The sequence below is a fragment of the Streptomyces sp. NPDC048297 genome (assembly GCF_043201585.1).
In the GTDB taxonomy this organism is placed as follows: Bacteria; Actinomycetota; Actinomycetes; order Streptomycetales; family Streptomycetaceae; genus Streptomyces.
Window position 1 is genome coordinate 157904 of record NZ_JBICZA010000004.1, and the last position, 114322, is coordinate 272225.

Below are 114322 nucleotides of genomic sequence, written 5' to 3' on the forward strand. Positions count from 1 at the left end.
GGGCGGCGGGACGGCCGCGTCCTAGCCCTGACTGCGCGTCCAGGCCCTGACTGCGCGTCCAGGCCCTGACTGCGCATCCAAGACCTGACATGAGGGGGCCGTTTTCACCGGCCCGACCTGAAGGCGATCGGCGTCCGGCTCACCGGCCGGACGCCGCTTCCTTTCGCCTCAACTCGCCCGCTCCCAAAGCTCTGTTACCACGCTCCCGACCCCGTTCCCACGCATCGGAATTCGCCGGAAAATCTCTGCCGGAAACCCGAATTGCGCGCCCCCTCATTCCCCCTAGCATGAGAGAGATGAGACCGAGGAACACGGAGGGAAATCAAGAGAATACGGAGCGGAACTCGGCGAGGAATCCAGAGGGGAGTGCCGTCAGATGAACGCGATGCAGGGAACCACGGCGGCGGGCATCGATCTCGTGACCGTGGGTTCGGGCAACGGACACCCGGTCGTCCAGCCTCCCGCACCGGGCGGCTCCGAGCACACCGACTACTACCTCCTGAACGATCTGCTCGACGAGGATCAGCAGGCGCTTCGCTCGAAGGTCCGCGAGTTCATGGACCAGGAGGTCACTCCGGTCATCAATCCCTACTGGGAGCGAGCTGAATTCCCGCATGAACTGGTCCCCAGGCTCGCGCAGCTGGGCATTTCCGGATTCCAGATCCAGGGTTACGGCTGCCCCGGGATGAGCAACGTGACGGCCGGTCTGGTGATCATGGAGCTGGCGCGCGGCGATCTGAGCATGTCCACCTTCATGGGTGTGCACTCGGCGCTCGCCATGAACTCGATCGCCCTGCTGGGATCGGAGGAACAGAGGCGGCGGTTCCTGCCGGGGATGGCGCGCATGGAGAAGATCGGCGCCTTCGGCCTGACCGAACCCGCGCACGGCACGGACGTGGTCAAGCTGGAGACGATCGCGCGCCAGGACGGCGATTCCTACGTGCTCAACGGTCACAAGCGCTGGATCGGCAACGCGACCTTCGCCGACCACGTGATCGTCTGGGCCCGGGGCGACGACGGCCACGTCGGCGGCTACATCGTCGAGAAGGGCACGCCCGGCTTCCGGGCCGAGGTCATCACCGGCAAGACGGCACTGCGCTGCGTGCAGAACGCGCAGATCTCCCTCACCGACGTCCGCGTACCCGCCGAGAACCGGCTGGCGAACGTCAAGACCTTCCGGGACACCGAGAAGGTCCTGCTGGCGTCGCGTTTCTGCGTGGCCTGGGAGGCGGTCGGCGCCGCCGTGCGCGGTTACGAGACCGCGCTGGCCTACGTCAAGCAGCGCAAGCAGTTCGGGGTCCCGCTGGCGGCCAACCAGCTCATCCAGTACCGGCTGTCGCGGATGCTGGCCGACATCACCGACATGATGTGCATGCAGTACCGGCTCAGCCAGCTCATGGACGAGGGCAAGTACTCGATGCCGCGGGTGGCGCTGGCCAAGATGCACTACACCGAGCGGGCCCGTGCCATCCTCGCCGAAGCCCGCGACATGCTCGGCGGCAACGGCATCCTCCTCGACTACCACGTCGCCCGGCACCTGTGCGACATCGAGGCGATCAACACCTACGAGGGCACCGACACCGTCCAGGCACTGATCGTCGGCCGGGACATCACCGGCTACAACGCGTTCGTGCCCTCGACTCCCGGCCAGTGAGGGAGGGTCCATGCAAGACACGCCCCTGCTGCACGGGTTGCACGTCGTCGACCTCGCCAGCTTCATCGCCGCCCCGGCCGCGGCCACCATGCTCGGCGACTTCGGTGCCGACGTCGTCAAGGTGGAACCACCGCGCACCGGTGACACCTACCGGGCCCTCGGCCAGATGCCCCCGAACCCACGGGTCGACGGCGTCAACTACCCCTGGCAGCTGGACAACCGCAACAAACGCAGCATCGCCCTCGACCTGAAGTCGCCCGGTTCCCGAGCCGTGGTGGAACGGCTGGTGAAGTGGGCGGACGTGCTGGTGACCAACTTCCCGCCCGGCGCCCGGTCCAAGCTGGGCCTGGACTACGACGACCTGGCCCCGCTCAACCCCCGGCTGGTGTACGCCGATGTCACCGGTTTCGGCGAGGAGGGCCCGGACGCGCACCTGCCCGGGTTCGACGTCACCGCGTACTGGGCGCGCAGCGGTCTGATGGACGTGACGCGCCAGCGGGGCGCGCCGCCGGCGATGAACGCGTTCGGGTCGGGTGACCACCCGACGGCGATCACCCTGTTCGCCGGGATCATGACCGCGCTGTACCGGCGGGAGAAGACTGGCGAAGGTGCCCGTGTCACCGCGTCGTTGATCGCCGAGGGCGCCTGGGCGGCGGGCATGTGGCTGCAGGCCGTTCTGGTCGGCGGGGAGGCTCCCCGTCCCCTCGACCGTAGGGACCCACCGAACGCGCTCGCCAACGCGTACCGCACGGCGGACGACCGCTGGGTTCTGCTGGCCTTCGTCAACGAGGACAAGCAGGTCCCCCTGTTCCTGGAGGCCATCGGGCACCCCGAGGCGACAGGCAACCCGAACTACGCCGACACACCGAGCCGTCGCGCCCACGCGGCCGAGATCGTCGGCCTGCTGGACAAGACGTTCGCGACGCGCACGCTCGCCGAGTGGCGTGACGTCCTCGACCGGGCGGGCCTCACCTACGGAGTGGCCCAGACCCTGGAGGAGTTCGCCCACGATCCCCAACTCCTGGCGAACGAGATCCTCGTACCCGTCGACGACGGCAGCCCCGAGCCCTATCTGACGATCGACAGCCCCGTACGCCTGGACCAGGAACGCAAGGTCCGTCCGCGCCCGGCTCCCGGACTGGGCGAACACACGGAGTCGGTGCTCCGGGAACTCGGCTACGCCGACGCGGAGATCGAGGACCTGCGCCAGAGCCGAACCGTCGACTGACATCGCACAGCGGGAGACCGCAGGAGGGAAGAAGGACCATGACGGAACCAGGCGGCCATGCCGGCGTGCGCACCGAGACGCGCGAGGGCATCTTCATCATCACCATCGACCGGCCGGAGGCCCGCAACGCCATCGACGGCGCGACCGCACGCGCGCTGGCCGCCGCCATCGACGAACTCGACTCCAGCGACAACCTCCTGGTCGGCATCCTCACCGGCGCGGGCGGCGTGTTCAGCGCGGGCATGGACCTCAAGGCGTTCGCGAAGGGCGAGAAGCCCGTCGTACCCGGACGGGGCTTCGCGGGGATCACCCGCACCGAGATCAGGACCCCGCTGATCGCCGCCGTCGAGGGCTATGCGCTGGGCGGCGGTACGGAGATGGCGCTCGCCTGCGACATGATCGTGGCCGCCCGGGACGCCACCTTCGGCCAGACGGAGGTCCACTACGGGATCGTGGCCCCCGAGGGCGGCATGGTGCGCCTGCCCGAGCGCATCCCCCACAACATCGCCGTGGAACTCCTGCTGACCGGCGACCCGCTGCCCGCCGCACGCGCCGAGCAGCTCGGTCTCGTCAACCACCTCACCGAACCGGGCGAGGCGCTCACCCAGGCCCTCGAACTCGCCCACCGCGTCGCGCGCAACGCGCCCTTGGCGGTCGCGGCCGTCAAGCGCGTCGTCAACGAGCGCACCGCGTACCGCGATCAGGACGCCCTGCGCGACCAGGACCAGATCGTCGGTCTGGTCCTCGACTCCCAGGACGCGCGGGAAGGAGCCCGAGCCTTCGCCGAGAAACGCACGCCCCACTGGCAGGGACGCTGACTCTGTGCGGGGCTCTGTGGCAGGGGCCCTGCACTCACTGCTGAACCCAGCCTCGGGCGGCGGGACGATCTCCCGTGGCGGGACGACCTCGCGTTCGAGGACCGGACCTTGCCGATCGCCCCCATGGGCAACGTGTCCGCGATCGAGGCCTTCCCCGGGACTTGCACGCGGCGACCTGGCGCTTGACGCAGTCGCGCAGGTTCGCCGGGCGTCGCAAGGTGAGGCAAGCACCGCAGACCATGGCGGAGTTGAGCGTGCGCGTCTGCCCGAACGCGTCGGCCTCGGCCTGGCAGCTGTCCCGGATCCGACCCGCCGAACCACCGGCCGCCGAGCGCGCCGACGGGGACCTGGTGGCCGGCTTCCGCCACCTCGTCCGTTCCCCGGTCCTGCGCGGCTACTACGGCGCGGTCACCACCCTCAACCTGTTCAACTTCGCCTTCCAGGCGGTCTTCGTCCTCTATGCCACCACCAGCCTGGGCCTCGGCCCCGGCCTCCTGGGCGCCGTACTCGGCTGCGGCGCGGTCGGCTCCGCGCTCGGGTCCCTGCTGACCGGCCGGATCGTACGTCGCGTCGGCATCGGACGGGCCACGCTCCTCGGCCTCTTCGCCTTCCCCGCGCCACTGGCGCTGGTCCCCCTGGCGCAGGGTCCCGTCCCCCTCATGGTGACGTGCCTGTTCCTGGCCGAGTTCGGCGCCGGGTTCGGCGTCATGCTCCTCGACATCGCGGGCGGATCACTCACCGCGACGCTGATACCCGACACGCTGCGATCCCGCGTCGCGGGAGCCAGCCGCCTGTTCAACTACGGCGTCCGCCCCATCGGCGCGCTGGCAGGAGGGTTGCTCGGCTCGACGATCGGCCTGCGCCCCACCCTCTGGATCGCGACCCTGGGCGCCCTGCTGGGTCTGGCCTGGGTACTGCCCTCCCGAATCCTCGCGAACACCACGCCGAGGGGCGGCATGTGGTCCCGGTCGCTGCCACCCAGCAGCGACCGGGCATGCCTCCCCGCCGAGGGCACGGATGCTCGATCTGTACCCTGAAAACCGCCGGGGCCGCTCAAGGTCCGGCGGATCCTCCGATGGACCCCAATCCACCCGGACGCGGCACGCTGTGCGCGTACGCGTGGATGTCGGAGCCTATGCCCGCGTCAGAGCCGCTGACCCGGGTCAGCGCCTGCTGTCGTGGGAGGCGGAGTCGCCGTCGTGGTGCGGCTGCCGGCCACGGTGGTCGTCCCAGCGGTACGACCCCTCGTGGTGACCCCGCACCCAGCGGCCGTCACGGCTGTCGTGCCGGTACGCGTCACGGCGGTCGTCGTGGCGGTGTCCGTTCCGCTCGTGGCGGTAGCTGTCGCGGTCGTGGCGGTAACCGTCCCGGTGCTCGCCGTGCCCGTGGTCGACACGGTCGAAGCCGGCGGACCGGGCGGTGACGGCGACAGAGGAATCGGCCGAGGGGGTCGCCGCCGATGCCGTACCTCCGGTGGCGAGGAGTGCGCCGGCCGCGACGGCCACGGATGCGACCGCTACACCAACTCGACGCGCAATCTTGGATTCCATGTTCTTCTCTCCTCAGTGACTTCACGGTCCATGGATAGGGAATCCGCGAATGCCTTGTTTTGAATGGCAATAGCGACCGTACTCCTGCACATTCAAGGAATTGCAAGGCTGTTGGCGTGATCTATGCCATGCCTGGGACAGGCGCCGAAACGGAATATTCCGCGAGGCTCGAACACTCGATTTCCCCCACCGGGCCGCCCACGTCTTTCACCCGCAAATGAATTCAATCCGCTCGCGAGGGAGCCTCAATCAGCTCGACGGGGGGCGAGTTACCCGTGAGGTGTGGGGGCGCGTTCTTTGGCATCGTGAGAGCGGGACGAGCAACGTACGGCTGCTCGCCGATCTCGTCCCGCGCGTGGAGAACGATCTCGGCGGTGCCGAGGCGGCAGGGTGGCTGGCTCACGATCCGGACCGTGCCACCCTGTTCCGGAGCGCGGGGGGCACTCGATGCTGGTGGTGCCGCTCGCGGCGTGGCGCTGGGCCTCGCCGCGTTCTACCGCCTCGGAGACACGGAGCCGTTCGACGACGCGGACACCGATGCCGCCGGGGAACTGGCCTCGCGGGCCGCGCTCTGCCTGGACAACGCGCGCATGTACACGCGCGAGCGGATCGTGGCGCGCATCGCCCAACGGGACCTGCCGGACGGACCCGAGGACGACTCACTGATGCTCCTCGCCCGCACACGGACCCTGGGGCCCTGTCACCTGGCGAGCTGGACGCCGGCCCACGACCCGCTCAGCGCGTCCGAGGCGCGGCAGCTGATCGCCGACCGGCTGACCTGCTGGGGCTTGGGCGACCTGGTCTTCAGCGCCGAGCTGATCGTCAGCGAACTGGTCACGAACGCCGTCCGCTACGCCGAGGGCACCATCGGGGTGCGCCTGATACGCGACGACTCCGTGGTTCTCGACGTCCTACGGCGCCCTACGACATGCGGCGCGGCGACGGACGAGTCACCCTGTACTTCCCTGGGCACTTCCTTGTGCCGGTGCCCATCGGTCGCTCATCGGCCCCGAGGCCGGAGGCCGGACGCTGGAGGCGATCATGTCCGCACCGAGTGACCGCCGGCCGATCGTGGTCGGTGTGGAGGACGACCCCACCGGGCGGGCGGCGCTGGCCTGGGCGGCCGACGAGGCGGCCCGTCGGCACGTGCCGCTGCGTCCGGTCCGGGCCGAGGGCGTGCCCACCCGAGGAGATCGGGGCCTGAAGGTCCCGCCGTCCTGGGAGGAGTGGAACACCGAGCTGCACGGAACCGGGAAGCAGCTGCTCACGGAGGTCGCCGACTTCGTCACGGCCCGGCATCCCGAGGTCGTGGTGGACATGATGCTCGCCGAGGGCGACCCGGTGTGGGTCCTGAGCGAGGAGAGCACCAGAGCCACATGCGTCGTGCTGGGTTCGCGGCATCTGAGCCGGACCGAGGCGGCCTTCGGTTCCCAGTCGGTCGCGCTGCCCTTGATCTCCCGCGCCCACTGCCCGGTGGTGGTCGTTCCGGACGCCGAGCACACCGTCCAGGAGCCCGGGTTCTACGTCGTCGGCGTCGACGGCAGCGAGCATTCCGCCGTGGCCGTGGACCTGGCGTTCGAGGAGGCCGCTCTGCGCGGGGCGCAGTTGCGGGCGCTGTACGTCTGGCAGCCCGGACCACTGCGCATCTTCGACGAGTACGAGGCGCAGCAGGAGTGCCGCCGGCTGCTCTCCGAGACCGTGGCAGGCCGTCAGGACCGCTACCCCGATGTGGAGCTGCGCCTCGAACTGGTCGTCGGACATCCGGTGGAAGCGCTCGCCGACGCCTCGGCCCAGGCCCTGGGCCTGGTGGTGGGCACGCGGGGGCGCGGGGGCTTCGCCGGCATGCTGCTGGGCTCGGTGAGCCAGGGTGTCCTGCGCTACGCCCGCTGCCCTGTCACGGTGGTTCCGTCGGAGCGGACCTGAGACCCCAGCCTTTGATCCCGGCCCGAGAACCTGGCCCGAGAACCTGGCCTGAGAACCCGCCCCGAGAGCCCGGCCCGAGAACCCGGCCGTCGGGGTCCTGCATCACGCAAAGCCTCATGGTGACGCGCCCGTCGCGTGCGCGTCCGCGTAGTCCAGGTCCGCCAGGAGCCGTTCCACGTCGGTCATGAGGGAGCCGTACACGTGCCACGCGCCGGGCTTGGTGAGGGCGCCCCCGCCGATCAGCGCGGTCACGGTGTCGTGCCAGGCCAGTACCCCGTCCATCGCGAGCCGCAGACGTTCGCGGGGCATGGCGCCGGCTGCTCCGGTCGGGCCGGGCGGTTCGACGAACCCCTGGACGGCGGCTCCCGCGCGCCGCAGGGTCTCGGCATAACGGTCGAGGAACTCGTGGCCCAGGTGGTGACCGGTGTGACGGTCATGGGCATTGTCGGCGAGGGTCCGGGCGATGCCGCGCACCTGGAGGGCGACCCCGCGCAGGGCGCTGAACGCCTCCGCGGCGGGCACTCCCCCGCGCCGGGTCTGTGCGACGCAGCGCGCGTTCCGGTGCAGACTCTCGTCGGCCGCGCGCACCCCCTCCTCCGCCCGCACGATGCGCTTGTCCAGGCTGCGTGCGCGGTGGAGCCAGCCGTGCGCCCTGGACGTGAGCCGGCGCCCTTCCAGACCGGCGCCCATGTCGTGCAGCAGTGAGCCCATGGCCTGCGCGAGCTCGCGCACGGCCGAGTCGGACTCGTCGAGGTGCAGCGGGGGCAGTACCAGGGCGTTCACGGCGATCCCCACGACCGCTCCCGCGAGGGTCTGCAGCGCCGGGTCCACCAGTCCGCCCACGGGGCCGGTCGCCGTGGCGGTCAGCGCGAGTACCGCTGTCGAGGCGATCTGGAGCCGGTCGTCCGCCGCACGGCGGGGGCCGGCCGGCACCGCCAGGAGGGCGATGACCGCCGCGGCGCCCGCGGTGGGCCCCAGGAGCCGTGTGGCCCCGAGCGCGAGAACCAGACCCGCGACCCGCGCCGCGACGCTGTGCACGGCCTTCGTCACGGACTGGTGCACGGTGGAGGCGTTGACCATGAGCAGAGCCGTGGCCACGGCCAGGAAGGGCCGTCCGGTCGCGGCCCAGGGCGCCGCGGCACACCAGGTGAGCAGGGCCGCGATCAGCGTCTTCGCCCCGTGCACCACATGCCCGGGGCGCCCGGCGGACAGGCGACGCACGAAGCGCCGTGCCGACGGTGACACCCGCGCGGAGACCGACCTCGACGACATGGTTGAACGTTGCACGTTTTCGAGGATGACACCCGCTGCCGCCACCACGGGCGTGACATGCGCCACGATAAAGGTATAGACCTCTCATGGAGGCATAAGGCAGACCGGACGGGCGTTGCCACCCACCGCAGACCCCGCCACCCGGACAGCAGCCAGGTGACGTAGCCCACCCAAGTAGTTCATTGTTCAACCACTTGGGGGTGCATAACCTGCGTATCGCCGTCACCACGGCAGGATCCAAGGCTCGCCGTTCCACCGCGACGCGCCGCACAGGAAGGCAAGATGATGACCAAGCTCATTCGCCGCACCGCACTCGCAGGCGCCTCCACCGTCCTCGCCGGAGCCGCTCTCCTGGCCACCGGCGGCTCCGCTCTCGCGGCCACCGACCACCTCGGCACCCACACCCCCGCCAAGGTTGTCGCGACCGGGAACGTCAGGACTCCCGCCGCCCACCACACCCACACCCACAAGAGCGCCCGGCCCGACGCCTGGATCGCGGGCCAGCTGGAAATGGTCTCCCCGTGGATCTCCGACCAGCTGGCGCGGTTCGTGCCGACCGGGCACTCCGCCTGACGCATCGTCTCGATTCCGGGTGGGTGGGCCGAGGAGGTCGCACCACTCCCCGCAACAGCCAACTGCCCGCCACGGTCAACTCCCCGCCACTGTCAACGTATAGCCCACTGGGGGGCTTGCGGCAAGGCCCCTCCCGTGCCGGAGAATCTCCGGCCGTGGCCGGAACACGGCCCGGAAATCCATGGATCGAGGGGGCTCACGACGTGCGTGCTTTGTTGTCGACCTACGGGTCACGGGGGGACGTCGAACCGCTGGTCGCGCTGGCGATGCGGTTGCGGGAACTCGGCGCGGAGGTACGCGTGTGCGCGCCGCCGGACGAGGACTTCGCTCAGCGACTGGCCGACGTCGACGTCCCGTTGGTGCCGGTCGGCCCGTCGGCACGCGCCCTGACGCTCGCGGCGCCGCAGCCGTCGGGTCTGCCCGAGCGCGCGGCGCGGCTGATCGCCGGCCAGTTCGACGCGATGCCGGCGGCGGCCGAGGGATGCGATGTGCTGGTGGCGACCGGCATGGTGCCGGCCGCGGCCGGCGCGCTGTCGGTGGCCGAGAAGCTGGGCATCCCTTCCGTGTCCGTGACCTTCCAGCAGATCACGCTGCCGTCACCGCACCGCGCGCCGCTGGCGTATCCGGGCCGGCCGTTCCCGCCGGACGTGACGGACAACCGGGTGCTGTGGGACATGGACGCCGAGAGCATCGACGTGCTGTTCGCCGAGGCACTCAACACGAACCGGGCGTCGGCCGGCCTGCCGCCGGTGAAGGACGTCCGCGACTACGTCATCGGTGACCGGCCGTGGCTGGCGACGGATCCGGTGCTGGATCCGTGGCAGGGGATGCCGGACATCGACGTCGTCCAGACCGGCTCCTGGATCCTGCCGGACGAGCGCCCGCTCCCGGACGAGCTGACGGCGTTCCTGGACGCCGGCGAACCCCCGGTGTTCGTGGGCTTCGGCAGCATGCCCATGCGCGGGTCCGAGGACGTCGCCCAGGTGTGCGTCGAGGCGATCCGCGCGCACGGCCGTCGCGCGGTCATGGCCCGCGGATGGGCCGACCTGGGGCTGATCGACGACCTGGACGACTGCTTCGTCGTCGGCGAGGTCAACCACCAGGCGCTGTTCGGCCGGACGGCCGCCGTCGTGCACCACGGGGGCCAGGGCACCACGACGACGGCCACGCGGTCCGGGGCGCCCCAGGTGGTCGTCCCCCAGGCGGCGGACCAGCCGTACTGGGCCGGCCGCGTCGCGGACCTCGGCATCGGCGTCGCGCACGCCGGCCCGACCCCGACCGTCGAGTCCCTGTCCGCCGCGCTCGACAACGCCCTGGCCCCCGGGACCCGTACCCGTGCCGCCGCCGTGGCCGGCGAGATCCGCACGGACGGGGCGATGACGGCCGCCAGGCTGCTGGTCGACCTGGTCGGCACGGTCGGCGTGGTCGGCTGAGAAGGGCTCCCTGAGACGCCAGGGCCAACGGCGGCACCCGACTGAGACGGTCAGGTCAGGTCAGGATGCGGCCTCGAAGGCGTCGACCCGGACGTCGTTCCCGCACACGTCGAAGGAGCCCGGGGCGCCGCCGTCCTTGGTCACCCGCACGGTGCGCGCCATGTCCTTGGGCAGGGCGATCTCGACCTTGGACGCCTGCACCGCGCAGACCTCGCGGCCCGACGGGCTGCCGTCGAAGTTCAGGTCGGTGTAGGCCACCCACGCCTGCGCGGTGGCGCCGGGCTCGATGTCCACGGCGTCCGTGCCGCTCTCGGAGTTGTCGGTCTCGACGGGATCGGCCTTGCCCTGGTCGTCCTTGGCCGTCAGGGTGACGGCGCCGACGATGGTGCAGGTCGCCTTCGAGGTGTTGGTGACCCTGATGGCGCCCGTGGCCGCCTGCTGCTCACTGGCGTGGTGTGCGGACTGGATGAACTGGATCTGGGTGTTCTTCGTCGTGCACGCCGACGTGACACCGCCGCTGCCACCGGAGCCGCCGCCCGAGGCGGAGGTGTCGGCGCCGCCGCCCGTCGCGGACCCGCCCGAGCCGGTCTCCTTCGCCTCCATGTGCCGCCGCGCCCGGACCAGCAGCTGCCGGCACGCCGCCTCCGAACGTCCCACCACCGCGGCGACGTCGTCGAACCCGAAGGCGAAGACCTCGCGCAGCACGAAAACGGCCCGTTCGAGCGGGCTGAGCCGTTCGAGCAGCAGCAGGGCGGCCATCGAGACCGAGTCGGCCAGCTCCACCGCCCGAGCGGGGTCCTGGTACGGATCGCTGAGCAGGGGCTCGGGGAACCACGGGCCGACGTACTCCTCCCGACGCACCCGGGCCAGGCGCAGCACGTCGATCGAGATGCGGGTGACCGTGGTCGACAGGAAGGCCTTGGTCGACGTGGGCCGCGTCGAGGACCGGTCGAAGCGCAGCCAGGTCTCCTGCACCGCGTCCTCGGCCTCGCTCACGCTGCCGAGAACTCGGTAGGCGATCGAGAACAGCAGCGGCCGCAGATCCTCGAACTCCTCGACCTTGCTCACACCCACTCCCTCTTGGACCTCTCCCACCCCTTGCGCCCCTCCCACCCGTGGACCTCCCCACCCCGCCGTAATCTTCCGCGCCTACCGCGCCTTCCGCACCCCTGCGCGCGGGCATCCTCCGATGATCACGCACGCCGGCCCCCGGGCCGGGGTCCTCGGACGGGCCCCGGGCCGGTCATGGGCGGGTGCTCAGTGGAACTGGCCGGGCTCGTAACTGCCCGCGGGCTGCTGAGTGATGACGTTCAGCCGGTTCACCGTGTTCATGAAGGAGACGAGGACCACCAGGGCGGCGAGCTGGTCCTCGTCGTAGTGCTTGACGGCACGCGCCCACACCTCGTCGCCGACCCCGCCGGCCGCGTCGGCGATCCGGGTGGCCTCCTCGGCCAGTTCGAGCGCGGCGCGCTCGGCCTCGGTGTAGACCGTGGCCTCGCGCCATGCCGCGACGAGGTTCAGCCGTACCGGGGTCTCGCCGGCCGCGGCGGCGTCCTTGGTGTGCATGTCGACGCAGGCGGCGCAGCCGTTGATCTGGCTGATGCGGAGCGCCACGAGTTCCCGTGTGGCCGCCGGCAGCGGCGAGTTCTTCAGCTCCTTGCCGACCGACATGAAGTACTTGAGGCTCTTGGAGGCGGTCGGATTGGTGAAGTAGTCCAGTCGTGCGTTCATGGTGCGCGCTCCTTCGTGGTCGTCTCTTCCCGCACCTCCTGAGACGGGGTCACCCGTTCTCCTGTGACATGACAGGGTGTGACCCGCGTCTCCTCGCTCCCGTGCGTGACCGCATCGGGTGTCGGGCGCGACGCCACACGCGCACCAGCCGAGGTGAATCCCGGCATACCGGATGGTATTTTCAGCCAATTCTGCTTGGCCGAACACGCCCTTTCTGGTGCTACATCCCTCTTCTCTCCCCCTCGTGCGATCGGGAGAAAGTGAAAGGGTGTAGCTGTGAAGCAGTCCAACTTGGCATATTGCCAACACGGTTGATCTCCCGCACTCACCGAATGCCACCACTTCGGCCGGGGACCGTTCCGATGCCAGCGACCCATGGGGAGAGCGTGCGTACGACCAGGAAGATGAGGCGGCTCGCCAAGGCGCTCATCGACCCCATCGCCGTCCCGGTCCCCGCGGACCCGGACGTCCTCCTCGATGCCCTGGTCGAGTCCGCAACCCGGTGGCGGGGGCGCCCGATCGTCGTCCACATGGCCAACTTCCCGACGCCGCACACCACGACGACGGGTCTGTGGATCGACCGCGGCACACGCGACGACATCATCATCGAGGCGGACGCCCCGCCGTGGATGAAACTGGTGATCCTGGGCCACGAGTTGTGGCACATGGCCGACGACGACCCCGTACCGCCCGACGGGCACGCGGGCGGACTGCTGCCCGCTCCGGCCGGCGAGAGCGCCCAGGCGACCGCGGCGCGCACCCGGTTCCACGAGGCCGCCGAGCAGCGGGCCGACCTGTTCGGCATGCTCATCGGCGACCGGCTCAGGCCGTGGCTGAAGGCGTCTCCCGACTCGGTCTACGCGGCTCAGAGCGCGGTGGGCGACGATCTCGCCAGCCGTATCGGCGCCGCCCTCAACTACCGGGGGACGGGCCGGTGAGCGGGCTGATCAACTACATCAGTTGCGGGATCCTGTGGCTCGCGCTGCTGGCCAAGGCTCCGGACGTGGCCCGTAATCGCCGTGATCCGTTCCTTCTCTCCATCAGCGGGGTGCTGGTCTTCGCCTCGTTGTGCTTCCTGTTCGGCGCCCCTCCCGTCGTCGGGTTCATCAACCGGGCCGGCGGTGTGCCGAACCTGGCGGCCCCGCTGACGTACGCCGCCGTCACCGCCTACAGCGCCTCGTACGTGATCCTCATCGTGTACTGGCGCGGCGGGCCGACGACGACGCGCACCGCGAAGCGCTGGCTGTTCGGCTATGCGGCCGTGCTGTGCGGGATCGCCGTGACGTTCGCGTGCGGCGACGCGCCGGTGGAGCGCCGGACGGACTTCGACACCTACTACGCCACGACCCCGTTCGTCGCCGAGATGATCGTCCTCTATCTCGTGGCGCATCTGACGGCCGTCGTCTTCGGTGCCGGCCGGTCGCTCGGCTGGGCCCGGCACGTGCACGGGCCCCTGCGTGCGGGGCTGCTGACGATGGGGCTCGGAGCCCTCGTCACCGGTGGCTACAGCATGTCCAAGGTCGTTGCCGTGGTGGCGCGTTGGTGCGGACGGGACTGGTCCGTGCTCGGCACCACGATCGCCCCCGTGTGCGCCGGGGTGGGCGCGGCACTGACGGTCGTCGGCATCCTCGTCCCGCTGGCCGGTCATCATCTGGCCCGTCATGTGAGTCTTTGGCGCGCGTACGTACGGCTGCGGCCGTTGGAGCGCGTGCTGGAAGAGCTCCTGGAGCGTGAGTACCTGCGCATTCCGCGGCCGTCGTGTCCTTCCGCCGCCACACGGCTGGCGTGGCGTCAGAACAGCATCTGCAACGGTCTGCGCTATCTGGCCCCGTACTTCGACTCCGGGCTGTTCCAGCGCACGTACGCCGATCGGCTCCGGGACTCGCAGGACGCGGACCGGGCGGAGGCCGCCGCGTGGGCCACGGCCATCGCCGCGGCGACGCGCGCGGCCCGTGCGGGAGAGGCGGCGCTGTCGTCCGCCGGCGGACTCGGCTCGTCGCCCTCGGGCCCCGAACTGCCGGTCCTGATGACCGTCGCCGACGAGCTGGCCCGCCGCGACGGCGCCGCGACGGCGCGCGTGGACGACGGCGCGCTCACCGCGGGATCGGTGTGAACCGGTGTCCGCCCGCCGCCCCCTCACCGCGTGCCACGCGTGCCAGCCGGCACTGAACGGAGTTCTCAGCCCATGAGCCTGGTCGTCTACTCGGCCGCGTGCATCCTCGGCGTGGCGGCTCTGCTGATCCTGCGCCGGCCGCGTCGCGCCCTCAGCGATCCGCTGAACGCGTCCACCTGTGCGGCGATCCTTCTGGGCGGGGTGTGTTTCGTCTGCTCGGCCCCCGCGACGCTCGCCGCCGTCAACGAGCTGACGGGTGTACCCAACTTCGGTGCCCCGATGACGTACAGCGCCATCTCGGCGTTCAGCGCCTCCCTGATGATCCTGCTGATCAACTGGCGTGGTGGGCCGGCCGAGCGGATCAGGCGCTGGGTGTACTCGATCGGCATCGCCTACACCCTGGTGATCGCCGGCGTCATCGCTCTGTTCGCGCTGGCGGACGCGCCGGAGGAGCGGCTCACCGACCTGGACACGTACTACGCGAACACGCCGTACATGCGCGAGATGATCGTGCTGTACCTCGTGGGCCATGCCGTGTGCACGCTCGTGATGTGCGTGGTCTGCGTGCGGTGGTCGCGGGAGGTGACGGGCATCCTCAGGGCGGGCCTGCGGCTCATCATGGCGGGGCTGGCCCTGGACTTCGTCGGCTTCGTGGCCGCCAAGACGACGGCGGTGGCCGCCCGTTGGGCGGGACACGATCTGGACGTCCTGTCCACGGTGGTCGCCCCGCCGGCGGTGTCACTCGGCGGTCTGGTGTTCAGTGCAGGGTTCGTCCTTCCCCGCCTGCTGCCCGCGGCCCTCGCCCAGTGGCGCAGCTACGGGGACCACCGGGCGCTGGCTCCCCTGTGGGCCGAACTGCGCACCGTGCCCACCGCTCCCAAGCCCTCTCCCCCGCGCTGGCAGCTCCCCAGGGGCAGGCTCTACTACCGCGAGGTCCGCATCCTCGACGCCCTGCTCGCCCTCCAGTCCCGTTACGACGGCCAGGTCCGCGAGCGGGCGTACGCCCAGGCGCGGGGGCAGGGCGCCTGCGCCGACGAGGCCCACTTGCGCGCCGTGGCCGCCATGGTGGTCGACGCCGCCCGCCAGAGCCCGCAGGCCGAGGACCGTGTCGTCACCGAACCGGTGGACGCGTCGCGCCTGCCGACCTCCGCGTTCTGCGACACCGGTGAACTCGTGCGACTCTCAAGGGCGTTGGCGAGGCCGCCCGCTGTCGGATCGGATCGTGAAGGTACGGTGAGGGCCTCTCATGGCTGACACACGAGGAGCATGATGTCGCGTAGAGCTGTCGTCCTCGGCGCGGGAATCGCCGGCATGCTCGCGGCGGCGGCGCTGTCGCCGGCCGTCGACCATGTGATCGTCCTGGACCGGGACGAGTTGCCTGCCGGGCCCGAGCACCGCAAGGGCGTACCCCAGGGGCGCCATGCCCATCTGCTGATGCCCGGCGGGCTGGAGGCGATGGACCGCCTGCTCCCGGCGGTGGGCATGCGCGAACACCTGCTGGCCTCCGGGGCCCGGGAGGTCTCGCTCAGCTCCGGAATGCTGGCGCTCACCCCGGCGGGATGGTTCCGGCGGTGGCGGCACGACCACCACCACGTGATCACGTGCAGCCGCGCCCTGCTGGACTGGGCCGTGCGCACCGCGGTGCTGCGCGGCACCACCGTCGAGGTGCACCGCGCCCAGGCGACCGGACTACTCGGCAGCGCTACGCGCGTCACCGGGGTGAAACTCGCGACGGGCAAGGGCAAGGGCAAGGGCAAGGGCACGGGCACGGGCACAGACACAGACACAGGCACGGGCACGGGCAGCGGGTTCGACCCCGCCTTCCTCGCCCGGCACGGTGTGCGCCTGTCCGCGGACGGACGCGAGGCCGACCTGGACGCCGATTTCGTCGTCGACGCGACCGGCCGGGGGACGCGGATCGTGTCGTGGCTGCACGACCTGGGGATCCGTGACGTCCGGGAGAAGAACATCGACTCCGGGCTGGTCAACGCCACCCGCATCTACCGCACTCCCGAGGGCGCCCGGGACTGGCCCCTCACCCTCATCCAGCCCGACCCGTACACCGGGCGGCCCGGCCGCAGCGGCATGATCGTGCCGATCGAGAACGATCAGTGGATGGTGAGTTTCGGCGGCTCCCGCGGCGGCGAGCCCCCCAAGGACCCCGAGGGCTTCCTCAAGTACGCGTTCGACCTGCCCCATCCTCTGGTGGGCCGGCTCATCGCGGGTGCCGAGCCCCTCACCCCGGTCTTCACCAGCCACAGCACCAGCAACTCGCGGCGGTACCTGGAGAAGACCCGGCTGTGGCCCGAGCGCTTCGTCGCGCTGGGCGACGCCGCCGCGACCTTCAACCCGCTGTACGGACAGGGCATGTCGGTCGCCGCGCTCGGCGCGCTGAAACTGACCGAGGCCGTCGGCTCGTCCGATGTCGCCGCGCCCGGTCTGGCCCGCCGTGTCCAGCGTGTGGTGGCCCAGCCGGTCGAGGCGGCCTGGACGCTGGCCGTGAGCACCGACGTCCTGTACCCGGGGGTGCACGGGGGTAGTCCGACCCTCGCGGACCGGCTCGCCGCCGGCTACTCGCAGCGGCTGACACGTGCCGCCACCGGCTCGTACCCGGCCGCGTCCGCGCTGTGGGACGTGACCGGGCTGCGCACGGGTCCGTCCCGGCTGATGCGTCCCGCCACGGTACTGGCCGCCCTCGCCGGCTCCCCGCTGCCGCCTCTCGCGGGGCCGCCGCTGACCGCCCAGGAGCGCGCACTTCTCACCCGGCTGACGCGCACCCCGGCGCCGGTGTCCGCCCAGAACGAGGGCAGGGTCTGACACCGACTGCCGTTGGCGGTGTGGCTCGTGGTGCAGGAGCCGGTGCCGCCGGGGGTGCTGTGGGGACGTCCTCGGCGGGCGGACGGCGGGCGGTCCTGTCTCGGACCGCCCGCCGGGGCCGTATCACCACGCCTGATGCCCCATACACATCGGCCGTCCGGCCCTGGGGCGCGCCCAGTACTGCGGCTCAGCACTTCCCTCGGTTCTGCGACTCAGTACTTCTTCGCGCCCGCCTGGATCGCCTCGCGGATGCGGTGGTACGTGCCGCACCGGCAGATGTTGCGGATCTCGTCCAGGTCGGCCTCGGTGATCTCGCGCCCCTCCTCCCGGGCCTGGCGGACCTTGGCGACGGCGGTCATGATCTGGCCGGGCTGGCAGTAGCCGCACTGCGCGACGTCCTGTTCCAGCCAGGCCTCCTGCATGGGGTGCAGGTCCTTGCCGACGGTGGCGGGCAGGCCCTCGATGGTGGTGATCTCGTCGTCGGCGCCGATGTCCTTCACCGGTACCGAACACGGGTTGAACGCCTTGCCGTTGATGTGGCTGGTGCAGGCCTGGCACACGCCGAGCCCGCACCCGTACTTCGGTCCGGTGACGCCGAGGACGTCGCGCAGCACCCACAGGAGCCGGACGTCGTCCTCGATGTCGACGGTCACCCGCCGGCCGTTGACGATGAAACTGCGTTCGGGCACGGGGACTCCTAGTAGGCGCGGTCCAGGCCGTCGACGGGCGAGGCGGGGATCGGCGGGGTGGTGGGCAGCGGCTCGAAGCCGAGGGGCTCGGTGTGGTTGATCGGGAACGTCGTCGGCATGGTGCCGGTCGCGCGGCCGTACGCACACGCCACGGCGGCCATCGCGGCCGGGACGCCCAACTCGCCGGCGCCGCCGGGCTGCCCGGTGGTCGGCGGCATCACGACGATCTCCAGTTCCGGCGGGGTGTTCCACTGCCGGGTGTAGAAGTAGTTGTCCCAACTTCCTTCGAGGAAGTGCCCGTTGTCGAGGTGGAGGCCGGAACTGAGGGTGAGGGCGATGGCGTCCGTGATGCCGCCCATCATCTGCGCCTCCAGGCCGCGCGGGTTGACGGCCAGGCCGACGTCGACCGCGCAGACGACCTTGGTGACACGTGGTCCGGTGTAGGCGTCGCGGATCTTCCTCCCGGTGGTCTCCGGGCGGCAGTCGATCTCCGCCAGGACCGCCACGCACGCGTGGTACTCGGGGTGGACCGCGATGCCCTGCGCGGTGCCTGCGGGCATGCTCCGGCCCCACTTCCCGACCTCGGCGACCTTGTCCAGGACCGCCCGCGCCCGCTCGTTCCTGAGGAAGGACCGGCGGAACTCCAACGGGTCCTTGCCCATGCGCTTGGCCAGTTCGTCCACGACGAGTTCCTGCGCGCACCGCACGTTGGGCGAGTAGATGTTGCGCATGGAGCCGGTGGGGAAACCCTTGTCGGTCTCGCTCAGCAGCTGGGTGACGACACCGAAGTTGTACGGGGTCTGCTGGGTCAGCGCGAAGACCGTCTCGGAGAGGGTGAGATCGCCGACGGGCGGCCGGGCCGCCTCGGCGGTGATGATGTCGCCGAGGCCGTGGCCGAAGTCGGTGGAGACGGAGGTGTGCCGCTGGTCGTAGGTGAGGACGTTGCCCAGCGCGTACGTGGCCCGGACCCGGGAGGTGGACATGGGATGGGTGCGGCCCTGGCGGAAGTCGTCGGTGCGATGCCACATCAGCTTGACCGGCTTGCCGATCGCCTGGGAGACCTCGGCGGCCTCACCGGCGGCGTCGTGGAAGAGCTTGCGCCCGAAGGAGCCGCCGCCTTCGGTGACATGGACCTTGACGGCGGTGGGGAGCAGCCCCAGTTTCGCCGCGATCTCCTGCTGGGCGACGACCGGGGACTTCAGGCTCGCCCAGATCTCCGCGGAGTCCGCGCGTACGTCGGCGATGGCGCAGTTGGTCTCCAGCGCGCTGTTGCTGGCGAAGTGGAAGGTGAATCGGGCGTCCACCGACTTGGTCAGCAGGTCGAGCGCGACGAGCGGGAGTTCGGCCTTGCGCAGCTCGTCCTGGATCACCTTGTCGCTCTTGCCCTCGGCCGTCCCCGGCCCCCAGGTGACGTTCAGGGCGCGCACGGCGTCGATGCACTGGCCGAAGGTGCGGCCACGGACGGCGACACCGGTGGAGATGGTGACGACATCGGTGATGCCGGGCATCGCCCGCACCTCGGCGAGGTTCCCCACCGAGCGGACGGTCCCGTTGATGGTCGGCGGCCGGCAGATCATGGTCGGCAGGGCGCCCGGGATCTGCAGGTCCATCGCGAACTTCTTCTGCCCGGTGACCGCTTCGCGGGCGTCGATGCGCCCCTGGGCCGTACCGATGACCTTGAACTCCGAGGCCTGCTTCAGCGTGACCGGTTCCTGACCGGTCGTCATGGAGGCTGCCTTCTCGGCGAGTTCGCCATAGGAGAGGCTCTTTCCGGTCACCGCGGAGGTGATGAGGCCGGCCTTGGCCGTCAGGGTGCCCAGGGCCTCGCCCAGTTCGAGTGCCGCGGCCCGCAGGAGCCGGGCGCGGGCGAGGGCGGCCGCCACCCGGATCGGCGTGAACGTGGAGATGGTGGTGTTGGATCCACCGGTGAACTGGTTGAACAGCAGCTCGGGCCTGGCGTCCGCGAGCGTGACCTTGATCCTGTCGATCGGGAGGTCCAGTTCCTCGGCGATCAGCATGGCGCTGGACGTGGTGACGCCCTGACCCACCTCCGCCCGGGGCAGCGCGAAGGACGCGGTGCCGTCCGGGTCGATCCGCAGCGTGATGAGGTTCGCCGTCGGCAGGGTCGCGTAGGTGAGGATGTCGTTGAGGTCGACGATCTCTGCCGGACCCGGCAGGGTGGGCACCACGGCCTCCGCCTCCGCGGGGGCGAGGACCGCCTCGCCGAGCTGTGCCGCCACCGTCAGTGTCGAGGCACCGATGACATAGCCGAGAAACCTGCGCCGCCCGATCCCGTCCGCGCCCGGTATGGGCGCGGGCTCCGACGAGCGCTCATGTATGTCCGTCAACTGTCCTCCCGGTAAGGCGGAACGCGCCCGTTCTGTGCGCGGCTCGTGGTGCGTCCTGAAACAGCCCCCACCACACCAGCTGATCCTCCATGGCGACAGCGCCCCAGTCGTACTTTTCACCAGGGCCTTCACTTCTTCCCCATGTCTCTCGTGCGGCTCACTCATCAGGAGGTGCCGGGGCGGACGACACCGGCCGCGCCGCCAATCGGCGGGAATCGGCGCCGGTACGCCATCGGACGACTCGCGCGGTGGTACGGATCGAGGGCCGGGCATGCGACGAGCGGGAGGGCACGTGATCCGGGTCCTGGTGGTCGACGACGAAGCCCTGGTCCGCGGTGGCTTCACCCATATCCTCAACGCGACGGACGACATCGAGGTCGTCGCGGCGGTCCCCGGTGGCCAGGCCCTGCCGGCGGTCCGCGCGGCACGCCCCGACGTCGTTCTGCTGGACATCCGGATGCCCGACGTGGACGGCCTGACCGTCCTGGAAGGCCTGCGCCGGATGCCGGACCCGCCGGTGGTGGCGATGCTCACCACGTTCGACGCCGACGAGTACGTGGCGACCGCGCTGCGTTCGGGCGCCGCGGGCTTTCTGCTCAAGGACACCGACCCGGAGCAGCTCCCCTACCTCGTGCGCGCCCTGGCCGAGGGCGGCACCGTGCTGTCGTCCAAGGTCACCCGCGCCGTGGTGGACGGCTACCTCGACAAGGACGCACGCGAGCCCGCCGTCCGGCTCGCCGCCCGGCTGAGCGAGCGCGAGCGCACGGTCCTCGTGCTCATGGCCGAGGGCCTGGCCAACACCGACATCGGCGAACGGATGCACCTGAGCACCGGCACGGTCAAAGGCCATGTCAGTGCCGTGCTCAACAAACTCCAGGTCACCAGTCGTGTCCAGGCCGCGCTGATCGCCGAGCGCGCGGGCCTGCTGGCGTCCGCGTGCGAGGAGGACGCCGGGTGAACCGCCGGTCGGGGCGGGACGTGCTGCGGGACTTCGGGCTCGTGCTCGTCTCGCTGGCGGACGCCTGGGTGCACATCGACGTCGAGACGGACGTGGCCATGTTCTGGGCGGTGGTCGCCGCCCTCGCGCTCTTCCTGCGCCGCCGGCTGCCCCTGCTGACGTTCGCCCTCACCCTGCCCACCGCCCTCATCTCCGACGCCGTGTTCGCCACCACGGCCGCGCTCTACACGCTCTCCTCGCTCAGCCGTCACCGTGTGCTGCTGGCCGGGTGTGCCCTGCTCTACACGGTCGCCGACTTCCTGCCCTGGCCGTGGTCGTCGGTGCGGGCCTCGGAACTCGACGAGATGAACGACCTCCTGCACCTCACGTACACGCTGGCCACGGCGGTGGCGCCCGTCTTTCTGGGCCAGCTCGTCCAGGCCCGGCGTGACCTGTCCCTGCGGCTCAGCGAGATCTCCGAGGCGCGGGAGCAGGAACGGCTGCTGGCCGCGCAGAGCGTCCTGGCCCAGGAGCGCGCGCAACTGGCCCGGGAGATGCACGACGTGGTCTCGCATCAGGTCAGCCTGATCGCCGTACAGGCCGGCGCGCTCCAGGTGGGCGGCCCGGACGCCGAGACGAAGGCGGCGGCGGCCACCATCCGGCAGCTCAGCGTGCAGACGCTGGACGAACTGCGGCACATGGTCAGCGTGCTGCGGGCAGCCGGCAGCCGCCCCACGGAGCTGACCCCGCAGCCGTCCCTCGCCGACCTGCAACGGCTGGTCGACACCAGCGGCATCGAGGCGGAACTCAAGACGGACCTGCCCGAGGACCTTCCGGCCACGGTCCAGCGCGCCGTCTACCGCACCGTCCAGGAGGCGCTGACCAACGTCCGCAAGCACGCTCCCGGTGCCGCGGCCACCGTCAGCATCCGCCAGATCGACGGCACCATCCGCACCATCGTCACCAACACGGCGCCCACCCGACCCGCCCTCCCCCTGCCCGGCGCCCATCACGGCCTCGTCGGTCTGCGCCAGCGCGCGGAACTGCTGGGCGGCACCATCACCTCCGGCCCCACCCCCGACGGCGGCTACGAGCTGCGCCTGTACCTGCCCGCCACCGACGCGCGGTGACCGGCGGCCATGGCATGCGAGGCGTCGTAAGATCCAGGAACGGGGAGCCCTCGCGCCCGAGCCGCGCCCGAGCCGCGCCCGTCCGAGGGCCCCGGCAGAGGACCTGCGGAGGCACCGGCACGATGGACGAGCGACAGCCCCTCCCCGACGACTCACTGGCCGAGGCGGCGGACGTGTTCCACCGGCTGCGGCCACGCCTGTTCGGTGTCGCCTATCGCGTCCTGGGCAGCGTGACCGAGGCCGAGGACGTGGTGCAGGACGCGTGGGTGCGCTGGCAGGGCGCCGACCGCAGCGCGGTGCTTGATCCCGGGGCGTTCCTGGCGAGGACGACCACGCGGCTGGCGATCAACGTGGCGCAGTCGGCGTGGGCGCGCCGCGAGGCGTATGTGGGGCCGTGGCTGCCCGAGCCCGTCGACACCAGTGTCGATCCGCAGGTCGGCGCGGAACACGGTGAGGCGCTGGAGCTGGCCGTGCTGCGGGTCCTGCAGAAACTGAACCCCGTGGAGCGGGCGGCCTTCGTGCTGCGCGAGGCCTTCGACTACCCCTACGACGAGATCGCGGGCATGCTCCCGCTCAGCCAGGCCAACACGCGGCAGATCGTCAGCCGGTCCCGTAAGCGTCTGGCCACCGAGCGCCGTGATCCCGTGGACACGGCGGAGCACCGGCGGCTGCTCGACGCCTTCGTCGCCGCCGCGCGCCACGGTGACGTCGCCGCGCTGCGGGACGTGCTGGCCGCCGACGTCGTCGCCTACGCGGACGGGAACGGCATGCGCGGTGTGGCACGGCTGGAGGTCGTCGGCGCCGAGCGTGTGGCCAGGATCAGCGCCTTCGCGCCGAGGTTCTTCCCCGGGGCCGACTACGGCGTGGCCGAGATCAACGGCCGGCCCGGCATGGTGCTCGTCCAGGACGGGGTGACCGTCGCCCTGATGAGCATCACGGTGGGACCGGACGGCGTCGACGGGCTCTACTGGGTCATCGCGCCCGACAGCTGCGGGCGTACGAGCGATCCGCGCGCAGGCTCGACGAACGGCGGCCGTGACGCCGGGGGGCGCCGGGGCCCCGCGGTGTGCGGGGAGGCGGCGCCCCTCATCCCGGCCATCGGTCCGGCCCGCTGGACGACTGGCCGGCTGGTCGGCCGGCCGGCTGGTCGGCCGGCCGGCCGGTGCCGGTCAGTGCTTCCGCAGCCAGTCCTCGTAGCGGGTGGGTGCGACGTGCACGGTGTCGTCGCCCTTGAGCACGTCGGGCATGCCCGCGAACAGGCCGGCGGTCTCGTCCGTGACGACCGTACGGCCGTCGGGCTTCGCCGCCAGGGTGATCTCGGCGAGTCGGTCGAGTCCGTACACCTCGGGGCCGGAGATGTCGCGGATGCCGTTCGACGGCTCGCTCAGGGCCGCTTCGGCGACGGCGGAGGCGACGTCGGCGGAGGCGATCGGCCGCAGCCGCAGGGACGGCAGGCGCACCTCCTTGCCGTCGGTGGACATGTCCATCACCGGGCCGATGAACTCGAAGAACTGGGTGGCACGCACGATGCTGTGGGGCACCCCGCCGGCACGCACGGCCTTCTCCTGGGCGACCTTGGCCCGGTAGTACCCGTAGTCGGGCACCTGGTCGACACCGACGATGGAGAGCGTGACGTGATGGCGGACGCCCGCCTCCTTCTCCGCCGCGAACAGGTGTTGCGCCGAGCGGGTGAAGAAGTCCAGCGCGGGCTCGGTGTCGAAGGACGGGGAGTTGGACACGTCCACGACCACGTCCGCGCCCTTGAGGGCGTCCGCCAGGCCCTCGCCGGTGAGGGCGTCGATGCCCTTGGAGGGACTGGCCGGCACGACCTCGTGACCACGGTCGCGCAGCAGCGCGACCACCTGTGAGCCGATGAGACCCGTACCGCCGATGACCACGATCTTCATCACTGTCTCCGTTCCCTGCTTCGTTGCTTTGCGGCTTCCTTGCTGTGCTGCTTCCTTGCTGTGCTGCTTCCTTGCTGTGCTGCTTCCTTGCTCGTTGCTTTTGTCGCCTTATTGCTTCGCTGATTCGTCGCTCCGCCGGTGCACCGGCACGGCAGGCCGACCGGAGATCACGGAACATGCCGTTGAGTGGAGCAATCACCGGTGTTCCGCGTCCCCTCGGACCAGGCTGTATGCCCTGCCGAGGTCGTACAACTGGAGTCCCGAGTGCCAAGCCCGCAGAGGCCGAACAGTCAGGCGTGGCGTCCGCTTGCGCGCCGGCGTGTCGACCCTGAGGTGGAACAGGCGTGGGCGCGGGCGGAGATCGGCCCGCGGACCCGTCTGCCCGCGCCTCCGGCGTGGCTGCGCTGGCTGCCGGTCATGTTCATCGCGGGAGTCCTGCTCCTGGAGCCGGTGACACCCGTGGACTGGCCGGTCAGCTTCGTGCTGATCGCCCTGCCGCTGGTGACCGCCTTCGCCCACGGGCCCCTGGTCGTCGCCCTGGCCACCGTCGGAGCCGTCGTCCTCGAAGGGATCCTGGCCGGTACGCCGTGCTGTGCGGGCCGGTCGGTCGGCTACCTCTGGGACCGGCACTACGTCGCCTCGTACTTCTGTACGGCCCTGGTGGGCGCCCTCGGCACGGTCCTCGCGGCCCATCGCACCCGTCGTGAACGCACGCTCGCCGATGTGCGCTTCGTCGCCGACATCGCGCAGCGCGTCCTGCTCCGGCCGGTCCCCCACCGGATCGGCAACCTCGGCCTGGAGAGCCTGTACCTCTCCGCGGCCGCGGAGGCGCACATCGGCGGTGACCTGTACGAGGCCGTCCCCACCGCGTACGGGGTACGGCTGCTCATCGGCGACGTCCGCGGCAAGGGGCTGCTCGCGGTCGAGACCGCCGCGACGCTGCTCGGCGCGTTCCGCGAGGCGGCGCACGACGAACCCGGTCTCTCCGCCCTGGTGGACCGCGTGGAGACGAGCATGAGCCGCAGGGCGACGCAGCTCGGGGGCAGCGAGACGACCGAACGGTTCGTCACCGCCGTCTTCGCCGAGATCCCCTCCGACGGCCATGCCGTCCGCATCGTCAACTGCGGCCACCCGCCGCCGTTCCTCATCCGGCCCGGCGAGGTGCGCGAACTGGACCGGGGGCGGCCGGGCCCGCCCCTGAACCTGGGTGTGCTGGTCGTCGTTCCGTACCACGTCGACACCTACCCCTTGCGCCCCGGCGACCAGCTCCTCCTCTACACGGACGGCGTCACGGAGACCCGGGACGCCATCGGCGCGTTCTACCCCCTCGCCGAACGTCTCCGCTCCTGGGGCCCGCTCCCTCCCCGAGAACTCCTCGACCGTCTCCACGACGACCTCCTGGCCTACAGCCACAAGGGCCTCCAGGACGACACCGCCGCCCTGAGCGTGCGCCTGCTCCCCGACGAACCACCCGACGGACCACCCGAGGAGCCTCCGGTGTGCATGAGCTGAGCTTGAACTTCCACGAGCCCGGGAACCGACCCGGTGACGTCGGGTGGCGGTGATCCGTTCGGATGTCCCGGACGGCGCGGTTCGGGTGGCCCGGTCGGTTCGGTGGTGGCGTGGTGCGGATGACGGTGGTGGCGGTCAGGAGATGCGATGCGGCACGGGCTCGCGCGGTGGTCGACGTGGTGGGGGTCCCTGCTGTTGTCGTTCGGGCTGGTGACGGGTGCTTCCGGTGCCACCGGCGCGATGGCCCTCGGCGGTGGCGAGTCGGTGGCCGGACGCTGTGACGAGGCACCGACGGGGAGCGGGGTCGAGGACTACTTCCTGCCGTTCACCGTGCCGGACGGCCTCATGCCGGACCGGCGGTTCGACGGTCGCAGGGCGCAGATCCAGGTGCACCGGGTACGGCCGGTGTACGCCCACGGGAAGTGCCGGGAGGTTCCCGGCAGAGCCGCGATGCTGGTCCATGGCCGCAGCGTGCCCGGCGCACCGACGTTCGACCTTCGGCATCCCGGCGCCGAGGGCGGAACGCTGAGCGTGCAGCAGGCGCTCGCCCGCGCGGGGATCGACTCCTTCGCTCCGAGCCTGCTCGGATACGGCCGCTCGACACGGTTCGGCACCGGGCTCGACGATCCCGGCAACGCCGGCCTCAGGCCCGCCCTGGCGGACGGGTCGTGCCCGTACCCCGAGGGGTGCGACCGCAGCAACCTCGCCTACTTCCGGCTCGACCAGCAGGGGACGCTGCTGCTGAGGAACCCGCTCGGCAGGGCACGCCGCGCGCACTCCAGCGACGTCCGCTTCGGACGCACCGATGTGTGGGTGCGCGACATCCGCCAGGTCATCGACGACGCGATCGCGCGGGGCAGGCCGAAGGACGGGAAGGTCACGCTCGTCGGCTACTCACTGGGCGGGCAGCACGTCGCCCGGACCCTGTACGCGGCCGACCCGGTGCTTGGGGGCAGCGCCGCCGTCATCGCGAAGGTCGACCGTGCCGTGTTCGCGTCGTCCGTCTTGGGCACCCCGACCGAGGAGGGGGCGCCGGCGACCGGCTTCACGTCTTTCCCGACGGACCTCAGCACCCGGTCGGACATCGACGGCGGCTGGGCGATGCCGGCCGCGCGGGACGCCGCCTGCACCGGCCACGTCGTTCCCGGCAGCCGGCAGCGGATGTGGACGCAGCTCATGGACGCGGACCCTGTCGGCAGCACCTGGGGAGGCGGGGACCCCCGGCATCCGGCCGGCGTCAGCCGCGCCCCGACGTTCTCCAGCTACGGCTGGAACGCCGAGGTCGCGCACCGGCAGACCACGCCCTCGCTCGTCATCGACGGCCTTGAGGACCGGACGCCGCTCGCGGCCCCAGCCGACTCCAGGTCCCTCTACATACAGTCTCGGTACGACGCACAAAGTGCTGGTGCAGGTGCAGTGCGCGAGCCACGCGATGCTGTGGGAAGGCTGCTCCGGCCCGCGCTGCACCCCGCGGTCGGGAACGCCGTACGGCGGACACCCCGGCCGCCCCTGGGCCGGCCCGCACGCCACGGTCCAGGCCGCGCTGATCGAGTGGATCAGGAACGGCACCTTCGACCGGTCGGCGAACGGCCGCTTCACCGTCAACGAGAGCGGCGTGGCGAACCCGGCCCCGCGATCCGGGTCGACGGCGTAGCGGACGACGCCGTGCGGGATGACCGCTGGTGGCCGGTGGAGCCGACGGCGACCTGCACGTCCTGGTCGCCGTGCGCGGGGCCGCCGTGGGGTCAGGGCGTGAGCATCCGGTCCTGCTCCACCGGGGGTGTGCCGTCGTACCGGGACAGGGCCTTGCCGAAGCGGACCAACTCGCCGTAGAGGGAGGGATCGACGCCGTCCGCGAACACCAGGTCGAGCGGGGCGGCCTTCGCGGAGGACTGCGCCTGGCTGAAGTCGCTGAACCAGGGGCGTGACGTGGCGGTGTCGACCATGCCGGGGCACACGGCGGCGATCAGGGTGCCGTCGGCGAGATCGCGTTCCCGGCGCTCGGCGGCGACCGCGCGGACGGCCGCGCCCTGGGCCACCTTCGAGGGCCCGTCCGCCACAGCCTGGTCCAATACCGGCTGCCCACCACCGGTGAACTCGTCCCCCTTCTGCAGATCGTTCCGTCCAAGACGGACACCGAGCAGCTGCGGCTGGTCAGCCCCGAGCTCGCCGACGTACTGAGCGCGATCATCTGCCGAGTCCGGCATACCACCGGCGCTGTTCCCCTGGTCCGCTCCTACGACCGCGGCGAATGCGAGTGGCAGGAGCCCGCCCCGCTGCTGTTCCAACGGCGCATCTGCGGCGCGGACCGCGCGTTCACCGATGAAACCGTCCGCACCATGCCGGACCAGGCCCTCATCGACACCGGCCTGACCGACGCCACCGGCGCCCCGCTACACACCACACGACTTCCGACGGCTGTTCATCACCGACGCCGTCCTCAACGGACTGGCACCGCACATCGCCCAGGTGATCGCAGGCCACCAGGACATCATCGTGACTCTCGGCTACAAGGCCGTCTGTCCCGAAGAGGCGATCCAGGCGCACACGGCCTTCCTCGCCTGCCTCCGATCCCTCCGCCCGAGCGAGGAATACCACGTCCCCACCGACGAGGAATGGCAGGAGTTTCTCGGCCACTTCGAGCGGCGCAAGGTCTCCATCGGCACCCGCGGCCGCGCGTTCGGTGCCCCCTGCATCCACGAACACGCCTGCGTCCGCTGCCCGATGCTCTGGCCCGACCCCACCCAGCGCGAGCGGCTCGTCGAGATCCGCGACAACCTCGTCGCCCGCATCACCGAAGCCGAACGCGAAAAATGGCTCGGCGAGGTGGACGGGCTGCGGGTGAGCCTTGCCGGAGCGCAGAAGAAACTCGCCCGACTTGACCGACGCCCCACCGGCCGCAGCGTCATTGACCTCCGAATTTCCACGATCACCAGCCGTCCATCACAGAACAGTAGAAGATCGCTGCCCTCTCTTGACATACTGTCTGCCCCACCTGGATGGAGAAGCGGTGCCGTCGATCGCCCTGTACTACCCGTGGATGCACTTTCAGGACGACAACTGGCTGAAGCTTGCCCTACTGACCTGGGGTCGCATCGTCCGTATGCGCCCGGGGGGAGTGGAAGACAGGGATCGAGAGCTCGTCCGACAGCTCCGTGCCGAGACTGACTTCATTGTGGAGGCGGCTCCAAGTCCGACGGTATTGACGACGGTTGCGGAGAAATTCACCGAGATCATTGATACCGACCCGTATCGCATCGTCGAGCGATACGGACTCAGGGATTCTTTTCGCGAAGAGATTGATCCGAGCCCCCATGACCTGCGGTACTCAACCGATTGGCTCGGCTACGAACCTCCCGTCCCCCAAGGGACATGGGACATGGTGCGCAGCGTCTACATGTTGCGGATGCACACCGGCGGCAACGACTCGAAAGTGGCGACCGCCCTGAGCGAAAAGCTCGTCGATATGGGCCTTGCGGAACCGTCTGGCGGCCCGTGGGTGCTAATGCATCCAAAACTGGGATCAATCTACCTGGCCGTGCTCACCGACGTCATGGCACGCAGCGAAATGCTCTCCCCGGCAACCGACGACCTGCGGATCCACAAGGCTGTCGGCGCAGTCGACCAGTTGACCAACCTGCTTCTCGATGATCACGCCCGTGTCCTGGCGGTTGAACATGCCGAGAGCGCGTACATGCACGTGGCCCTGCGGACCGTGATCGAGCCGGAAAGACTGGCCGAGGTGCCGGTAGCCAAGCTCATCAGATTCCGCGAAGCCCACGGGGATGAACTGGCCGCCTTCCAGGATCACGTCGCGAGTCTGACCACAGAGTTGCAGGCCATCGCCGAGGTGGAGAATTTGGAGGTGGCGTCGGCTCACCTCAAGTCGTTGTACGAGAGCAAGACAAGACCACAGCTCAACGAACTGCGCAGAGCGCTGCGAGCACAGGGCGTCGAGTCGTCAGCGGGAACATTGGTCCAGAAGGTAGACCTCAACGCCGCTGCCGGGACCCTTCTGGGCAGTGTCGCCGCGGCAGGCGGACAACTCGCCGTGGCCAGCGCCGCGGTTGCCGTAACGCTCGTGCCCTACATCGCCGGCAAGGTCGAGGCTCGACGCCAACAGGTTGGGGCATCGCCCGTGGCCTATCTGCTGGCCGCCGATCGCGAACTCTCCGGGCGCACACTGCTTGGCGCACTGCAGCGCCGCACTCACAGACGATAGGCCGAGCCATCGCAGCGTCCCCAACTTGATGTCACTCTCGCCACTGCCGCAAGGCCAGGGACCTGAAGCCGTGGTCGTAGTTCAGGGAATCGGTGATCTTCCACAAGGCCCTGGACTTCGCGGAGGTCGTGCGGCAGCTGCTGGAGGAGGGATGGGAGATCGATCCGGAGGATCTGGCGCGCATCCCGCCGTACCTGACCGAACACATCAACCGGTCCGGCGAGTAGGGTTCTTGTGAGCCCTCGCCGTACTTCGGATACCGGGGCTGTTCTGCCAGCGGCAGAACACCGGCCGGACCGGGCTCGACGATCACTACAGTCCAGCCTCATGACATCGATTTCGACGCGTACGGTCGAGTATCCGGCCGACGGTTTGACGATGATCGGGCACCTCGCGCTCCCGGCCGGTGTCGACCGGCGGCCCGCGGTGCTGCTCGGACCAGAGGGCATGGGGCTCAGCGACGTCGAGCGCCGCAGGGCCGATGCTCTCGCCGAGCTGGGATACATAGCGCTGGCCTTCGACCTTCACGGCGGGCGCTATTTGAGTGACCCCGAGGAGATGCTGGCCCGTTGCATGCCGCTGCTCGCCGATCCCGACCGGCTGAGGGGCATCGGCCATGCGGCGCTCGACGTGTTGCTCACCGAACCGCGGACCGACCCCGACCGGATAGCCGCCGTCGGCTACGGCACCGGGGGCGCCGTCGGGCTGGAACTCGGGCGCGGCGGCGTCAGCCTGCGCGCGATCGGGACAGTCAACGCCCTGACCACGGGCCGACCGGGCGAGGCGGCGCGCATTCGCTGCCCGGTGTGGGCCGGGGTCGGGTCGGAAGACCCGATCATGCCGCCCGCGCAACGGAACGCGTTCACCGCTGAGATGCAGGCCGCGGGCGTCGACTGGCGCCTCGCGGTCTACGGCGGCGCCTTGCACGCCTTCCACCACCCGCCGGTCGGCCACCCCGTGGTCCCCGGCGTCGGCTACCACCCACAGCACGCGCAGCGAGCCTGGCGCGACGTCGTCGACCTGCTCGCCGAGTGCCTGCCCGTGACGGAGGACCTGGGTGTATGACCCAGGCAAACATGCTGACACCAGGCCTGGTCGGCGTCGGGCACTGAAAGTCCCCTCCCCTCAAATCCACACAGCAGAACCACATTCGGGCAGATGCTCGATTGCGGAGCCGTATGCACAACTGCCGCAGTAAGTACCCGATTTACTGCGGCAGAGCTCCTAGCGTGATCATTGCGACCTGCAGCGGGACATTCCGGCCGCCGGGACGAGGTGTACGCATTTACTGCGGCAGTTCCGGAAGGGCGGGGCGGGCATGACGATCGAACCGGCGACCGAACTCAAGGGTGGAGGCGCGTTGTGGTTGCCGCGCGCCCGGGTCGTGCCGCTGTCTGCCCCGCCGGCGACGTACACCACGGCGGTCGACCGGCATGTGACAGGTGCGGGCATCGCGAAGTCCTCCGCGCGGATCTACCGGATCTCGCTGACGACATGGGGATGGATGCTCAACCGCGAGCCCGCGCCGACCGGGCCCGCCCGCCGGGGCGCGAAGCCACCCGTCTTCCCCATCGCCGAGATCGACGACCCGGCAATGCCCGAGGCACCGGCCGGACTGGCGGCAGCGCGGGCGGACGAGACGGACGCCGACACCGTCAACCGCGAACTGTCCATCGCGCGCAAGGCGATCGGCTGGTGGCAGCGCCAGGGCTGGATCGAAGGCGATCCGACGATCGGCATCGAGCGGCGGCCGGCACCGCCGGACCGCACCAAGGCCCTGGCCGAGAACCAGATCGCCGCGCTGTGGCGCCCGGACGTCGGACTCCGGGAAAAGACGCAGTGGAAGATGCTCCACGAGTCCGCCGCCCTGCGGCAACTCGTCCTGCACACACCCCCATCCGCGATCGCCGGGATACTCGGCTACCACACTGTCCACGCCGAAGCCGGCAGCACCTGGAAGAAGTACGCCCCCGACGACCACGGACGGCGACCGCACCAAGAAACAGGAGGCCGATGAGCGGCAACGACTCCCTTCTGCAGACGCTGACCAAGCTCCTCGTCGAGCTCACACGGTTCATCGACGACACCATCGACGAGGACGGCGAACCCCGCGCGGTCGCCAAGCAGCTCGACTTCGTGGCTGGCACCTTCGATCAGCTGACCCCTGATCAGCGAGGCTCGCTGGCCCGGATTGTCCAGCAGCTGGCGGCAGCCGAGCCGTTGGCGGAGCGGCGGGAGTACTTGGACACGTTCGCCGAGGACTTCGGACTCACCGACGACGCAGAGTGATCTGGATCAACCCCGTGCCAGGAAACTCAGATCACTCGATCACAGACTCCCACCAGTGTCACACCTCAACCGGTGCCGTGCTGACGCCCCGCCAGTCGGCATCACCCCGCTCTCCTAGGAGGACTTTCCGATGTGGTCCACCATCATCGCCGTGGCCGGCACGCTGCTCGGCGGCGCGCTCACCGGACTGCTTCAGTTCAGGGGTGAGCGGGCCGCCCGCGCCGAACGAAGGGCGGAAGCGCTGCGCTCCGCGCTGGGCGAACTGGTGGCTGCCCTGGGCGACCATCGTCGGGCCATGTGGCACCGCGAGGACCTCCGTCTGAAGGGCGCGAGCCAGGAGGCCGTCGACGCGGCTCGCGCCATGTCCCACGTCACCCGCTCCGCCGTCACCGCCCCCTTGGTGTCGGTCTCCGTCCTCGAACCGTCCCTCGCCGAAGTGGCCCGCAAAGCCGCCCTGGCCGCGTTCGACATACGCGACGCGGACGACCTCACGGTCCTCGCCGCCCGCCGTGAGGCCGCCATCGTGGCGACCGACGACCTGGTCGACGCGGCGGGGCGCGCCATGGCGTGATCACCGGGCCGGCCGCTCGCGGGGACGGGACGTCCGGCTGTCAGACCGCCGGCAGCTGGTCGTAGGTCCTGAAGGTGTATATCGCGTCGTAGGACATCTGATTGCCGGTCGCCGCCGGGAGCCCGAGCCGGCGGTTGACCAGCGCGGACAGCGGTCCGCAGTTCTCGGCTGCGGGCGCGGTGAAGGTGTCGTCGTACGCCGAGAACCTGATCAGCGGCGGGTTCTCGGAGAGCCACTCCGAAGGGCCGGACCGCTTGAGCCGGAAGTCGACCGGGGCGCTCGCGCCGATGGCGCAGTCGTGGGGCAGGAGCGGGCTCAGCAGACGGAACCGGAGGCTGAACTGCCCGGTGAAGAAGTCGGACCGGCCGCCGTACTCCGGCAGGATCGCCAGCGCCGGGGGCCGTGCACGGTCACCCGCCGGGGTGCCGGTCATACCAGTCGTGCCGGTCATACCAGTCGTGCCGGTCATACCGGTCAGCCCGCCTGGAACGGCGGTCGGCGTGCTGTGCATCGCACCCCACACCTGGCCGTTCGTTCCGTCCGGGAGCGGGCCCTCGGCGTGCGTCATGGTGATGGGGGCGAGGGTCACCGAGATCTTGCCGAGAGTCAGCTGCGGGGAGGCGGAGTGGACTTCGCATCTCCAGCGGGCCGGATCGGCCCCGGTGGGCAGCGCGGGGCAGTCGCCGAAGTCGGCCGGCGGCTGGCCCTTGACCGCTCCGTCGGTGGTGGCAGCAGTGAGAGCGGGGGTGGCGGCGGGAGCGGAGTTCGCGTAGCTCGCGGTGTAGGTGCCCGCGAGTCCTGCCAGGGCGGCAGCACCTGCGAGGGTGAGTGCGGCGCGCCGGGCGAGAGGCGCACGGCGGCGACCGGGGGCGCGGCCGTGAGCGGCGGAGCTGCGGAAATCCGCTGAGCTTCGGTGATCCGCGGAACTTCGGTGATCTGCGCTGTTGATCGACATGCCATAAGCCTGTCGCTCACCCCGTGCCCGGCACTATCCGTGACGTCCCCGCCTCGCCCCGGAGTGGACCCTGATGTGGTGTCAGGGTCGTCGAGGCTGACTCAGCGCTTGCTCGGTCGCCTCCCGATGTGCACCTCGGCCGGCCCCTCCCGATGTGCACACGGGGTCCGGTTGCGGAAGTATCGGCAGGGGCGGCCCACACCCGCACCGGAGCACTCAGATGGTGAACCACAGCACGGATCAACCGCAGGGTTCCACGTCACCGGCAGCACGGCAGGGCCTGGGAGCTCAGGTCTCCGCCGCCGACTGCGCACTGCTGCTCGTGCGGCTGACGTTCGGACTGATCATGGCCGCGCACGGCTCCCAGAAACTCTTCGGGCTGTTCGGCGGGACAGGTCTGACGGCAACCGGCAAAGGCTTCGCCGCGCTCGGCTTCCGTCCCGGGAAGCTGTTCGCCCTGATCGGCGGCCTCTCGGAGTTCCTCGGCGGACTCGGCCTCGCCGTCGGACTGCTCACCCCTCTCGCAGCCGCCGCTCTGATCGGCGTGATGATCAACGCCATGGCGACGGTCACCGGCGCGCACGGTCTGTGGGACGTGAACGGAGGCATGGAGTACAACATCTGCATCACTGTCGCGGCCCTCGCGGTCGCCGCGCTCGGCCCCGGAAGACTGTCCCTCGACAGGTTCTTCTCGTGGGGCAAGGGCGGTTGGACGGAAGGGGCACTCGCCCTGGGCCTCGGGGGAATCGGCGCGGCGATCGCACTGAGTCTGTGAGGGAGCCTGTGAGGACGGGTGGGACGCCGCCGTACCCGGATGCCCCGACCTCGCCCCCCGCCCCCCGCCCCCCGCGCCCCCACGCCGCCCTCGCCCTCGCCCTCGCCCTCGCCCTCGCCCTCGCCCCCGACAGCTAACGGCACAGTTCGTCGCCCAGTGCCGTACGCCGGTAGCGGACCGTGCGGCCGCTGCGGGTGCGGGTGAGCAGACCCGCGTCGTAGAGGACGGCCAGGTGCTGGCTGACCGCGCCGGGCGTGACGTCGAGGCGGTGGGCGAGTTCGGTGGTGGAGGCCGGCTCGGCGAGGAGGCCGAGCAGTCGGGCGCGCGGGCGGCCGAGGAGTCGTATCAGGGCGCGGTCAGTGACCGGCGGGGGTGCCTCGGAGAGAGTGGCGCGACCGCGGGCCGGATAGATGAGCAGCGGCGGGCGCGACGGGTCGATCACCGTCTGGGCGCCGCGCGCGTACAGCGTCGGCATCAGCACCAGGCCGCGCCCGGCGATACGGATGTCGGCCGACGGCCAGGGGGCGGGGTCGCCCCGGCGCATCAGCAGCAGCTGGTCGCCGGACCACACCAGCTTGGGGTCGAGGCCGGTGAACAGCGCGGCGGCACCCTGCTCCGCCAACACGCGCGCCTGATAGGCAAGATCGGCCTCCAGGATGCTGTGCACGCGCGGCCACCAGCTGTCGCCGAGACAGGCATGCCAGTAGGGCGTCGAGAGCGTCGGTGAGACGGACGAGGAAGGCCGCCGGGTCGGCCAGGCCGCGGGCGACGACCGGCGCGATGGCCTCCTCGCCGCGGTACGCGGCGCGGAAGTCGGCGGTGACGACGTCCAGCGGGGTGCGACGGACCACGTCGAGTTCCTCGGCGAAGGTGGGGCGGGGGCGTCCGGGGCGGGGGGTGAGGAAGTCGGGCACCCAGAGCCAGGGGGCGACGAGGGCGGTCAGCAGTTCGCGGTCGAGGGTCTCAAGGCGGGGGCGGAAGCGGCGCAGCCAGGGACGATGGTGCGGGTAGCGCGCCGGATCGTGCAGGCAGCGCAGGGTGAACACGGCCTCCTGGAGCGGGGAACAGGCGAAGGAGGTGGTGGCGAGGTCGCCGACGGCGAAGCGGAACTCCATCATTGAGCGCCACGCTCAATCAATGTCGGAGCCCGGCGACAGAGGGTTCGCTGGTGGGCATGACCTCGACACCAGTCTCGCAGGACCCCGACCAGCAGGGGAGTTCGGCCGTGGGCCGTGCGACCCGCGCCGGCGGACTGTTGCCGGCCGATCCGGTGCTGCGTCTCGCCGCCGTGCTGACCGCCGTCAACTCCCTGGGCAACGGGCTCTGTTTCCCGCTCGGCGTCCTGTACTTCACGCGCATCGTCGGTCTGGACGCGACCTCGGTGGGGCTCGGCCTGACGGTCGCGGGCCTGGTGGGGGTGGCCGCCGGAGTGCCCGCCGGGCGGGCGGCGGATCGCTGGGGCGCGCGGCGGGTCGGTGCGCTGCTGTGGGGCGGCACGGGGCTCGCCACGGCCACGTATCCGCTGGTGCACTCCTACGCCGGGTTCCTCGTCGCCGTGATCTTCGCGACGGCCTTGCAGATGGCGAGCCGTGGGGTGCAGGGCGCGCTGTACGCCGATGTGCTGCCGAGGGCGACGCGGGTGGAGGCGCGGGCGTATCTGCGGACGGTGGTGAACGTCGGGATGGGCGCGGGAGGGGCCCTCGGCGCCGTCGCTCTCCAACTGAACACGCGGGGCGCGTATGTGACGGTGATCGCGCTGAACGCACTGTCGTACGCAGGTCCGGCGCTGCTGCTGCCCCGGCTGCCGCTCACGCCGCATGTGCACGAGCGGGCGGCGCCGGCCGCCGACGCCCCGGCGGCCGACCGCTGGCGTGCGGTGCGTGACCTGCCGTTCCTCTCGGTGACCGTGCTGAACGCGGTGCTGGCCGTGCAGTACTCGCTGGCGGAGGTCGGGTTGCCGTTGTGGATCGTGGAGCGCACGTAGGCGCCGCGCTGGACGGCGGCCCTGCTCATGATCGTCAACTGCGTGCTGGTGGCGCTCCTTCAGGTACGGGTCGCTCGCCGAGCCTGCCAAGTACCCAGCGCTGTACGGGCCATGGGCTGGTCGGGGCCGTTGCTCGGTGTGTCCTGCGCGGTGTACGCCCTGTCGGCCGGCCTGTCCCCGGTGTGGGCGGTGCTGTCGCTGACCGCGGGTGCGGTGGTGCAGGTGTTCGCGGAGGTATTGTCGGCGGCCGGGGGCTGGACCCTCGGTTACGAACTCGCCGACGCTCGCGCGCACGGCGTCTACCGGGGCGTGTTCGGCGCGGGGCTCTCTGCGGGGATCATGGCGGGGCCGGCCCTGGTCACGGTCACCGCGATCGCCCACGGCAGTCTCGGCTGGGCGGTGCTCGGCGTGCTGTTCGCCGCGGCCGGACTCGCCGTGGCCCCGGCCGTACGCTGGGCCCGCCGTGACGGCGCGTGGCGGGGCGAGGCAGGGTGAGACTCCGTCGGCATTCGTATGCCGGGGCCGCGCTGACGGCGCGAGGCGGGGCCAGGCGGGTTGAGGGGGGCGGCGGGGGCCGGGCGGGGTGGCGGTGGGCGGGGGTCACCAGGCCATTTCCTCGAAGAGAGCCGTCGGGTCGGGTTCCCGGGCCTCGTCCAGGGGCAGTTCGGCCCAGATCACCTTTCCGCGCGCCATGTAGCGGGTGCCCCATCGCTGTGCGAACTGGGAGACGAGGAACAGGCCGCGCCCGCCCTCGTCGGTGGTGGCCGCGAGCCGCAGCCGTGGTGAGGTGTTGCTGCCGTCCGACACCTCGCAGACCAGGGTGCGGCCCAGCAGGAGTCTGACCCGCACGGGTGGGGCGCCGTACCGGATGGCGTTGGTGAGCAGCTCGCTGAGGATCAGTTCCGTGGCGAACGCCGAGTCCTGGAGCCCCCATTCGTCGAGGCGGCGGTTCGCCTCCGCCCGAACCCGGGACACGGCCGCCACCTCGAACGGCACGTCCCAGACCGCGATCCGGGACGGGTCCAGCAGCCGGGTCCGGGCGACCAGCAACGCCACGTCGTCGTCGGGCTGTTCGGGCAGCAGGGTCTCCACGATGGCGTGGCAGGTGTCCTCGGGTGTCGGGCCCGCGCGGGCGACGGTGGAGCGGAGCAGTTCCAGGCCCTCGTCGATGTCCCGCCCCCGGTGCTCGATCAGACCGTCGGTGAACAGCACGAGCCGGCTTCCCTCCGCGAGGTCCAGTTCGCCGGCTTCGAAGAGGCTGCCGTCCACGCCCAGGGGCGGCGACAGGGGGAGGTCCGGGAAGGTCACCGTGCCGTCGGGGGCTGCCACGGCCGGGGCGAGATGCCCCGCGCGGGCGACGGTGCAGCGACCGCCGGCGGGGTCGTACACGGCGTAGAGGCAGGTGGCGCCGGTGAGGGGCGCGTGGTCTTCGTAGGTGTCGCCGGTGTCCGAGGTGCCGGTGGTCTGGGTGTCCAGGCGGGTCACCATCTCGTCGAGGCGGGCGAGGAGTTCGTCCGGGGGCAGGTCCAGCGCCGAGAAGTTCAGCACGGCGGTGCGCAGCCGTCCCATGGTCACGGCGGCGTGCAGGCCGTGGCCCACGATGTCACCGACGACCAGGGCCACGCGGAAGCCCGGCAGCGGGATGACGTCGAACCAGTCGCCGCCCACGCCGGACTGCGCCGGCAGATAGCGTGAGTCGATGTCCAGCGAGTCCTGGTCGGGCAGGCCCACCGGCAGCAGGCTGCGTTGCAGGGTCACGGCGAGGGCGTGCTCGCGGGCGTACCGGCGGGCGTTGTCGATGGCCACGGCCGCGCGGGCCACCAGTTCCTCGGCGACGGAGACGTCCTCCTGCTCGAAGCGGGGCGAGCCCGTGCCCCGCCAGAAGTTGACCGTACCGAACACCACGCCCCGTGCGCGCAGAGCCACCGTGATCAGTGAGTGGATGCCGTACTCCAGCGCCTGCCGTGCTCCCTCGGGGTCGTGCACCCGCCAGTCCTGGGCGCTGTCGAGGTCCGGGACGAGGACGGCCCTGCCCTGGCGGACGGCCGCGGACATGGGCGTGTCGGCGGCCATGAACCGGATCAGGTCCCCGACCGGCTGCAGCGGGTGCCCGGCCCGTGCCTCGCGCAGCGCGGTACGGCGCATCAGGTGGACGGCGCCCGTGGGTTCCTCGCCCCGCAGCACCGGCTCGAGGAGTTCGACGGTGACGAAGTCGGCCAGGCGCGGGACGGCCACCTCGGAGAGTTCCTCGGCGGTGCGCCGTACGTCGAGCGTGGTGCCGATGCGGACCCCGGCCTCGTACAGCAAGGTCAGCCGGTCCCGTGCCACCTCGGCCTGGCCGGTGAGGGCTCTCAGCTCCGTCGTGTCACGGAGGGTGGCGACGAGGCCCTGGTCGTCGCCGCAGGGCCCGATGGGGCGTGTGTTGACGGCGAGGAGGCGGTCGCCGACCAGGAGGACCTCGTCGGAGGCGGATGCCTGGGAGACGAGCAGATCCGTCAGGCGGGGGCCCAGGCCCAGGTCGGTGACGGAGAGCCCGTCCGTGTGGCAGGGCAGGTTCAGCAGGCGGCGTGCCTCGTCGTTCGCGAGCAGCAGCCCCCCGTCGCCGCCCACGATCAGGACGCCCTCGCGCACCGCGTGCAGCACGGCGTCGTGGTGCTCGTACATCCGGGTCATCTCGACCGGCCCGAGGCCATGGGTCTGGCGCATCAGCCGCCGGCTGACCAGTGCGGTGCCGGCCGTGGCGAGGGCGAGGGCCACCGCGGCCGCGCCCAGCAGCTGCGGCACCTGGTCGTCGATCATGTGGCCCAACGTGTCGTACCCGATGCCGGCGCTGATCATGCCGACCACGTTCCCGTGGTCGTCCCGCACCGGAACCACGGCGCGCACGGAGTCCCGCGGCCGGCCGCGGAACGTCTCGATGAACGTCTCCCCGGCGGCAGCGCGGGCGACACCCGGCGCCTGTGTGCCGATCAGGCTGGGGGTGGTGGCGGTGAGCCGGATCCCCTGCTTGCTGAGCACGTTGAGGAAGTCGACCCCGGATCCCCTCTGCGCCTTCAGGGACCTCTCCTGCAACAGAGCCGCCGGATCGCGGGACTGCAGGGCGAGTGCCGTGCCCGGCGCGTTCGCGAACCCCGCCGCCGCGGCCAGGGACCGGTACTTCGCGTTCTCCTCGGTGTCGCGTCGGCCCTGCACGATCAGGGCCGTGGCCGCCACCGCGACGAGTATCAGCACGATGAGTGCCTGCAGCAGGAACACCTGCGCGGCAAGTGTGCGAACGCTCAGCGAGGGCGAGAGGCGGCGTCCGGGTGAAGGCCAGAACCCTGGGCCACGGGACGGACGGGATGCCCCCGTGGCACCGGGCGACGGCGTCGCTCTCGCCCTATATCGGCGGGAACGTGCGCTCATGCCTCTTTTCTAGCACTAGGGCTGCGTGGACGGCGAGTGCTGGTACCGGCGTCCGTGAAGGCCACCGCCGGGGCAGGGACGGGATGGAGACGGGGTGGAGATGGGTCGGCGGTGCGGCGGGGCAGGCGAGGCTGTGCCGAGACTCCGGGCGGCCGTGCGTCTCACGGCAGTCACCTTCCACGCCTGCGAGGAGAGTTCGGGCTTCTTGCGCGCGAGGCGCGAGGCGCGGCCGTTCGGATGGCGGAGGGCTCCCGGTGGGCAGGACGGCATGGCGATTCCGGCACTCGGCGAGGCCGGGGCGCGGGCGCTGGCGGCGGATTCCGCGGTCGCCTCTCTCCTCGCCGTCTCCGTCGCCGTCTCCCGTGCCGTTTCTCTCACCTTCCCCAGCACCGTTACCCTCGCCATCTCCAGCGCCGGCCGCGCCGCCACCCGCCCTGTTCTCCGCTGGCACCTGCCTCCTGCCCGCCGTCCACACCGTCTCCCCCGCTCCCTACCTCGCCGTCCCCCGCCGCCACCCGCCCTGTTCTCCGCTGGCACCCGCCTCCTGCCCGCCGTCCACACCGTCTCCCCCGCTCCCTACCTCGCCGTCCCCCGCGCCGCCCGCACCGTCTCCCCCGTTCTGCCGCCCACCTCCAGCCCCGCCCCACCCGCTTTCTGCCTCTCCGGCTGGGCGTGCGGGGTCGCTTGGGCCGATCATCGTGACAGGAGACCCGTTGAGTCCTGCGGCGAGCAGTCGAGCAGGGGAGGGACCGTGAGGCAGTTGCGGCGCGGCCTCCACCGCGCCTGGGAGTGGATCGCTGTGGACGCCCTGCTGCGGCGCGGCCGTCAGCTGGAGCTGCTGCACCGGGCGATGGGGTTCGCCACGCTGGCCCTGGTGACCCTCGCCCCTCTGCTGATCGTGGTCGCGGCGTTCGATCCGCTGGTGCGGGGAGGTTTCGCGTCGTGGCTGGCGGACGGCATGGGCTTGTCCGGGCAGTCCGCGCACGTTCTCACCGACGTCTTCAGTCCCCCGCGCGAGGTCGTGGGCACCACCAGCGCGTGGAGTGTGCTCATGCTCGCCGTGTTCGGGGTGTCGTTCGGGGGCAGCGTGCAGAACGGATACGAGCGGATCTGGAACCTGGCCGCCGGGCCCTGGCACCGGGTGTGGCGGCAGGCGACCTGGCTGGTGGTGCTGATGGCGTACCTCTACCAGGAGGTGCTGACGAAGACGGCGATGCACGGGCCCGGGCGGATCGTGGTGTCCACGGTGACCGCGATGCTGTTCTTCTGGTGGGGCCAGCGCTTCCTGCTGGGGGGCCAGGTCCGCTGGCGCGACCTGCTGCCGGGAGCCGTCGCCACGACGCTCGGCCTGATCGGGCTGCGGGCTTTCTCCATCCTCGTCTTCACTCCGCTGATCGTGACCAACGCGCTGAGCTACGGCGCGGTCGGGACCGTGCTGGTGGTGGAGTCGTGGCTGATCGGCGTCGGGTTCGTCGTCTACGGGGGTGCGCTGCTCGGCCGCTGGTTCTGCGAGCACCACTGGACGCCGTCGCACGACGAGGAGGCCTGAGAGGGCTCGCGGAAGGGACTTGAGGGGGCTCGGGGAAGCTACCTGAGAGTACTCGGGGATGGGACCTGCGAGGGTTCAGGGAAGTTCCTGCTCCGCCCAGATGATCTTCCCCTGGGCCGTGTACCGGGCGCCCCAACGGTGGGCGAGCTGAGCGACCAGGAACAGTCCACGGCCGCCCTCGTCGGTGCTGCGGGCGTGCCTCAGGCGTGGGGCGGTGCTGCTGCAGTCGGCGACCTCGCAGGTCAGGCGGGCGTCGCGGAGAAGCCGCAGCCGGATGGGCGGGCAGGCGTAGCGGATCGCGTTGGTGACCAGCTCGCTGACGATGAGTTCCGTCGTCATGGCCAGCTCGCCCAGTCCCCATTCCTCGACCTGGCGGGTCGCCGCGGCCCGCATCAGGCCCACGGCGGCCGGGTCGGCGCGCACGTCCCAGGAGACGACGTGGTCGGCCCCGAGGACGTGGGTGCGGGCCAGCAGGAAGGCGATGTCGTCGTCCTGGGGCGTGGGCACGAGCTGCTCGACGGCGGACGTGCACAGGGTGGTGAGGTCGGCCCGGGTGTCGGCCAGGGCCCGGCCGAGCTGGGCCATGCCCTCGTCCACGTCGTGGTCGCACCCCTCGATGAGGCCGTCGGTGTACAGCCCGAACAGGCTGTTCTCGGCCAGTTCGATCTCGGTGGCCTCGAACCCCATGCCGCCGAGTCCGAGGGGTGGTCCGGCGGGGATCTCCGGGAAGTGCGCGTGGCCGTCCGGTGCGACCACGACGGGTGGCGGATGGCCCGCCCGGGCCAGGGTGCACCGCCGGCTGACGGGGTCGTAGACGGCGTACAGGCAGGTCGCGCCGGTGAAGGTCGAGCCGCCCCGGGCGGTCGGGTCCCGGTCGTTCTGCTCGTCGCTGAGCCGTAGCACCAGGTCGTCGAGGTGGGCGAGCAGTTCGTCCGGGGGCATCTCCATGTCGGCGAGGGTCTGCACCGCGGTGCGCAGACGGCCCATGCTCGCGGCGGCGGTTATCCCGTGGCCCACCACGTCGCCGACGACGAGACCCACGCGGGCGCCGGAGAGGGGGATGACGTCGAACCAGTCGCCGCCGACCCCGCCGGACGGGTCGGCCGGCTGGTAGGAGGAGGCGACCTCCAGTGCCGTGCCGCCCGACAGGGCGTGCGGAAGCAGGCTGCGCTGGAGGGTGACCGCCGCGGTGTGCTCCCGGGTGTAGCGGCGGGCGTTGTCGAGGCACACGGCCGCGCGTGCCACCAGTTCCCGGGCGAGCAGGACGTCGTCGGGGCGGAAGGAGATCGGGTTGAGCGAGCGCACGAAGGTGGTGAGGCCCAGGACGGTGTCGCGGGCCCGCATCGGCACCGAGATGAGGGAGTGCAGTCCGTAGTCCCGGACGCGGTCCGCCCGAACGGGCTGCGCGGTGACCCAGTCGGTGTCGGAGGGGTCCAGGACCGGTATGAGGATCGGGTCCCCGTTCAGGAGCAGGTTGCCGTCGTTGGGCGGGGGCACGAAGTGCACCACGTCGCCGATCTGGGCCACCGCCTCGGGGCAGCCCTCACGGACCGAGCGCATCGCGGTGCGGCGCATCGACGGCCGGGCGGGGGCCGGGCCCGCGTCGCCCAGCCAGGCTCCGTGGCCGTCGGCGCTGAGTACGGGTTCGAGGAGGTCGACGATGACGAAGTCGGCGAAGCGGGGGACGGCGAAGTCGGCGAGTTCCTGGGCGGTCCGCCGCACGTCGAGTGTCGTGCCGATGCTGGTGCCGGCCTCGTTCACCAGGGTCAGGAGCTGGCGGGCGTTCCACCGCTCGGTGACGTCCGAGACCATGTAGCAGACCCCGGTGACGGCGCCGGTGGCGTCCATCAGGGGGAAGAAGGACGTGGAGTAGGCGTGCTGGCGGTGCGGGTCGGCCCAGCTCCAGCCGACGTACTCGTAGTCGATGACCGGCTCCCCGGTGGCCAGCACCTTGCGCATGCGGCCTTCCAGCGCCTCGGTCTGCAGCCCGGGCAGCAGCTCGCTCATCCGGTGTCCGAACCGCTGCTCGCGGGGGACGCCGCCGAAGCGCTCCAGGGTGTCGTTCAGCCACACGTAGCGCAGGTCGCGGTCCATCACGGCCATGCCGACCGGGGCGCGGGCCAGGAAGCCCTCCACGACGGACTCGTCCGCGGTCCACCGCCGGCGCTGTTCGTGCGCCGAGACCAGGAAGCACTCCTCCCCGCCGACGCGGAAGAATCCCGAGACGCGCAGGTCGACGTCGATACGGCTCCCGTCACGGTGACGTACGCCGACGCGGCCGCTCCACCCCGGGCCGTCGCGGCACCGCTCGGCGATGCCGGCCGCGCGCGCCGGGTCCTCGGGCTGGGCCAGCAGGTGCGCGACGGGACGGCCCAGGACGTCCTCGGCGGCGTAGCCGAACAGTTCCTCGGCAGCCGGTGCCCACCCGGCCACCGCGCCCCGCGCGGTGATCAGTGCTGCGGCGTCGCTGGACGCGTCGAAGTTCCACCGCGGCCCCGCGGGTGGAGTCACACCGGAGCCGTTTCGCGCAGAATCCATCTGTTCCTTCCTCAACACCACTATCGTCCTGCTTCACCGCCCGATGCGCACGGGCCGGGCCGCACACCACGGGACCGACCGGCCGCAGCGCGTCCGGAGCCCGGGGGCGGAGGACGTCCGGGGCCGGAGGACGGAGGGCGTCCGGGGCCGGAGGACGGAGCACGGGCGTCGGCCCGCCCGGCGCCCGTCCGGAGACCCCATAGCCCTTCGGCAGCCTTCCTCCCGGAGTCCGTCGCTTGCCCTTCCGCAGCCGTTCCGAAGCCCTTCCGGAGTCCGACCCAAGTCCGTCCGAGCCGGCGACCGTGATCCCGGAGGCATTCCCGAAGGCGTTGCCGAGGGCGTTCCCGGAAGCCGCCCAGAGGCCGCCCGGCCCGGCTGTGAAGTGGGCGGGACGCCGCCGCGGGGGCAGCATGGAGGGAGTACGTACGCCCGCTCGGACGAGCATCCGTGCCGGCAGCGGCCGGATCGGGAGGCGGACCGGCCCGTGGAGGTGGTTCCTGGATGGCTCTGGACGCCTACCGGGCCGACGGTGAGCCCATCCCCGAACGCTCCCGGCCGACCGGCCTGCTGGACACGCTCAGCGTGGCCGCGGTGGCCCTGGACACCAAGGGGCGCATCGTCTTCTGGAGCCCTCAGGCCGAGGAACTCTTCGGCTACACCGCCGAGGAGGCCCTCGGCACGTACGCGGCCCGGCTGTTGGTCCATCCCGACCATGTGAAGTCCGTGGTGAGCCTGTTCGCGGACGTGCTGGAGACCGGCAGGGGCTGGGCGGGCGCGTTCCCGGTGCGGCACAAGGACGGCTCCAGCCGCCTGACCGAGTTCCGGACCATGCGGCTGCTGGACGATCTCGGTGACATGTACGCGCCGGGCATCGCCGCCGACCACACCCTGCTGCAGCGCATCGAGACCGATCTCGCGCTGGGCGAGCAGCTGATCAACCAGTCGCCCATCGGCCTCGCCCTCATGGATCCCGATCTGCGCTATCTCCTGGTCAACCCGGCGCTGGAGCGGATCGACGGCATCCCGGCCGAGGACCACATCGGCCGTCGGCTCCGCGAGACCCTGCCGTTCCTGGACGTGACCACCGTGGAGTCGGCGGTGCGGCAGGTGCTGGCCACCGGGACGCCGCTGCTGGACCAGTACCACGTGGGCAATCCACCGGTCGACCCGGACAACGAGCACGCCTGGTCGCTGTCGTTCTACCGGCTGGAGGACCCGGGTGGGAGGGTGCTGGGCGCCGCCGTGTCGGTCGTCGACGTCACCGAGCGGCACCGCGCGGCGGGCGAGGCCGACCGGGCCCGGCGGCATCTGGCCCTCGTCGCCGACGCCTCCACCCGCATCGGCACCACGCTGGAGGTGGAGCAGACCGCCCACGAGCTGGCCGAGATCGCCACGCCGGTACTCGCGGACGTCGTGGCCGTGGACGTCCTCGACGCGGCGTTGTCCTGCCGGCGCGAACGCCGCCCCGACAACGGCCCCGAGCTGTTCCGCGCCCTCGCCCTCAGGGCGTCCCACCCGACGGTGGCGCTGCGCGCCGCCGACCCGCCCGGGGACCTCGCCGCGTACGACGGCGACCGCCTCGTCACCCTGTGCGTGCACACCGCGCGCCCCGTCCTCGTACGCGACGTCGGGGCGCACGACCTGCCGCGCATCGCCCGCAGCGCCGAGGCCGTCACGCTGCTGGAGCGGGCGGGCGTGCACTCGTACCTCGCGGTGCCGCTGATCGCCCACGGCGAGGTGCTCGGCGCCCTGGACCTCGAACGGACCCGCAACCCGCTGCCGTTCGACGACGACGACATCGTCCTGGCCAGTGAGCTGGCCGGGCGCGCGGCGATCGCCATCGACAACGCCCGCTGGTTCCAGAGCGTGCGCAACACCGCGCTGACCCTGCAGCGCAGCCTGCTGCCCGACCACTCCTCGCGGCACACCGGCCTGGAACTGGCCTCCCGGTACCAGCCGGCCCAGAGCACCAGCGAGGTCGGCGGCGACTGGTACGACGTCATCCCGCTGACCGGTGACAAGACCGCCCTGGTGGTGGGCGACGTCATGGGCAACGGGATCGACGCCGCGGCCACGATGGGCAGGCTGCGCACCGCGACCTGCGCCTACGCGGACCTGGACCTGCCTCCGGAAGCGGTGCTGCGGCACCTGGACAAGATCACCTGCGATCTGGAGCACTACATCGTCACCTGCCTGTACGCGGTGTACGACCCCGCCACCGGCCAGTGCACCATCGCCAACGCGGGACACATGCCGCCCGCCCTCGCGCGCCCCGGCCGGGCGCCCACGTTCCTCGACCTGCCGACCGCGGCGCCGCTCGGTGTGGGCGGTGTCGCGTTCGAGACCGGCACGGCGGAACTCTCCCCCGGCGATCTGCTGGTCCTCTACACCGACGGCCTCGTGGAGACCCGCCACCAGGCCATCGACGACCGGCTCCAGGCCCTTCTCGGCTTCCTGGACGAACCCGGCCACCCGCTGGAGGAGACCTGCGACCTCCTGCTGCACGGGCTGCGCCATCCCGACGACCACGACGACGTCGCGCTGCTCGTCGCACGGGCCCTCTAGTCCCGGGGTTCCGGTCCGCGCACCGCCATGGGTGCCGGGGACCACGACGGGTGCCGGGCACCGCCACGGGTGCCTGGCACCGCAGCGGGCGGCAGGCTCCGCAGCGGGTGCCGGGCTCCGGCCGCCCGGCGTGGTGGGGATCGTCCGGCGGTGCGACGCTGGGTGGAGAGGTGTCCGAGGAGGGGATCCAGGAGGGCCGATGGGACGTGACGTCCCGGCGCTCGTCTTCACCCGCGAGGACCGCCGCCGGTACCGGATCAAGATGCACGCGTGCCTCGAAGCGTTCGCGCAGATGCTGCGCGACTCACGGTTCGAGGCCGAACGGCCCCAGGTGGGGCTGGAGATCGAGCTGAACCTCGTCGGCACCGACGCGGAGCCCGCGATGCGCAACAGCGATGTGCTGGAGGCGATCGCGGACCCCGCCTGGTCCACCGAACTGGGCCGGTTCAACCTGGAGATCAACGTGCCGCCCCGGCGCCTGACCGCGGGCGGCCCGGACGACTGGGAGGCGGAGATCCGCGCCGCGCTGAACCACGCGGAGGAACGCGCCCGGTCGGTCGGCACGCAACTGGTGATGGTCGGCATCCTGCCCACGCTGCGGCAGGAGGACATCGGCGAGGACTCGCTCTCCGAGAACCCGCGCTACCGGCTGCTCAACGACCAGATCTTCGCGGCCCGCGGCGAGGACCTGCGCATCGAGATGGACGGCGTCGACCGGCTGCGCACGTACGCGGACACGATCACCCCGGAAGCGGCGTGCACGAGCACCCAGTTCCATCTCCAGGTGTCGCCGGAGAGCTTCGCCGAGTACTGGAACGCGGCGCAGTCCATCGCCGGCGTCCAGGTGGCGCTGGCCGCCAACTCCCCTTTCCTGTTCGGCAAAGAGCTGTGGCACGAGACCCGCATCCCGCTGTTCGAGCAGGCGACCGACACCCGCCCCGAGGAGATCAAGGTCCAGGGGGTACGGCCCCGGGTGTGGTTCGGGGAGCGGTGGATCAACAGCGTCTTCGACCTGTTCGAGGAGAACCTGCGCTACTTCCCGGCCCTGCTCCCGCTGTGCGACGAACAGGATCCGCAGCAGACGCTGGCAAGCGGGGACACCCCCGAACTCGCCGAACTCACCCTGCACAACGGCACGATCTACCGCTGGAACCGGCCGGTGTACGCGGTCTCCCGCGACCGACCGCACGTGCGCGTGGAGAACCGGGTGCTGCCCGCGGGCCCGACCGTCGCGGACACCCTCGCCAACGGCGCCTTCTACTACGGCCTCACGCGCGCCCTGGTGGAGGAGGACCGGCCGGTGTGGTCGCGGATGTCGTTCGCCGCCGCCGAGGAGAACCTGCACATGGCGGCCCGCCACGGCATCGAGGCGCTCCTGTACTGGCCGGGGATGGGCGAGGTGCCGGTGCCGGAACTGGTCCTGCGCCGGCTGCTGCCGCTGGCGCACCGCGGTCTTGAGCAGTCGGGGATGGACGACGCCTGGCGGGAGCCGCTCCTCGGCATCATCGAGCAGCGTTGCGTCAACGCCCGCAACGGGGCCGTGTGGCAGAAGGAGATGCTCCACCGCATCGAGGCCACCACGCATGCCGGACGCCACGAGGCACTGCGCCGGATGACGGAGTTGTACATCGACTACATGCACCTCAACGCCCCTGCCCACACGTGGCCCGTCGACTGACCGGCACGCCCGCGAATCAGGGGTGCCGGGCGGAACGATCACCGGTTACGCTCCTCCCGCCTCCGTTCGGGGGAACATGTGATCGAGGGGTCAGCAGAGGTGGGGGACATGGGCGTCGATGCCGCGTCGGAGCAGGGCCGCAGACCGGGGCTCCAGGCGGTCGCCGCGCTGGTGGTGGTCGCGGGCGGGCTGGGGGGATTGTGGGCCCTGGGCGAGATCCCCGGGAGCAGCGGGGACAGGGGGCCTGCCGCGTGCTCGCCCAGTCATGGCGAGCAGTCGTCCGTGCCCGTGTCGGCGGACCGGCTGTGCACGGCGCTGAACCGGCCGGACCTGCCGGTACTCCTCGGCGCACCGCGGGAACAGGCCGAGACCGCCTACGGCTCGGAGAGTTCGTTCGAGGCCGCCGACGGCCACAAGTCCTCCACGCCGCAGGCGGAGGTCGACACGAAGACGTACTCGGTGAAGCTCTCGGCGTCGGACGACGATCTTCCGGTGTCCGACATGGCCGGGCTCCTCGGCAGGTCGGCACAGTCGAGGACGGTCCTCGGCCACCCGGCCGTCCTCTACTCGGACCACACCATCGCCTTCGACCTCAAACTCGGCGACGACAAGGTCAATTCCGGCACCGGTGGCATCGCCCACCATCTGCTGGTCGCCACGGACAGGAAGGACGGCGGCCGCACGTTCGAGATCGCCATCTGGCGCAACGACGACGTCACGCCCGACGAGGCGGCCTTGTACCGCATCGCCGAGCGCGTCCTGCCCACGGTCCCGGGCTGGAGGAACTGAGCCCGTCGTCAGCGGCTCCCGGCGGCCGGGCCCCCGGGCGGTGCTCCCGCGCCGTACACCGGGCGCCGTACGACGAGTTCGGACACCTCGTACGACATCTCGGTGGTCTCGGGATCGGGCGCCGGGTGGTAACGCCCGGCGCACACCGACAGGTTGACGATGAGGTACGCGTGCCAGCCGCGCCCCACGCCCCGGTGGTCCGCGAAGACGCGCCGGCCGTCCACCCACCAGACGACGGACCGGGCACCGAACTCGGTGCGCAGGCCGATCTCGGCGCCGGGGCGCACGCCCCGGTCGCGGACGTAACTGCCACTGGCGCGCACATGGTTGCTGAATTCCAGCAGGTCGGGGTGGTCGGGGTGGTACTCGAAGACGTCGATCTCCTGGTCGCCGTCCCGCCAGGTCCAGACGGCCGGCCAGGCACCGGTCTCGCGGGGCAGGCGTACGCGGGCCTCCAGCACGTCTCCCGACCGGAGCAGGAACCCCTCCTCGCTGCCCTCGGTGGTCAGCAGGCCGGTGTTCCACAGGCCGTCGGCCCGGCGGGTGGCCCGGAAGACACCGGAGCGGCTGTACGCGGCATCGGGCACGAGGAAGTCCAGCTTGTCGTCGCCCGGGTTCACCGGGCCGCCGCCGGGATACGCCCAGGAGCGGCCGGCCACCCACTGCCGCTCCGACGCGAAGTCCGCCGTGAACACGACGTCGTACGCGGCGGGGGTGTGAGGGGTGAGGAGCCGGGCGTCCGGTGCCACGGGGACAGCGCCGTCCGGCGGTGCCGGGCGGGGGCCGTGTGGTGCCGGGCGGGGGCCGTGTGGTGCCGGGCGGGGGCCCTGTGGTGCCGGGCGGAGGTCGTCCCGTGGTGAAGGGCGGGGGCTGTCCGGCGGTGCCGGGCGGGGGTCGTCCGGCGGTGACGGGATCGGGCCGTCCGGTGTCGGTTCGCGCATGCCGGATGTCTGACCGGCTCACGCCCGGACATGCGCGCCCGTCCGTACACGGCCGCCGGAATGACTCGTCCGGGTGAAGCGAACGCACGGGAGGGGTCAGGCCGGGGCAGGTCCGCCGCTCCCCGTCGGTCAGGGCGCGGTCACGACGAGGACGAGCGGGACGCCGTGGCAGGGCACCAGGCGCAGACCGTCGTGTTCGCCGGGCGTCGCCGTGGCGAGCAGCTCACCGAAGTCGGGGCCCTTGGTCAGCGAACCGGCGAGGTGGCCGGGATCGGCGGAGGCGGCGACCCGGCCGCGGGCGTTGACCAGGTACGCGGGCCGGTCGAGCCGGCGCAGCAGGGGCAGGACGGCCGCCTCGAAGTGCCGCAGATAGACGTCGGCCGCCGCCACCCCGGCGAACCGGCCCTCCGACTGGACCGGTGCGGACAGCGTGAGGCTGTACTCGTCGGAGCAGAGGTAGTCGACGTACGGTCCGGCCACGGCCCGTCGGCCGGTGTCGCGGGGCAGGGCGAACCAGTCCCAGTGCGTGTAGTCCGAGTACGCGGACCGGCCGGGGTCGAGGTCGACGAGCAGGGGCCGTACGTCACCGTCGGCGCCCGACTGCCACCACTCCAGCCACGCGGGAACGTCGGCGAGCAGGCCGGGGGACACCACGAAGCCCACGCCGGAGACGAGTTCGTGGCGGGTCAGGCGCAGGTGCAGTCCGGGGCGGAGGGCGGCGAGGTCCGCGCTGGTCGGGCGCCGGCCCTCGGAGGTGACCCGGGCCAGCTGTGCCGTCGCGTCGGCGCGCGTGGCGGCGACGGCCTCGAAGACGGTCTCCAGGGCGCAGCCGACCTGCGCGGCCACCCAGGCCTCCGTGCCACTTCCAGCGCTGGTGTCGGTGCCGGTGCCATTGCCAGTGACGGCGTCGGTGTCGGTGTCGAGCGTCGCGGTCGCCGAGGCGGCCTGGCCGGGGCTCCAGCCCATGATGTCCTCCAGCGGACGGGAACCGGACACGGCGCGGTCAGAGGCTGAGACGGACGGCGACGAGCCGCGCCGTCGTCTCCCTGACGCACCGCTCGGCCAGCGTGCCGGCCGTTTCGTGGGCCCCATCCTGCACGGAGGAGATCACGACGCGGAGACGGTCCGCGACTTCTTCACGATATTCATCGCGCCCGAGGACCAGGCAGAGCAGTACGCCCACCTCGCTCTGCAGCGCGACCTGTTCCCGGGTGAGCCGGGCGGACTGGGCGGCGGCGGCGAGTTCGACGTGGAAGCGGCCGTACAGACGGCTGCGCGCGGCAGCCTCCTGCGCGAGCACCAACTCCTCTGCCGTACGGCGCAGTTGGTGCAGGTCGTCGGGCTCGGTCCGCTGGCCGGCGAGGCGGGCGGCGGCGCCGGACAGGGCGGCCCAGTGGTCACCGAGGTCGCGCAGTTCCTCGGTGCTCCAGTCGCGCAGCCTCTCCCTCAGCCGGTCGTCGGCGGGCAGGTCGGGCAGCGAGACGAAGCTGCCGCCGCCGCGGCCCCTGCGGGTGATGACGAGTCCCCGCTGGCGCAGGGCCATCAGCGCCTCGCGCAAGGTCACCGTGGAGACCCCGAGCTGCCCGGCCAGCTCGCTCTCACCGGGCAGTTGCTCGCCCTCGGCGAGGAGGCCCAGCTCTATGGCGTCCCCTATGCGGCGGACGACCGCGTCCACGCGCGCCCGGTTCTCCACCGGGCTGAAGACGGCTCTGCGCGCGCCGCCGTCCGCTCCGGGCTGCCGCACGGCTCCGTACTGCCTGACGGCTTCGCGCTGCCGGACGGCTTCATGCTGCTGGACGGCTTCGTGCTGCCTCACGCCTTCGTGCTGTCGCACGGTCACCACCTCGAACGTGACACAAGCTTTACCTCAAGGGGACCTTGAGATTGGAACTATGACTTCATATGTTTGCGCACAACGTTGGAGCGCGCCAGAAAGGTTCCCACATGCAGGGGATAGCGATCCGGCTGCAGGACGTGCGGAAGTCGTTCGGGGAGACGACCGCCGTGGCCGGTGTCGATCTGGAGGTCCGGGACGGAGAGTTCTTCTCCATGCTCGGCCCGTCCGGTTCCGGGAAGACCACGGTCCTGCGGCTCATCGCCGGCTTCGAGACGCCCACCGCGGGCCGGATCGAACTCGCCGGCCAGGAGGTCACCGCTCTCGCCCCGTTCGAACGGGACGTGCACACCGTGTTCCAGGACTACGCCCTGTTCCCGCACATGACGGTCGAACAGAACGTCGCCTACGGGCTCAAGGTGCGCAAAGTGGCGAAGGACGAGCGGCTCGCCCGCGCCCGCGAGGCCCTCGCCGAGGTCCGTCTGGAGGGCTACGGCCGGCGCAGGCCCGCCCAGCTCTCCGGCGGGCAGCGCCAGCGCGTCGCGCTCGCCCGTGCCCTCGTCGGCCGTCCCCGGGTGCTGCTCCTCGACGAGCCGCTCGGCGCCCTCGACCTGAAGCTGCGCGAGCAGATGCAGGTCGAACTCAAGGCGATCCAGCGGGAGGTGGGCATCACCTTCGTGTTCGTCACCCACGACCAGGAGGAGGCCCTGACGATGAGCGACCGCATCGCCGTCTTCGACCAGGGCCGCATCGCCCAGGTCGGCACACCGGCCGAGATCTACGAACGCCCCGCGAACCCCTTCGTCGCGCACTTCGTCGGCACGTCCAACCTGCTCGAAGGGGAGGCGGCTCACCGGATCCTGGGCACACCGGGCACCTACAACATCCGGCCGGAGAAGATCCGGGTGCTGAAGGAGTCCGCCGAGGCGGACGAGCCCGAGCACGCCACCGTCACGGGCACCGTGGCCGAGGCGGTCTACCTCGGCGACGCCACCCGCTTCCTGGTCGACGTCGACGGCGGCGGGCGCCTGACCGCGCTCCAGCAGAACCTGGAGACCTCCTCCGAGGACGTCGCCGCCTTCCGCGGCACCCGGGTCCGCCTCCAGTGGCACCGCCGCCACGCCGTCCAGCTCCCCTCCTGATTTCCCTGCCCTCGCGATCCCCGCGACTCCCGTTCCACGCAAGGCTCCCTCACACCTGGAGAACGTCGTGCGTCTCACCCGAACCCTGCGGGCCACGGCCTGTGGTGCCGTGCTGCTGCTCGCCGCCGCCTGCGGCTCGTCCGGCTCCGGTGGCTCCTCCGCCTCCGGCCTCAACCCGCCCGACCTCAAGGCCCCGACGAAGCTCGCCAAGACCGAGGGGCAGGTCAACCTGATCGCCTGGGCCGGCTATGTCGAAGACGGCTCCAACGACCCCAAGGTCGACTGGGTCAGCGACTTCCAGAAGCAGACGGGCTGCCAGGTCCACTCCAAGGTGGCCGCCAGCTCGGACGAGATGGTCAAGCTGATGAAGACCGGCGAGTACGACGCCGTGTCCGCCTCCGGCGACGCCTCCCTGCGCCTGATCGCCTCGGGTGACGCGGCCCCCGTCAACACCGCTCTCGTCCCCAACTACAAGGACATCTACAGCGGGTTGAAGAACGGCGCCTGGAACTCCGTGAAGGGACAGATGTACGGCATCCCGCACGGCCGGGGCGCCAACCTGCTGATGTACAACACCCAGAAGGTGAGTCCCGCGCCCACCTCCTGGTCGGCGGTCTTCGACGACGCCTCGAAGTACAAGGGACACGTCACCGCGTACGACTCCCCCATCTACATCGCGGACGCGGCCCTGTATCTCAAGGCGACCAAGCCCGAGTTGAAGATCAAGGACCCGTACGCGCTGGACCAGAAGCAGTTCGACGCGGCCGTCGCGCTGCTGAAGAAGCAGAACGCGGACATCGGCGAGTACTGGGGCGACTACCTCAAGGAGGTGTCGGCCTTCAAGAGCGGCGACTCGGTCGTCGGCACCACCTGGCAGGTCATCGCGAACCTCGCCGCCTCCGAGGGCGCCAAGGTGAAGGCGTTCGTGCCGAAGGAGGGTTCGACCGGCTGGTCGGACACCTGGATGGTCTCCGCCAAGGCCAAGCACCCCAACTGCGCCTACAAGTGGCTCGACTGGATCGTCTCCCCCAAGGTCAACGCCCAGGTCGCCGAGTACTTCGGGGAGGCTCCCGCCAACTCGAAGGCCTGCGCCGAGACCAGTGACAAGAACTTCTGCACGACGTACCACGCGGCGGACGAGGGCTACTGGAAGAACATCGCGTTCTGGAACACGCCCATCGAGCAGTGCCTCGACGGCCGCAAGGACGTCCAGTGCGTGCCGTACGCCAAGTGGGTGCAGGCCTGGACCGAGATCAAGGGCTGAGGCGTGACGACCGACGTGACGGCCGCCGCCGGACGGGGAACCGTCCGGCGGCTCGCCGGAGCCCTGCACCGCAGGCCCCGGCTGCGGCTGACCCTGCTGCTCACGGCTCCGCTGCTGTGGCTGACGGTCCTCTACCTCGGCTCGCTGGCGGTGCTGTTCGTCTCCGCGTTCTGGACGACGGACTCCTTCACCTCCCAGGTGGTGAAGGTCTGGTCGACGGACAACTTCCACGAGCTGCTCACGACGCCCGTGTTCCGTCAGGTGGTGCTCCGCAGCGTCGGCGTGGCGCTCGCGGTGACCGTGCTGTGCGCCCTGATCGCCTTCCCGGTCGCCTTCTACACCGCGCGCGTGGCCCGGCCACGGTGGCGTCCGCTGCTCGTCGTGGCGATCCTGACGCCGCTGTGGGCGAGTTACCTGGTCAAGGTGTACGCCTGGCGGCTCATCCTCTCCGAGGGGGGCCTGGCCGACTGGATGCTCGCGCCGTTCGGTGTGAGCGGTCCCGGCTTCGGACTGCCGGCCACCGTGCTCACCCTGACGTACCTGTGGCTGCCGTACATGATCCTGCCGATCCACACGGCCCTCGAACAGCTCCCGGACAACCTGCTCGACGCGTCCGCGGACCTCGGCGCGCGGGCGGGGCGGACGTTCCGCTCGGTGGTGCTGCCCCTGGTGCTGCCGTCCGTCGCCGCCGGTTCCGTCTTCACCTTCTCGCTCAGCCTCGGCGACTACATCACCGTGCAGATCGTCGGCGGCAAGACCCAGCTCATCGGCAACCTCGTGTACGCGAACATCGAACTCAACCTGCCCATGGCGGCCGCGCTCGGCACCGTCCCCGTGGTCGTGATCGTCCTGTATCTGCTGGCGATCCGGCGCACGGGCGCCCTGAGCAGCCTGTAGGAGGAGAGCGCCATGCATCTCAGCCGCACCGCGCGCATCGCCCTGCGGGCCGGCGCCGTACTCGGCTTCGCGGTGATCTACGTGCCGCTGCTGCTCGTCCTCGTCAACTCCCTGAACCCGGACCGCAGTGCGAGCTGGCCGCCGCCAGGGCTGACCCTGCACTGGTGGTCGGTGGCCGCCGGCAACTCCGGTGCGCGGGACGCCCTGTGGGTGTCGGTGAAGGCGGGTCTGGGCGCGACCGCGATCGCGCTGGTGCTCGGCACGCTCATCGCGTTCGCCGTCGCCCGGTACCGGTTCTTCGGGCGGAACACGGTCTCCTTCATCGTGGTGCTGCCGATCGCGCTGCCCGGCATCGTCACGGGCATCGCCCTCAACTCCGCGTTCAGCACGGTCCTGGCGCCGCTGGGGGTGGGGCTCGGGCTGTTCACCGTGATCGTCGGCCATGCCACCTTCTGCATCGTCGTCGTGTTCAACAACGTGGTGGCGCGGCTGCGTCGCACGGCCGCGTCGTACGAGGAGGCCGCCATGGATCTCGGCGCGACGCCCTTGCGTGCCTTCGCCGACGTCGCCTTCCCGCTGGTGCGCTCGGCGTTGCTGGCCGGCGGCCTGCTCGCCTTCGCCCTGTCCTTCGACGAGATCGTCGTGACGACCTTCACCGCGGGCCCCGGCATCGAGACCCTTCCCATCTGGATCTTCGGCAACATGACGCGCCCGCAGCAGGCACCGGTGGTGAACGTGGTCGCCGCCGTCCTGGTCCTGCTGTCGGTCATCCCGATCTACGTGGCCCAGCGGCTGTCCGGGGACACGGCGACGTCGAGCAGGGTGTGAGCCGGGGTCCGCTGTTCGGCTGCGGTCCGCTGCTCGGCTGCTGTCCGCCGTTCGGCTGACGGAGGTCCGTCCCCTCTCTCCGGTCGACGGCGGCCCGGCGGCGGGACGGCGGGGGTTTTCGTAGGCTGAGGGTCCCCGAGGCTCCGCTCGGAGCTGTGCCCGCAGGCGGGAGGCGGTCGTGATCGAACTGGCGGCTGCGTTCGCCGTCGCGGGGGCGGCGAGCAACGCCGTGGGGACCGCGTTCCAGCGCAAGGCTGCCTCCGCCAGCACGCGCGGCGGCATCCGTCTGCTCGCGGACCTGGTGCGCCGGCCCGCCTGGGTGCTGGGCATGGCCGGGGTGATCGGCGCCGCGGTGTTCCAGAGCCTGGCCCTGGTCAACGGGCCGCTCGCGCTGGTCCAGCCGCTCTTCATCCTCGAACTGCCCTTCGCCCTGCTGGCCGCCGGGCCGATCATGCACCGGCGGATGCCGGGCTACGGCTGGTGGGGGGTCGCCGCCGTGGTGGCGGGACTTGCCGTCGTGCTCATCTCGGCGGCTCCGCGTGGGGCCACGGACCAGGCCGCACTCGTGCGCTGGATCCCGGCTCTCGTCCTGTGCCTGGGAGCGATCGCCGCGGCCGTCCTGCTGGCCGGGCGCAAGCACTCCCCCGCCCGCCGCGCCGCCCTGCTCGCGGCGGCCTCGGCCATCGCCAACGCCCTCACCGCCGCCCTGCTGAAGTCGGCCTCGGGAACCTTCGCCGACCACGGCGGCGTGGCGTTCCTGCGGTCCTGGCAGACGTACGGCTTCGCACTGGTCGGCGCCGGTGCCGTGCTCCTGCTGGAGAACGCGCTCCAGGCCGGTCCACTGGTCGCCGCTCAGCCCGCGCTCACCATCGGCGACGCGGTGGTGAGCCTGGCCCTCGGCATCACCCTGTTCGAGGAGAGCGTCCGCACGGGCTGGTGGCTGATCCCGGAGGCGTGCGGGGCCGTGCTGATCGTCGGGGGCGTCCTGGTCCTGAGCCGGGCCGTGCAGCGCATCTCCGACCGGCCGCCGCGCGCCGCGCAGACCTGAGGTCCGCGCTTCCCGGCTCCGCCCCCTCACGACACCCCACGGCACCCTCCAGAGCCTGCGGAGCGATGACTTCCGGCGGCGTTCGCGGTCAGTACGATCGGCTGCCGATGCGCGCAGCGACCCGGTGCCCACGGAAGGATCCGCCTCCATGTCGTACACCCGTGTGGTCGAAACCGACCTGACGTCCACCGACGGCCGCAGGCTGCACGTCTACCACACCGGCCCGCGTGACACCGGTGAACTGGTCGTCCTGTGGCACCACGGCACGCCCAACCTGGGGATGCCGCCGAGGCCGCTCTTCCCCGCCGCCGACCGGCTCGGGATCCGCTGGGTGTCGTACGACCGTCCCGGGTACGGCGGATCGGCCCCGGTCGCCGGGCGTGACGTGGCGTGGGCCGCGCACGACGCCACTGCCGTCGCCGACGCCCTCGGAGTCGAACGCTTCGCGGTGGTGGGGCACTCGGGTGGCGCGACGCACGCCCTGGCCTGTGCCGCGCTGCTGCCGGAACGCGTCGTCGGGGCGGTCGCCGTGTCGGGGCTCGCCCCCTACGGCGCCGAGGGGCTCGACTGGTTCGCCGGCATGAACGCGTCCTGCCGGGAGTCGCTGGCGGCGGCCGTGGCGGGCCGCGAGGCGAAGGAGCGGCACGAGGAGCGGGCCGTCTACGATCCCGAGATGTTCACGGCGGCCGATCACGCCGCCCTGGCCGGCGCCTGGTCGTGGTTCGGGGAGGTCGTCGGGCCCGCGGTCGCCCTCGGACCGGGCGGACTGATCGACGACGACCTCGCGTACATCGGTCCGTGGGGGTGCGATCCGGCCGCGATCACCGCCCCGCTGCTCCTCCTGCACGGCGGCCGGGACCGGGTGGTGCCCAGCGGTCACGGCGCCTGGCTGGCGGACCACTGTCCCGGCGCGGAGTTCCGGCTCGCTCCGGCCGACGGGCACATCTCCGTCCTCGACGGCGCGGCGGACGCCCTGGATTGGCTGGCCCGGCACGCGAAGAGATGACAGCGGTCGCGGCACGCGAAGGGGCGCGTGCGCCGTCGTGGCGGTACGGCGCCGCTCTTCCCGGCGGGAGCGGCGCCGTGCCCAGGCGCCGGGTCAGCTGGAGCCGAACGTCCGTGTCGTGTAGGCGCACTCCGTGTAGATGTAACCGGAGCGCACGTTCGCGGTGTCGGAGGCGGGGGTGGCGGCGCTGCCGCCGTGCGGCTTGTGCACGAAGTACGTCGTACCGACCGGCAGACTGAGCGTGCGCTGCGGGTAGTTCTTGCCGCTGCTGCACGGCTTGAAGCCGATCCGGAGGGTGTCGGCGAGGGAGTACGCCGTGCAGCTGCCGCATCCCTTGAGGGTGAAGCTGCCGGTGACGGGGCCGGTGTAGAGCACGGTCACGTCGTCGGGGCTGTCATTCTTGACCGTGACGGAGATGCTGCCTCCGGAGGCCGTGGTGGGCAGCTTCTTCCCGGCGGCCGGCAGGGTCTGGGCCACCTCGGCGCCGATGGCGATCTTCTTGGCGCGTTCCCGGTTCCGGCCGCTTTTGTTGTCGGAGACGTAACTCTCCATGGTCTTCTGGGCCGCAGCGAAGTCGCCGTCCTTGTACTGGTCGACGCCACAGGCGTACTCCCCCGCGTCGCCGCTCCGGCCGGCGCGGTCGGCGGACTTCACGAGGTCGTCCTTCACGCTCCCGGCGGACCCCGACAGGTCGGTGATCCGGGAGTTCAGGTCGCGCAACCGCTCGACGGCGGTGCACGGCTGGTCGCCGTGGACGTCCTTCTCGGTGTTCTTCACCGCCGCGTCCACCGCGGGTGCGACCTTGGCCGCGGACGGGGACTGCGGGAAGGTGCCGAGCAGGTCGCCGAAGTGCGAGACCCAGTCCCCCTGGCCGCCGTCGAGTCCGTCCGAGCCGCATGCGTACAGCGAGGTCGCCAGCCGCTCGTCGGGCCACCGCGTCAGCGAGCCGAGCTGCTTGCCCGGCATGGTGCGGGGCACCGTGCGCAGGAACGTGAGCGGTTCGATGGCCTCGCAGTAGTCCTTGTCGCCGTAGGCCGCGCCGACGGTGGTGTAGTAGGTCCGCATGCGGTCGGGTATCCGGCCGGCGGCGCGGGAGCCAGAGTGTTCAACGGCGAGTTCCCGGTAGATCCCCAGGGCCTCGCGGTAGTCGGCCCGTGCGGTGGCGAACGGGTGCCCACCGCCCTTCGCCACCAGGTCGTCGGCCTTGCCGAGGCGGTCGAGCAGCGCCTGCTGCACGGCCTCCTCGCGCGCGTCGTCGTACCACACCACGCCTGACGCCGGGACGGCGAGCAGCAGCACGCCGAGCAGGAGGGCGAGGGGCGCGCGGCCCGGCCAGGTGAGCCGCGTGCGCAGTCCGACGACCGCGCCGTGGACGGCGGCCAGCAGGACGAGCACGACGTAGACGCCGAGCGCGGCGCCCGGGGCGCCGTCGGCGTCGGCGGGCAGGGCGACGAACAGCAGGACGACGGTCGCCGCCCAGCAGGCGGCCATCGGGACCCACCGACGGACGAGTGCGTAACCGAGGCCGAGGCCGCTGAGGTTGAGCACCGCGACGGCGGCTGCGCGCAGGCCGTCCGGCGGCGCGGGCGGCGGTGCCGACGGCATCGGCGGCACGACGAACCCCTGCGGACCGTACGGACTCCCGGACATGGTGAGTTCCCCCCGTCAACTGCCCCCGAAATACTGCGGACCGGCAGTGTACGGGCGGGTTCGCGGGCCCGACAGAGGGGGGTCGCGCAGCGCCCCACAGGGGCGGGCGTCCGGTGCGGAAGCGGTCTGCGGGTGACAAGTCGCGGGATGCGCCGTCACCCCGGGCGGTAACAACTTGGCTAGGTTGTAAGTCAGTTGGAGAAGGCCGCGTCGAAGGAGGCCGACGGTGGCTCGAAGTCGTAGGCCTTGAGGCGGGTGGGGGCCTCGGGGGCGCCAGTCTCCAGTCCCCCCTTCGTGTCAGGACGGCACCAGGGAAGCGGGCGGTTGTCCCGCCGGCGCGGACGCCTCCGAGTGCGGCGGTCAGCGCTCCTGCGACGTGGCGAGGGCGTGGACGGTCTCCGCCGTCTCGCGGTACATCCGCCGGTAAAGGGCGTACAACTCGTCGTACCGATCGGCGAGTTCGCTGCGGGGGTGAACCGTCTCGCGTACCGGGTTCCAGTCGTCGAGGCGGGCGTCGCTCACGAGTTGTGCGGCGAGCAGGGCGTCGCCGTACGCGGCGCCGACGGTGATGGTGCGCAGTTCCTGAGGGAGTCCGGTGATGTCGGAGACGATCTGTGTCCACAGGGCGCCCTGGGTACCGCCGCCGACGGCGACCACGCGGCGGATGTCGCCGCCGGCCTCCTCGATGACCTCGATGTTGTGACGGACACCGAAGCCGGTGGCCTCCAGTGCGGCCCGGTAGAGGTCGGCACGGGTGTGCGACAGGGTGAGCCCGGCGATGACGCCGCGGGCGTCCGGGTCCATGAGCGGGGTGCGTTCACCGGAGAAGTAGGGGAGCATCAGCAGGCCGTTGGCGCCGGGGCCGGACGCGCCCGCCTCGCGGGTCAGCCCGGTGTGGTCCGCGCCGGAGAACAGGTCGCGCAGCCAGTTGGTGACCGCGCCCGAGGTGGCCATGCCCCCGGCCAGGTTGCGGGTGCCGGGCAGCGCGCCGACCGTGCCCCACAGGGAGGGGCTGGTGAGCGGCCGGGGCACGGTGTGGATGAGGAACATGGTCGTGCCGTACATGAGCATCAGGTCACCAGTGGCTTGCGCGCCCACGCTCAGGGCCTCGGCCCAGGCGTCGATCGTGCCGGTGGTGACCGGGATCCCGGCGGGCAGGCCCGTCTCCCGGGCGGCCTCGGGCGTCACGGTGCCGGCCGCTTCACCGGACCAGCGCAGCGGCGGCAGGTCGAGGCCGGGGGCGACCTCCGCGACCCAGGGGGCGTACCAGCGGTGGGCGAGCGTGTCGTACAGCGGGGTGCACTGGCTGGCCGAATGGTGGTCCAGGACGTACGCCCCGGTGAGCTTGGCGACCAGCCAGTTGCTGGGCATGTACAGGCGCCGGGCGCGGGCGTGGACCTCCGGTTCCTCCTCGGCGATCCAGGCGATCTTCGGCCCGACGGCCTGGGTGCTCAGGGCGGAGCCGCAGCGCCGGATGATCTCCGCCGCGCCGAGCCGCTCCTCGATGCGCCGGATCTGGGGGACCGAGCGGGTGTCCACGCCGTAGAGGACGGCGGGGCGCAGCGGGGTGTCGTGCTCATCGGTGAGCAGGACGCAGGGCCCCATGCCGCTGACTCCTACGGCGACCACGGTGGTGTCGCCGGGGCCGGTCAGCTCGCGGGCCAGACCGGCGAACTCGGCCCACCACACGTCGGCGTCCATCTCGAAGCGCCCGGGGCCCGGCCGGTCGGGGGTGTGTTCCCGTACGGCCGAGCGGATCACCTCGCCGTCCAGTCCGACCAGGACGCCTTTGCTGCTCGAGGTCCCGATGTCCACACCGATGACGGTTTCGCGAGCCATGGCGAGGACGCTCGCAGAGATCGAAATCGGGGTCAAGGCAACGCGGATCGACGACTCTCCGGGCGCCCGGACCCCGCCCACGCGACACTTGACGCAGAGCGCCAGAACGGCAGAGGAACAGAACGGCAGAGCGGCACAGCGAGAGAACGGCAGAACGGCAGAACAGCAGGGCGCCAGAACGGCGGAGCGGTCGAGCGGCGAGGGGCGGGAGGCGACGGGCGGTGATGATCGCGGTCGATCCCACGGACAGCGCCTCCCTGCTGGCCGCCTTCGGCGCGCTCGGCGTCCTGGTGGTGATCTTCGCGGAGTCGGGTCTGCTGGTCTTCGGCTTCTTCCTGCCGGGCGACACGCTGCTGTTCCCGGCCGGGGTGCTGTGCGCGGGCACCGCACAGCACGCGCCCCGGCTGGCGTTGTGGCAGGTGCTGCTGTGCGCGGCCGTCGGAGCGGTGGCGGGCGGCCAGGTCGGCTATCTGCTCGGCCGGCAGGGCGGACGGGCGGTACTGGGCCGCACCTCCAGCCGGCGGGTCAAGGAGGGCGTCGCGCGGGCGGAACGCCTCCTGGCCCGCTACGGACACCGCAAGGCCCTGGTGATCGGCCGCTTCGTACCCATGGTGCGGTCCGTGCTGCATCCGGCCGCGGGCGCCCTCGGCGTGCCCGTACGGACGTTCACCGTGTGGCAGACGGTCGCGGGCGTCCTCTGGTCCCAGACCCTGGTCCTGACCGGCTTCCTGCTGGGCTCGTCGGTCGCTCACGTCGACCACTACCTGTTGCCGCTGGTCGCCGCGATCGTCGTCGTCTCCCTGTTCCCCCTCCTGGTGGAAGCCCTCCGGGAGCGGCGCGCACGGGACGGCCGAAGCCCGCAGAAGGAACAGAACGAGCGCGAACAGGGCGAGCAGAGCCGACAGAGCGAGCAGCGGGAGCAAAGCCGGCGGAGCAGCCCACAGAGCGAGCAGGGCGACCAGAGTCAGCAGAGCAGCCGTCAGGGCGAGTGAGCCCGGCCCCTCCATCGATCCCCGTCCCCATGCCACCCAGCCCAGCCCCCATTTGCCTATTGCCCTATTTGTCCGATTGCCCTGAGCGGCTGTCTCTCCGGCCCGCCCGGCAGCGGCGGGCTCTCCCACTCTCCTGAGGAGGCACCTGGCATGGGCAGCGCACGGACGCACTCCGTCGCGAAACGGTTCGCCCGGACCGACTGCGCACGCTGCTCGCCCATCGGCTCGACGCACTGGCCGACACGGTCGTACGGCGCGACCGGCCGCGCACCCTGCTCGGCACCGGCTGGGAACGCGGACTCGACGCGGCGGTGGAGGAGGCGCGTACCGCCGTCGACGAGGCGCACGAGAGCGTGCGCTGGAACATACGGCCCACGGCACGGCGCCACCACGGACACCTGGACCGCCAGGTGCTCCGCACACTGACCGACGTGGAGAAGCGGGTGTGTGCGACGGGACGCCTGCTCGACGGGCGGCCGGGTGCGAGCCGGCCACCCGTGGACGCGACGGACCGGGCACAACCCCAGGCGGCGCCCCGGTCACCGGCGCGGACACCCTCCCCCGGAACGGGGGCGGACCAGCCGCCCGCGCACACGGACCCGCCCGCCGGCACTCCGGTCACCGAGGGCGTCGCACAGCCCTACGCACAGTTGTTGCGGACCACGGCCCTGTGCGTCCACGGCTGTCGCGGCGGCCGGCCCCACCCCGCCCTGCCCGCCGCACGGCACGCGCTCGCCCGGCTGAGCGATCCGGACGGCGCCCCCGCCCCCGCGCGCGACGGCGAGAAGCACCTTCTCCGTCACCTCGACGCGACCCTGTCCACCCTGACGGCCCCCGCGTCCGTCCCGCCCCGACGACCGCCCGCGCACACCCGCCTCAGCTCCCTGCGCCCCGCCCGTCGGGTCTCGCGCCGGATATCACGCCGGTTCCGGCCCAGGACGTCTCACGCCTCGCGGCCACAGTGAGCGCCCCGGGTCGCCGTCGCCTGGTCCGCCGCCGACGACCACGATCCGGTCGTGCGGGACTTCGTCCGCCGCCGCCTCGACGCCCGCGGCCTGACCCCCGCCCTCACCTGCCTGGCCCAATCCCGGTCCGCCGGAGGGGCGAGGTGCTGTGACGGGTGTGACGGTGGTGGAAGGAATGCGCGCGTGCAGAGGCGCCAAGGAGGCGGAATGTCCGACACGGGCGACGACAGCGGCGCGGCGTGTGTCGCCGTCCGAAACCAGGACGGCGGCCAGAGCGGCGGCCAGGACCGGGGCGAAGGCCCGGCCCCGGGTACGCCGTACGCCCCGCACGGCGATCCCTTCGGCCGGATGAGCGGCGTCGCCGACGCCGTGCTCTACGAGGGCTACCTGCTCTATCCGTATCGCCGTTCCTCCGGCAAGAACCGCGTCCGCTGGCAGTTCGGTGTGCTGCTGCCCCGTGAGTGGGTGGAGGCCGACGGACCGGTCGCCGTGGGCATCTCCGGTTCGGCCGACTCCTGGTACCAGCAGACCGAGTGCCTGGTGCGCGTACGGCGGCCCGGCGCGGTCGTACGGGTCCGGGTCCGCTGTCTGCAGATGCAGCACAAGCAGATCGAGAAGGCCGGTGACGACGGAGGGTTCCGTGCCGTCGAGTCGCTCCGGACGGACGACGGGACGACACATCTGAGCTTCGACGAGGCCGTGCCGCGCGAGGTCGACCGCGCGCGGCCACTGGAGGAGTTGCTGCGCGGCCCGTGTCGCGGGCCCCTCTCCGCGCCCGCCGCCGCGCAGGCCGAGCCGCTTCCCGGCGGTGCCGGCCGGGTGGTGCGACGGCGCGAGGCGGTACGGGCGCACACGACGGTGGCGGCCGAGCACCTCGGTTCCGACGTCTACCGGTTGCGGGTGCGCACCGAGAACTCCGGATCCGCGTCCGACCCGCGCGCCCCGCGCGGTGAGGCACTGCGCCGGGCGCTGCTCGCCACCCACACCCTCATCGGCGGCGAGGGCGTCGAGTTCGTCTCGCAGATCGATCCGCCCGCCGCGCTGCGCGACCACGTCCGCGACTGCCGCAACGCGTTCACGTTCCCCGTGCTCGGCGGCGATCCCCCGCACGCGGACAACGGCACGGACGACGGCAGCGGGACCACCGGTGCGGTCGTCCTCTCCTCCCCGATCATCCTTCCCGACCATCCGCAGGTCGCCCCCGAGAGTCCGGGCGATCTCCACGACGCCGCCGAGATCGACGAGATCCTCACCCTGCGCACGATGCTGCTGACCGACGAGGAGAAGGCGGAGGCCCGAGCCACCGACCCGCGCGCCGCGCGCATCCTCGACCGGGTCGACACCATGCCCCGGGAGGTGTTCTCCCGGCTGCACGGCGCCATCCGTTCGCTGACGCCGGCCGCCCTCTCCCCCTCCTCCGAAGCCCCCGCGCCTGCGCGGCCCGCTTGGTGGCAGGAGGGTGCCGACGACGGGCTGTCGCCGACGACGGACACCGTGCTCGTGGACGGCGTCCCGGTCGGCGGCGGCAGCCGGGTGCGGCTGTGCCCGCGCGGCCGGGGCGCCGACGCGCAGGACATGTTCCTGGCCGGCCGGACCGCGCGGGTCGCGGCCGTCTTCCACGACGTGGACGCGGGCGTCCACCTGGCGGTGACCGTCGACGGCGATCCCGCGGCCGAACTGCACGGCTGGTACGGCCGCTTCCACTACTTCCGGCCCGACGAGCTCGAACCACTCGACCAACTCGACCCACGTGAACCACTCGACCCACTCGACCCGCTCGGACCACTCGCACAGGCGGACCCACCGACTCCCGCCGCCCCCGACCGACGGCAGCAAAGGCGGACGACATGACCACCCAGCGCGGCACCACCGAAGTCCGCGGCGAGCCCGACCGGGCCGACGAGCGGAACGGGATCGACGAGATCCACATCCTCTGGATCTCCGAGGGCATGAGCTGCGACGGCGACACCGTCTCCGTGACGGCCGCCGACCAGCCGTCCATCGAGGACGTCGTCCTCGGCCTCATCCCCGGCCTGCCGAAGGTCAACCTGGTCAACAAGGTGCTCTCGCCCAGCCTGGGCGGCGAGGACTTCCTGGCCCCCTACCGGGCGGCGGCACGGGGCGAGTTGTCCCCGTTCATCCTCGTCATCGAGGGCTCGATCCCGAACCAGAACATCATCGACGGCGACGGCTACTGGACGTCGTTCGGCAACGACCCGGAGACCGGGCAGCCGCAGACGCTGAACTGGTGGATCGACCAACTCGCGCCCAAGGCCTGGGCGGTGGTCGCCGCGGGCACCTGTGCGACGTACGGCGGCATCCACGCGATGGCCGGCAACCCGACCGGCTGCATGGGCCTGGCCGACTATCTGGGCTGGGAGTTCACGTCCACGGCAGGTCTGCCCGTGGTCAACGTGCCCGGCTGCCCGGTCCAGCCCGAGAACTTCATGGAGACGCTGATCTGGGTGCTCCAGCACGCCGCCGGCAACGCCCCGCCGCCCCCGCTGGACCACATGCTGCGTCCGCAGTGGCTGTTCGGGAAGACCGTGCACGAGGGCTGCGACCGGGGCTCGTACTACGAGCAGGGCGACTTCGGCCTCGACTACAACTCGCCCAAGTGCCTGGTGAAGACGGGTTGCTGGGGTCCGGTGGTGAACTGCAACGTGCCCAAGCGCGGCTGGATGGCCGGCATCGGCGGCTGCCCGAACGTCGGCGGCATCTGCATCGGGTGCACAATGCCCGGCTTCCCCGACGCGTTCATGCCGTTCATGGACGAGCCGCCCGGCGGCACGCTGTCGTCCCTGGTCATCAAGCCGTACGGAGCGATCGTACGCCGACTGCGCGGCCTGACCAACGAGATGGTCAACCACGAGCCCAAGTGGCGCCACAAGAAGCGCAAGCTGACCAGCGGCTACGACCCGCACTGGCGTCCGTGACACCGCCCGCCACCCCGTCAGCGCATCCCGCCACCCACCCACCCGCCGAACCCGAACAGCGAGGGGCAGTACCGCAGATGACGACCACCGAGTCCCGGAAAGCACAACGCAAACCCGCACAGGTCGTGGACATGTCGTGGGATCCGATCACCCGGATCATCGGCAACCTGGGCATCTACACGAAGATCGACTTCGCCAACCGGGAAGTCGTCGAGTGTCACAGCACCTCGTCGCTGTTCCGCGGCTACTCGGTGTTCATGAAGGGCAAGGACCCGCGGGACGCGGGCTTCATCACCTCGCGCATCTGCGGCATCTGCGGCGACAACCACACCACGTGCTCCAACTACGCCCAGCAGATGGCGTACGGCGTCAAGCCGCCCCGGCTGGCCGAGCACATCACCAACCTCGGCGAGGCGGCCGAGTACATGTTCGACCACACGATCTTCCAGGACAACCTGGTGTTCGTGGACTTCTGCGAGGCGATGGTCAAGGCCACCAACCCCTCCCTCCTCACCCGCGCCGAGCGCACCGCCGCGCCCCGCGGGGACATCCACGGCTTCCGGACCATCGCCGACATCATGAAGGCCTTCAACCCCTTCGAGGGCGAGGTCTACAAGGAGGCGCTGAAGGTCAGCCGGACCACCCGGGAGATGTTCTGCCTGATGGAGGGGCGGCACGTCCACCCGTCGACGCTGTACCCGGGCGGAGTCGGCACGATGCCGCAGCCCAGCACCTTCACCGACTACCTCAGCCGGCTCATGCACGTCATCGACTTCATCAAGAAGTCGGTGGCGATGAACGACGACGTCTTCGACTTCTTCTACGAGGCCCTGCCCGGCTACGAGGAGGTCGGCAAGCGGCGCATCCTGCTGGGCTGCTGGGGCGCGTGGCAGAACCCGGACGTCGTCGACTACCGGTACGCGTCGATGAACGAGTGGGGCAAGGCGATGTACGTCACCCCGGGCGTCATCGTGGACGGCAAGCTCGTCACCAACAACCTCATCGACATCAACCTCGGGCTGCGCATCATGCTGGGCAGCTCCTTCTACGAGGACTGGGTCAACGAGCAGCCCTTCGTCACCCACGACCCGCTCGGCAACCCCGTCGACATGCGGCATCCGTGGAACCAGACGACGGTCCCGGTGCCGCAGAAGCGCGACTTCGACGGCAACTACAGCTGGGTGATGAGCCCGCGCTGGCACAACGCCCGGACCGGGGAGCACCTCGCGCTGGACACGGGCGGCGGCCCGCTCGCCCGGCTGTGGTCGACCGCGCTGAGCGGCCTGGTCGACACCCCGTACGTCAAGGCCGTCGACGGGGGCGTCAGGATCACCCTGCCCAAGGGCGAGAGCCTGCCGGAGACCACGCTGGAGTGGCGCATCCCGAAGTGGAGCAACACCATCGAACGGGACCGCGCCCGGCCCTACTTCGTCGCGTACGCCGCCGCGATGGCCCTGCAGTTCCTTGAGGAGGCCATGGGCCTGATGCGGGCCGGCGAGACCAAGGTGTTCCAGGACTTCGAGGTGCCGGACGAGGCGATCGGCTGCGGCTTCCACGAGGCCGTGCGCGGTGTCCTCTCCCACCACCTGGTGATCAAGGACAAGAAGATCGCCAACTACCACCCGTACCCGCCCACCCCGTGGAACGCCAGCCCCCGGGACATCTACGGCACCCCGGGGCCCTACGAGGACGCCGTCCAGGGCCAGCCCATCTTCGAGGAGAACGGGCCCGACGACTTCAAGGGCGTCGACATCATGCGCACCGTCCGCAGCTTCGACCCCTGTCTGCCGTGCGGCGTGCACATGTACGTCGGCAAGGGCAAGACCCTGTCGACCGTGCACTCGCCGACGTACGGAGCCTCCCATGCCTGAGGCCGTACGGCTGCCGGACGCGGCGGTGGAGGCGCGGCTGACCCGGCTGGACGAGCTGCTGACCGGCCTGGAGTCCGCGCCCGGCCCTCTCGCCCGTGAGGCGCAGGAGACGGTGGGCCTGCTCACCGAGGTGTACGGCGAGGCGCTCGCCCGGGTGCTGGACGGCGCCGACGAGGCACTGGGCGCGCGGCTGGCCGATGATGAGCTTGTGGGACACCTGCTCGTGCTGCACGCGATCCATCCCGAGCCGGTCGAGCGCCGTGCCGCCCGAGCGGTGGAGAAGCTGCGCCCGGCGGTCCGTGAGCGCGGCGGCGACCTGGAGTGGGCCGGTGTCGAAGGGCGGGTGGCCCGGGTGCGGCTGAGCAGCGGATCCGCGTGCGGCTCGGGGTGCGGCGGCAGCTCGGCCGGCACCATCGAGGCCGTCCGTGCGGCGGTCCTGGCCGTCGCTCCGGAGCTGGACTCCGTCGAGGAGATCGCCCCCGAGCGACGGGCGGCGGCTCCCGCGTTCGTCCCGCTGACGACGCTGACCCGCCGGACCGCGGCGCGGGCCCGGGAGGCGGGGTGAGCGTGGACGGAGCACTGGCCCGCGTCATCCGCTCGGCCGCCGATCGCGCGGCGACGGCCGACGCCGAGACCTGCGAGCTGTGCGCCGCCCCGGTCGCGGACGAGCACCGCCACCTCTACGACACCGCGGCCGAGGAGGTGCGCTGCGTGTGCGGCCCCTGCTCGGTGCTCTTCGCCGACGACGCGGCGGGCCACTACCGGCTCGTGCCGGGGCGCCGGCTCCGGCTGCCGCCGGTGGACACGGCGGCGCTGGGCGTGCCGGTGGGGCTGGTGTTCTTCGTGCCGCGCTCCGACGGCACGGTCACCGCGCAGGGTCCCAGCCCTGCAGGTGCCATGCGCTGGGAGATCGACGCGGCGGCCTGGCGGCGGCTGGCCGAGACGTGCGGGCCGCTCGCCTCGATGGCGCCCGACGTGGAGGCCCTGCTGGTGAACACGGTGCGCGGCATGGACGAGCACTGGATCGTGCCGGTCGACGACTGCTTCCGGATGGTCGCCCTCGTCCGCCGCGAGTGGCGCGGTCTGTCCGGCGGCGGCCGGGTCTGGCCGGCCGTGGAGCGGTTCTTCGCACAGCTCACCGAGCGGCGTTGAGGACCTGGAAGGAGAACAGACATGGGCAAGATCCGAGTGGGCCGCCCCCAGGCGAGGCCCGACACGCCCAGCCATGTGCCCGGAATGCATGAGGGCAACAGAGGTCCGTACGACGAGCAGTCCGGACACCACGACGACGGCACCTCCGACGCCCGCAGGTCCACGGGCATCGACTGGAAACGGCATGACGCCCTGGTGACCGAGATGCCGAACATCTCACCGGGATGACACACAGCAGGGAGTGAACGCGATGAAGCACTGCCGAGAGGAACACGCGGCGAGATCGGCGATGACGGGCCGCCAGGTGCTGCTCGCACAGGCCGTCCTGGTGGGCGGTCTGATGCTGGCCCTGCTGGTCAAGGAGATCCCCGGCATCGTGCGCGAGCTGCGGATCTATCGGATGACCGGTGGCCTGCGCGCCGGCAACCGGTATCCGTGAGCCCGCCGTGCACGAACTGTCGATCGCGACCGCGATCGTGGAACAGGCCGAGGAGATCGCCCGCGCGGACGGCTCCGGCGGTGTCACGTCGGTGACCGTCCGGGTCGGCGAGCTGGCCGGCGTGGTGCCGGACGCCTTGCAGTTCGCCTTCGAGGTGGCCCGCGACGGCACCGCCCTCACGGCGGCCCGGCTCGTGGTCGAGGAGGTGCCCGCGCGGGCGTGGTGCGGCGGCTGCGCCGAGGAGTTCGCGGTCGGCATGCCGCCGTTCTTCTGGTGCCCGCGCTGCGACCGGCCCTCGCAGGACCTGCGCAGCGGGCGGGAGTTGGAGATCACGGGAGTCGAGGCGGCACCCTGACGACGCCCGGCCCGCCGGACGGACGGCACCGGCCCCCGCCACCTCACGGCGGGGGCCGGTGCCGTCCGTCCGAGGACCCGTGCATCAGCAGATGCGCGGCAACTGCTCCCCCAGCGGCAGGTCCAGCACCCGGGTGCCGCCGAGGCCGGTGGCGATGGTGACCATGCCCGGGTGCTCCGCCACGCACTCTCCGATGAGCGCCGCTCCGGCGCCCTGCGGGTGGGCGTGCATCGCCGCGAGCACGGCGTCGGCCTCCTCGCGGGGCACGAAGGCGACGAGCCTGCCCTCGTTGGCGACGTACAGCGGGTCGAGGCCGAGGAAGCCGCACGCGCTCACGACCTCCTCGGGCACGGGCAGGGCGCGCTCCCGCAGTCGTACGCCGGTGCCGGAGGCGCGGGCGATCTCGTTCAGGGAGGCGCCGAGGCCGCCGCGCGTGGGGTCCCGCAGCACATGGACGTCCTTGGTGACCGCGAGCATGGCCGCCACCAGGTCCGCGAGGGGGGCGGTGTCCGAGACGATCTCCACGCCGAACTCCAGGCCCTCCCGCACACTCATGATCGCCACGCCGTGCAGGCCGATCGGGCCGCTGACGATCACGGCGTCGCCGGGCCGGGCGCGCTGCGGACGGATGTCGACCCCGTCGGGGACGAGACCGACACCGGCCGTGGTGACGTACACGCCGTCGCCGTGCCCGGACTCGACGACCTTGGTGTCGCCCGTGGCGATGGTGACGCCCGCCGCCTCGGCGGCCGTGCCCATGGCGCGGGCGACGCGCTCGACGACGGCGAGTTCCACACCCTCCTCCAGGACGAAGGCTGCGGACAGCCAGGCCGGGCGGGCGCCGCTCATCGCCAGGTCGTTGACGGTGCCGTTGACCGCGAGGTCGCCGAGGCTGCCGCCGGGGAAGAACAGCGGCCGTACGACGTAGGAGTCGGTGGAGAAGGCGAGGCGGGTGCCGCCGAGGTCGAGGACGGCCGAGTCGGTGAGCGCGGACAGGGTGGGGTTGCCGTACGCGGGGGTGAAGACCTGCTCGATCAGCTCGGCGGACAGGGCGCCGCCTCCGCCGTGCCCCATCACCACGACCGGCTGGTCGCGCAGCGGGGCGGGGCAGGTCCAGTTCGCCGGGTCGACGGCGGCCGGGGTTCCGCGGGCCGCGTGGGTGGCGGGGGTCGCGTGGGTGCCGGGGGCCGCTTCGGTGGCGGGGGTCGCTTCGGCGCCAGGTGTCGCTTGGGTGGCGAGGTCAGCCAACGGGGTTCATCTCCTCACGCGGGATCCGGGAGCCCCGCGGCGCCGGGCTCCCGGTCATGCGGCGGTAGAGGTAGTAGGCGGCGCAGGCGCCCTCGTTGGAGACCATGGTGGCGCCGAGCGGGGTGCGCGGGGTGCAGGTCGTGCCGAACGCGGCGCACTCGGTGGGCTTGATCAGGCCCTGGAGGACCTCACCGGCCCGGCACTCGGCGGGTTCCTCGGTGCGGATGCCGGTGACGTCGAAGCGGTGCTCGGCGTCGTAGGCGCGGAAGTCCTCGGACAGGCGCCAGCCGCTCGCCGGGATCGGGCCGATGCCGCGCCAGTTGCGGTCGGTGACCTCGAACACCTCCTCGATCATGCGCAGGGCCGCCGGGTTGCCCTGGTCGCGCACGGCGCGTGCGTAGGCGTTCTCCACCTTGTGCTCGCCCCGCTCCAGTTGATGGACGGCGCGGCGGATGCCTTCGAGGATGTCCAGCGGTTCGAAGCCGGTCACCACGACCGGTACCCGGTGCTTCTCGGCCAGTTCCGGGTACTCGGCGGTGCCCATCACGCTGCACACGTGGCCGGCGGCGAGGAAGCCCTGCACCCGGCAGGCGGGGGCGGTCATGATGGCCTCGATCGCCGGGGGGACCCGGACGTGGGAGACGAGCAGGCTGAAGTTGTCCAGGCCGAGGCGGCGGGCCTGGTGCACGGCCATGGCGTTGGCGGGAGCCGTCGTCTCGAAGCCGATCGCGAAGAACACCACCTGGCGGTCCGGGTTCCTGCGCGCGAGGTCGAGGGCGTCGAGCGGCGAGTAGACCACGCGGACGTCACCACCCTCGCCCTTCACCCGGAACAGGTCGCGGTCGGAGCCGGGCACCCGGAGCATGTCGCCGAAGGAGCAGAAGATCACGCCGGGGCGGGCGGCGATCTCCAGGGCCTTGTCGATGACGTCGAGCGGGGTGACACACACCGGGCAGCCTGGTCCGTGGATCAACTCCACTTTCTCGGGCAGGAGTTGGTCGATGCCGTGCCGGATGATGGAGTGGGTCTGACCGCCGCAGACCTCCATCAGCGCCCAGGGCCGGGTGACGGTGGCCCCGATCTCGTCCAGCAGCCGGCGCGCCAGATCCGGGTCGTTGAACTCGTCAATGTACTTCACTGGACCTCACTCCCGCTCCGCTGCCGGTCCGCCTGCTCCCAGGCGTCGCCGAACTCCTCCTCCAGCAGCCCCAGTTGCTCGAACAGCTCCAGGGACGCACGGGCCGACTCCTCGTCCAGGCGCTGCAGGGCGAACCCGACGTGGACGATGACGTACTCGCCCACCCGCACGTCCGGCAGGTACTCCAGACACGCCTGTTTCCGCACCCCACCGAAGTCGATCAGCCCGGTGAGCGGGTCGGCGCCTTCGTCGATGGCCACGACCTTGCCGGGCACTGCCAGACACATGGGTCACTCCGTCTCGTCGTTGTGTGCTGATCCGTTGACCACCGGGCCCGCCGGGCTACCGGCCCCGGCCCGGCGGGGGCTCGTGGGCCGCGACCATGAGCTGTCCGAGTGCCAGGCCGCCGTCGTTCGGGGGCACTTCGTGGTGGCGCAGCACCGTGAAGCCGTCCGCCGCGAGCAGTGCGGCGCTCTCCTCCTCCAGCAGGGCGTTGGCGAAGACACCGCCGGTGAGGGCCACGGTGGTCAGGCCGGTGGCCGTGCGCGCGCGCCGGCAGATCTCGGCGACCGCCCGCGCGACACCGCGGTGGAAGCGGGCGGCGAGCAGCGGGGCCGGGGTGCGGCGGCGCCGGTCGGACAGGAGGGCGCGGAGCACGGGGATGGTGTCGATGCCCCAACTGCCCACCCCGGCCTGCCGGTCGAACCCGAAGGCATACGCCTCACCGTCCGCGTCCCACGCCTGCGTCGCCGCCGCCTCCAGTTCGAGCGCGGCCTGCGCCTCGTACTCCGCCCGGTGGCACACGCCCACGAGCGACGACACGGCGTCGAAGAGGCGGCCCATGCTGGTGGTCGGTACGCAGGCGACCTGGCGGTCCAACTGGTTGCGCAGTACGGAGAGTTCGGTGTCGGTGCAGGCCAGGACGCTCGGCAGGTCCGGCGCCCACGGCAGTCCGGCGGCCCACAGCCGGGCCAGTGCGAGCCGGCACGGGTTGGCCACGCCCGTGTCGCCGCCGGGCAGCGGGGCCGGTGCCAGATGGGCGAAGCGCCGGTGGCCGCTGTAGTCGGCGAGCAGGATCTCGCCGCCCCACACGGTGCCGTCGTCGCCGTACCCGGTGCCGTCGAAGGCGACGCCGATCACGGGTGTGGTGCCGTCGAGGCCGCCTTCGGCCATCGCGGCGGCGATGTGGGCGTGGTGGTGCTGCACCAACGTCGGTGCCGAGATGCCGAGTTGGGCGGCGCGACGGCGGGCCCGGCCCGTCGAGTGGTAGCCGGGATGCCGGTCGGCGGCCAGCAGGCCGGGGGTGATCCCGGTGAGTCGGGTGAGGTGCCGCTCGGCTCGTTCGGCGGCCTCGTGGGTGGCGAGGTCGCCCATGTCGCCGACGTGCGGACCGAGCCAGGCCTGCTCGCCCTCGCCGAGGCACAGGGTGTTCTTCAGGTCGCCGCCGACCGCGAGCGCGGGGCGGACCGGCACCGGGAGGGACAGGGGGCGCGGGACGTAGCCGCGGGAGCGGCGCAGGACCTGCTCGGTGCCGTCGGGGCGCACCCGGAGCAGGGAGTCGTCGCACGGGGAGGCGATGGGCCGGTCGTGGGCGAGCCAGGCGTCGGCCAGGCCGGCCAGCCGGTCCAGTGCCTCGGCGTCGTCGGTGACGATGGGCTCGCCGGAACGGTTGCCGCTGGTCATGACCAGGACGCCGGGTCCTGCGGGGTCACCGGGCAGCCCGAACAGGAGGGTGTGCACGGGGGTGTAGGGCAGCAGCACGCCCACGTGCGGGCTGCCGGGGCACACCTGCTCGGCGAGCCGGGGCCCCCGCGCCGACCGGCGCGCCCGCAGCAGGACGATCGGGCGCCGGGGGCCGGTGAGCACGGCGCGTTCGGCGTCGGACAGCACGGCGACGCGCTCCGCCGTGGCGAGGTCGGCGCACATCACCGCGAACGCCTTCCCGCCCCGCTCCTTGCGCTCGCGCAGGGTGGCGACGGCGCGGGCGTCGGTGGCGTCGCAGGCCAGGTGATAGCCGCCGACACCCTTCACGGCGACGATCCGGCCCTCGCCGAGCAGCGCCCGTGCCGCCGTCAGGGCCTCCGCGTCCCGGGCCGGGCGCACTCCGGTGCCCTCGGCGGGGATCAGACGCAGTCTCGGGCCGCAGTCGGGGCAGGCGACGGGCTGGGCGTGGAAGCGCCGGTCGGCGGGGTCGCCGTACTCCCGGGCGCAGGCCGGGCACATCGGGAAACCGGCCATCGTGGTGGCCACCCGGTCGTACGGCATCGCCGTCGCGATGGTGAAGCGGGGGCCGCAGTGGGTGCAGGTGATGAACGGGTGCCGGTGCCTGCGGTCGGCCGGGGCGGACAGCTCACGCAGGCAGTCGGCGCAGGTGGCGGTGTCCGGCGGGAGCTGGGTGCGACCGGTGGACGGCCCGGTGGCGCGGATGGTGAAGGGTTCGGTGGCCGCCGTCGCTCCGGTCGCGGGCAGGTCCTCGCTGCCGATGCCGGTCACGGTGGCGAGCGGTGGCGGCTGCTCGGCCAGCAGGGCGCAGAACCGTCCGACGCCGTCCGCCGGCCCCTCGACCTCGATGAGCACACCGCTCGCGGTGTTGCTCACGAATCCGGCCAGTCGCAGACCGGCGGCCAGCCGGTGCACATGGGGCCGGAAGCCGACGCCCTGCACCGTGCCGCGCACGGTGAGCCTGCGGCGCACCGGGCCGGTGACGGGGGCTGTCATGAGACGGGGGCGGACGCGGGGTCGTGGGGGTGTCCGCCGTCGCCACGGTCGCGGTGGTCGCGGTGGTCGCCGGCGTGCAGGGGGTCGCGGTCGTGCAGGGGGTCGCCGTCGCGCCGATGGCCGTCGCCCCGCTGATGGCCGTCGTCGCGCCGATGGCCGTCGCCCCGCTGATGGCCGTCGTCGCCGTCGTGCCCATGCCCGTGTCCATGCCCGTGTCCGTGTCCGTGCCCGTGTCCGTGCGGATGCGGGGCGAGCGGCGGCCGGTGCGGCGGGGTTCCGTCGCCGGCGGCCAGGGCCTGTTCGAGGAGGGTGTCGACGCCGTCGCCGGTGCGGGCGCAGGACCGTACGATCTCCACGCCCGGGTTGACCCGCCGTACGTTCTCCCGGAAGGCGGCCTCGTCGAAGCCGGCCGCCTCGGCCAGGTCGGTCTTGGTGATGACGACGAGATGGGCGGAGCCGAACGCGGTGGGGTACTTGAGGGGCTTGTCCTCACCCTCGGTGACCGCCATGAGCACGATCCGCAGGGTCTCGCCGAGGTCGTAGGAGGCGGGGCAGACGAGGTTGCCGACGTTCTCGACGAACAGCACCCGGGTGTCGGTGGGCAGCCAGCCCGCCAGGCGGGCCCGCACCTGCCGGGCCTCCAGATGGCAGAGGCCGTCGGTGAGCAGCTGCTGGACGGGGGCGCCGGAGCGCGCGAGGCGGACGGCGTCGTTCTCGGTCGCGAGGTCGGCGGTGAGCGCGGCGACCGGGATGTCCCGGCTCACCGCCTCGGCGAGGACCCGCCCGAGGAGTTCCGTCTTGCCGCTGCCCGGACTGGACAGCAGGTTGACCACGGTGACGCCCCGCCGGGCGAGGTCGTCACGCAGGATCGCGGCCAGGTCGTCGTTCTTGGCCAGGACGGCCTGCCTGACGTCGGACCGGCACATGGGCGCAGCTCCTCGGGTCGTACGGGCTGAAGGGAAGACCTCGGGCCGTGCCGGGCACGGCCCGAGGTCTCACCGATCTTCGGCTCCGTCGGCCTCGGGTCAGGGCAGCACAGCCGCGTGCGGGGGCCCGGATTCCATCGGGCGGCCCAACGGCGGCGCCGGTGCGGCGGGATCGGCGAGCAGCGCGGGGATCAGCGTGTGCAGCGCGTCGACGGCCCGTTCGACGGCTTCCCGCACGGTGTCCGTGAGGCCCGGGGCGATGTCCTCGTCGCCGCGCGGCAGCACCTCGGGCTCGCAGGCGAGGACGAGGACGCGCGGCAGCGGTTCGTCGCCGAGGTGCGTGGCGAGGGCCAGCACCTTCTGCGGGTCCATGCCGTGCGCCTCGGGCACGACCGTGCCGTCCGGGGGTTCCGCCTCGACCAGGGACAGGGTGCCGGGGCGGTGTCCGCGGGGCGCGGCGTCGACCAGGACGGCGGTGGCGCAGCCGTCGAGCAGGGCGTAGGCGAGGTCCATGCCGCGGATCCCGAAGTCACGGACCCGGACCTCGCTCGGCAGGGGGCGGTGTTCGAGGGCGCGGATCACCTCGGGGCCGAAGGCGTCGTCCCCGAGGAAGATGTTGCCGACACCGGCGACGAGCAGCCCGCCTCGGGACGGCCCGCCCGGGGCGCCGTTCATCGCGCTTCTCCGGTGGCCGTCTCCAGCGGGCGGACGGAGGGCGACGGGAGCTTGCGGACGAAGGCGGACCGCAGGGCGTGGTAGGCGGACGCGGGGTCGTGGAACAGGGCGTGCATGCGGGCGAGTTCGTCGCGCCGGTACTCCGCGAGCGGCCGTGCCTCCTCGTCGCGGCGGCGCGCCGCCGCCTTGGCGGCGATGCGGTCGGCCAGGTCGGGGGCGGCGGCGAGCCCGTCGGCCAGCCGCTCCACGGCGCCCGCGAACTCCTGTGTCCCGGTGGGCACGAGGCGGTCGACCAGCCCGATGCGCGCGGCCTGCCCGGCGCCCATCGGCAGCGCCTCGGCCGTGAGCCGCCGCGCCGTGTCGGCTCCCACCCGGCGGGGCAGGCTGTACGTCCAGAACTCCGAGCCGTACAGGCCCATCCGCCGGTAGTGCGGGTTGAGGACGGCGCCCGTACGGCACCACACCTCGTCGGCGGCGAGGGCGAGCATGACGCCTCCGGCGGCGGCGTTGCCGGCGAGGGCGGCGACCACCAGCCGGTCGGTGGTGCGCAGGATCGCCTCGACGAGGTCGTCGATGGCGTTGAGGTTCTGCCAGGACTCCTCGGCGGGGTCGGCAGCCGCCTCGATGACGTTCAGGTGGATGCCGTTGGAGAAGAAGTCCCGGGCGCCGCCGAGGACCAGCACCGTGGTGGGGCGGGAGACGGCGTACGTGTAGGCGTCGAGCAGCCTGCGGCACTGGTCGGTGCTCATCGCGCCGCCGGGGAAGAAGAACGTGAGGTGGCCGGTGGTGCCGTGCTCCCGGTAGCCGATGTCGCTCCAGGTGCGCCGGTCCGCGGGCATTTCGAGCGGGGCGGGGTCGTCGGGGAGCGTCGCCGCCTGCTCGGGGGAGAAGGAGGCGAGCACGTCGGCTGCGGGGCGGCGGAAGGGTGCCGGGTCGCCGGAGTTCTTGCGCGGGCGCAGTTCGGGGATCCACACGGCGCCGTCGCGGGTGGCGCGGCAGACGGCGCCCGCCCGGGTGGCCAGCAGCTCGCCGGGGCGGCCACGCAGCCGGTCCTCCGGGTGCCCGCCGTGCAGGAACACCTCCCGGCCGAGGACTTCGTCGAGGACGCCGGGCTGCGAGTCGGCGCCGCGCAGCTTGCGCAGCACGGTCGCGGTGTCGTCGTCGTCCCAGTCGATACGGCGTCTGTCCTGCCGGAAGGCGTCGCGCCATACGACGCGCACCCCGTCGTCCGTCTGCGGACGGGGCTTGTGGGCGCCGCCGGCGTAGCGGCGTACGGCGTCCAGCACGGCGGTCACGGCGGCGTCGGAGACCTCGTTGCGGTAGAGGTCGCTCTTGCCGACGGGCGGGACGGCGAAGGTCTCGGACGCCCAGATGTCTCCCGCGTCCATCGCGGCCTCGGCCTGGAGGACCGTCACGCCCCAGTGCGTCGCCTCCCCGGCGATCGCCCAGTCCAGCGACGAGGGGCCCCGGTCACCGGGCGGCCCCGGGTGCACGATCAGGCAGGTGTGCTCCCGCCACACCTCTTCGGGCAGTGCCGTCTTCAGCATCGACGCGACGATCAGGTCGGGGCGCCGTTCCTGTACGGCGGCGCGTACGGGGTCGGTGCCGTGCGTGGCGAGTACGACGTCCACGCGGTGACCCTGGTCCGACAGTTCGGCGTACAGGCGTTGGGTAAGGCTGTTGAACGCACTGGCGACGAGCAAAATGTCCATGACACGGCATATTCGTCCCTCATGGGGACGCCGTGAAGGACCACCGCGGCGTTTCTTCCGTCACAACCGCAACCGTGCCTCCCTCCGGAGCCTATGCCCCGGGCATGAGATCGCACACCCGATCCGCACATCCGATCCGCACATCCGATCCGCACATCCGATCCGCACATCCGGGGCTTGCGCGGGCGACCGTGGCTCGGGGGGTCGGTCTGGTGCCCGGCACCCTGGTGCAGCGGTTCGGGTCCCCGCGCGGTCTGCTGCCGGCCCTCGCCGACCAGTCCGCCAAGGACGCCGGCGAGTGGACTGGGCATCCCCGTCCGCAATGACCACAGCCGCCCCGACGACGTCCGGGCCCTGGTCCAGAAGATCGCCGCCGGACTCCGGCCGCACGGCGTCGCGGCCGTCGCCGTCACGCAGGGTTTCCTGCGCTCGGAGGCCGTGCCGGACCACTTCGGGTCACCGAGGACACCGGGCGGGGTGGCGAGCGGGAGGTGGACGAGCCAGATGTGGGCGCCCCGGGCGCAGGGAGCCCGGACTACGAACCGCGGACTGCGGTATCGGTCACTCCTCGGCGCCACCGACCGTACGGACGGCAGCGGTTGGCTGCTCGTCCGCCCTGCCGCGGAACCCCTCGGCGGGCCTCCCGCTCGTACCCGTTCCCGTGCCCGTACGCATTCCCGTCCGCGTTCCCGTGCGGGGTCCCCCGGGCCCACGCGCCGCCCGGCCGCCCGACGTGGCGGGAGACAGCGCCCGGGGCGAAGCACGATCCGGGATGCGGGTACTCGCCTCTTGCCCAGTCGTCGGGAGTGCGGGATCCACCGCACCGTGAGGAAGGGACCGGCCTCATGCACCACGACGAGATGATCACGAAAGTGCAGGAGCTGGCCGGGCTGCCGAACCGGCGCGCGGCCGAGCGGGTGGCGCACGCGGTGGTGAGCACGCTGGCGGAGCGGCTGCCGACCGGGCTCGCCCGGCATGTGGCGGCCCAGCTGCCGCCGGACATGTCGGCCGCCATGCGCGAGGCGATGAACGCGTCCCCCGGCGCCGACTCGGGGACGGCCTCCGAGCGGTTCGGGCTGACCGTCTTCGCCGGACGCATCGCCGACCGCGCGGGCACGGACGAGAGCACGGCCCTGCGCGAGGCCGCCGCCGTCCTGGAGGTGCTCGACGCCGCGCTCGCTCCTGAGCTGACGGAGCGGATCGCCCACGCGCTGCCCGCGGACATCAGGGAACTGCTTCCCGTCGGCCGCGCCGTCGAGAGGAACGAGGTCGAGACGGCGGGCTGAGGCGCAGCACCGGGGAGCAAGGCGCCGTGCAGCGCGGCCCGCACGGCGTGACGGTGTCACGTCGACCACTGACACCACGGACAGTGAGAGCACGTCACCGTCCGCAGTTCACGTCGGCGTCCGACGGCGCCCGAACTCCGCGCCGGAATCGCGTGAACACGGCTGTATATGCGGGGAGTTACGTGCCCCCACCGGCGAACAGGCTGAGATGATCTGCGAGATTGTCCTGAGCCACCCACGCTCGGGTGCGGTGGCGCGGAGGAGAAGGAACGGGGAAGCGTGGCATACGCAGGGATGCGAAGGGGCGGTGGGCGGGCGTGTGCGGCGCTGGCCGTCTGCGGGGCCTTACTCGTGGGGTGTTCGGGCACCGGTGGCGGCACCGGTGGCGGCAATGGTGGCAACACCGGTGACGCCACCGGCGCGCACAAGGAGACGAGCGCCTCCCGCACTCCGGTGAGCGGATCGGGCGCGGCAGCGCCCAACCCACGGTTCACGGCCGATCCGGCACACCTGCCCCGGACCCGGTCAGCGGCCCTGTCCCTGCTGCGCGCCGTGACCGCCGGCCCGGACAGTTACGGACCTGGGTACGAGAGGCGCACCCCGTACGAGAGCGATCCCGCCTCCTGGCCGGTGCTCGGCGACGACTGCGTCTGGCGTCAGCAACCGCTGCCCGCCGACGTGTTGGCGACCCTGACCCGCTACAGCCGGCTCCCGGCCGGCAGCGGCAGGGGTGAGGTGCGCACCACGGCCACCGTCACGGTGCACCGCACCACCGGGCAGGCGGACTGGGAGATCGCCGAGACGCTGGAGGAGGCGCTGCGCTGCCCCGACCAGCAGTTGCGGGCGACCGAGCGGATCACCGGGCTCAACTCGATCGGCTCCGGGTACGGCACCAACGGCAACACGTCGGCCGACGACGTCCTGCTGGAGGTGGGCGACTACCTCGCCCCCGCGCTCGGCAAGGACCCGACCACCTACCTGTGGGACCAGGTGCGGCTCGGCCCGGTCACCGTCGCCGTGGCCGTGGAGGGCGGCAAGGGCGTTGCGCAGACCGAGTTGCTGACCGTACAGGCGCGGGCCGTCGCCGCCATGGAGACCAAGGTGCGCGGCGAGCTGGGAGCCACGAAGTGACCGACCGTTCCCTGCGTCCCTCCGATCCGTCCTTCGTCGGCGGTCACCGTGTGCTGGCCCGGCTCGGCGCGGGCGGGATGGGCGTCGTCTATCTCGCTCGTGCCCGGTCCGGGGCGCTCGCCGCCGTGAAGGTGATCCAGGCCGGGTACGCGCACGACGAGGAGTTCCGCGCCCGGTTCCGCCGGGAGGCGCGGGCGGCCCGGCGGGTGGACAGCCCGTGGGTGGTCACGGTGACCGGGGCGGATCCGGAGGCCGAACAGCCGTGGCTGGCCACCGCCTTCGAGCCCGGCCCCTCGCTGGCCGAGGCCGTCGCACAGCACGGTCCGCTTCCCCCGCGCGCCGTGCGTCTCCTCGGCAAGATGCTGGCCCGTGCGCTGGCCGCGGTCCACGCGGCGGGGCTCGTGCACCGGGACGTCAAGCCGGGCAACATCCTGCTGGCCGCCGACGGGCCGCGGCTGATCGACTTCGGCATCGCCCGCTCCCTCGACGACACCGCGCTCACCTCCACGGACCTGGTGGTCGGCACGCCCGGTTTCCTCTCCCCCGAGCAGGCGGCGGCGCGCGGCACCGAACTGGGCCCGCCGAGCGACGTGTTCTCGCTGGGCTGCGTGCTCGCGTACGCGGCGACCGGGCGTCCGCCCTTCGGCACGGGCGCGACCGACGCCCTGCTCTACCGCACCGTGCACGACGCTCCCGATCTCGACGGCGTGGACGCCGAGTTGGCGGCGGTGCTGCTGCGCTGCCTCGCCAAGGACCCCGCCGACCGTCCGGGTCCCGCGGAGCTGGACGAGGCGCTCGTGGAGGACGTGCCGTCGGGCACCGCCGACTGGCTTCCGGCCGACGTCGTACGGACGATCGCCGAGCGGTCGGCCGAGATGCTCGCCCTGCCCGAGATCGAGGCCACGGTCGCCGAGCCACCGGCCGCCGCCACGGCCTCCCGGACCTCCCGCCGGGGCTTTGTGGCCGCCGCGTCCGCCGGAGCCGCCGTGCTGGCCGTCGGCGGCGGCGCGGCGGTCTGGGCCGCGCTGCGCGGCACGCACGGCGGTGGCGGGAAGAAGGCCGCGCCGGGCTGGGCGATCGGTGTCCAGGCCGACTTCAGCGGCCCGGGGAAGGCGGCCGGGCAGGCGCAGGAGGAGGGTGCGCGGCTCGCCGTGGAGGAGTTCAACGCGCGCGCCGACCGGTCGTTCACGCTGCGGTTGCGGACCGCCGACGACGGCGGTCGCGCGGATCGTGCGGCGACGGCGGCGCAGCGGCTGGCGGACGACCCGGACGTCCTGGCCGTGATCGGATCCAGCACCGACACCACCACGCAGGCCGCGCTGCCGGTCTACGACTCGGCGCTGCTGGCGGTCCTGAGCATGTCGGCCGGGCAGAACCTCGTGCAGAACGTCCGTTCCTTCGTCCGTGGCCGCCCGCTGCACGGCACGGTCGCGATGAAGCTGGCCTTCCAGTGGGCGGCGACGAGCGCCGCCGGCCCCGTCGGCCTGTTGCTGGACCGCAGCGGGGGCGACGTGTCCTGGATGACCGTGCAGATGGTCAACCTGGTCGTGCGCGCGTACAGCGGCGCCACCCGTCCACGCGTCGTCCCGGCCGGTACGACCGAACTGGCCCCCGTCATCGACGACATGAGGTCGGCGGGCATCAAGGCGTTCCTGTACGCCGGGCCGTTGGACGGCGCGATCCGCGCCGCACGGGCGCTGGACGGCTTCGAGGGCCCCAAGTACGCGGCGGAGCCGGCGCTCGACGCCCGGTTCGCGGCCGAGCCCGCTGCCGCGGGCTGGACGGTCGTGGGCTCCGCGATCGGCCCCGGGGCGGCCCAGGTCCGCACCTTCGCCGAGGCGTACCGCGCCCGTTACGGCCGGACGCCCGGCCTCTGGGCGGCCGAGGGCCACGACGCGGCGAATCTGCTGATCGGGCAGCTGACGGCGGCCGGCGGGAAGAAGCCGCCGGCCCGCAAGTCGCTGATCGCCCCGCTGCGGGCCGCCAAGTACCGGGGTATCAGCCGCGAGTTCGTCTACGACGCGAAGTTGCAGCAGCTCGCGACCCCGGCGAGCTTCGTCCACGAGGTCCACGGCGGCGCCCTGCACTACGGGGGTCCGGCTCCGGACAAGGCCCCGCAGCTGAAGGGGAGCTGACGGTGCGCCCCCTCACCCCGGACGACCCGGAGGCGGTGGGCGGCTACCGGTTGCTGGCCCGGATCGGGGCGGGCGGCATGGGTCTCGTCTACCTCGCCCGTTCCGAGGGCGGCGCCCTGGCCGCGCTCAAGATGATCCGCGCCGGGCACGGCGCGGAGCCGGGGTTCCGGGCCCGGTTCCGGCGTGAGGCGCGGGCCGCCGCGCGGGTCGACGGCCGCTGGACGGCGCCGGTGCTGGCCGCAGACCCGGAGGCCGCCGAACCGTGGATCGCCACGGCGTTCGTCCCGGGCCCCTCGCTGGCCGAGGTCGTCGCCGCGCACGGTCCGCTGCCACCGCGCACCGTGCGGGCGCTGGGGGCACGGCTGGCCGAGGCGCTCGCCGCCGTCCACGAGGCCGGGCTCGTCCACCGGGACGTCAAGCCCGGCAATGTGCTGCTCGCCCTGGACGGCCCGCGTCTCATCGACTTCGGGATCGCCCGCGCGTCCGGCGCGACCGCCCTGACCGCGACCGACGCCGTCGTCGGGACCCCCGGCTACCTCTCCCCCGAGCAGGCCCGCGCCCGGGACGAGGAGGCGGGTCCGCCGAGCGACGTCTTCTCGCTGGGCGCGCTGCTGGCCTTCGCGGCGTCCGGCCGGCCGCCGTTCGGCCGGGGCATGGCGGCGGCGGTGCTCTTCCGGACGATCCACGAGGAACCGGACCTGGCCGCCGTGCCGGACGACGCGCTGAGGGCCCTGATCGGCCGCTGTCTGGCGAAGGACCCGGCCGACCGGCCCACGGTGCCCGAACTCCGCGGCCTGCTGGGGGACTTCGGGTCGGACGACTGGTTGCCGGCCGGCCTTCCCGCCCTCATCGCCGAGCGCTCGGCGCGGGCCCTGGACGTACCCGAACCGGAGCGGTCCGACACCCCCACGGCGACGGCGCCGGTGGCGCAGCCGTCGCGGCCGGGCCGGCGCCGCCTTCTGCTGCTGGGCACCTCGACGGCCGGCGTGCTGGCGGCCGGCGGGGCGAGCGCCGCGTGGCTGGCCTTCGGACGCCGGCCCACCGCACCGGCCGCCCGGCCCGCCCGCACGATCGCCCTGCACGCGGACCTGACCGGACCGGGCAGGACGCTGGGCGACGCGGTCGACAAGGGCGTGCGGCTGGCGGTCGCGGAGCACAACGCACGCGCGGAGCGGACGTTCGACGTCGTTCTCCAGGTCCATGACGACGGCGGCGACACCGGACGCGCCCAGGACGTGGCCCGGCGGCTCGTGGCGGACAGCCGGGTCTGCGCGGTCGTCGGGCCGACCGCCGACGCGACCGCGCTCGCGGCACGCGACCTCTACAACACGGCGTCACTGCCCCTGGTGACGGCATGGGCCGGCGCCGAGGGCCTCTACAGCACCGTGTCGGTGTCGGTGCCGGCCGTCTTCCAGATCCGGCCCTCCGACGACACGATCGACGCCCCTCTCTCCCGCTACCTCATCAGCATCCGCCCGGCCGCCCGCATCGCCCTGATCCAGGACGCCGCCGCCACCGACTTCAGCTGGCGCGTCGCCCAGAACCTGCGCAAGGTTCTGCCGCCGGGCGGCGTCGTCAGCCGGAGCGTCCCGGCCGGCACCGACGACTTCGGCCCCACCGTGACCGCCCTGCTCGCTCACGACCCGCAGGCCGTCGTCTACTGCGGGCGCTCACCCCGGCGCGCGGCCTCGTGCGCCCGCGCCCTGCGATCGGCCGGGTTCACCGGAACCCGCGCGGCGACCCAGCCGGTCCTCGACCGGGCGTTCCTGGACGCGGCCGGCGCCGCCGCGCAGGGCTGGGTCTTCTCCAGCACCCTCGTCGACCCGGCCCGGATGAAGTCCGCCGCCGGCTTCGCCCGCTCCTTCCGACGGCGCTACGGCGTCCAGTCCGTCCCCGTGGGCGCCGCCGAGGCCTACGACGCGCTGGGCCTGATCACCCACGCCCTGCCCCCGGACACGACCACCGTGGACCGCGGCACCCTCACCCACCGCCTGCGCGCCCTGTCGTACCGAGGTGTCACCCGCACCTTCGCCTTCGCCTCGGACACCGGCGTCGTACAGATGCAGCCGGGCCTGTTCCTGTGGCAGGTACGGAAGGGGGAACCGGTCTTCCTCGGCCAGTACGAGCAGGTCGCCGCCGCGTAGGGCGGGCCGCCCGCCCGAACGCCGGGGCGCGGGCGCGTTGGACGGCCCCCTTCCGCCGGCTGCCCGTACCGTTCTCTCCATGTGACGGACAGTCACAGCACGGGCGCGGGACGGAGGCGGACGGCGTGGAGGGTGGTGCGGGACGGCGAGGAGGGCGAGGGCGTCGTGCGTCAGGTGTGCGCGGCCCGCTGGCCAGGAACCGCACCGCGTACGCCGCCGTACGGCCGTCCGCCCTCACCCGCCCCACCCCGCGGATCCCGGTGACCGAGCGTGTCGTGCCATGGCTGAGGATCAGCGCCGCGTACGCCTGGCGGCTCATCCTCGTCGGCATCGTCGTCTACGGCGTGTTCGGCATCCTGGGCCGCTTCCAGCTGATCGCGGTCGCCCTGTTCCTCGCCCTCATCGTCACCGCGCTGCTGCGCCCGCCGGCCGATCTGCTGAACCGTGTGCTGCCCCGGCCCCTGAGCGTCGCCGTCGCCCTCCTCGGAAGCCTGCTGGCCCTGCTGACCCTGCTCGCGCTCGTGGGCAACGCGGTGGCGGGCGAGTCGGCGCGGCTGGCCGACGAGTTCCGCGGCGGGGTGCACCGGATCGAGGAGTGGCTGCGGCGCCCGCCGTTGCGGCTCAGTGCCGGCAAGCTGTCCGATCTGCAGCGTCAGGTGACGGACTACGTCACGGCGCACCAGGCCGGTCTGCTCAGCAGCGCCATCTCGGGTCTGGGCCGGGTCGTGGAGCTGGTCACGGGTGGTGCGCTGGCGCTGTTCGCCTCCGTCTTCTTCATCCACTCCGGTGAGCGGCTGTGGAGCTGGTTGCGCGACCAGGTGCTGCCGGTGGGCGCCCGCACGGCGTGGGACCGCGCGGGGCGCGCGGCCTGGCGGACCTTCTCCGGGTACACGCGCGGCATCATCATCGTGTCGGCGGCGAACGCCGTGCTCGTCGGGGTCGCGCTGTCCGTGCTGCGGGTGCCGCTCGCACTGCCGCTCACGCTGCTGGTGTTCTTCGCCTCGTTCGTGCCTCTGGTCGGCTCACCGGTCGCGCTCGCGGTCGCCACGGTGGTGGCCCTGGCAGGGCGCGGGCCGCTCACGGCCGTCGTGGTGCTGGCCCTGATCGTCGTGATCGGGCAGCTCGAAGGGCATGTGCTGCATCCGGTGGTGATGAGCTGGGCGGTGCGGCTGCACCCGCTGGTCGTCGCCGTGTCCGTGATCGCGGGCAGCATCGTCGCCGGGGTGATCGGCGCGATCGTGGCCGTCCCGTTCGTCTCGGTCGCCTGGGCGGTGCTCGGCGCCCTGCGGTCACCAGCGGAACCTGATCCGAACACGGGATCACCTGTTCCCTCGAACAGGTGACCGTCACTCATGTGTCCATCGAGGCACGGGGAGACGGACAGATACTTACGTGGTGCGAGCAACGGGCTGCAGACCGTAGCGGACGCACAGGTCCCAACCACAGTCACTTCGCAAGGAGCTGCACGACCATGAACCTTCTCACCGATGTCCTCGCCGGTCTCGTCCACTTCATCGGATGGCTGATCTGACGCATCAGGGCACGTGAAGAAGCGCGGCGCCGTCTCCCCGTCCCAGGGAGGCGGCGCCGCCGTCGTCGTACAAGGCCCCGTGGTCGTCGTACAGGGCCCCGCCGTCGTCGTCATACAAGGCACCGTCGTCGTACGAGGCCCCATGGACGGACTCGCAGGCCCGGCCGCACGACCTCAGGGAGTGATCGGCAGCCGCCGCTTGTGCTCGGTCAGACGGTAGCGGTCCACGATGGCGCTGAAGGCCGCCTCACCGACGGGCTTGCCCTCCAGCAGGTCGTCGATGTCGTCGTAGGTGACACCGAGCGCGTCCTCGTCGGGCTTGCCCGGGTCCAGGGTCTCCAGGTCGGCGGTCGGCGTCTTGTGCACGAGCGCGGCGGGCGCGCCGAGGGCCTCCGCGACGGCCCGTACGCGCCGCTTGGTGAGACCGGTGAGCGGAACGACGTCGGCCGCGCCGTCACCGAACTTGGTGAAGAACCCGGAGACCGCCTCGGCCGCGTGGTCGGTGCCCACGACCAGACCGGCGTGCGCGCCCGCCACCGCGTACTGGGCGATCATGCGCTGGCGGGCCTTGATGTTGCCGTGCACGAAGTCCTGGTGGTGCGCGTCACGGAACGCGGTGCCGCCGGCCAGCACCGCGTCCAGAGCGGCGTCACTGGCGGGCCGCACATCGACGGTCAGCACCTGGTCGGCCCGGATGAACTCCAGCGCCCGCTGCGCGTCGCTCTCGTCGGCCTGGACGCCGTACGGCAGCCGCATCGCGAAGAACGTCGCCTCCCGGCCCTCGGCCCTGACCCGCTCGACGGCGAGCTGGCACAGCCGGCCCGCGGTCGTGGAGTCCACGCCTCCGCTGATCCCCAGCACCAGCGAGCGCAGCCCCGTCGACATCAGCCGGCGGGCGAGGAAGGCGACGCGGCGCTCGATCTCCTGGCGCGGCTCGAACGACGCGCTCACCTGGAGATCCCGGGCGATCTCCTGCTGCAGGGACATGGGCACCACGTCGGTCACGGCTGTTGTTCCTCGCACTCTGAAAGTCCGCAGTCCTGCGTCCGAAGGGGGCCGGCTGCTGTTCTGCCGAGCCCAAACTACCGGGAACGCCGTTCGGCGGACCAAGCCGGTCCCCGGCGCCCCGAGGCCGCCCGGCCAGCCGAGGCCCGAGACCCGCGGCCTGCGAGCCTCGCGGCGTGCATAGGATCGCCGGCATGGCACTGCGACCTGTTCTGGTGAACATCAAGGCTCTTGACGACTCGGCGGTCGGCCGGTTCTGGGCCGAGGCGCTCGGCTGGAGTGTCTCCAGCCCGATGCCCGGCGAGACCAGCGTCGGACGCGACGGCTTCGACTGGCGGGACCCGGCGCGCGTCTGCGTCGACGTCGTCGCCGTCCCGGAACCCAAAACGGCGACGAAGAACCGTGTGCACCTCGATCTCGCCACCACCTCCGCGGCCCATCAGACGGAGCTGATCGCGCGCCTCGAATCTCTCGGTGCGACGCCCGCCGACATCGGCCAGGGCGATGTGCCGTGGACGGTCCTCGCCGACCCGGAGGGCAACGAGTTCTGCGTGCTGGAGCCCCGCGAGATCTACCGGGACACCGGGCCGATCGCCGCGGTGGTGGTCGACTGCGCGGATCCGCGGGCCATGGCCCGGTTCTGGGACCAGGCGGTGGACTGGACCGTGCACGAAGTGACCGACGACCAGGCGGTGCTGCGCTCCTCCAAGGGTGTCGGCCCATATCTCGAATTCATCCGCACGCCCGGCGTCGAGGCCGTCCCCGACCGCGTCCACATCGACCTGCTGCGGTACCCCGATGACGATCACGAGGCGGAGGTGACCCGGCTGCGGGCGCTCGGCGCCACCGACCTCGACGTCGGCCAGGGCGACGTCCCGTGGAGGTGCCTGGCCGACCCGGAGGGCCACGCGTTCTGCATCCTCGCCCGGTCCTGACGCGGAGCCCCGACGGCGCCCGCTCAGGTGTCCGGAGCTTCCCGCACTCCGAACAGGGCGGGGCCCACGGTGAGGGTGCCGTCGGTCAGCGGGCGGCAGCGCACTCCCCCGCCGCCGCGCAGGGCCCGTTGCGCGCCGGGTCCGAGCGTGGTGTCCATCCAGGCGCAGGGTCTGGCCGCGGTGCGTACCTCGAACTCCACGGGGCCGGTGCCGCTGTCGAGGAACACGGTCGAGCCGATGTACGCGTCGATGTCCACGCCGCGCAGCAGGACGTTGCGCCGCGTGCGGAGCAGGTCCGCCTGCCCCTTGGCCGGCCGCGGCAACCGCTCGGCGGCCATGAGGGTGACCGAGGCGTTGCGGTGGGCCGGCCGGTTGAAGTACCGGTCCCCGACGATGCCCAGGCCCGCGCGGATCTCGGCCGACGTCACCAGGTCGGCGGCCGGCAGTTCGGGCAACCCGTCACCGGGCCGCCCCTCGAACCGGTGCACCGGCGAGACGAGCAACTGAACGATTTCGACATGAGGCACGCTCAGGAGCCTAATTCCTCGGTGGCCGCCGCCCTGAACCACGTCACCGCGACCGCCACCCTCGGCGACCGATTCCGCCGGCTCCCGCCGTTCCCGGACCCGGCCCGGCCGCCGCGCCAGCGGCCGTCGACCGAAGCCGCATCCTGAAAGCCCCCGGGATACGATCACGCCCATGACGGCCCCGGAACCGACCATCCTCGCCACCTCCGGAGGACACCGCCTCGGCGGTCGTACCCGGCTGCTCTTCGACGCCCTGGTGCACCACGCGGTCGAGCTGTCGGGCGTGCACGGCAGGCGCCCGCGGGTCCTGTACGTCGGTACGGCGACCGGGGACGCCGAGGTGCTGGCGGCGCGGATGGCCGAGGCGGCCCGGGTGGCGGGTTTCGATCTCACGCCGCTGCAGCTCTTCCCGATGCCCAACGTCGAGGACGTCGAGGGCACGGTCCTCGGTCATGACGTGGTGTGGGTGATGGGCGGTTCGGTGGTCAATCTGCTCGCCGTGTGGCGGGCGCACGGCCTGGACGACATCATGCGCCGGGCCTGGCGGGCGGGCGTCGTCCTCGCCGGCGTGAGCGCCGGTTCCCTGTGCTGGTACAAGGGCGGCGCCACGGACTCGTTCGGTCCCGAGCTGCGCCCGGTGACCGACGGACTGGGCCTGCTGCCGTACGGCAACGGCGTCCACTACGACTCGGACACGGGCCGGCGCCCGCTGATGCACCACCTCATCGCGGACGGCGCCTTCGCGTCGGCTCACTGCACCGACGACGGGGTCGGCCTGGTCTACCGGGGTACCGAACTGGTCGAGGCCGTCAGCGAGATCCCGGGCAAGAACGCCTATGTGGTGACCCGGGAGGGTGAGCGGACCGTGGAGGAGCGCATCGAGCCGAGGCTGCTGCCGACGCCGGCGTTCTGAGCGGAGCGCACGCACTCCGCCTCAACCGGTGGCGAACGAGCGCAGCGCGTCGAGGGATCCGGCGAACTTGTCGTGGTCGCCGACCGTCGGGCCGGACGACGTGTACTGCCACATCGTGTACGACGACCAGCCCGCCGGCAGTGTCCCGGCGGTGGAGGCGTACCGGGCGATCCACAGCGGGTTGGCGCCGAAGCCGCCGTAGTTGCCGGTGCACTCGCTCCACCAGCTGGTGGCCGTGTAGATGACCGCGTCGCGGCCCGTGCGGGCCTTGTAGCGGTTCAGGAAGTTGCGGATCCAGGTGACCATGCCGCTCTTCGACTTGCCGTAGCAGGAGGAGCCGTAGGGGTTCCACTCGATGTCGAGCACCCCGGGCAGGGTCTTGCCGTCCCGGGACCAGCCGCCGCCGTGGTCGACGAAGTAGTCGGCCTGGGTGGCGCCCGCGGTGGTGTCCGGGGTCGCGAAGTGGTAGGCACCGCGAATCATGCCGACCTTGTAGGGGCCGCTGTACTGCTGGCTGAAGTAGGGGTTCTTGTAGTACGTCCCCTCGGTCGCCTTGGTGTAGGCCCATTTCACGTTGTCGCCCCACAGGGTCGACCACGCCACGTCGCGCTGGTGGCTGGAGACGTCCACCCCCTCGGTGCGGGTCGCCCGGGTGTCGGCGGACCCGGTGTCGGCGGACCGGGTGTCGGCACGGGCGGCCGTTCCGTCGTGGGCGAGGACTCCGATGCCCATGTACGCACTGCCACGCCGAGCTATTCGCCCGCCCGGGTCGGGCACGGCGGCGGGAGCCGCCAGGGCGAGGAGGAGGCCGGTCAGGACGCCTGTGACGCACAGGCGTGACGGGCGGCCGCGATGGAGGGTCGTCTTGTCGCTTCGCACGTCATCCATCTGACCTGCGGTCGGGACGTCCCGCACTCCGGGTTCCGCCCAACGAAGCCGTCGGGGCCAGGAGTTGAGCCATGCGGGTGGCTCACGCGGGGCATGCGGGCGATGGTGGGACACGGATGCGGCGGTGCGGGGAAGAGCCGTGGGGGGGCCCCGGCGGGGGGCGCCCCCCCCCCGGGGGGGGGCGCCCCCGGGGGGGGGGGGGGGCCGCGGGGGGGGGGGGGCGTGGCGGGGGCGGGCGGGGGGGCGGCCGTGTACGCGGCCCGGGGGGGGGGGGGGGCGGGGGGGGGGGGGCCCGGGGGGGGGCCCCCCCCACGACCGGAGGGGTCAGCCGTCGATGCGGTGCTGGGTCCAGAAGGAGGTCAGGTCCGTGCCGGTGGCGGCCTGGGCGGCGGCCTTGAACTCGGCCGTGGTCGACACGCCGTACCAGTGGGCCGTCGCGTAGTCCTTGAGGAGCTTGGTCATGGCGGTGTCGCCGAGGACGCGCCGCAGGTCGTGCAGGGCGCACTTGCCGTAGCCGTAGACGACGGTGGAGTAGCGGGAGGAGTTCGCGTCCCAGTACGCCATCGAGTTGGTGATCTTCTCGGCACCGGACGCCCAGGAGACCGTGCTCCAGCAGCCGGTGCCGGTCTTGCCGAGGGCCAGGTCGGTGGCGTAGTCGGTGAACGCCTCGTCCAGCCAGGGGCTGGTGTACTCGTCGTCGCCGACGATGCCGTACCACCACTGGTGGCCGATCTCGTGGGTGAGCGCCGTGGTGCTGACGAGGTCGAGGACGAAGCCGGGGTACTCCATGCCGCCGAACCAGTAGTTGTTGTCGATGACCGCGTCCAGCTCGCCGTACGGGTAGGCGCCGAAGCGTGCCGCGTGGGCGTCGACGGCGGTCTTGGCGGTGCTGAGCATCGACTGGGCGCTGGAGGAGCTGATGCCCGAGACGGAGTACACGTTCACCGGGACGCCGCCGGGCGAGGTGCCGGAGATCGTGCTGAACGGTCCGGCGGCCCAGGCGAAGTCACGGACCTGGGAGGCGGTGGCCGTGGTCACGGTACGGCCGCTGGAGCCGGGCGTGTCCGTGGAGGTGCCGGTGGCGGGGACCAGCAGGCCGCTCGGGTGGTCCAGGGTCACCGTGAAGTCGGCGGCCAGGGAGTAGAAGGACTCGCCGTTGTTGGTGTACGGGTCCAGGTGCCAGCCGGCGCTGTCGCGGACCGCGAGGACGGGCAGCGCGTTGCCGATGAAGCTGAAGGCGCCGTCGTGGCCGAACCGGTCGGCGCCGCTGGGCACCGTGATGGCCAGGTCGAAGCCGATGGTGGCGCTCTGTCCCTGGTTCAGCGGCGCCGGCAGGGTGATCTTCAGCGCCGTGCAGGCCACCGAGAGGGCGCCCGCGGTGCCGCCGGTGACGTTGGTGACCGTGACGGGCATCGCCGAGCAGGTGCCGTGGTAGTTGTCCCACAGCCTCAGGTACACCTCGCTCAGCGCGGTGGCGGAGGCGTTGGTGAAGGACACGCTCTCGTGCCCGTTCCACGCGGTGCCGCTCGTGTCGCTGCTGAGGCTGACGGTGTACGACGGCGCGGCGGGGGTGCGGACCGGGTCCGCCGGGGGCGGGGCGGTGTCGCCGGAGGTGTCCAGGGCGATGTCGTCCAGGACGAAGCTCGTCTGCAGGCTCACGTCCTCGGTGCCGGTGAAGGACAGGTTCACGGTCTGGCCCGCGAACGACGACACGTCCAGCGACTTCTTCACGTAGCCGGTGTTCTTGTCGAGGTTCGAGTACGTCGCCAGCGTGGTGCTGCCGATCTTGGCGGTGAGCTTGTCGTACGCGACGGACGAGGTCGTCTCCGCGGTGTCGACGTGCAGCCAGAACGTGAGCGTGGCCGCGGTGCAGCCGCCGGGGATCGTGACGCTCTGCGCGAGGGTGTCGGTGTGGGTGCTGCCGACGCCGTCGAGCCAGGCGAAGGAGGAGCCGGCGTGGGCGCTCTGTCCGGAGCGGCTGGTGATCACCGTGGACGGGGACTGGGTCCAGGGCGAGGCACCGCTCTCGAAGCCGCCGTTGGTGACGACCTGTGCCGGGGTGCAGGCGGCGGCCACCGGAGCGGCCTTGGCCGGCTGCGCGGCGGCGGGGCTGACGGGGAGAAAGAGAGCGGCCAGTGCGGCGAGGGTGAACACGCCGGCGCCGAGCGCCTTGTGGGGGGCGGATCTCACACGCTACTCCTTTGCGGCGGCCGGGGTCCCGGCCTGCTCGATGACCGTCCGGTCGGCTGGGATGCGCCGTGGGCGGCCCTGGACTGGGGTTGCGCGATCGGTGTGCGGGTCGGTGCGCCGCGCCCTCATGGGGCCAGGGCGAGGGACTGCCGAAAGAGTGACAGATTTGACCGGGCCATGCCAGACGGCAAGGGGGAAGTGGGTGGGCGTGCTCCTGATGCCGGGTCAGCGGGGGCGCACGGCAGGGAAGGTCCACGGCGGGGTGGCCGCGGTGAACAGCCGGCGGCGGCGCCGCGCGGACAGGGCGGCGCCCAGCCGGCTCCCGGCGAGCGCGAAGCCGGCGAGCGCGAAGCCGGCGAGCGCGAAGCCGAGGAAGAGGATGTTGCCGGTCATGGGCGCCGGGTCAGCCGGTGTTCAGGACCATGAAGAGCGCCCCCAGACGGGTGTCGTCCGGGGCCGGCCAGCCCGTTGCCACATGGCCGACCGCGCCCGGGGTGGGCAGCGGTGGGTTGCCGGGCACCGGGCTGAGGACGCGGTGGATGTGGAGGGTCGTGCCGTGCGGCGCGGGCAGCCGGGTGCCGTGCTCGTCGTCGGCGGGGGCCGGGGTGACGGCGGTGCGCGGGAAGGGCTCGCCGGTGTAGGAGCGGGTCACCTCGTGGTCGGGGGTGTCGGAGACGCTCTGTGCCATCGCCTGGGCGCGGCCCTCGATGAGTGAGAGCAGTCCGGTGACCAGCACCGGGTCGTGGCAGCCGTCGTACACCCAGCGCTTGCCCAGCACCCCGTGTTCCGAGGTGCCGATGAGGGCGTGGTCCGCACCCTCCAGCGGAGCGCCCCGGTAGCTGAGCGGCACCAGGTAGGCGGTCGGTTCGGGGGTGGAGGTGTCGGTGGCCACCATGAACTCGATGCCGACCTCGCCCTCGGGGTCGTCCAGCCGGAAGCCGCCGGACTTCGTCAGCACGGGCGCCCCGGCGCCACCGCGGTACCAGGGCCGGGTCGGCAGCCAGGTGGTGAGGAGTTCGAGCTTGGTCGGCTTGAGAGTGGTGTGGTGGATGACGGCCATACGGGAACCTCTCCAGGCGGACGCGTGGGCGGGCCTTCGCAGCTTGCCACATGGCAGCACCGGGCGGGTTCTCGGCCGTACGCACGCGAACCGGCCCTGCACATCCCCGAGTCGGGGCGGCAGGGCCGGGGGGATCGCGTGGGAAGCCGGTCAGTGAGGCGAGCGGGCGGTCAGTGGGCCGAGCGGGCGTGGGTCCGCTCGAAGGCCGCGAACGCGCCCTCCTGGCGCCACTCCAGCCGCGCCTTCGGGCTGTCCGCCAGCAGACGCTGACAGGCCCGGGAGCGTACGGGGAGGCCGGGCCGCTCGTCACGGCAGGCCGCCACCGGGCGGTACCCGGACGCGGTGGGGTTGCCCTGCCACAGGCTCGCGCCGGGCAGGAACCCGTACTCGAGGGAGGCGCGGGCCAGGTCCTTCAGCACGGGGTAGCCAAGGCTGTACGTGCTGGAGGCGTACTGGTACTCGTGGCTGATGTCGATCCGCGACACGCCGGGGTCGTCGGTGGACAGGACCACCGGCACGCCGTACCGGCGGTAGGTGTTGAAGGGGTGGTCGGCTCCCTTGACGCCGAGGATCTGGGCGTTGCTGGAGAAGGGGACCTCGACGGCCACCCGGCGGGCCGCCATGGTGCGGGCGGTCTGCTGCCAGTCGTCCTCGTGGACGAGGTCGACGCCGTGCCCGACCCGCTCGGTGCGGGCGATGTTCACGGCCTCCTTGATGTGGAACTTCAGGTCCGCGGGCTTGACGAGTCCGGGCCACAACTCGCCCGCGTGCAGGGTGACATGGGCCTTCGGGTACTGGGTGCGCAGGTACTGGACCATGCGCATCTGCAGGCTGTAGTTGCGCAGCGAGCTGTCCCAGTCCTCGGGCTGGACGAGGTTGACCGCGACGAAGCGCGGGTCGGCCTCGGCCAGCCGCATGCCGAGGGCGAGCTGGGTGAAGACCCGCTCGGGTGAACTGCCCCTGGAGGCCTGGGAGATCCAGCGGACGGTGAGGGCGCAGCCGGGCCGGGCCTGGCCGGTGCCGCAGTGCTCCGTGGCGCGGAACTCGGCGTCGCCGTCGTCGGCCTCCTTGCGGGCCTCGGCCACCACCTTGTCCAGCTTGCCGCCCGCGACCAGCTTGCGGTGCAGCGCGGCGAGGTCGTCGTCCCAGCCGACCTGGTTGGCCAGGTTCTTCGCGCTGTCGGAGGCCGGGGTGATCATGGTCTCCAGGTAGAACTGGTTCTGCCGTACGACGCCGTCGGCGACGTTCGCGAGCAGCTTGCCGCGGTGCCGCCAGGTGGCCTCGCCGAACTTGTTGAACGTGTCGAAGAAGTGGTCGTGGCCGTTCTGGTCGGGCGGGAAGTCCTGCATGGACCAGGCGCGCACGATCGCGTCGTGGAAGGCGCGGTCGGTGCGGGCGTCGGCGGCCGGGCGGGTGCCGGGGCCGCAGGGCGGGGCGACGGCGGTCAGCGTGGCGTCCAGGCACAGCCCGTCCTCGGCGGCCAGCTCGATGAGGTACTCCGTGGTCACGGCGCCGGAGAGGTGGTTGTGCAGGTCCCCTCCCTTGGGCAGTCGCCGGAAGAAGTCACGCAGAGCCGCGGGCCGGGCCTGGGCGGACCGGAGGTAGGCGTCCGTGCGGGCCTCGGCCTGTGTGACGGGTCGGGGCGCCGCGGCACCCCGGGCACCGTGCCGCGGCGCGGGCTGCGCGGCGGCGGGCTGCGCCGCGGCCGGCAGAGCGGACAGCAGGGACAGGACACTGAGAGTGCCGAGCGCGGCCGGAACGACCCGGCGGCGCACGACACTTCGACGTTGCGGATTCACCAGGGAATGATCACGGAAGGATCACCGAGGAATCGTTTCACTCGGCTGCGGTTCCCTGGAGAACACCCGACCGGGTGACACCGCGCCCCTGTCGGCGCGCCAGGGCCCCCGCTTCGAGCCGCCGGGCGCACGGGTTCCGCTCCGCACGCGCGCGAATGTTCGTACCGGCTTCTGGTCCGCGCGACCAACCGGACGGTATACAGGCCCAGTCGAACGCGCGAGCGCCGCACCAGGGGTGTGGACTCGGCGCGATGTCCCGGTCTCAGGGGGAGGATCCATGACGGACGACTTGCGTGCGGGGGACGTGGCGAGAGGCCGGCGGCGGGCCGCCGTGCTGGGGGCGGCCCTGGGCGGCTGCGCCCTCGTCGCCGCCTCCACGACACCCGCCGCCGCACAACCGGTCGCCGCACAACCGGTCGCCGCACAACCGGTCGCCGTGCATCCGGCAGCCACGCATCCGGCCGACCACGGCCTCAGCCACGGCCACGACCGCGACCTCACCTATGTCGCGCTCGGCGACTCCTACACCTCCGGCCCCGTCATACCGGACCAGGTGGACGCCAACTGCGCCCGCTCCGACCGCAACTACCCCTCGCTCGTGGCGGCGCAGCGCCGGGCGACGGTGTTCAAGGACGTGAGCTGCGCGGCGGCCACGACGAACGAGATGTGGAAGGCGCAGGGCACCAACGGCCCCCAACTCGACGCGGTGGGACGGAACACCGACCTGGTGACGGTGCAGATCGGCGGCAACGACGTCGGCTTCGGCCCGATCATCGGCACCTGTGCCTCGCTCGCCGCCCAGGACCCCACCGGCAATCCCTGCGAGCGCTCCTACAACGCCGCCGGATACGACCGGTTGGCCCTCACCATCGCGCAGACCGCGCCGAAGATCGACCGGGTGCTGCGGGCCGTGCACGACCGGGCGCCGCACGCGCGGGTCCTCGTCGTCGGCTACCCGGACCTGCTGCCGGACGACGGCAGCGGCTGCTTCCCGTCGGTGCCGTTCGCGCAGGGGGACTTCCCGTATCTGCGGGACACCGAGAAGCGGCTGAACCTGATGCTGCGTCTGGTGGCCGCGTGGAACGGGGCGGAGTACGTCGACACGTACCGTCCCACGGTCGGCCACGACATGTGCAAGGCGCCCGCCGACCGCTGGATCGAGCCGCTGCGCCCGGCCTCCCCCGCGGCCCCGGCCCACCCCAACGCCACCGGTGAGGCCGCCATGGCGCAGGCCGTGCTGGACCGGCTGGCGCAGCCACGCGGACGGGACTGACCAGGCGCGGACGGCGGCCTCCACGCGCCCGGTGCGGCGCACTGATGTGGCGCACCCGGTGCGACGCACCGACGTGGAGGCCGTCGCGCGACCGCCGTGTGCTCAGCCGTCGAGGGCGCTCTGGACCACGGCCTTCGCCTCCTCCTGCACCCGGGCGAGGTGGTCCGGGCCGAGGAAGGACTCGGCGTAGACCTTGTAGACGTCCTCGGTTCCCGAAGGGCGGGCGGCGAACCAGGAGTTGGCGGTGGTCACCTTGATGCCGCCGATCGCGGCGCCGTTGCCCGGTGCCTCGCTGAGGACCCCGGTGACCGCCTCGCCCGCCAGCGTGTCCGCGCCGACCTGGGCCGGGGACAACTTGCCGAGCAGCGCCTTCTGCTCGCGGGTCGCCGGGGCGTCGATGCGGGCGTAGGCGGGCTCACCGAAGCGGGCGGTGAGGCCGGCGTAGTGCTCGGACGGTGTCCGGTCGGTGACCGCGGTGATCTCGGAGGCGAGGAGGGCCAGCAGGATGCCGTCCTTGTCCGTGGTCCACACCGAGCCGTCCCGGCGCAGGAAGGAGGCGCCTGCCGACTCCTCGCCGCCGAACCCGAGGGCGCCGCTGACCAGTCCGTCCACGAACCACTTGAACCCGACGGGCACCTCGACGAGTTGACGGCCGAGGTCGGCGGCGACCCGGTCGATCATCGTGGAGGAGACGAGGGTCTTGCCGATGCCCGCGCTCTCGGGCCACTGCTCGCGGTGCCGGTAGAGGTAGGAGATGGCGACGGCGAGGTAGTGGTTGGGGTTCATCAGGCCCGCGTCCGGGGTGACGATGCCGTGCCGGTCGGCGTCGGCGTCGTTGCCGGTGGAGATGCGGAAGCGGTCGCGCTGCTCGATGAGGGAGGCCATCGCGTACGGCGATGAGCAGTCCATGCGGATCTGGCCGTCCCAGTCCAGCGTCATGAACCGCCAGGTCGGGTCGGTGTGCGGGTTGACCACGGTCAGGTCGAGGCCGTGCTGTTCGGCGATGCGGCCCCAGTAGGCGACGGACGCCCCGCCGAGCGGGTCGGCGCCGATGCGCAGGCCGGACGCGCGGACGGCGTCCAGGTCCAGCACGCTCGGCAGGTCGCCGACGTAGGCGCCGAGGAAGTCGTGGCGGTGGGTGGTGGGCGCGGCGAGCGCGGCGGTGTACGGGATGCGCCGTACGTCCTTCATGCCGCCGGCGATGATCTGGTTGGCCCGGTCCTGGATCCACGAGGTGGCCTCGGAGGCGGCCGGGCCGCCGCTGGGCGGGTTGTACTTGAACCCGCCGTCGGCGGGCGGGTTGTGCGAGGGGGTGACGACCACGCCGTCGGCGAGGGCGGAGGTGCGGCCGCGGTTGTGGGCGAGGATGGCGTGCGAGACCGCCGGGGTCGGCGTGTAGCCGTCCTCGCTGTCGATGAGCACGGTGACCCCGTTCGCGGCGAACACCTCAAGGGCCGTCACCTTCGCGGGCTCCGACAGGGCGTGCGTGTCGGCGCCGAGGAACAGCGGGCCGTCGACGCCCTGGGCGGCGCGGTACTCGCAGATGGCCTCGCTGGTGGCGGCGATGTGGTCCTCGTTGAAGGCGCTCGCCAGGGACGAACCCCGGTGCCCCGAGGTGCCGAACGCGACCCGCTGCGCCGGGTCGGCCGGGTCGGGGTGCAGCGCGTAGTACGCCGTGACCAGCCGGGCCACGTCGACAAGGTCCTCGGGACCGGCCGGCCGGCCGGCTCGCTCGTGCGGCATGAGTCCGCTCCTCCGCATCGGTGTGATCGAACGCTCCGGCCGCCCATCTTTCCTTGCCAGGGGCCCGGCGTGCGAGTACGCCACCGAGAGGCGGTCGGCGATCGGAGCCGGCCGTCACCGCTGCCCTATGATCCGGTCCTCCGGTCTTCCCTCTCGACCGTCAGCGCGCCGCGCCCGCGCGTGCTGTGACCGGCCATGCCGTACCTGCCCGTGCCATGCCCGCGCGCCGTCCCCGCGCGCGCCGTCCCCGACAGACAGGAACCCCGCCATGTCCGCCGTCACCGCCGCCGTCGTCAAAGCCCCCTGGCCGCTTGCCCGTTCCGCCCAGGCCGCCGTGGCCGTGACAGCCCTGGCGGACGTCTACCGGGCGGTGACGCTGCGGGCACACCGGCTGGATCCGCAGGAGACACCGCTGAGCGTGTCGGGGCGCGTGTCCACGCTGTTCGTGTACGTGTCCCTGGCCACGGTCGTGCTGTTCCTGATGTGGTTCTCGCGCTGCCGGCGCAACGCCCGGCTCCTGTCCCCCGAGCCCCTTGCCGGCTCCCCCGCCTGGGCCGTGTTCGCGTGGCTGATACCGGTGGTCAACTTCTGGGCACCGCGCGGGCTGGTCCTCGACGTCCACGGCGCGAGCGGCCCCGGCGCCGCCGAGGGGCGCGACCGCGCGCTGGTGAACATCTGGTGGGCGGCCTGGGTCGGGCACGCGCTGGTGGGTGCTGTGGGCATGGGGGTGGCCGGCGGGACGTCGCTCGCCGTTCTGCTCGTGACCGAGTTCCTCGAACTGGCCGCAGGCGCGCTGGCGATCGCCGTGATCCAGCGGGTCACGGCACGGCAGTCCGCGGCGCTCGCGGGGACGGGCCCGTTGCCGGGCGCCGCGGTACTGCCGCGCGTGTCGTAGGCACCGCGGGCCGCCGGGCGGCTCAGCCGATGTGGTAACTGTCGCCGTACACCTTCCAGTCCAGCGGGGTGTTCAGGTCGAGGTTGCCCTTGCGCAGGAAGACCCGCTGTTCGGTGTCGACCCGGGTGGTGTCGCTGTGGGCCTCCTCCTGCTTCATGGCCCACACCCGGGCGTCGAGGAAGGCACTCAGGTACGTCGTCTCGTCGCCGCCCTGGGCCGGCGGCTTGGCGCTGCGCAGGGCCCGCTTGCGGATGTTGCGGAAGCTGGTGGGGTCGTCGCCGTCGCCGTGCATGACGATGGCGTCGTAGTAGGCGAACTGGCCGAGCGCCCGCAGCCCGTCCGTCTTGCCCTGCGCGACGGCCGGGTCGAAGTAGACGCGGTCGCGCTCGTCGTTCTGGGCCTGCTGGAAAGCGGAGTCCTGGGCGGCCTTGCGCCAGTCCCTGGGGTAGTTGGGGTCGAGGCCGTCGTGCGAGTCGGTGCCGTCGACACTGCGGAGGGCCGGCAGGTACGGGGCGAGGACGTTGCCGGGCTTGCGGTCGGCGTAGAGCTGGACGAGGTCGAGCATGTCGCCGGTCCCGGAGCAGAAGCCGATGATGCCGGCGGTGTAGCCGCGTCCGTCGTCGATGTCCTCGATGTACTTGTACTGGGCCTTCCAGTCGAGCGAGGAGTTCTCCGCGCTCGAGACCAGTTTCATGGCGATCTCCTTCTTCGCCGGGTCGTCGAGGCCCGGCGCCGCCGCCGAGGCCGTCGTGGCCGCCGCGACACCACGGGTGCCGATCAGGGCCGAGGAGGCGACGATGCCGAGCGCGGCGACGACGGTCCGGCGGGACAGGAGGGCGGAGGCCGGTGTCTCACGGTCTGCCGCGCGGTCTTCGTGCATCACGGGAACTCCAAGTCGAGGTGGGGGTTGGAGAGCTGGTCCGGTACAGTACTGGTAGGAAAGTTTCCTATCAGGTGTGACGGAGGCCGGTAACCCGTCCGGCGGGAAGTTCGTAGGATCGAACAGTGCGCTGTGCGGCACCGAGCGGCACGGCCCGCAGCAGTGAGCGGCACCGCCCGCAGCAGGGTGAGCGCCCGGCCGATTCAGAAGCCACGCCGATCAATGCCATGAGGTCCGTTGGTTGGACTTACGAATCTTGAAGGCGCAGGGTGGATGAGCCCCTTTCATCCAGGGGGAACCCCCTGCAGACCAGCCGGAGAAGACCCGATGAACCACGTCGCTGACCCCGAGCGCTACAACGGCACCATGCGTTACCGGCGCACCGGCCGCTCGGGGCTTGACCTTCCCGTCCTGTCCCTGGGCTACTGGCACAACTTCGGCGACGACCGCCCCTTCGAGACCCAGCGCGAGATCGCGCTGCGCGCCTTCGACCTCGGCATCACCCACCACGACCTGGCCAACAACTACGGCCCGCCGTACGGCTCGGCCGAGATCAACTTCGGCCGGCTGCTCAAGCAGGACCTCGCGCCGTACCGGGACGAGCTGGTGATCTCCACCAAGGCGGGCTGGGACATGTGGCCCGGCCCCTACGGTCAGGGCGGCGGCTCGCGCAAGTACGTGCTGGCATCGCTGGACCAGTCGCTGCGCCGGATGGGCGTGGACTACGTCGACATCTTCTACTCCCACCGGCTGGACGCCTCCACGCCGCTGGAGGAGACGATGGGCGCGCTCGACACGGCCGTCCGCCAGGGCAAGGCCCTGTACGTCGGCATCTCCTCCTACGACGCCGAGCGCACCCGGCAGGCGACCGCCATCCTGCGCGAGCTGGGCACCCCGCTGCTGATCCACCAGCCGTCGTACAGCATGCTCAACCGCTGGATCGAGACGGACGGACTGCTGGACGCGGCCGAGGAGGAGGGCTTCGGCGTGATCGGCTTCACGGCGCTCGCCCAGGGCCTGCTGACCGACCGCTACCTCGACGGCGTCCCCGGCGACTCGCGGGCCGCGCAGGGCAAGTCGTTCGACCCGGCCTGGCTCACCGAGGACATGCGGGGCCGGCTGCGCGCCCTGAACGACATCGCGGCCCGGCGCGGGCAGACGCTGGCCCAGATGGCGCTGGCCTGGGCGCTGCGCGACGAGCGGGTCACCTCGCTGGTCATCGGCGCCTCGCGGGTCGAGCAGCTGGAGCAGAACGTGGCGGCACTGGAGAACCCCGGCTTCAGCGACGAGGAACTGGCCGAGATCGACAAGCTCGCCACCGACGGCGGCGTCGACCTGTGGCGGGACGCCCGGCTGGGGAACCTGGGCGGCTGAACGGCGGCGCCCCCTCACCCCGGCCCGAGGCTCACGACCGCACCTCTCGCCGGCCTGAGACTCCCGACCGCGCCCCTCACCGGCCTGAGACTCCCGGCCACCCCTCTCACTGGCCGCCCCTTCCCCGACCGCCTCCCCCCTGGCCACCCCTTCCCTGTTCCCTGACGGCCCCCTCCCCCTGTGGCCGCCCACCGTCAAGCTAAGCTTCCGGTAATCGTTTCACCAAGAAACAGTCAAGGAAGGCCAGGGGGGCCGCCATGGGCACCGCACGCACGAGCAGGACGCCATTGCCGGGTATCGGCGTCCGGTACGACCTCACGACCCGGGAGCGGCGCCGTCTGTCGGTGGTCGCCCACCACGACGGATCACGGACGCTGAGCGCCTACCGTGACGACGATCCCGACGCCTGCGCGCTGTCGGTCCAGCTCTCCGGCGGGGAGGCGGAGGCGCTCGTCGACGCGCTGAAGCCGACGCACCACAGCCCGAGCCTGCTGTCCACCACCGAACTCGGCCTGGTGGCCGAGCGGGTCTCGCTGTCCGCGGCCTCCCACTGGAACGGGCGCCTGCTCGGCGAGACACGGATGCGGACCGAGACCGGCGTCTCGATCGTGGCCGTCCTGCGCCGCGCCGACGCGATCCCCTCCCCCGGCCCCGACTTCCGGCTGGCCGGCGGCGACACGCTCATCGTGATCGGCACCCGCGAGGGCGTCGATGCCGCCGCCGACATCCTCGGCCGGGAGTGATGCGGATGCATTCCACGCATTCCTCCGCGGTCTTCCTCATCGAGTTCGGCGCCATCATCCTCGGCCTCGGACTGCTCGGCCGGCTCGCCGCCCGGCTGCGCTTCTCGCCCATCCCGCTGTACCTGCTCGCCGGGCTGGCCTTCGGCAAGGGCGGACTGCTGCCGCTCGGGGCCAGCGAGGAGTTCGTGGCGATCGGCGCCGAGATCGGCGTGATCCTGCTGCTGCTCATGCTGGGCCTCGAGTACACCGCGGGCGATCTCGTCTCGAACCTGAAGACGCAGTACCCCGCCGGCCTCGTCGACGCCGCCCTCAACGCCCTGCCCGGTGCCGCCATGGCCCTGCTGCTCGGCTGGGGCCCCATAGCCGCCGTCGTCCTGGCCGGCATCACCTGGATCTCCTCGTCCGGCGTCATCGCCAAGGTGCTCGGCGACCTCGGCCGGATCGGCAACCGGGAGACCCCGGTGATCCTCAGCATCCTCGTGCTGGAAGACCTGTCGATGGCCGTGTACCTGCCCGTCGTCACCGCGCTGCTGGCCGGGACCGGTCTCGCCGCGGGCAGTGTCACGCTCGCCGTCGCCCTCGGCGCGGCCGGCCTGGTGCTGCTGGTGGCGGTGCGCTTCGGCCGGCACATCTCCCGCTTCGTCTCCAGCGACGACCCCGAGAAGCTGCTGCTGGTCGTGCTCGGCCTGACCCTGCTGGTGGCCGGTCTCGCCCAGCAGTTGCAGGTCTCGGCGGCGGTGGGCGCGTTCCTGGTGGGCATCGCGCTGTCCGGCGAGGTCGCCGAGGGCGCGCACCATCTGCTCTCCCCGCTGCGGGACCTGTTCGCCGCGGTGTTCTTCGTCTTCTTCGGGCTGCACACCGACCCGGCCGCCATCCCGCCGGTACTGCTGCCGGCCCTCGTCCTGGCGGCCGTCACCACGCTGACCAAGATCGCCACCGGCTACTGGGCGGCGCGCCGGGCGGGCATCTCCGCGCAGGGCCGGTGGCGGGCGGGCGGCACCCTGGTGGCCCGGGGCGAGTTCTCCATCGTCATCGCCGGTCTCGCCGTCACCTCGGGCATCGACTCCGACCTGGGACCGCTGGCCACGGCCTACGTCCTGATCCTGGTCGTCCTCGGCCCGCTGACCGCCCGCTACACCGAGCCCCTCGCCCTTCGGCTGACGCGCCGACGGGGCGCGGCCACGGCTCGCGCCGAGGTGTCCGCGGGCACGGTGACGGCGGCGGAAGCGGACGTCTCCCCCTTGGAGCAGGACGTCGCAGGCTTGGACCAGGACGCCGCAGGCCGTCCCTGACAGGACGCCGGCGGCCGTCCCCGACAACCGGAGTCTTCGCTCTCTGCGGTGGGTCATCTGATGACACCTCACCATCTGATGACACCTCACTATCTGATGACACCTCACCATCTGATGACACCTCGTCATCTGATGACACCTCCCCCGTGGCGGCCACCGCCCCGGCCCCGGCGCCGAAGGGGATGAGCGGGTGGTGGCCGTAGGACGTTTTCCAGGCCGGGGCCGCGACCTGCTTGTCCGAGCGCGTGCCGACCGGAACCCCGTCCAGGGGATCGCCGTCGGCGCTGTCCCGCCCGGGTCAGCCCGGCACAGCCTGCGGCACATCCCGCGCCCCCAAGTGCGGCAGGACCGCCCCAGAGTGCCACCCGATTGCCCTCACGGCCCCCATCTGTGGGCGGCCGGCGACAAACGCCGATCCCACCTCCTACGCTCCTCCCCACAAGCCGCACCTGTTCACGCGGGGATTCGCCTTCAGCAATCGCATCCTCGGGGCCCAGGAACACCTTTCCCCCGCGCGGTGTCAGGTCGGCCCACTTGGCTGAGTACTCAATGGTGAGGCGTGCAGCGATGGCTCAGAAAATCAGCGCGGTCGCGATACCCGGTCACAGACCGGCAGGACTTCTTACGGGCGGCACAGAGCGGCACGGCGATGTCGGACCGATCGGTCAGGCCAGTGTTCAAGGCGTCGAGTGGTTCATCCGGAAAGCGCACCACGTGGCTCGACGCGGCCGGTATCACCCGTATTTCCTCGCTTCCGACCTGGCGCTCGGGGCAGCCGTAGGGATGAGCCTGGTCGTGGCCCAGCTGTGGGGTGGCGTGCGGTGGTGGGGGCTCGCGGTACCGATGGTGCTGCTCCACCTGATCGGCTACCCGCTGTATCTGAGAATCAAGCTGAAGGTCGTGAAGACCGCTGCCCGGTCCTTCTTGCAGGACGCCGTACTCCTCATCATCCCCGGGCTTGTTCTCATGTCCTTCGCGCTGGGGGTTTCACCGCGCGCGGCGACGGACTACCTCGGCCTGACTCTGCCGGTGATGCTGGCCATCTACCGGGTCGGCTGCCTGGTGGGCGGATGCTGCTTCGGGCGTGCCAGCGCGCGGGGTATCGCCTATCGACCCGAGCATGTCGTGATGGCGCAGACGCGGTGGCGGCGGTTCGATCCCGGTCCGGCTCCTGCCGAGCGCGTCTTCCCCCTGCAGTTGGTCGATGCCGCGGCCAATGTCGTCATCGCGTTGTCGCTGCTTCCACTCGCGCTCGACACGGACAAGCAGCCGGCCGTGTCCCTGCTCCTTCTTTATCTCGCCGGATACAGCACCGCCCGGCTGCTGCTGGATTCCTTCCGCGGGCATCGCCATCGCCCCATGCGCCGTCGTCTTTCCGAAGCGCAGTGGACCGCGCTGGTCCTCATCCTCCTCGCGGGTGTGTGGATGGGGCTGGCAGCCAGTCTGTGATCACGCGGCATCGTCACAGCGCCGTCGCTCAGGAGGAGGGCGCTGTGCGGTGCTCCGGCCGGTCGGTGGTGGTGTGGTCCGGGCCGTCCTTCGGGGGTGCCGCGTCCGCGCGCTCGTGGCCGCCGCGCAGCGCGGAGGCGAGGGCCGCGACCAGGGCCATGGCGGCGGCGACGGAGAAGACGATGGTCAGTCCGTGGTGGAAGGGGCCGGAGACCAGTTCGGGGAAGAAGGTGTGCCCGGTGAGCGTGGCGCGCCGGCTCGCGGTCAGGTGGTCGAGGGTGCCGCTCGCGCCGAGCAGGTGCCCGATGGGGTTGTTGCCGAGGAACGTCGCGAACAGGGTGCTGACCGGCGGCAGCGAGGCCACCTCGTGGGCGGTCGCGGCCGGTACGCCGTGTGCCTTCAGCCCTTCGCTGAGCGTCGAGGGCAGGGTGGAGGCGAGGCCGGACACCATCAGGGAGAAGAACACGCCGATGGACAGGGCCGTGCCCGAGTTCTGGAAGGTGGAGCGCATCCCGGAGGCCACGCCCCGGTAGCGGGCCGGCACGCTGCCCATCACGGACGAGGTGTTGGGCGAGGAGAACATGCCCTGGCCCAGCCCGTTGAGCAGCAGCAGGGCGGCGAACATGCCGTAGTCGAAGTTCACCGGCAGCGCGAGCAGGCCGAGGAAGGAAGCGGCGACCAGGATCAGGCCGGTCGTGGAGAAGAACCGGGCGCCGAACCGGTCGGACAGGTAGCCGGAGACGGGTCCGGCGATCAGGAAGCCGAGGGTCAGGGGCAGCATGAAGATGCCGGCCCACAGCGGGGTGTCCTCGAAGTCGTAGCCGTGCAGCGGCAGCCAGATGCCCTGCAGCCAGATGATGAGCATGAACTGCAGTCCGCCGCGGGCGATCGCGGTGAGCAGCGCGGCGAGGTTGCCCGCGGCGAAGGCCCGCACCCGGAACAGGGAGAGCTGGAACATCGGCTCGGCGACCCGGGTCTCCACCACGCAGAACACCAGCAGCAGGAACGCTCCGCCGATCAGGCCCGACAGCACCCAGGGGTTGGTCCAGCCGGTGGGGTGGCCGCCGTAGGGCTGGATGCCGTAGGTGATGCCGGCGAGCAGGATGCCGGCACCGGTGGCGAAGGTGATGTTGCCGAGCCAGTCGACGCGCCCGCGCCCGGCGGACGCGGTCTCGCGCAGGCTCAGGTACGACCAGACGGTCCCGGTGATGCTGACCGGGACGCTCACCCAGAACACCGCCCGCCAGTCGACGGCGGCCAGCAGACCGCCGGCGAGCAGCCCGAGGAACTGCCCGGCGAGCGCGGTGATCTGGTTGATGCCGAGGGCCATGCCCCGCTGCCGGGCCGGGAAGGCGTCGGTGAGGATGGCGGCCGAGTTGGCGGTGAGCATGGAGCCGCCGAAGGCCTGCACGACGCGCCACAGGATGAGCCACAGGGCGCCCGCGCCGGCCCGGAACGGGTCGAGGGACAGGGCGACCGAGGCGCAGGCGAAGACCAGGAAGCCGAGGTTGTAGATGCGGACCCGGCCGAACATGTCCCCGAGCCGGCCGAGGACGACGACCAGTACGGCCGAGACCAGCAGGTAGCCGAGGATCATCCACAGCAGGTAGCCGATGTTGCCCGCGGCGAGCGGGTCGAGGCCGATGCCCCGGAAGATCGCGGGCAGGGAGATGATCACGATGGAGGCGTCCATCGTGGCGATCAGCACGCCGAGCGTGGTGTTGGAGAGCGCCACCCACTTGTAGCCGGGCCCGGGGGGTGTGTCGCGGAGCCGGGCGGACCGGGCGAGCAGCCAGGCGCGCGCCGCGCCCGTCGTCGGGGTGCCGGCCCGGCCGGACGGCTGCCCGGTCACAGCCGTTCCGCCAGACGGTCGAGCAGGGGCAGCACGGTGTGCAGTACCTCGCGCTCCTGCGGGGTGAACTCGTCGAGGGCACGGGCGAGCCGGGCGACGGACTCGGAGCGGCGCTCGGCCAGCACGGCACGGCCCTCGCCGGTGACCGACACGATGGCCCGCCGTCCGTCGGTGGGGTCGGGGGTACGGCTGACCAGTCCGCGCTGTTCGAGGGAGGCGAGGATGCTGGCCATCGCCTGCGGGCGGACCCGCTCCAGGCCGGCGAGCGAGCCGGGTGAGTCCGGTCCGCCGGAGGCGAGCCGGTTCAGTACCGAGACACCGGAGAGGCTGACGTCCCCCACCGCGTGTGCCTGACGCAGCCTGCGCACGATCCGGCCCATGGCCAGCCGCAAGGAGGCCGCGAGCGGCACGGTGTCCTGTGGCGGCCCGGCGGAGCGGGTGCCGTTGTCGGTGATTCCGTCCATGCCCATGATGAGTAACAGTAGGTTTATCAGCCTGGACTGTTCAACCAAGGTTGAGTAATTCGCCGGGGTCCTCTCACGACGTGTCTCCGGGCCGGGGTTTGCCGCCCGGCCACGGCCTGCCGTCGTTCCCCGTGCCGTTGTCGGGGCCCGCGGACGGGCGGGGCGGCTGGCCCTCGCCCGCGGTGAGGTGTTCCAGGACCTCGACCAGTTCCTTGCAGGCCTGTTCGACCGAGCTGCGGGTGTTGCGCTGCTCGGTGATCACGGCGGACAGCAGGAGCGCGGTCAGCGCCATCGAGCCGTTGAAGGCCTGGAGTTTCGCCATGACCTCGATCCGGCTCAGTCCGTGGAAGGCTCCGGCGCCGTCGGTGGCGGCGACGGTGGCCAGCACGGACGTCACCAGCGCGCAGAGCATGCTGCCGGCCAGCTGGAAGCGCAGCGCGGCCCAGATGATGAGCGGGTAGACCAGGAACGCGAGGCTGAGCGGGCTGTAGATGGCCAGGGGGACGAGGCAGGCGGTGACGACGGCCAGCGCCGCGAACTCCGCCGAGCGTCTGGCGGGCGGAGCCCGGCGGGCTCCGTACAGCAGCAGGATGAACGGGGTGACGATCAGGACGCCCATCGCGTCGCCCACCCACCAGGCCAGCCAGACGGGCCAGAAGGAGTGCAGGGGCAGCTTGCCGGTGATCAGGAGGAGGCCGACGCCGATGCTGGCGCTGATCAGCATGGCGCCCAGCGCGCCCAGGAACACCAGGGCGAGGCCGTCGCGCAGCCGGCCGATGTCGAGGCGGAACTTGGCCTTGCGCAGCAGCACGAGCGCGCACAGCGGGGCGACGGTGTTGCCGACCATGAAGCCGAGCACGTCCGGGCCGGGCGGGAACGAGAGGGACAGGATGACGAGGAACGCGCCGAGGGCGATGCCGGGCCAGCAGCCGGCTCCGAGGATCAGCAGGGCGGCGACGGCGACGCCGGTGGGCGGCCAGATGGGGGTGACCACCGCACCCTCGACGACGAGCCGGCGCACGAGTCCGAGCCGTCCCGCCGCGAAGTAGCAGGCGGTGACGGCCAGCACCTGGAGCACATAGACGCCCCGCGGACGCAGATCCTGGACACCCACCACAAGCGACATCTCACACCGGCGGCCCACCGACGGCGAGGCGAGAGCCGCCCGGTCCCGCTCTATGGCTGAACCTGCGGCCGTGCCCGGTACCGGGAACCGCGGCGCACCCCGTGGCTGAATCCATGGCACGCACGCCACGCACGCCACGCACGGCATGCACGCGCCACGCACGGCCGCCGGCCCGAGCGGCAGGGGCGGACAGGGGTCGACAGGGGCCGCTACGGCCGCTCGTCCGGTTCGCCGTGACCGACGACGAGGACGGCGGCGTCGTCCTCGTGCCCCACGCTCTCGGCGCCCTTGATCACGGCGGCGGCCAGCGCGTGGACCTCGAGACCGGTGACGGCGGCGGCGCCCGCGAGCCGTACGACCTGGTCGAGGCCGTCGTCGATGGTCATCGCGGGGCCTTCCACGACGCCGTCGGTGAGCAGGACGAACACGCCGCCGGTGGTGAGCCGGTGCCGGGTCGCCCGGTACTCCGTACACGGCTCGATGCCGAGCGGCGGCCCGCCCTCGTCGTCGACGACGCCGGACTTCCCGTCGGCCGTGGCCCAGACGAAGGGGATGTGTCCGGCCCGTGCGCTCTCCAGCAACCCGGTGGCCGGGTCGAGCCGCAGGAACGTGCAGGTGGCGAACAGTTCGCTGCCCAGGGACAGCAGCAGGTCGTTGGTCCGGCACAGGAGGGTGCCAGGCTCGCTGGCGACGGTGGCGAGGGCGCGCAGTCCGGCCCGGACCTGCCCCATGAAGGCGGCGGCCTCGATGTTGTGCCCCTGCACGTCGCCGATGCACAGCCCTATGCGGCCGCCGGGCAGGGTGAAGGCGTCGTACCAGTCGCCGCCCACGTTGAGGCCGGAGCAGGCGGGCGCGTACCGCACCGCGATACGCAGACCGCGCCGGCGGGGCAGGTCCCGGGGCAGCATCCCGCGCTGAAGGGCGATCGCCAGCTCGACCTGGGTGCGCTGGAGCTCCGCGCGCTCGCGTGCCTGGGCGGTGAGCGACCCGAGTCTGGCGAGCAGCTCGTCGCCGTCGTCCGTGGAGCGCTTCCGGGACATCGATCACTTCCGGATACGAGGTGACCTTCTGACGTGACCTTCTGACGTGACCTTCTGACGTGACCTTCTGACGTGACCTTCTGACGTGACCTTCTGACGTGACCTTCTGACGTGACCTTCTGAGGTAAACTCCTTGATTTTACCTATTTCGGACGAATACACCCTGAGAGAAGGCAGCCGTCCGGGCCCCCTCACAGCGGGGAGTGGGCGACCACCGTCACGTAGGTCCCGTACAGCAGGGAGACGACGGCCAGGGAGGCGCCGACGAGCAGAGCCTGGGCCGGCCGGACGCGCCAGGTGCGGACCAGGGCGCGCGCGGGCGGGATGAGCAGCGGGAAGGCCGGCAGCAGGAAGCGCGGCTTGGACGAGAAGGAGCCGGAGCCGCCGAGCACGAGCAGCAGCAGGACCCCGGCGAAGACCACCAGGACCAGCGGGGCACGGTCCAGGCACAGCAGCCCGAACAGCACGACCGCGACCACGACGAGGGCCAGGGCCACCGGGTAGACGACGCCGCCGCCGTGCCGGAACAGCGCCGCGAGGAACCGTGCGGCACCGACCCCGAAGTCGAAGCGCGAGTCCCAGGCACTCTGCACCCGGAAGTAGCCGCCGAGCAGATCGCCGGTCTGCGACCCCACCCACAGCACATAGCCGAGCCAGCCCACCGGGGCGAGGAGAGCCCCCACCCACAGTCCCGCCGGCACCCGGCCGCGCCGGCGCAGCACCTCGTGCACGGCGGCGGCACCGACGGCGACCGCGACGGCGAACCCGGTCGGCCGGGCCAGGCCCGCGAGCGCGGCCAGCGACCCGGCCCACAGCCAGCGCCCCCGGAGCACGCAGTACAGCGACCAGGCCGCGAGGGCGGCGAACAGGGACTCGGTGTAGGCGATGGTCAGCTCGACGGCGTGCGGCAGGACGGCCCAGAGGGCGACCAGTGCGGTGGCGACGGCCCTGCCGTACAGGTGGTGGCCGATGAGGTAGACGCCGTACGCCGCCACGATCGCCGCACCCCAGGAGACGAGCAGGGCGGCCTGGCCGGGGGTGACGAAGGGGAGGACGGTGGTGACGGCCCGGACGAGGCCGGGGTAGAGCGGGAAGAACGCCCAGTCGGTCTGGACCGCGCCCGCCTGGCTGATCCAGATGAGGCGGCCGTAGCCGTGGGCGGCGATGTGCAGGTACCAGCGCGAGTCCCAGGCGTGGGCCAGGCTCCTGGTCGTCGCGTGTCCGGCGAGGTGGTCGGCGACGATCACGGCGAGGACTCCGGCCAGCCGGACGGCCGCGAACAGCGCGAGGGCGAGCGCGGCGCCGTGGGCCATCCGGTCCCGGCCGGCTCGGGGCAGCGCGGGACGGGTCAGCGCCGGGCGGGGCAGCGCGAGGCGGCGGGGGAAGCGGGAGGGGGCGCCCTGCTCGGGCCGCGGAACGGAAGACGTGCTCACGCTCCGACCTTGGGCAGCCCGGCGCGGCCACGCCAGGCGCGACCCGGGTTTCTTACGGTCTTCCACCCTGATTCAGGAACAGGGGTGACCGTTTTCAGAAACAGGGGTGATCGTTTTCAGGAAACGGAACAAACAGGGCGTCAGGAACCAGGACAGGAAAGATCCCAGGAACCGGGATGAACAGGAGCAGTGACCACCCCCACAGCCGACCCCGGGAAAGATCAACGTAGGGTGTTGTTAGCATATGAGCGCTGCCTAGCTCGAAAGATTGATCTGTGACTGTCAACGACGACTCGTTCACCAACTGGATGCACCGCGAGGAGATCGCGGAGTCGATGATCCCGATCATCGGGAAGCTGCACCGCGAGCGGGACGTGACCGTCCTGCTGCACAGCCGCTCCCTGGTGAACAAGTCGGTGGTCAGCATCCTGAAGACGCACCGCTTCGCTCGGCAGATCGCCGGCGAGGAGCTCTCGGTCACCGAGACCATGCCGTTCCTTCAGGCCCTGACGACCCTCGACCTCGGGCCCTCCCAGATCGACCTCGGCCTGCTCGCGGAGACGTACAAGGCCGACGACCGCGGTCTGAGCGTGGAGCAGTTCACCGCCGAGGCCGTCGCCGGTGCCACGGGCGCCGACAAGATCGAGCGCCGCGAGTCGCGCGACGTCGTCCTCTACGGCTTCGGCCGCATCGGCCGCCTCGTCGCCCGCCTGCTCATCGAGAAGGCCGGCTCCGGCAATGGCCTGATGCTGCGTGCCATCGTCGTGCGCGGCGGCGGCGAGCGGGCCGCCGACGACCTCGTGAAGCGTGCCTCACTGCTGCGCCGTGACTCCATCCACGGCCAGTTCAACGGCACGATCACGGTGGACGAGGACACCAGCACGATCGTCGCCAACGGCAACACGATCAAGGTGATCTACGCCGACGACCCGACGTCCGTGGACTACACCGAGTACGGCATCCGGGACGCCATCCTCATCGACAACACCGGCAAGTGGCGCGACCGCGAGGGCCTCTCCAAGCACCTGCGCCCCGGTATCGAGAAGGTCGTCCTGACCGCGCCGGGCAAGGGCGACGTCCCGAACATCGTGCACGGCGTCAACCACGACACGATCAAGCCGGACGAGCAGATCCTGTCCTGCGCCTCCTGCACCACCAACGCGATCGTCCCGCCGCTGAAGGCCATGGACGACGAGTACGGCGTGCTGCGCGGCCACGTGGAGACCGTCCACTCGTTCACCAACGACCAGAACCTGCTGGACAACTACCACAAGTCCGAGCGCCGTGGCCGCTCCGCGCCGCTCAACATGGTGATCACCGAGACCGGTGCCGCCTCCGCCGTCGCGAAGGCGCTGCCCGACCTCAAGGCGCCGATCAGCGGCAGCTCGATCCGTGTCCCGGTGCCGGACGTCTCGATCGCGATCCTCAACCTCCGGCTGGCCCGCGAGGCCACCAGCGAGGAGGTCCACGACTACCTCCGCGAGGTGTCGCTGACCTCTCCGCTGCGCCGCCAGATCGACTTCACCACGGCGCCCGACGCGGTCTCCAGCGACTTCATCGGCTCCCGCCACGCCTCGATCGTGGACGCCGGAGCTCTCAAGGTCGACGGCGACAACGCGATCCTCTACCTGTGGTACGACAACGAGTTCGGCTACTCCTGCCAGGTCGTCCGCGTCGTCCAGCACGTCTCGGGCGTCGAGTACCCGACCTACCCGGCGACGGCGGTCTGACCCCGAAGCCGAGCGTGACCCACGCGACCTGAACGGCCGCCGACCGGAACTCCGGTCGGCGGCCGTTTCGTTCGCATACAGGGCGTTGTGCAGGGCTTTATGCAAGGCGCCATGCGGAACGCCATGCAGTGCGCTGTACGGGACGCCATGCCGTGCGCTGTGCGGGACGCCATGCCGTGCGCTGTGCGGGACGCTGTTCCGGCGGCACCCGATCGCCGCCCACCCGTGTCGCCGCCGCCCCTCACGCCCCCGCGACGTTCCATGTGCTCGACGCCCACGCCCTCAGGTGCGGTGCCTGGGCGACGAGATCGCGGTAGGCGGCCGTGGCCGACTGGAAGAGCGCGTCGACCACGTCGGCGGTGACCGCGTCGGGGCGCCAGGCCAGGACGTAGCGGCACCACAGCGGCGAACCGGCCAGCGGCTTGATCGTGACGTGCGGGATCGGACGCAGGGTCGGCTGGACGACGGAGACACCCAGACCGTCCGCGATCATGCTCTGCACCTGGGCCGGATCACCGAGGAACTCATGCACGGCGACCGGCGTGAAACCGGCGGCCGCGCAGGCGTCGTAGAACACCCCGGGCCAGCCCGCGCCGTCGTCCGGGGTCAGGAACCACTCGTCCTCGGCCAGGTCGGCGAGCTGGATCTGCGCGCACTGACGCAGCCGGTGCCGGTCGGGCAGGGCGACGAACGTCGGCTCGGTGACGATGCCGCGGTGCCGCACGGCGGCCGAGTGCCGCAGTTCCCTGCCCGGATAGTCGGCGGCGATGGCCACGTCGGCCCCGCCCTCCTCCAGCAGCTCCACGATCCGCGAGGAGGCGTAGACGCTGGTCACGGTGAAGGAGAGAGCGGGCAGCCGGGTGCGGGCGCGGGACATCGTGCCGGAGAGCACGGGCGAGTTGGTCGAGGCCACGCGCAGCGTACGACGCGGGCGTGCGGCGGCCGGACGGTGA

General features: G+C 71.9%; 98 protein-coding genes and 3 pseudogenes (2 of these 101 cut by a window edge). 62 read left to right on the forward strand and 39 right to left on the reverse strand.

Going from position 1 to position 114322, the window contains the following annotated elements; genetic code table 11:
* The 5 genes from ACGFYV_RS05940 to ACGFYV_RS05960 all read left to right on the forward strand — a co-directional run.
* Nucleotides 1-25 carry the 3' end of an alpha/beta hydrolase gene (locus ACGFYV_RS05940; protein WP_393877125.1) on the forward strand. The gene continues 848 nt to the left of window position 1, outside the view, so 25 of the gene's 873 nt are visible here — the last part of the coding sequence; the start codon falls outside the window, past its left edge; the stop codon is at nt 23-25.
* A gap of 351 nt (nt 26-376) precedes the next feature.
* Nucleotides 377-1654 carry an acyl-CoA dehydrogenase family protein gene (locus tag ACGFYV_RS05945; RefSeq protein WP_393877126.1) on the forward strand — a complete coding sequence of 426 codons (1278 nt, stop codon included), beginning with the start codon at nt 377-379 and terminating at the stop codon, nt 1652-1654.
* A gap of 10 nt (nt 1655-1664) precedes the next feature.
* A complete protein-coding gene (locus tag ACGFYV_RS05950; protein ID WP_393877127.1) occupies nt 1665-2882 on the forward strand; it encodes a CaiB/BaiF CoA transferase family protein in 1218 nt (405 codons plus the stop codon).
* Nucleotides 2883-2920: 38 nt separating this feature from the next.
* Nucleotides 2921-3700, forward strand: coding sequence for a crotonase/enoyl-CoA hydratase family protein (locus tag ACGFYV_RS05955; protein WP_393877128.1), 780 nt, complete (start codon nt 2921-2923; stop codon nt 3698-3700).
* Between the two features lie 239 nt (nt 3701-3939).
* Nucleotides 3940-4737 (forward strand): MFS transporter, encoded by a 798-nt coding sequence (locus tag ACGFYV_RS05960; protein WP_393877129.1) that lies wholly within the window; start codon nt 3940-3942, stop codon nt 4735-4737.
* A gap of 126 nt (nt 4738-4863) precedes the next feature.
* Here the strand turns inward: ACGFYV_RS05960 and ACGFYV_RS05965 are convergent, their stop codons facing one another.
* A complete protein-coding gene (locus tag ACGFYV_RS05965; protein ID WP_393877130.1) occupies nt 4864-5250 on the reverse strand; it encodes a hypothetical protein in 387 nt (128 codons plus the stop codon).
* Nucleotides 5251-5720: 470 nt separating this feature from the next.
* On the opposite strand from ACGFYV_RS05965, the gene ACGFYV_RS05970 reads away from it, so the two are divergent.
* Nucleotides 5721-6308, forward strand: coding sequence for a hypothetical protein (locus ACGFYV_RS05970; RefSeq protein ID WP_393877131.1), 588 nt, complete (start codon nt 5721-5723; stop codon nt 6306-6308).
* A complete protein-coding gene (locus tag ACGFYV_RS05975; RefSeq protein ID WP_393877132.1) occupies nt 6292-7173 on the forward strand; it encodes a universal stress protein in 882 nt (293 codons plus the stop codon). The genes ACGFYV_RS05970 and ACGFYV_RS05975 overlap by 17 nt, the downstream gene beginning before the upstream one ends.
* 114 nt (nt 7174-7287) lie before the next feature.
* Here the strand turns inward: ACGFYV_RS05975 and ACGFYV_RS05980 are convergent, their stop codons facing one another.
* Nucleotides 7288-8445 carry an aromatic acid exporter family protein gene (locus ACGFYV_RS05980; protein ID WP_393877133.1) on the reverse strand — a complete coding sequence of 386 codons (1158 nt, stop codon included), beginning with the start codon at nt 8443-8445 and terminating at the stop codon, nt 7288-7290.
* A 282-nt stretch (nt 8446-8727) separates the two neighbouring features.
* Here ACGFYV_RS05980 and ACGFYV_RS05985 point away from each other — a divergent pair, with 282 nt between their 5' ends.
* Entirely contained in the window at nt 8728-9018 is a 291-nt protein-coding gene (locus ACGFYV_RS05985; RefSeq protein WP_393877134.1) for a hypothetical protein, read from the forward strand.
* Between the two features lie 203 nt (nt 9019-9221).
* Nucleotides 9222-10451, forward strand: coding sequence for a glycosyltransferase (locus ACGFYV_RS05990; RefSeq protein WP_393877135.1), 1230 nt, complete (start codon nt 9222-9224; stop codon nt 10449-10451).
* A 60-nt stretch (nt 10452-10511) separates the two neighbouring features.
* On the opposite strand, the gene ACGFYV_RS05995 is transcribed toward ACGFYV_RS05990, so the two are convergent.
* Nucleotides 10512-11519, reverse strand: a complete 1008-nt coding sequence (locus ACGFYV_RS05995) for a sigma-70 family RNA polymerase sigma factor (protein WP_393877136.1) — start codon at nt 11517-11519, stop codon at nt 10512-10514.
* Between the two features lie 189 nt (nt 11520-11708).
* Complete coding sequence (locus ACGFYV_RS06000; RefSeq protein WP_393877137.1) at nt 11709-12182, reverse strand: carboxymuconolactone decarboxylase family protein; 474 nt, start codon at nt 12180-12182, stop codon at nt 11709-11711.
* A 362-nt stretch (nt 12183-12544) separates the two neighbouring features.
* On the opposite strand from ACGFYV_RS06000, the gene ACGFYV_RS06005 reads away from it, so the two are divergent.
* From ACGFYV_RS06005 to ACGFYV_RS06020, 4 genes are all read left to right on the forward strand, one after another.
* Complete coding sequence (locus ACGFYV_RS06005; RefSeq protein ID WP_393877138.1) at nt 12545-13120, forward strand: toxin; 576 nt, start codon at nt 12545-12547, stop codon at nt 13118-13120.
* A complete protein-coding gene (locus ACGFYV_RS06010; RefSeq protein WP_393877139.1) occupies nt 13117-14295 on the forward strand; it encodes an MAB_1171c family putative transporter in 1179 nt (392 codons plus the stop codon). Before ACGFYV_RS06005 ends, ACGFYV_RS06010 begins: the two co-directional genes overlap by 4 nt.
* A 72-nt stretch (nt 14296-14367) precedes the next feature.
* A complete protein-coding gene (locus tag ACGFYV_RS06015) occupies nt 14368-15549 on the forward strand; it encodes an MAB_1171c family putative transporter (protein ID WP_393877140.1) in 1182 nt (393 codons plus the stop codon).
* Nucleotides 15550-15564: 15 nt separating this feature from the next.
* Nucleotides 15565-17112, forward strand: coding sequence for an FAD-dependent oxidoreductase (locus ACGFYV_RS06020; RefSeq protein WP_393877141.1), 1548 nt, complete (start codon nt 15565-15567; stop codon nt 17110-17112).
* A gap of 212 nt (nt 17113-17324) precedes the next feature.
* Here ACGFYV_RS06020 and ACGFYV_RS06025 read toward each other — a convergent pair whose 3' ends face one another.
* Both ACGFYV_RS06025 and ACGFYV_RS06030 read right to left on the reverse strand, forming a co-directional pair.
* On the reverse strand, nt 17325-17801 hold the full coding sequence (locus tag ACGFYV_RS06025; RefSeq protein WP_393877142.1) for a (2Fe-2S)-binding protein: 477 nt from the start codon (nt 17799-17801) through the stop codon (nt 17325-17327).
* Between the two features lie 8 nt (nt 17802-17809).
* Nucleotides 17810-20149 (reverse strand): molybdopterin cofactor-binding domain-containing protein, encoded by a 2340-nt coding sequence (locus ACGFYV_RS06030; protein WP_393877143.1) that lies wholly within the window; start codon nt 20147-20149, stop codon nt 17810-17812.
* A gap of 292 nt (nt 20150-20441) precedes the next feature.
* On the opposite strand from ACGFYV_RS06030, the gene ACGFYV_RS06035 reads away from it, so the two are divergent.
* The 3 genes and pseudogenes from ACGFYV_RS06035 (at nt 20442) to sigJ (ending at nt 23255) form a co-directional block, all read left to right on the forward strand.
* Nucleotides 20442-21107, forward strand: a complete 666-nt coding sequence (locus ACGFYV_RS06035) for a response regulator (RefSeq protein WP_393877278.1) — start codon at nt 20442-20444, stop codon at nt 21105-21107.
* The gene (locus ACGFYV_RS06040; RefSeq protein WP_393877144.1) at nt 21104-22216 is read left to right on the forward strand and encodes a sensor histidine kinase; all 1113 of its coding nucleotides are present in this window, start codon (nt 21104-21106) and stop codon (nt 22214-22216) included. The genes ACGFYV_RS06035 and ACGFYV_RS06040 overlap by 4 nt, the downstream gene beginning before the upstream one ends.
* A gap of 122 nt (nt 22217-22338) precedes the next feature.
* A pseudogene (gene sigJ, locus ACGFYV_RS06045) lies at nt 22339-23255 on the forward strand (RNA polymerase sigma factor SigJ).
* 130 nt (nt 23256-23385) lie between these two features.
* On the opposite strand, the gene ACGFYV_RS06050 reads toward sigJ, so the two are convergent.
* On the reverse strand, nt 23386-24123 hold the full coding sequence (locus ACGFYV_RS06050; protein WP_393877145.1) for an SDR family oxidoreductase: 738 nt from the start codon (nt 24121-24123) through the stop codon (nt 23386-23388).
* Nucleotides 24124-24522: 399 nt separating this feature from the next.
* Here ACGFYV_RS06050 and ACGFYV_RS06055 point away from each other — a divergent pair, with 399 nt between their 5' ends.
* Together ACGFYV_RS06055 and ACGFYV_RS06060 are read left to right on the forward strand one after the other, a co-directional pair.
* A complete protein-coding gene (locus ACGFYV_RS06055; protein WP_393877279.1) occupies nt 24523-25635 on the forward strand; it encodes a PP2C family protein-serine/threonine phosphatase in 1113 nt (370 codons plus the stop codon).
* Nucleotides 25636-25782: 147 nt separating this feature from the next.
* Nucleotides 25783-27468 (forward strand): hypothetical protein, encoded by a 1686-nt coding sequence (locus ACGFYV_RS06060; protein ID WP_393877146.1) that lies wholly within the window; start codon nt 25783-25785, stop codon nt 27466-27468.
* Here ACGFYV_RS06060 and ACGFYV_RS06065 read toward each other — a convergent pair.
* Nucleotides 27381-27683 (reverse strand): annotated as a pseudogene (locus ACGFYV_RS06065) (carbonyl reductase); the annotation flags it as partial. The gene ACGFYV_RS06060 and the pseudogene ACGFYV_RS06065 overlap by 88 nt on opposite strands.
* A 962-nt stretch (nt 27684-28645) precedes the next feature.
* Between ACGFYV_RS06065 and ACGFYV_RS06070 the strand changes: the two are divergent.
* From ACGFYV_RS06070 to ACGFYV_RS06095, 6 genes are all read left to right on the forward strand, one after another.
* On the forward strand, nt 28646-29857 hold the full coding sequence (locus ACGFYV_RS06070; RefSeq protein ID WP_393877147.1) for a DUF6236 family protein: 1212 nt from the start codon (nt 28646-28648) through the stop codon (nt 29855-29857).
* 92 nt (nt 29858-29949) lie between these two features.
* Entirely contained in the window at nt 29950-30084 is a 135-nt protein-coding gene (locus ACGFYV_RS06075) for a Tn3 family transposase (protein ID WP_393877148.1), read from the forward strand.
* 100 nt (nt 30085-30184) lie between these two features.
* On the forward strand, nt 30185-30922 hold the full coding sequence (locus tag ACGFYV_RS06080) for a dienelactone hydrolase family protein (RefSeq protein ID WP_393877149.1): 738 nt from the start codon (nt 30185-30187) through the stop codon (nt 30920-30922).
* A 253-nt stretch (nt 30923-31175) separates the two neighbouring features.
* Nucleotides 31176-31874 carry a hypothetical protein gene (locus tag ACGFYV_RS06085; RefSeq protein ID WP_393877150.1) on the forward strand — a complete coding sequence of 233 codons (699 nt, stop codon included), beginning with the start codon at nt 31176-31178 and terminating at the stop codon, nt 31872-31874.
* The gene (locus tag ACGFYV_RS06090) at nt 31871-32146 is read left to right on the forward strand and encodes a hypothetical protein (RefSeq protein WP_393877151.1); all 276 of its coding nucleotides are present in this window, start codon (nt 31871-31873) and stop codon (nt 32144-32146) included. The genes ACGFYV_RS06085 and ACGFYV_RS06090 overlap by 4 nt, the downstream gene beginning before the upstream one ends.
* A gap of 130 nt (nt 32147-32276) precedes the next feature.
* Nucleotides 32277-32717 carry a protein kilB gene (locus ACGFYV_RS06095; protein WP_393877152.1) on the forward strand — a complete coding sequence of 147 codons (441 nt, stop codon included), beginning with the start codon at nt 32277-32279 and terminating at the stop codon, nt 32715-32717.
* Between the two features lie 40 nt (nt 32718-32757).
* On the opposite strand, the gene ACGFYV_RS06100 is transcribed toward ACGFYV_RS06095, so the two are convergent.
* On the reverse strand, nt 32758-33672 hold the full coding sequence (locus ACGFYV_RS06100; protein ID WP_393877153.1) for a hypothetical protein: 915 nt from the start codon (nt 33670-33672) through the stop codon (nt 32758-32760).
* Nucleotides 33673-33892: 220 nt separating this feature from the next.
* Between ACGFYV_RS06100 and ACGFYV_RS06105 the strand changes: the two genes are divergently transcribed.
* The gene (locus ACGFYV_RS06105) at nt 33893-34447 is read left to right on the forward strand and encodes a DoxX family protein (protein ID WP_393877154.1); all 555 of its coding nucleotides are present in this window, start codon (nt 33893-33895) and stop codon (nt 34445-34447) included.
* Between the two features lie 133 nt (nt 34448-34580).
* Here ACGFYV_RS06105 and ACGFYV_RS06110 read toward each other — a convergent pair whose 3' ends face one another.
* Nucleotides 34581-35114 (reverse strand): ArsR/SmtB family transcription factor, encoded by a 534-nt coding sequence (locus tag ACGFYV_RS06110; protein WP_393877155.1) that lies wholly within the window; start codon nt 35112-35114, stop codon nt 34581-34583.
* Between the two features lie 507 nt (nt 35115-35621).
* On the opposite strand from ACGFYV_RS06110, the gene ACGFYV_RS06115 reads away from it, so the two are divergent.
* Both ACGFYV_RS06115 and ACGFYV_RS06120 read left to right on the forward strand, forming a co-directional pair.
* Entirely contained in the window at nt 35622-36431 is an 810-nt protein-coding gene (locus ACGFYV_RS06115) for an MFS transporter (RefSeq protein WP_393877156.1), read from the forward strand.
* A 27-nt stretch (nt 36432-36458) separates the two neighbouring features.
* On the forward strand, nt 36459-36926 hold the full coding sequence (locus tag ACGFYV_RS06120; protein WP_393877157.1) for a hypothetical protein: 468 nt from the start codon (nt 36459-36461) through the stop codon (nt 36924-36926).
* Between the two features lie 105 nt (nt 36927-37031).
* Here ACGFYV_RS06120 and ACGFYV_RS06125 read toward each other — a convergent pair whose 3' ends face one another.
* The gene (locus ACGFYV_RS06125; protein ID WP_393877158.1) at nt 37032-39836 is read right to left on the reverse strand and encodes a SpoIIE family protein phosphatase; all 2805 of its coding nucleotides are present in this window, start codon (nt 39834-39836) and stop codon (nt 37032-37034) included.
* Nucleotides 39837-40596: 760 nt separating this feature from the next.
* Here ACGFYV_RS06125 and ACGFYV_RS06130 point away from each other — a divergent pair.
* On the forward strand, nt 40597-41385 hold the full coding sequence (locus tag ACGFYV_RS06130) for a ribonuclease BN (protein ID WP_393877280.1): 789 nt from the start codon (nt 40597-40599) through the stop codon (nt 41383-41385).
* A 75-nt stretch (nt 41386-41460) separates the two neighbouring features.
* Here the strand turns inward: ACGFYV_RS06130 and ACGFYV_RS06135 are convergent, their stop codons facing one another.
* The gene (locus ACGFYV_RS06135; protein ID WP_393877159.1) at nt 41461-43923 is read right to left on the reverse strand and encodes a SpoIIE family protein phosphatase; all 2463 of its coding nucleotides are present in this window, start codon (nt 43921-43923) and stop codon (nt 41461-41463) included.
* Nucleotides 43924-44424: 501 nt separating this feature from the next.
* Here ACGFYV_RS06135 and ACGFYV_RS06140 point away from each other — a divergent pair.
* The 3 genes from ACGFYV_RS06140 (at nt 44425) to ACGFYV_RS06150 (ending at nt 48955) form a co-directional block, all read left to right on the forward strand.
* Nucleotides 44425-46488: a SpoIIE family protein phosphatase gene (locus ACGFYV_RS06140; protein ID WP_393877160.1), complete on the forward strand. Its 2064-nt coding sequence runs from the start codon at nt 44425-44427 to the stop codon at nt 46486-46488.
* 199 nt (nt 46489-46687) lie between these two features.
* Nucleotides 46688-48166 (forward strand): glutamate--cysteine ligase, encoded by a 1479-nt coding sequence (locus ACGFYV_RS06145; RefSeq protein WP_393877161.1) that lies wholly within the window; start codon nt 46688-46690, stop codon nt 48164-48166.
* Between the two features lie 108 nt (nt 48167-48274).
* A complete protein-coding gene (locus ACGFYV_RS06150) occupies nt 48275-48955 on the forward strand; it encodes a DUF6215 domain-containing protein (RefSeq protein ID WP_393877162.1) in 681 nt (226 codons plus the stop codon).
* Between the two features lie 8 nt (nt 48956-48963).
* Here ACGFYV_RS06150 and ACGFYV_RS06155 read toward each other — a convergent pair whose 3' ends face one another.
* From ACGFYV_RS06155 to ACGFYV_RS06165, 3 genes are all read right to left on the reverse strand, one after another.
* A complete protein-coding gene (locus ACGFYV_RS06155) occupies nt 48964-49704 on the reverse strand; it encodes a beta-glucanase (protein ID WP_393877163.1) in 741 nt (246 codons plus the stop codon).
* Nucleotides 49705-50025: 321 nt separating this feature from the next.
* Nucleotides 50026-50862: a cache domain-containing protein gene (locus tag ACGFYV_RS06160; RefSeq protein WP_393877281.1), complete on the reverse strand. Its 837-nt coding sequence runs from the start codon at nt 50860-50862 to the stop codon at nt 50026-50028.
* Nucleotides 50863-50899: 37 nt separating this feature from the next.
* A complete protein-coding gene (locus ACGFYV_RS06165) occupies nt 50900-51640 on the reverse strand; it encodes a FadR/GntR family transcriptional regulator (protein ID WP_393877282.1) in 741 nt (246 codons plus the stop codon).
* A 200-nt stretch (nt 51641-51840) separates the two neighbouring features.
* Here ACGFYV_RS06165 and ACGFYV_RS06170 point away from each other — a divergent pair, with 200 nt between their 5' ends.
* The 6 genes from ACGFYV_RS06170 (at nt 51841) to ACGFYV_RS06195 (ending at nt 57915) form a co-directional block, all read left to right on the forward strand.
* The gene (locus tag ACGFYV_RS06170; RefSeq protein WP_393877164.1) at nt 51841-52872 is read left to right on the forward strand and encodes an ABC transporter ATP-binding protein; all 1032 of its coding nucleotides are present in this window, start codon (nt 51841-51843) and stop codon (nt 52870-52872) included.
* 67 nt (nt 52873-52939) lie between these two features.
* A complete protein-coding gene (locus ACGFYV_RS06175) occupies nt 52940-54136 on the forward strand; it encodes an ABC transporter substrate-binding protein (protein WP_393877165.1) in 1197 nt (398 codons plus the stop codon).
* A 3-nt stretch (nt 54137-54139) separates the two neighbouring features.
* Complete coding sequence (locus tag ACGFYV_RS06180; RefSeq protein WP_393877166.1) at nt 54140-55033, forward strand: ABC transporter permease; 894 nt, start codon at nt 54140-54142, stop codon at nt 55031-55033.
* A 12-nt stretch (nt 55034-55045) separates the two neighbouring features.
* Nucleotides 55046-55861, forward strand: a complete 816-nt coding sequence (locus tag ACGFYV_RS06185; RefSeq protein ID WP_393877167.1) for an ABC transporter permease — start codon at nt 55046-55048, stop codon at nt 55859-55861.
* A 178-nt stretch (nt 55862-56039) separates the two neighbouring features.
* Entirely contained in the window at nt 56040-56909 is an 870-nt protein-coding gene (locus ACGFYV_RS06190) for a DMT family transporter (protein WP_393877168.1), read from the forward strand.
* Nucleotides 56910-57057: 148 nt separating this feature from the next.
* Complete coding sequence (locus ACGFYV_RS06195) at nt 57058-57915, forward strand: alpha/beta fold hydrolase (protein WP_393877169.1); 858 nt, start codon at nt 57058-57060, stop codon at nt 57913-57915.
* A 93-nt stretch (nt 57916-58008) separates the two neighbouring features.
* Here ACGFYV_RS06195 and ACGFYV_RS06200 read toward each other — a convergent pair whose 3' ends face one another.
* Both ACGFYV_RS06200 and ACGFYV_RS06205 read right to left on the reverse strand, forming a co-directional pair.
* Nucleotides 58009-59565 (reverse strand): hypothetical protein, encoded by a 1557-nt coding sequence (locus ACGFYV_RS06200; RefSeq protein ID WP_393877170.1) that lies wholly within the window; start codon nt 59563-59565, stop codon nt 58009-58011.
* Nucleotides 59566-59925: 360 nt separating this feature from the next.
* Nucleotides 59926-61404 (reverse strand): FGGY-family carbohydrate kinase, encoded by a 1479-nt coding sequence (locus ACGFYV_RS06205; protein WP_393877171.1) that lies wholly within the window; start codon nt 61402-61404, stop codon nt 59926-59928.
* 224 nt (nt 61405-61628) lie between these two features.
* On the opposite strand from ACGFYV_RS06205, the gene ACGFYV_RS06210 reads away from it, so the two are divergent.
* From ACGFYV_RS06210 to hypA, 10 genes are all read left to right on the forward strand, one after another.
* Nucleotides 61629-62396: a DedA family protein gene (locus ACGFYV_RS06210; RefSeq protein ID WP_393877172.1), complete on the forward strand. Its 768-nt coding sequence runs from the start codon at nt 61629-61631 to the stop codon at nt 62394-62396.
* A gap of 311 nt (nt 62397-62707) precedes the next feature.
* Nucleotides 62708-63361: a hypothetical protein gene (locus ACGFYV_RS06215; protein WP_393877173.1), complete on the forward strand. Its 654-nt coding sequence runs from the start codon at nt 62708-62710 to the stop codon at nt 63359-63361.
* Nucleotides 63362-63568: 207 nt separating this feature from the next.
* Complete coding sequence (locus ACGFYV_RS06220) at nt 63569-65212, forward strand: hypothetical protein (RefSeq protein ID WP_393877174.1); 1644 nt, start codon at nt 63569-63571, stop codon at nt 65210-65212.
* A complete protein-coding gene (locus ACGFYV_RS06225; protein ID WP_393877175.1) occupies nt 65209-66297 on the forward strand; it encodes a hydrogenase expression protein HypE in 1089 nt (362 codons plus the stop codon). Before ACGFYV_RS06220 ends, ACGFYV_RS06225 begins: the two co-directional genes overlap by 4 nt.
* A 77-nt stretch (nt 66298-66374) precedes the next feature.
* Nucleotides 66375-68168 (forward strand): nickel-dependent hydrogenase large subunit, encoded by a 1794-nt coding sequence (locus ACGFYV_RS06230; protein ID WP_393877176.1) that lies wholly within the window; start codon nt 66375-66377, stop codon nt 68166-68168.
* Nucleotides 68161-68733 carry a NifU family protein gene (locus tag ACGFYV_RS06235; RefSeq protein WP_393877177.1) on the forward strand — a complete coding sequence of 191 codons (573 nt, stop codon included), beginning with the start codon at nt 68161-68163 and terminating at the stop codon, nt 68731-68733. Before ACGFYV_RS06230 ends, ACGFYV_RS06235 begins: the two co-directional genes overlap by 8 nt.
* Complete coding sequence (locus ACGFYV_RS06240) at nt 68730-69320, forward strand: DUF5947 family protein (protein WP_393877178.1); 591 nt, start codon at nt 68730-68732, stop codon at nt 69318-69320. Before ACGFYV_RS06235 ends, ACGFYV_RS06240 begins: the two co-directional genes overlap by 4 nt.
* Nucleotides 69321-69341: 21 nt before the next feature.
* Nucleotides 69342-69548 (forward strand): hypothetical protein, encoded by a 207-nt coding sequence (locus tag ACGFYV_RS06245; RefSeq protein ID WP_393877179.1) that lies wholly within the window; start codon nt 69342-69344, stop codon nt 69546-69548.
* Between the two features lie 22 nt (nt 69549-69570).
* Nucleotides 69571-69759 carry a hypothetical protein gene (locus tag ACGFYV_RS06250; protein WP_393877180.1) on the forward strand — a complete coding sequence of 63 codons (189 nt, stop codon included), beginning with the start codon at nt 69571-69573 and terminating at the stop codon, nt 69757-69759.
* A 7-nt stretch (nt 69760-69766) separates the two neighbouring features.
* Complete coding sequence (hypA, locus tag ACGFYV_RS06255; protein WP_393877181.1) at nt 69767-70114, forward strand: hydrogenase maturation nickel metallochaperone HypA; 348 nt, start codon at nt 69767-69769, stop codon at nt 70112-70114.
* 84 nt (nt 70115-70198) lie between these two features.
* Here hypA and hypE read toward each other — a convergent pair whose 3' ends face one another.
* The 7 genes and pseudogenes from hypE to ACGFYV_RS06290 all read right to left on the reverse strand — a co-directional run bounded on the left by hypE (nt 70199) and on the right by ACGFYV_RS06290 (nt 78531).
* Entirely contained in the window at nt 70199-71188 is a 990-nt protein-coding gene (gene hypE, locus ACGFYV_RS06260; protein WP_393877283.1) for a hydrogenase expression/formation protein HypE, read from the reverse strand.
* Nucleotides 71189-71354: 166 nt separating this feature from the next.
* Nucleotides 71355-72500 carry a hydrogenase formation protein HypD gene (hypD, locus tag ACGFYV_RS06265; protein WP_393877182.1) on the reverse strand — a complete coding sequence of 382 codons (1146 nt, stop codon included), beginning with the start codon at nt 72498-72500 and terminating at the stop codon, nt 71355-71357.
* On the reverse strand, nt 72497-72787 hold the full coding sequence (locus ACGFYV_RS06270; RefSeq protein WP_393877183.1) for a HypC/HybG/HupF family hydrogenase formation chaperone: 291 nt from the start codon (nt 72785-72787) through the stop codon (nt 72497-72499). The genes hypD and ACGFYV_RS06270 overlap by 4 nt, the downstream gene beginning before the upstream one ends.
* Before the next feature lie 55 nt (nt 72788-72842).
* On the reverse strand, nt 72843-75218 hold the full coding sequence (hypF, locus tag ACGFYV_RS06275) for a carbamoyltransferase HypF (RefSeq protein ID WP_393877184.1): 2376 nt from the start codon (nt 75216-75218) through the stop codon (nt 72843-72845).
* Between the two features lie 224 nt (nt 75219-75442).
* Nucleotides 75443-76144, reverse strand: a pseudogene (gene hypB / locus ACGFYV_RS06280) (hydrogenase nickel incorporation protein HypB); the annotation flags it as partial.
* Between the two features lie 99 nt (nt 76145-76243).
* Nucleotides 76244-76819 carry a hydrogenase maturation protease gene (locus ACGFYV_RS06285; protein WP_393877185.1) on the reverse strand — a complete coding sequence of 192 codons (576 nt, stop codon included), beginning with the start codon at nt 76817-76819 and terminating at the stop codon, nt 76244-76246.
* Entirely contained in the window at nt 76816-78531 is a 1716-nt protein-coding gene (locus ACGFYV_RS06290) for an enoyl-CoA hydratase-related protein (RefSeq protein ID WP_393877186.1), read from the reverse strand. The genes ACGFYV_RS06285 and ACGFYV_RS06290 overlap by 4 nt, the downstream gene beginning before the upstream one ends.
* Nucleotides 78532-79376: 845 nt before the next feature.
* Here ACGFYV_RS06290 and ACGFYV_RS06295 point away from each other — a divergent pair.
* The 5 genes from ACGFYV_RS06295 to ACGFYV_RS06315 all read left to right on the forward strand — a co-directional run bounded on the left by ACGFYV_RS06295 (nt 79377) and on the right by ACGFYV_RS06315 (nt 86570).
* A complete protein-coding gene (locus ACGFYV_RS06295) occupies nt 79377-79817 on the forward strand; it encodes a DUF2267 domain-containing protein (protein WP_393877187.1) in 441 nt (146 codons plus the stop codon).
* A 351-nt stretch (nt 79818-80168) separates the two neighbouring features.
* Nucleotides 80169-80948 carry a hypothetical protein gene (locus ACGFYV_RS06300; protein ID WP_393877188.1) on the forward strand — a complete coding sequence of 260 codons (780 nt, stop codon included), beginning with the start codon at nt 80169-80171 and terminating at the stop codon, nt 80946-80948.
* Nucleotides 80945-83083 (forward strand): ABC transporter substrate-binding protein, encoded by a 2139-nt coding sequence (locus ACGFYV_RS06305; protein ID WP_393877189.1) that lies wholly within the window; start codon nt 80945-80947, stop codon nt 83081-83083. Before ACGFYV_RS06300 ends, ACGFYV_RS06305 begins: the two co-directional genes overlap by 4 nt.
* A 2-nt stretch (nt 83084-83085) precedes the next feature.
* Entirely contained in the window at nt 83086-85227 is a 2142-nt protein-coding gene (locus tag ACGFYV_RS06310; protein ID WP_393877190.1) for a bifunctional serine/threonine-protein kinase/ABC transporter substrate-binding protein, read from the forward strand.
* Nucleotides 85228-85403: 176 nt separating this feature from the next.
* Nucleotides 85404-86570: an AI-2E family transporter gene (locus tag ACGFYV_RS06315; protein ID WP_393877191.1), complete on the forward strand. Its 1167-nt coding sequence runs from the start codon at nt 85404-85406 to the stop codon at nt 86568-86570.
* Between the two features lie 362 nt (nt 86571-86932).
* On the opposite strand, the gene nadE is transcribed toward ACGFYV_RS06315, so the two are convergent.
* Nucleotides 86933-87745: an ammonia-dependent NAD(+) synthetase gene (gene nadE / locus ACGFYV_RS06320; protein WP_393877284.1), complete on the reverse strand. Its 813-nt coding sequence runs from the start codon at nt 87743-87745 to the stop codon at nt 86933-86935.
* A 212-nt stretch (nt 87746-87957) separates the two neighbouring features.
* On the opposite strand from nadE, the gene ACGFYV_RS06325 reads away from it, so the two are divergent.
* The gene (locus ACGFYV_RS06325; protein WP_393877192.1) at nt 87958-88698 is read left to right on the forward strand and encodes a VOC family protein; all 741 of its coding nucleotides are present in this window, start codon (nt 87958-87960) and stop codon (nt 88696-88698) included.
* Between the two features lie 23 nt (nt 88699-88721).
* On the opposite strand, the gene ACGFYV_RS06330 is transcribed toward ACGFYV_RS06325, so the two are convergent.
* Nucleotides 88722-89225, reverse strand: a complete 504-nt coding sequence (locus tag ACGFYV_RS06330) for a molybdenum cofactor biosysynthesis protein (RefSeq protein WP_393877193.1) — start codon at nt 89223-89225, stop codon at nt 88722-88724.
* A 21-nt stretch (nt 89226-89246) separates the two neighbouring features.
* Here ACGFYV_RS06330 and ACGFYV_RS06335 point away from each other — a divergent pair, with 21 nt between their 5' ends.
* Both ACGFYV_RS06335 and ACGFYV_RS06340 read left to right on the forward strand, forming a co-directional pair.
* Nucleotides 89247-89372, forward strand: a complete 126-nt coding sequence (locus ACGFYV_RS06335; RefSeq protein ID WP_393877194.1) for a hypothetical protein — start codon at nt 89247-89249, stop codon at nt 89370-89372.
* A 25-nt stretch (nt 89373-89397) separates the two neighbouring features.
* Nucleotides 89398-90138: a Type 1 glutamine amidotransferase-like domain-containing protein gene (locus tag ACGFYV_RS06340; protein WP_393877195.1), complete on the forward strand. Its 741-nt coding sequence runs from the start codon at nt 89398-89400 to the stop codon at nt 90136-90138.
* Between the two features lie 21 nt (nt 90139-90159).
* Here ACGFYV_RS06340 and ACGFYV_RS06345 read toward each other — a convergent pair whose 3' ends face one another.
* The 5 genes from ACGFYV_RS06345 to ACGFYV_RS06365 form a co-directional block, all read right to left on the reverse strand.
* Nucleotides 90160-91026: a lysozyme gene (locus tag ACGFYV_RS06345; protein WP_393877196.1), complete on the reverse strand. Its 867-nt coding sequence runs from the start codon at nt 91024-91026 to the stop codon at nt 90160-90162.
* A gap of 324 nt (nt 91027-91350) precedes the next feature.
* Complete coding sequence (locus ACGFYV_RS06350) at nt 91351-93216, reverse strand: M1 family aminopeptidase (RefSeq protein WP_393877197.1); 1866 nt, start codon at nt 93214-93216, stop codon at nt 91351-91353.
* A 225-nt stretch (nt 93217-93441) separates the two neighbouring features.
* Nucleotides 93442-93609 carry a hypothetical protein gene (locus tag ACGFYV_RS06355; protein ID WP_393877198.1) on the reverse strand — a complete coding sequence of 56 codons (168 nt, stop codon included), beginning with the start codon at nt 93607-93609 and terminating at the stop codon, nt 93442-93444.
* 10 nt (nt 93610-93619) lie between these two features.
* Nucleotides 93620-94276, reverse strand: a complete 657-nt coding sequence (locus ACGFYV_RS06360; RefSeq protein WP_393877199.1) for a 1,4-alpha-glucan branching protein — start codon at nt 94274-94276, stop codon at nt 93620-93622.
* Nucleotides 94277-94446: 170 nt separating this feature from the next.
* Complete coding sequence (locus ACGFYV_RS06365) at nt 94447-96075, reverse strand: adenosine deaminase (protein WP_393877200.1); 1629 nt, start codon at nt 96073-96075, stop codon at nt 94447-94449.
* 277 nt (nt 96076-96352) lie between these two features.
* Here ACGFYV_RS06365 and ACGFYV_RS06370 point away from each other — a divergent pair, with 277 nt between their 5' ends.
* Nucleotides 96353-97348, forward strand: coding sequence for an SGNH/GDSL hydrolase family protein (locus ACGFYV_RS06370; RefSeq protein ID WP_393877201.1), 996 nt, complete (start codon nt 96353-96355; stop codon nt 97346-97348).
* Nucleotides 97349-97450: 102 nt separating this feature from the next.
* Here the strand turns inward: ACGFYV_RS06370 and pgm are convergent, their stop codons facing one another.
* Nucleotides 97451-99091 (reverse strand): phosphoglucomutase (alpha-D-glucose-1,6-bisphosphate-dependent), encoded by a 1641-nt coding sequence (pgm, locus tag ACGFYV_RS06375; protein WP_393877202.1) that lies wholly within the window; start codon nt 99089-99091, stop codon nt 97451-97453.
* 268 nt (nt 99092-99359) lie between these two features.
* On the opposite strand from pgm, the gene ACGFYV_RS06380 reads away from it, so the two are divergent.
* Nucleotides 99360-99986, forward strand: a complete 627-nt coding sequence (locus ACGFYV_RS06380) for a DUF4328 domain-containing protein (protein ID WP_393877203.1) — start codon at nt 99360-99362, stop codon at nt 99984-99986.
* A 22-nt stretch (nt 99987-100008) separates the two neighbouring features.
* Here the strand turns inward: ACGFYV_RS06380 and ACGFYV_RS06385 are convergent, their stop codons facing one another.
* Nucleotides 100009-100866: a chitosanase gene (locus tag ACGFYV_RS06385; protein ID WP_393877285.1), complete on the reverse strand. Its 858-nt coding sequence runs from the start codon at nt 100864-100866 to the stop codon at nt 100009-100011.
* Nucleotides 100867-101193: 327 nt separating this feature from the next.
* Between ACGFYV_RS06385 and mgrA the strand changes: the two genes are divergently transcribed.
* From mgrA to ACGFYV_RS06405, 4 genes are all read left to right on the forward strand, one after another.
* Complete coding sequence (gene mgrA, locus ACGFYV_RS06390; RefSeq protein ID WP_393877204.1) at nt 101194-102240, forward strand: L-glyceraldehyde 3-phosphate reductase; 1047 nt, start codon at nt 101194-101196, stop codon at nt 102238-102240.
* Between the two features lie 257 nt (nt 102241-102497).
* Nucleotides 102498-102983, forward strand: coding sequence for a cation:proton antiporter regulatory subunit (locus tag ACGFYV_RS06395; RefSeq protein WP_393877205.1), 486 nt, complete (start codon nt 102498-102500; stop codon nt 102981-102983).
* Nucleotides 102984-102988: 5 nt separating this feature from the next.
* Entirely contained in the window at nt 102989-104275 is a 1287-nt protein-coding gene (locus ACGFYV_RS06400; RefSeq protein ID WP_393877206.1) for a cation:proton antiporter, read from the forward strand.
* Between the two features lie 567 nt (nt 104276-104842).
* A complete protein-coding gene (locus tag ACGFYV_RS06405) occupies nt 104843-105724 on the forward strand; it encodes a prolipoprotein diacylglyceryl transferase family protein (protein WP_393877207.1) in 882 nt (293 codons plus the stop codon).
* 28 nt (nt 105725-105752) lie between these two features.
* Here the strand turns inward: ACGFYV_RS06405 and ACGFYV_RS06410 are convergent, their stop codons facing one another.
* From ACGFYV_RS06410 to ACGFYV_RS06430, 5 genes are all read right to left on the reverse strand, one after another.
* On the reverse strand, nt 105753-107417 hold the full coding sequence (locus ACGFYV_RS06410; protein WP_393877286.1) for an MFS transporter: 1665 nt from the start codon (nt 107415-107417) through the stop codon (nt 105753-105755).
* Between the two features lie 155 nt (nt 107418-107572).
* Entirely contained in the window at nt 107573-108046 is a 474-nt protein-coding gene (locus tag ACGFYV_RS06415; RefSeq protein ID WP_393877208.1) for a MarR family winged helix-turn-helix transcriptional regulator, read from the reverse strand.
* Between the two features lie 67 nt (nt 108047-108113).
* Nucleotides 108114-109157, reverse strand: coding sequence for an MASE1 domain-containing protein (locus tag ACGFYV_RS06420; RefSeq protein WP_393877287.1), 1044 nt, complete (start codon nt 109155-109157; stop codon nt 108114-108116).
* A 218-nt stretch (nt 109158-109375) separates the two neighbouring features.
* A complete protein-coding gene (locus ACGFYV_RS06425; protein ID WP_393877209.1) occupies nt 109376-110206 on the reverse strand; it encodes a PP2C family protein-serine/threonine phosphatase in 831 nt (276 codons plus the stop codon).
* A 191-nt stretch (nt 110207-110397) separates the two neighbouring features.
* The gene (locus tag ACGFYV_RS06430; RefSeq protein WP_393877210.1) at nt 110398-111639 is read right to left on the reverse strand and encodes a hypothetical protein; all 1242 of its coding nucleotides are present in this window, start codon (nt 111637-111639) and stop codon (nt 110398-110400) included.
* A gap of 275 nt (nt 111640-111914) precedes the next feature.
* On the opposite strand from ACGFYV_RS06430, the gene ACGFYV_RS06435 reads away from it, so the two are divergent.
* On the forward strand, nt 111915-113369 hold the full coding sequence (locus ACGFYV_RS06435; protein ID WP_393877211.1) for a glyceraldehyde-3-phosphate dehydrogenase: 1455 nt from the start codon (nt 111915-111917) through the stop codon (nt 113367-113369).
* A 241-nt stretch (nt 113370-113610) separates the two neighbouring features.
* On the opposite strand, the gene ACGFYV_RS06440 is transcribed toward ACGFYV_RS06435, so the two are convergent.
* Nucleotides 113611-114322, reverse strand: the 3' portion of a protein-coding gene (locus ACGFYV_RS06440) for a LysR family transcriptional regulator (protein WP_393877212.1). The gene runs 242 nt beyond the window's last position; 712 of the gene's 954 nt are visible here — the last part of the coding sequence; its start codon lies beyond the right edge, outside the window; it ends in the stop codon at nt 113611-113613.

Excerpts from the sequence above, each read along its gene's own strand:
- ACGFYV_RS06000 (WP_393877137.1), bottom strand. The coding sequence starts at position 12,182 with ATGAACGCACGACTGGACTACTTCACCAATCCGACCGCCTCCAAGAGC.
- ACGFYV_RS06160 (WP_393877281.1), bottom strand. The coding sequence starts at position 50,862 with ATGGGCTGGAGCCCCGGCCAGGCCGCCTCGGCGACCGCGACGCTCGAC.
- ACGFYV_RS06220 (WP_393877174.1), top strand. The coding sequence starts at position 63,569 with ATGTCCGACACGGGCGACGACAGCGGCGCGGCGTGTGTCGCCGTCCGA.
- ACGFYV_RS06355 (WP_393877198.1), bottom strand. The coding sequence starts at position 93,609 with ATGACCGGCAACATCCTCTTCCTCGGCTTCGCGCTCGCCGGCTTCGCG.
- ACGFYV_RS05960 (WP_393877129.1), top strand. The coding sequence starts at position 3,940 with ATGGCGGAGTTGAGCGTGCGCGTCTGCCCGAACGCGTCGGCCTCGGCC.
- ACGFYV_RS06295 (WP_393877187.1), top strand. The coding sequence starts at position 79,377 with ATGCACCACGACGAGATGATCACGAAAGTGCAGGAGCTGGCCGGGCTG.
- ACGFYV_RS06400 (WP_393877206.1), top strand. The coding sequence starts at position 102,989 with ATGCATTCCACGCATTCCTCCGCGGTCTTCCTCATCGAGTTCGGCGCC.
- ACGFYV_RS06210 (WP_393877172.1), top strand. The coding sequence starts at position 61,629 with ATGATCGCGGTCGATCCCACGGACAGCGCCTCCCTGCTGGCCGCCTTC.
- ACGFYV_RS06050 (WP_393877145.1), bottom strand. The coding sequence starts at position 24,123 with ATGAAGATCGTGGTCATCGGCGGTACGGGTCTCATCGGCTCACAGGTG.
- ACGFYV_RS06060 (WP_393877146.1), top strand. The coding sequence starts at position 25,783 with ATGCGGCACGGGCTCGCGCGGTGGTCGACGTGGTGGGGGTCCCTGCTG.
- ACGFYV_RS06145 (WP_393877161.1), top strand. The coding sequence starts at position 46,688 with ATGGGACGTGACGTCCCGGCGCTCGTCTTCACCCGCGAGGACCGCCGC.
- ACGFYV_RS06115 (WP_393877156.1), top strand. The coding sequence starts at position 35,622 with ATGACCTCGACACCAGTCTCGCAGGACCCCGACCAGCAGGGGAGTTCG.
- ACGFYV_RS06340 (WP_393877195.1), top strand. The coding sequence starts at position 89,398 with ATGACGGCCCCGGAACCGACCATCCTCGCCACCTCCGGAGGACACCGC.
- ACGFYV_RS05975 (WP_393877132.1), top strand. The coding sequence starts at position 6,292 with ATGTCCGCACCGAGTGACCGCCGGCCGATCGTGGTCGGTGTGGAGGAC.
- ACGFYV_RS06185 (WP_393877167.1), top strand. The coding sequence starts at position 55,046 with ATGCATCTCAGCCGCACCGCGCGCATCGCCCTGCGGGCCGGCGCCGTA.
- ACGFYV_RS06290 (WP_393877186.1), bottom strand. The coding sequence starts at position 78,531 with ATGGACATTTTGCTCGTCGCCAGTGCGTTCAACAGCCTTACCCAACGC.
- ACGFYV_RS06095 (WP_393877152.1), top strand. The coding sequence starts at position 32,277 with ATGTGGTCCACCATCATCGCCGTGGCCGGCACGCTGCTCGGCGGCGCG.
- ACGFYV_RS06235 (WP_393877177.1), top strand. The coding sequence starts at position 68,161 with ATGCCTGAGGCCGTACGGCTGCCGGACGCGGCGGTGGAGGCGCGGCTG.
- ACGFYV_RS05980 (WP_393877133.1), bottom strand. The coding sequence starts at position 8,445 with ATGTCGTCGAGGTCGGTCTCCGCGCGGGTGTCACCGTCGGCACGGCGC.
- ACGFYV_RS06270 (WP_393877183.1), bottom strand. The coding sequence starts at position 72,787 with ATGTGTCTGGCAGTGCCCGGCAAGGTCGTGGCCATCGACGAAGGCGCC.
- ACGFYV_RS06100 (WP_393877153.1), bottom strand. The coding sequence starts at position 33,672 with ATGTCGATCAACAGCGCAGATCACCGAAGTTCCGCGGATCACCGAAGC.
- ACGFYV_RS06135 (WP_393877159.1), bottom strand. The coding sequence starts at position 43,923 with ATGGATTCTGCGCGAAACGGCTCCGGTGTGACTCCACCCGCGGGGCCG.
- ACGFYV_RS06140 (WP_393877160.1), top strand. The coding sequence starts at position 44,425 with ATGGCTCTGGACGCCTACCGGGCCGACGGTGAGCCCATCCCCGAACGC.
- ACGFYV_RS06170 (WP_393877164.1), top strand. The coding sequence starts at position 51,841 with ATGCAGGGGATAGCGATCCGGCTGCAGGACGTGCGGAAGTCGTTCGGG.
- ACGFYV_RS06020 (WP_393877141.1), top strand. The coding sequence starts at position 15,565 with ATGTCGCGTAGAGCTGTCGTCCTCGGCGCGGGAATCGCCGGCATGCTC.
- ACGFYV_RS06105 (WP_393877154.1), top strand. The coding sequence starts at position 33,893 with ATGGTGAACCACAGCACGGATCAACCGCAGGGTTCCACGTCACCGGCA.
- ACGFYV_RS06245 (WP_393877179.1), top strand. The coding sequence starts at position 69,342 with ATGGGCAAGATCCGAGTGGGCCGCCCCCAGGCGAGGCCCGACACGCCC.
- ACGFYV_RS06150 (WP_393877162.1), top strand. The coding sequence starts at position 48,275 with ATGGGCGTCGATGCCGCGTCGGAGCAGGGCCGCAGACCGGGGCTCCAG.
- ACGFYV_RS06405 (WP_393877207.1), top strand. The coding sequence starts at position 104,843 with ATGGCTCAGAAAATCAGCGCGGTCGCGATACCCGGTCACAGACCGGCA.
- ACGFYV_RS06410 (WP_393877286.1), bottom strand. The coding sequence starts at position 107,417 with ATGGACGCCTCCATCGTGATCATCTCCCTGCCCGCGATCTTCCGGGGC.
- ACGFYV_RS06200 (WP_393877170.1), bottom strand. The coding sequence starts at position 59,565 with ATGTCCGGGAGTCCGTACGGTCCGCAGGGGTTCGTCGTGCCGCCGATG.
- ACGFYV_RS06285 (WP_393877185.1), bottom strand. The coding sequence starts at position 76,819 with ATGAACGGCGCCCCGGGCGGGCCGTCCCGAGGCGGGCTGCTCGTCGCC.
- ACGFYV_RS06385 (WP_393877285.1), bottom strand. The coding sequence starts at position 100,866 with ATGCACGAAGACCGCGCGGCAGACCGTGAGACACCGGCCTCCGCCCTC.
- ACGFYV_RS06120 (WP_393877157.1), top strand. The coding sequence starts at position 36,459 with ATGATCGTCAACTGCGTGCTGGTGGCGCTCCTTCAGGTACGGGTCGCT.
- ACGFYV_RS06325 (WP_393877192.1), top strand. The coding sequence starts at position 87,958 with ATGGCACTGCGACCTGTTCTGGTGAACATCAAGGCTCTTGACGACTCG.
- ACGFYV_RS05945 (WP_393877126.1), top strand. The coding sequence starts at position 377 with ATGAACGCGATGCAGGGAACCACGGCGGCGGGCATCGATCTCGTGACC.
- ACGFYV_RS06230 (WP_393877176.1), top strand. The coding sequence starts at position 66,375 with ATGACGACCACCGAGTCCCGGAAAGCACAACGCAAACCCGCACAGGTC.
- mgrA (WP_393877204.1), top strand. The coding sequence starts at position 101,194 with ATGAACCACGTCGCTGACCCCGAGCGCTACAACGGCACCATGCGTTAC.
- ACGFYV_RS06225 (WP_393877175.1), top strand. The coding sequence starts at position 65,209 with ATGACCACCCAGCGCGGCACCACCGAAGTCCGCGGCGAGCCCGACCGG.
- ACGFYV_RS06250 (WP_393877180.1), top strand. The coding sequence starts at position 69,571 with ATGAAGCACTGCCGAGAGGAACACGCGGCGAGATCGGCGATGACGGGC.
- ACGFYV_RS06395 (WP_393877205.1), top strand. The coding sequence starts at position 102,498 with ATGGGCACCGCACGCACGAGCAGGACGCCATTGCCGGGTATCGGCGTC.
- ACGFYV_RS06195 (WP_393877169.1), top strand. The coding sequence starts at position 57,058 with ATGTCGTACACCCGTGTGGTCGAAACCGACCTGACGTCCACCGACGGC.
- ACGFYV_RS06015 (WP_393877140.1), top strand. The coding sequence starts at position 14,368 with ATGAGCCTGGTCGTCTACTCGGCCGCGTGCATCCTCGGCGTGGCGGCT.
- pgm (WP_393877202.1), bottom strand. The coding sequence starts at position 99,091 with ATGCCGCACGAGCGAGCCGGCCGGCCGGCCGGTCCCGAGGACCTTGTC.
- nadE (WP_393877284.1), bottom strand. The coding sequence starts at position 87,745 with ATGTCCCTGCAGCAGGAGATCGCCCGGGATCTCCAGGTGAGCGCGTCG.
- ACGFYV_RS06380 (WP_393877203.1), top strand. The coding sequence starts at position 99,360 with ATGTCCGCCGTCACCGCCGCCGTCGTCAAAGCCCCCTGGCCGCTTGCC.
- ACGFYV_RS06370 (WP_393877201.1), top strand. The coding sequence starts at position 96,353 with ATGACGGACGACTTGCGTGCGGGGGACGTGGCGAGAGGCCGGCGGCGG.
- ACGFYV_RS06085 (WP_393877150.1), top strand. The coding sequence starts at position 31,176 with ATGACGATCGAACCGGCGACCGAACTCAAGGGTGGAGGCGCGTTGTGG.
- ACGFYV_RS06090 (WP_393877151.1), top strand. The coding sequence starts at position 31,871 with ATGAGCGGCAACGACTCCCTTCTGCAGACGCTGACCAAGCTCCTCGTC.
- ACGFYV_RS06080 (WP_393877149.1), top strand. The coding sequence starts at position 30,185 with ATGACATCGATTTCGACGCGTACGGTCGAGTATCCGGCCGACGGTTTG.
- ACGFYV_RS06205 (WP_393877171.1), bottom strand. The coding sequence starts at position 61,404 with ATGGCTCGCGAAACCGTCATCGGTGTGGACATCGGGACCTCGAGCAGC.
- ACGFYV_RS06345 (WP_393877196.1), bottom strand. The coding sequence starts at position 91,026 with ATGGATGACGTGCGAAGCGACAAGACGACCCTCCATCGCGGCCGCCCG.
- ACGFYV_RS06360 (WP_393877199.1), bottom strand. The coding sequence starts at position 94,276 with ATGGCCGTCATCCACCACACCACTCTCAAGCCGACCAAGCTCGAACTC.
- hypF (WP_393877184.1), bottom strand. The coding sequence starts at position 75,218 with ATGACAGCCCCCGTCACCGGCCCGGTGCGCCGCAGGCTCACCGTGCGC.
- ACGFYV_RS06005 (WP_393877138.1), top strand. The coding sequence starts at position 12,545 with ATGCCAGCGACCCATGGGGAGAGCGTGCGTACGACCAGGAAGATGAGG.
- hypE (WP_393877283.1), bottom strand. The coding sequence starts at position 71,188 with ATGGGGCACGGCGGAGGCGGCGCCCTGTCCGCCGAGCTGATCGAGCAG.
- ACGFYV_RS05950 (WP_393877127.1), top strand. The coding sequence starts at position 1,665 with ATGCAAGACACGCCCCTGCTGCACGGGTTGCACGTCGTCGACCTCGCC.
- ACGFYV_RS06415 (WP_393877208.1), bottom strand. The coding sequence starts at position 108,046 with ATGGGCATGGACGGAATCACCGACAACGGCACCCGCTCCGCCGGGCCG.
- ACGFYV_RS05965 (WP_393877130.1), bottom strand. The coding sequence starts at position 5,250 with ATGGAATCCAAGATTGCGCGTCGAGTTGGTGTAGCGGTCGCATCCGTG.
- ACGFYV_RS06425 (WP_393877209.1), bottom strand. The coding sequence starts at position 110,206 with ATGTCCCGGAAGCGCTCCACGGACGACGGCGACGAGCTGCTCGCCAGA.
- ACGFYV_RS05955 (WP_393877128.1), top strand. The coding sequence starts at position 2,921 with ATGACGGAACCAGGCGGCCATGCCGGCGTGCGCACCGAGACGCGCGAG.
- ACGFYV_RS05985 (WP_393877134.1), top strand. The coding sequence starts at position 8,728 with ATGATGACCAAGCTCATTCGCCGCACCGCACTCGCAGGCGCCTCCACC.
- ACGFYV_RS06125 (WP_393877158.1), bottom strand. The coding sequence starts at position 39,836 with ATGAGCGCACGTTCCCGCCGATATAGGGCGAGAGCGACGCCGTCGCCC.